Annotated in this window: 96 protein-coding genes and 2 riboswitches (1 of these 98 cut by a window edge); of the genes, 43 read left to right on the top strand and 53 right to left on the bottom strand. The window is 38.1% G+C overall.

Going from position 1 to position 115,343, the window contains the following annotated elements; translation table 11 throughout:
* Positions 1-63, top strand: the final stretch of a protein-coding gene (locus tag OLW01_RS07170; protein ID WP_268073087.1) for an ATP-dependent zinc protease family protein. Its footprint begins 363 nt before the window's first position; the window shows 63 of its 426 coding nt (coding positions 364-426); its start codon lies beyond the left edge, outside the window; the stop codon is at positions 61-63.
* 141 nt (positions 64-204) lie between these two features.
* Here OLW01_RS07170 and OLW01_RS07165 read toward each other — a convergent pair whose 3' ends face one another.
* Positions 205-888 carry a YIP1 family protein gene (locus tag OLW01_RS07165; RefSeq protein WP_268073086.1) on the bottom strand — a complete coding sequence of 228 codons (684 nt, stop codon included), beginning with the start codon at positions 886-888 and terminating at the stop codon, positions 205-207.
* 335 nt (positions 889-1,223) lie between these two features.
* Between OLW01_RS07165 and OLW01_RS07160 the strand changes: the two genes are divergently transcribed.
* Positions 1,224-2,036, top strand: coding sequence for an ABC transporter ATP-binding protein (locus OLW01_RS07160; RefSeq protein ID WP_268073085.1), 813 nt, complete (start codon positions 1,224-1,226; stop codon positions 2,034-2,036).
* Complete coding sequence (locus tag OLW01_RS07155; RefSeq protein WP_268073084.1) at positions 2,030-3,274, top strand: ABC transporter permease; 1,245 nt, start codon at positions 2,030-2,032, stop codon at positions 3,272-3,274. The genes OLW01_RS07160 and OLW01_RS07155 overlap by 7 nt, the downstream gene beginning before the upstream one ends.
* Before the next feature lie 150 nt (positions 3,275-3,424).
* On the opposite strand, the gene OLW01_RS07150 is transcribed toward OLW01_RS07155, so the two are convergent.
* Positions 3,425-4,528, bottom strand: a complete 1,104-nt coding sequence (locus OLW01_RS07150) for a DUF3083 family protein (protein WP_268073083.1) — start codon at positions 4,526-4,528, stop codon at positions 3,425-3,427.
* 276 nt (positions 4,529-4,804) lie between these two features.
* Here OLW01_RS07150 and rlmF point away from each other — a divergent pair, with 276 nt between their 5' ends.
* Positions 4,805-5,713 (top strand): 23S rRNA (adenine(1618)-N(6))-methyltransferase RlmF, encoded by a 909-nt coding sequence (rlmF, locus tag OLW01_RS07145; RefSeq protein WP_268073082.1) that lies wholly within the window; start codon positions 4,805-4,807, stop codon positions 5,711-5,713.
* Positions 5,714-5,769: 56 nt separating this feature from the next.
* The gene (locus OLW01_RS07140; RefSeq protein WP_268073081.1) at positions 5,770-6,810 is read left to right on the top strand and encodes an oxidoreductase; all 1,041 of its coding nucleotides are present in this window, start codon (positions 5,770-5,772) and stop codon (positions 6,808-6,810) included.
* Between the two features lie 213 nt (positions 6,811-7,023).
* Here the strand turns inward: OLW01_RS07140 and OLW01_RS07135 are convergent, their stop codons facing one another.
* Together OLW01_RS07135 and OLW01_RS07130 are read right to left on the bottom strand one after the other, a co-directional pair.
* Positions 7,024-7,293, bottom strand: a complete 270-nt coding sequence (locus OLW01_RS07135; RefSeq protein WP_268073080.1) for a Txe/YoeB family addiction module toxin — start codon at positions 7,291-7,293, stop codon at positions 7,024-7,026.
* Positions 7,274-7,546: a type II toxin-antitoxin system Phd/YefM family antitoxin gene (locus tag OLW01_RS07130; protein WP_268073079.1), complete on the bottom strand. Its 273-nt coding sequence runs from the start codon at positions 7,544-7,546 to the stop codon at positions 7,274-7,276. Before OLW01_RS07130 ends, OLW01_RS07135 begins: the two co-directional genes overlap by 20 nt.
* 438 nt (positions 7,547-7,984) lie before the next feature.
* Positions 7,985-8,165, top strand: a riboswitch (cobalamin riboswitch).
* Positions 8,166-8,344: 179 nt separating this feature from the next.
* On the opposite strand from OLW01_RS07130, the gene OLW01_RS07125 reads away from it, so the two are divergent.
* The 13 genes from OLW01_RS07125 (at position 8,345) to OLW01_RS07065 (ending at position 22,965) form a co-directional block, all read left to right on the top strand.
* The gene (locus OLW01_RS07125; RefSeq protein WP_268073078.1) at positions 8,345-9,175 is read left to right on the top strand and encodes an ABC transporter ATP-binding protein; all 831 of its coding nucleotides are present in this window, start codon (positions 8,345-8,347) and stop codon (positions 9,173-9,175) included.
* On the top strand, positions 9,162-10,160 hold the full coding sequence (locus OLW01_RS07120) for a FecCD family ABC transporter permease (protein ID WP_268073077.1): 999 nt from the start codon (positions 9,162-9,164) through the stop codon (positions 10,158-10,160). Before OLW01_RS07125 ends, OLW01_RS07120 begins: the two co-directional genes overlap by 14 nt.
* Positions 10,161-10,167: 7 nt before the next feature.
* Complete coding sequence (gene cobT / locus OLW01_RS07115) at positions 10,168-11,244, top strand: nicotinate-nucleotide--dimethylbenzimidazole phosphoribosyltransferase (RefSeq protein WP_268073076.1); 1,077 nt, start codon at positions 10,168-10,170, stop codon at positions 11,242-11,244.
* Positions 11,244-12,032, top strand: coding sequence for an adenosylcobinamide-GDP ribazoletransferase (locus OLW01_RS07110; protein ID WP_268073075.1), 789 nt, complete (start codon positions 11,244-11,246; stop codon positions 12,030-12,032). Before cobT ends, OLW01_RS07110 begins: the two co-directional genes overlap by 1 nt.
* Positions 12,029-12,655: a bifunctional adenosylcobinamide kinase/adenosylcobinamide-phosphate guanylyltransferase gene (gene cobU, locus OLW01_RS07105; protein WP_268073074.1), complete on the top strand. Its 627-nt coding sequence runs from the start codon at positions 12,029-12,031 to the stop codon at positions 12,653-12,655. Before OLW01_RS07110 ends, cobU begins: the two co-directional genes overlap by 4 nt.
* On the top strand, positions 12,639-13,283 hold the full coding sequence (locus OLW01_RS07100; protein ID WP_268073073.1) for a histidine phosphatase family protein: 645 nt from the start codon (positions 12,639-12,641) through the stop codon (positions 13,281-13,283). The genes cobU and OLW01_RS07100 overlap by 17 nt, the downstream gene beginning before the upstream one ends.
* Before the next feature lie 50 nt (positions 13,284-13,333).
* The gene (locus tag OLW01_RS07095) at positions 13,334-14,797 is read left to right on the top strand and encodes a cobyric acid synthase (RefSeq protein WP_268076183.1); all 1,464 of its coding nucleotides are present in this window, start codon (positions 13,334-13,336) and stop codon (positions 14,795-14,797) included.
* Between the two features lie 96 nt (positions 14,798-14,893).
* Entirely contained in the window at positions 14,894-15,499 is a 606-nt protein-coding gene (gene cobO, locus OLW01_RS07090; RefSeq protein ID WP_268076116.1) for a cob(I)yrinic acid a,c-diamide adenosyltransferase, read from the top strand.
* A gap of 3 nt (positions 15,500-15,502) precedes the next feature.
* Positions 15,503-16,369, top strand: a complete 867-nt coding sequence (locus tag OLW01_RS07085) for a cobalamin-binding protein (RefSeq protein WP_268076114.1) — start codon at positions 15,503-15,505, stop codon at positions 16,367-16,369.
* A gap of 364 nt (positions 16,370-16,733) precedes the next feature.
* The gene (locus OLW01_RS07080) at positions 16,734-18,440 is read left to right on the top strand and encodes a DUF4856 domain-containing protein (protein ID WP_268076113.1); all 1,707 of its coding nucleotides are present in this window, start codon (positions 16,734-16,736) and stop codon (positions 18,438-18,440) included.
* A 90-nt stretch (positions 18,441-18,530) separates the two neighbouring features.
* A complete protein-coding gene (locus tag OLW01_RS07075) occupies positions 18,531-19,748 on the top strand; it encodes an imelysin family protein (protein WP_268076111.1) in 1,218 nt (405 codons plus the stop codon).
* 20 nt (positions 19,749-19,768) lie between these two features.
* Positions 19,769-21,940 carry a TonB-dependent receptor family protein gene (locus OLW01_RS07070; RefSeq protein WP_268076109.1) on the top strand — a complete coding sequence of 724 codons (2,172 nt, stop codon included), beginning with the start codon at positions 19,769-19,771 and terminating at the stop codon, positions 21,938-21,940.
* A gap of 62 nt (positions 21,941-22,002) precedes the next feature.
* Complete coding sequence (locus tag OLW01_RS07065; protein WP_268076107.1) at positions 22,003-22,965, top strand: sterol desaturase family protein; 963 nt, start codon at positions 22,003-22,005, stop codon at positions 22,963-22,965.
* Positions 22,966-23,062: 97 nt separating this feature from the next.
* Here OLW01_RS07065 and OLW01_RS07060 read toward each other — a convergent pair whose 3' ends face one another.
* A complete protein-coding gene (locus OLW01_RS07060; protein ID WP_268076104.1) occupies positions 23,063-24,253 on the bottom strand; it encodes a cadherin repeat domain-containing protein in 1,191 nt (396 codons plus the stop codon).
* 16 nt (positions 24,254-24,269) lie between these two features.
* Complete coding sequence (locus OLW01_RS07055) at positions 24,270-26,234, bottom strand: TonB-dependent receptor (protein WP_268076102.1); 1,965 nt, start codon at positions 26,232-26,234, stop codon at positions 24,270-24,272.
* Between the two features lie 105 nt (positions 26,235-26,339).
* Positions 26,340-26,531: riboswitch (cobalamin riboswitch) on the bottom strand.
* A 193-nt stretch (positions 26,532-26,724) separates the two neighbouring features.
* Here OLW01_RS07055 and OLW01_RS07050 point away from each other — a divergent pair.
* The 3 genes from OLW01_RS07050 to OLW01_RS07040 all read left to right on the top strand — a co-directional run bounded on the left by OLW01_RS07050 (position 26,725) and on the right by OLW01_RS07040 (position 29,790).
* Positions 26,725-27,921: an amino acid aminotransferase gene (locus tag OLW01_RS07050; protein ID WP_268076101.1), complete on the top strand. Its 1,197-nt coding sequence runs from the start codon at positions 26,725-26,727 to the stop codon at positions 27,919-27,921.
* Between the two features lie 138 nt (positions 27,922-28,059).
* On the top strand, positions 28,060-28,638 hold the full coding sequence (locus OLW01_RS07045; RefSeq protein WP_268076100.1) for a hypothetical protein: 579 nt from the start codon (positions 28,060-28,062) through the stop codon (positions 28,636-28,638).
* 363 nt (positions 28,639-29,001) lie between these two features.
* Positions 29,002-29,790, top strand: coding sequence for a glycoside hydrolase family protein (locus OLW01_RS07040; RefSeq protein WP_268076099.1), 789 nt, complete (start codon positions 29,002-29,004; stop codon positions 29,788-29,790).
* A gap of 183 nt (positions 29,791-29,973) precedes the next feature.
* Here OLW01_RS07040 and OLW01_RS07035 read toward each other — a convergent pair whose 3' ends face one another.
* The 5 genes from OLW01_RS07035 to OLW01_RS07015 form a co-directional block, all read right to left on the bottom strand.
* Positions 29,974-33,093, bottom strand: coding sequence for an efflux RND transporter permease subunit (locus OLW01_RS07035; protein WP_268076181.1), 3,120 nt, complete (start codon positions 33,091-33,093; stop codon positions 29,974-29,976).
* Positions 33,094-33,107: 14 nt separating this feature from the next.
* The gene (locus tag OLW01_RS07030; protein WP_268076098.1) at positions 33,108-34,118 is read right to left on the bottom strand and encodes an efflux RND transporter periplasmic adaptor subunit; all 1,011 of its coding nucleotides are present in this window, start codon (positions 34,116-34,118) and stop codon (positions 33,108-33,110) included.
* Position 34,119: 1 nt separating this feature from the next.
* A complete protein-coding gene (locus OLW01_RS07025) occupies positions 34,120-35,481 on the bottom strand; it encodes a TolC family protein (protein ID WP_268076097.1) in 1,362 nt (453 codons plus the stop codon).
* Positions 35,482-35,596: 115 nt separating this feature from the next.
* Positions 35,597-35,965 carry a hypothetical protein gene (locus OLW01_RS07020; RefSeq protein ID WP_268076095.1) on the bottom strand — a complete coding sequence of 123 codons (369 nt, stop codon included), beginning with the start codon at positions 35,963-35,965 and terminating at the stop codon, positions 35,597-35,599.
* A 193-nt stretch (positions 35,966-36,158) separates the two neighbouring features.
* Entirely contained in the window at positions 36,159-36,629 is a 471-nt protein-coding gene (locus OLW01_RS07015) for a metallophosphoesterase family protein (RefSeq protein WP_268076094.1), read from the bottom strand.
* Positions 36,630-36,844: 215 nt separating this feature from the next.
* Here OLW01_RS07015 and OLW01_RS07010 point away from each other — a divergent pair, with 215 nt between their 5' ends.
* From OLW01_RS07010 to OLW01_RS06970, 9 genes are all read left to right on the top strand, one after another.
* On the top strand, positions 36,845-37,537 hold the full coding sequence (locus tag OLW01_RS07010) for a 3-keto-disaccharide hydrolase (protein ID WP_268076092.1): 693 nt from the start codon (positions 36,845-36,847) through the stop codon (positions 37,535-37,537).
* Positions 37,538-37,546: 9 nt separating this feature from the next.
* Complete coding sequence (locus OLW01_RS07005) at positions 37,547-39,967, top strand: PVC-type heme-binding CxxCH protein (protein ID WP_268076091.1); 2,421 nt, start codon at positions 37,547-37,549, stop codon at positions 39,965-39,967.
* Between the two features lie 11 nt (positions 39,968-39,978).
* Positions 39,979-41,322: a helix-turn-helix transcriptional regulator gene (locus OLW01_RS07000; protein WP_268076090.1), complete on the top strand. Its 1,344-nt coding sequence runs from the start codon at positions 39,979-39,981 to the stop codon at positions 41,320-41,322.
* 126 nt (positions 41,323-41,448) lie between these two features.
* Positions 41,449-42,465 (top strand): NHL repeat-containing protein, encoded by a 1,017-nt coding sequence (locus OLW01_RS06995; RefSeq protein WP_268076089.1) that lies wholly within the window; start codon positions 41,449-41,451, stop codon positions 42,463-42,465.
* Between the two features lie 3 nt (positions 42,466-42,468).
* A complete protein-coding gene (locus tag OLW01_RS06990) occupies positions 42,469-45,498 on the top strand; it encodes a PSD1 and planctomycete cytochrome C domain-containing protein (RefSeq protein ID WP_268076087.1) in 3,030 nt (1,009 codons plus the stop codon).
* A 3-nt stretch (positions 45,499-45,501) separates the two neighbouring features.
* Positions 45,502-46,980 (top strand): DUF1501 domain-containing protein, encoded by a 1,479-nt coding sequence (locus OLW01_RS06985; RefSeq protein WP_268076085.1) that lies wholly within the window; start codon positions 45,502-45,504, stop codon positions 46,978-46,980.
* Positions 46,981-46,991: 11 nt separating this feature from the next.
* On the top strand, positions 46,992-47,906 hold the full coding sequence (locus OLW01_RS06980; protein WP_268076083.1) for a c-type cytochrome domain-containing protein: 915 nt from the start codon (positions 46,992-46,994) through the stop codon (positions 47,904-47,906).
* Positions 47,906-48,559, top strand: a complete 654-nt coding sequence (locus tag OLW01_RS06975) for a cytochrome b/b6 domain-containing protein (protein ID WP_268076081.1) — start codon at positions 47,906-47,908, stop codon at positions 48,557-48,559. Before OLW01_RS06980 ends, OLW01_RS06975 begins: the two co-directional genes overlap by 1 nt.
* 121 nt (positions 48,560-48,680) lie before the next feature.
* Positions 48,681-49,487 carry a 3-keto-disaccharide hydrolase gene (locus OLW01_RS06970; protein WP_268076079.1) on the top strand — a complete coding sequence of 269 codons (807 nt, stop codon included), beginning with the start codon at positions 48,681-48,683 and terminating at the stop codon, positions 49,485-49,487.
* A 30-nt stretch (positions 49,488-49,517) separates the two neighbouring features.
* On the opposite strand, the gene OLW01_RS06965 is transcribed toward OLW01_RS06970, so the two are convergent.
* Positions 49,518-49,646: a hypothetical protein gene (locus OLW01_RS06965; RefSeq protein ID WP_268076078.1), complete on the bottom strand. Its 129-nt coding sequence runs from the start codon at positions 49,644-49,646 to the stop codon at positions 49,518-49,520.
* Positions 49,647-49,789: 143 nt separating this feature from the next.
* Entirely contained in the window at positions 49,790-50,749 is a 960-nt protein-coding gene (gene dmeF, locus OLW01_RS06960; RefSeq protein ID WP_268076077.1) for a CDF family Co(II)/Ni(II) efflux transporter DmeF, read from the bottom strand.
* A gap of 164 nt (positions 50,750-50,913) precedes the next feature.
* Between dmeF and OLW01_RS06955 the strand changes: the two genes are divergently transcribed.
* A complete protein-coding gene (locus tag OLW01_RS06955; protein ID WP_268076076.1) occupies positions 50,914-51,213 on the top strand; it encodes a metal/formaldehyde-sensitive transcriptional repressor in 300 nt (99 codons plus the stop codon).
* A 232-nt stretch (positions 51,214-51,445) separates the two neighbouring features.
* A complete protein-coding gene (locus tag OLW01_RS06950; RefSeq protein WP_268076074.1) occupies positions 51,446-52,138 on the top strand; it encodes a glutaredoxin in 693 nt (230 codons plus the stop codon).
* A gap of 87 nt (positions 52,139-52,225) precedes the next feature.
* Here OLW01_RS06950 and OLW01_RS06945 read toward each other — a convergent pair whose 3' ends face one another.
* From OLW01_RS06945 to mltF, 6 genes are all read right to left on the bottom strand, one after another.
* Complete coding sequence (locus OLW01_RS06945) at positions 52,226-52,879, bottom strand: DsbA family oxidoreductase (protein ID WP_268076072.1); 654 nt, start codon at positions 52,877-52,879, stop codon at positions 52,226-52,228.
* A 59-nt stretch (positions 52,880-52,938) separates the two neighbouring features.
* Positions 52,939-53,922 carry a mechanosensitive ion channel family protein gene (locus tag OLW01_RS06940; RefSeq protein WP_268076070.1) on the bottom strand — a complete coding sequence of 328 codons (984 nt, stop codon included), beginning with the start codon at positions 53,920-53,922 and terminating at the stop codon, positions 52,939-52,941.
* Between the two features lie 36 nt (positions 53,923-53,958).
* Positions 53,959-54,540: an exopolysaccharide biosynthesis protein gene (locus OLW01_RS06935; RefSeq protein WP_268076068.1), complete on the bottom strand. Its 582-nt coding sequence runs from the start codon at positions 54,538-54,540 to the stop codon at positions 53,959-53,961.
* Positions 54,541-55,075: 535 nt separating this feature from the next.
* Positions 55,076-56,740, bottom strand: coding sequence for a DNA repair protein RecN (recN, locus tag OLW01_RS06930; protein WP_268076067.1), 1,665 nt, complete (start codon positions 56,738-56,740; stop codon positions 55,076-55,078).
* A 212-nt stretch (positions 56,741-56,952) separates the two neighbouring features.
* Positions 56,953-57,417 (bottom strand): GNAT family N-acetyltransferase, encoded by a 465-nt coding sequence (locus tag OLW01_RS06925; protein ID WP_268076066.1) that lies wholly within the window; start codon positions 57,415-57,417, stop codon positions 56,953-56,955.
* A gap of 88 nt (positions 57,418-57,505) precedes the next feature.
* Positions 57,506-59,032: a membrane-bound lytic murein transglycosylase MltF gene (mltF, locus tag OLW01_RS06920; RefSeq protein ID WP_268076064.1), complete on the bottom strand. Its 1,527-nt coding sequence runs from the start codon at positions 59,030-59,032 to the stop codon at positions 57,506-57,508.
* A 152-nt stretch (positions 59,033-59,184) separates the two neighbouring features.
* Between mltF and purL the strand changes: the two genes are divergently transcribed.
* From purL to OLW01_RS06880, 8 genes are all read left to right on the top strand, one after another.
* Positions 59,185-63,078 carry a phosphoribosylformylglycinamidine synthase gene (purL, locus tag OLW01_RS06915; RefSeq protein WP_268076062.1) on the top strand — a complete coding sequence of 1,298 codons (3,894 nt, stop codon included), beginning with the start codon at positions 59,185-59,187 and terminating at the stop codon, positions 63,076-63,078.
* A 274-nt stretch (positions 63,079-63,352) separates the two neighbouring features.
* A complete protein-coding gene (locus OLW01_RS06910; RefSeq protein WP_268076060.1) occupies positions 63,353-63,787 on the top strand; it encodes a DUF2214 family protein in 435 nt (144 codons plus the stop codon).
* 114 nt (positions 63,788-63,901) lie between these two features.
* The gene (locus OLW01_RS06905) at positions 63,902-64,516 is read left to right on the top strand and encodes a response regulator (RefSeq protein ID WP_268076058.1); all 615 of its coding nucleotides are present in this window, start codon (positions 63,902-63,904) and stop codon (positions 64,514-64,516) included.
* Between the two features lie 42 nt (positions 64,517-64,558).
* Complete coding sequence (locus tag OLW01_RS06900) at positions 64,559-65,530, top strand: hypothetical protein (protein ID WP_268076056.1); 972 nt, start codon at positions 64,559-64,561, stop codon at positions 65,528-65,530.
* Between the two features lie 576 nt (positions 65,531-66,106).
* On the top strand, positions 66,107-66,526 hold the full coding sequence (locus OLW01_RS06895) for a CBS domain-containing protein (RefSeq protein WP_268076054.1): 420 nt from the start codon (positions 66,107-66,109) through the stop codon (positions 66,524-66,526).
* A gap of 83 nt (positions 66,527-66,609) precedes the next feature.
* Positions 66,610-70,521 carry an ATP-dependent RNA helicase HrpA gene (gene hrpA / locus OLW01_RS06890; protein WP_268076052.1) on the top strand — a complete coding sequence of 1,304 codons (3,912 nt, stop codon included), beginning with the start codon at positions 66,610-66,612 and terminating at the stop codon, positions 70,519-70,521.
* Positions 70,522-70,667: 146 nt separating this feature from the next.
* Positions 70,668-70,967 (top strand): PilZ domain-containing protein, encoded by a 300-nt coding sequence (locus OLW01_RS06885; protein ID WP_268076050.1) that lies wholly within the window; start codon positions 70,668-70,670, stop codon positions 70,965-70,967.
* 104 nt (positions 70,968-71,071) lie between these two features.
* A complete protein-coding gene (locus OLW01_RS06880; RefSeq protein WP_268076048.1) occupies positions 71,072-71,419 on the top strand; it encodes a DUF2845 domain-containing protein in 348 nt (115 codons plus the stop codon).
* 329 nt (positions 71,420-71,748) lie between these two features.
* Here OLW01_RS06880 and OLW01_RS06875 read toward each other — a convergent pair whose 3' ends face one another.
* From OLW01_RS06875 to OLW01_RS06845, 7 genes are all read right to left on the bottom strand, one after another.
* Complete coding sequence (locus tag OLW01_RS06875) at positions 71,749-72,354, bottom strand: hypothetical protein (protein WP_268076046.1); 606 nt, start codon at positions 72,352-72,354, stop codon at positions 71,749-71,751.
* 421 nt (positions 72,355-72,775) lie between these two features.
* Positions 72,776-73,720, bottom strand: a complete 945-nt coding sequence (gene secF, locus OLW01_RS06870) for a protein translocase subunit SecF (protein WP_268076179.1) — start codon at positions 73,718-73,720, stop codon at positions 72,776-72,778.
* A gap of 10 nt (positions 73,721-73,730) precedes the next feature.
* Positions 73,731-75,584 (bottom strand): protein translocase subunit SecD, encoded by a 1,854-nt coding sequence (secD, locus tag OLW01_RS06865; RefSeq protein ID WP_268076044.1) that lies wholly within the window; start codon positions 75,582-75,584, stop codon positions 73,731-73,733.
* 14 nt (positions 75,585-75,598) lie between these two features.
* A complete protein-coding gene (yajC, locus tag OLW01_RS06860; protein WP_268076043.1) occupies positions 75,599-75,931 on the bottom strand; it encodes a preprotein translocase subunit YajC in 333 nt (110 codons plus the stop codon).
* A 55-nt stretch (positions 75,932-75,986) separates the two neighbouring features.
* Positions 75,987-77,108, bottom strand: a complete 1,122-nt coding sequence (tgt, locus tag OLW01_RS06855) for a tRNA guanosine(34) transglycosylase Tgt (protein WP_268076177.1) — start codon at positions 77,106-77,108, stop codon at positions 75,987-75,989.
* A 36-nt stretch (positions 77,109-77,144) separates the two neighbouring features.
* Entirely contained in the window at positions 77,145-78,206 is a 1,062-nt protein-coding gene (queA, locus tag OLW01_RS06850) for a tRNA preQ1(34) S-adenosylmethionine ribosyltransferase-isomerase QueA (protein ID WP_268076041.1), read from the bottom strand.
* A gap of 463 nt (positions 78,207-78,669) precedes the next feature.
* Entirely contained in the window at positions 78,670-78,909 is a 240-nt protein-coding gene (locus OLW01_RS06845) for a (2Fe-2S)-binding protein (RefSeq protein ID WP_268076039.1), read from the bottom strand.
* 253 nt (positions 78,910-79,162) lie between these two features.
* On the opposite strand from OLW01_RS06845, the gene OLW01_RS06840 reads away from it, so the two are divergent.
* Positions 79,163-81,022: a TonB-dependent receptor plug domain-containing protein gene (locus tag OLW01_RS06840; RefSeq protein ID WP_268076037.1), complete on the top strand. Its 1,860-nt coding sequence runs from the start codon at positions 79,163-79,165 to the stop codon at positions 81,020-81,022.
* A 61-nt stretch (positions 81,023-81,083) separates the two neighbouring features.
* On the opposite strand, the gene OLW01_RS06835 is transcribed toward OLW01_RS06840, so the two are convergent.
* From OLW01_RS06835 to OLW01_RS06790, 10 genes are all read right to left on the bottom strand, one after another.
* On the bottom strand, positions 81,084-82,088 hold the full coding sequence (locus OLW01_RS06835; protein ID WP_268076036.1) for a LamG domain-containing protein: 1,005 nt from the start codon (positions 82,086-82,088) through the stop codon (positions 81,084-81,086).
* Between the two features lie 283 nt (positions 82,089-82,371).
* Positions 82,372-83,940 carry a lysine--tRNA ligase gene (gene lysS / locus OLW01_RS06830; protein ID WP_268076035.1) on the bottom strand — a complete coding sequence of 523 codons (1,569 nt, stop codon included), beginning with the start codon at positions 83,938-83,940 and terminating at the stop codon, positions 82,372-82,374.
* Positions 83,941-83,980: 40 nt separating this feature from the next.
* Positions 83,981-85,079, bottom strand: a protein-coding gene (gene prfB, locus OLW01_RS06825) for a peptide chain release factor 2 (protein ID WP_268076034.1) whose coding sequence is annotated in 2 segments (ribosomal slippage) — positions 83,981-85,003 and positions 85,005-85,079 — 1,098 coding nt in all. Because the reading frame shifts where the segments join, the coding sequence is not laid out codon by codon here.
* Between the two features lie 76 nt (positions 85,080-85,155).
* Positions 85,156-86,298, bottom strand: coding sequence for a cupin domain-containing protein (locus tag OLW01_RS06820; protein ID WP_268076033.1), 1,143 nt, complete (start codon positions 86,296-86,298; stop codon positions 85,156-85,158).
* Positions 86,298-86,534: a DUF2798 domain-containing protein gene (locus tag OLW01_RS06815; RefSeq protein WP_268076031.1), complete on the bottom strand. Its 237-nt coding sequence runs from the start codon at positions 86,532-86,534 to the stop codon at positions 86,298-86,300. The genes OLW01_RS06820 and OLW01_RS06815 overlap by 1 nt, the downstream gene beginning before the upstream one ends.
* 113 nt (positions 86,535-86,647) lie before the next feature.
* Positions 86,648-88,015, bottom strand: a complete 1,368-nt coding sequence (gene purB / locus OLW01_RS06810) for an adenylosuccinate lyase (RefSeq protein ID WP_268076030.1) — start codon at positions 88,013-88,015, stop codon at positions 86,648-86,650.
* A 12-nt stretch (positions 88,016-88,027) separates the two neighbouring features.
* Positions 88,028-88,660, bottom strand: coding sequence for a high frequency lysogenization protein HflD (gene hflD / locus OLW01_RS06805; RefSeq protein ID WP_268076028.1), 633 nt, complete (start codon positions 88,658-88,660; stop codon positions 88,028-88,030).
* Between the two features lie 11 nt (positions 88,661-88,671).
* The gene (gene mnmA / locus OLW01_RS06800; protein WP_268076027.1) at positions 88,672-89,772 is read right to left on the bottom strand and encodes a tRNA 2-thiouridine(34) synthase MnmA; all 1,101 of its coding nucleotides are present in this window, start codon (positions 89,770-89,772) and stop codon (positions 88,672-88,674) included.
* A gap of 56 nt (positions 89,773-89,828) precedes the next feature.
* Positions 89,829-90,278 (bottom strand): NUDIX hydrolase, encoded by a 450-nt coding sequence (locus tag OLW01_RS06795; protein ID WP_268076026.1) that lies wholly within the window; start codon positions 90,276-90,278, stop codon positions 89,829-89,831.
* Between the two features lie 43 nt (positions 90,279-90,321).
* Positions 90,322-91,032, bottom strand: a complete 711-nt coding sequence (locus OLW01_RS06790) for a pseudouridine synthase (RefSeq protein WP_428980179.1) — start codon at positions 91,030-91,032, stop codon at positions 90,322-90,324.
* Between the two features lie 330 nt (positions 91,033-91,362).
* On the opposite strand from OLW01_RS06790, the gene OLW01_RS06785 reads away from it, so the two are divergent.
* On the top strand, positions 91,363-93,591 hold the full coding sequence (locus tag OLW01_RS06785; protein WP_268076024.1) for an NADP-dependent isocitrate dehydrogenase: 2,229 nt from the start codon (positions 91,363-91,365) through the stop codon (positions 93,589-93,591).
* A gap of 423 nt (positions 93,592-94,014) precedes the next feature.
* On the opposite strand, the gene OLW01_RS06780 is transcribed toward OLW01_RS06785, so the two are convergent.
* Together OLW01_RS06780 and OLW01_RS06775 are read right to left on the bottom strand one after the other, a co-directional pair.
* Entirely contained in the window at positions 94,015-97,215 is a 3,201-nt protein-coding gene (locus tag OLW01_RS06780; RefSeq protein WP_268076023.1) for an HD domain-containing phosphohydrolase, read from the bottom strand.
* A gap of 114 nt (positions 97,216-97,329) precedes the next feature.
* Positions 97,330-97,551, bottom strand: a complete 222-nt coding sequence (locus OLW01_RS06775) for a hypothetical protein (protein ID WP_268076022.1) — start codon at positions 97,549-97,551, stop codon at positions 97,330-97,332.
* A 93-nt stretch (positions 97,552-97,644) separates the two neighbouring features.
* Between OLW01_RS06775 and OLW01_RS06770 the strand changes: the two genes are divergently transcribed.
* A complete protein-coding gene (locus OLW01_RS06770) occupies positions 97,645-98,112 on the top strand; it encodes a YchJ family protein (protein WP_268076020.1) in 468 nt (155 codons plus the stop codon).
* Positions 98,113-98,190: 78 nt separating this feature from the next.
* Here OLW01_RS06770 and htpX read toward each other — a convergent pair whose 3' ends face one another.
* From htpX to OLW01_RS06695, 15 genes are all read right to left on the bottom strand, one after another.
* Positions 98,191-99,060: a protease HtpX gene (gene htpX, locus OLW01_RS06765; protein WP_268076018.1), complete on the bottom strand. Its 870-nt coding sequence runs from the start codon at positions 99,058-99,060 to the stop codon at positions 98,191-98,193.
* 171 nt (positions 99,061-99,231) lie between these two features.
* Positions 99,232-99,954, bottom strand: coding sequence for a hypothetical protein (locus OLW01_RS06760; RefSeq protein WP_268076016.1), 723 nt, complete (start codon positions 99,952-99,954; stop codon positions 99,232-99,234).
* 9 nt (positions 99,955-99,963) lie between these two features.
* On the bottom strand, positions 99,964-101,229 hold the full coding sequence (locus OLW01_RS06755) for an SAM-dependent methyltransferase (protein WP_268076173.1): 1,266 nt from the start codon (positions 101,227-101,229) through the stop codon (positions 99,964-99,966).
* An 80-nt stretch (positions 101,230-101,309) separates the two neighbouring features.
* Positions 101,310-102,101: a DUF1365 domain-containing protein gene (locus OLW01_RS06750; protein WP_268076014.1), complete on the bottom strand. Its 792-nt coding sequence runs from the start codon at positions 102,099-102,101 to the stop codon at positions 101,310-101,312.
* Positions 102,094-103,422, bottom strand: a complete 1,329-nt coding sequence (locus OLW01_RS06745; protein ID WP_268076012.1) for an NAD(P)/FAD-dependent oxidoreductase — start codon at positions 103,420-103,422, stop codon at positions 102,094-102,096. The genes OLW01_RS06750 and OLW01_RS06745 overlap by 8 nt, the downstream gene beginning before the upstream one ends.
* Before the next feature lie 17 nt (positions 103,423-103,439).
* The gene (locus OLW01_RS06740) at positions 103,440-104,201 is read right to left on the bottom strand and encodes an SDR family NAD(P)-dependent oxidoreductase (protein WP_268076010.1); all 762 of its coding nucleotides are present in this window, start codon (positions 104,199-104,201) and stop codon (positions 103,440-103,442) included.
* Positions 104,198-104,629 (bottom strand): nuclear transport factor 2 family protein, encoded by a 432-nt coding sequence (locus tag OLW01_RS06735; RefSeq protein WP_268076008.1) that lies wholly within the window; start codon positions 104,627-104,629, stop codon positions 104,198-104,200. Before OLW01_RS06735 ends, OLW01_RS06740 begins: the two co-directional genes overlap by 4 nt.
* Before the next feature lie 82 nt (positions 104,630-104,711).
* Complete coding sequence (locus OLW01_RS06730) at positions 104,712-106,199, bottom strand: cryptochrome/photolyase family protein (protein ID WP_268076007.1); 1,488 nt, start codon at positions 106,197-106,199, stop codon at positions 104,712-104,714.
* Positions 106,200-106,227: 28 nt separating this feature from the next.
* Positions 106,228-107,178 (bottom strand): YbgA family protein, encoded by a 951-nt coding sequence (locus OLW01_RS06725; protein ID WP_268076006.1) that lies wholly within the window; start codon positions 107,176-107,178, stop codon positions 106,228-106,230.
* 166 nt (positions 107,179-107,344) lie between these two features.
* Complete coding sequence (locus tag OLW01_RS06720; RefSeq protein WP_268076005.1) at positions 107,345-107,893, bottom strand: NAD(P)H nitroreductase; 549 nt, start codon at positions 107,891-107,893, stop codon at positions 107,345-107,347.
* A 98-nt stretch (positions 107,894-107,991) separates the two neighbouring features.
* Positions 107,992-108,759 (bottom strand): BPSS1780 family membrane protein, encoded by a 768-nt coding sequence (locus OLW01_RS06715; RefSeq protein WP_268076004.1) that lies wholly within the window; start codon positions 108,757-108,759, stop codon positions 107,992-107,994.
* A gap of 102 nt (positions 108,760-108,861) precedes the next feature.
* Positions 108,862-111,993: an efflux RND transporter permease subunit gene (locus OLW01_RS06710; protein ID WP_268076003.1), complete on the bottom strand. Its 3,132-nt coding sequence runs from the start codon at positions 111,991-111,993 to the stop codon at positions 108,862-108,864.
* Positions 111,983-113,281, bottom strand: coding sequence for an efflux RND transporter periplasmic adaptor subunit (locus OLW01_RS06705; RefSeq protein WP_268076001.1), 1,299 nt, complete (start codon positions 113,279-113,281; stop codon positions 111,983-111,985). Before OLW01_RS06705 ends, OLW01_RS06710 begins: the two co-directional genes overlap by 11 nt.
* Before the next feature lie 11 nt (positions 113,282-113,292).
* The gene (locus tag OLW01_RS06700; RefSeq protein WP_268076000.1) at positions 113,293-114,681 is read right to left on the bottom strand and encodes a TolC family protein; all 1,389 of its coding nucleotides are present in this window, start codon (positions 114,679-114,681) and stop codon (positions 113,293-113,295) included.
* A gap of 305 nt (positions 114,682-114,986) precedes the next feature.
* A complete protein-coding gene (locus OLW01_RS06695; protein ID WP_268075998.1) occupies positions 114,987-115,232 on the bottom strand; it encodes a DUF2960 family protein in 246 nt (81 codons plus the stop codon).
* Positions 115,233-115,343 lie beyond the last annotated feature (111 nt).

The raw sequence follows: 115,343 nt of genomic DNA, 5'->3' as shown, positions 1-115,343 counted from the left end.
GGGCGAGAAGGGATGAAAGATAAAATTTTGGTTGATCCGGCACAAACCTTCTTATGTGAATGATTAATAAAAGCGTGTTTATGCTTGTTTATAATTTATGCTCAAAGCAAAAACTGCCTATGAGTTTAAAAACGCACAAGCAATTAACACGCTCTCATCGCTCAAGTTGAGTATGGTAAGGTTTGGTATAAATCCAAAATCGGCTTAGCTGAATACATAACTAAAACTGAGTGTAATTAATACCGGAATAACACAAATATTAATAATGGTACTGGATTTTAATTGTGTTTTTACCGACAAACCATAAAACATCAAAATAAATGACCACACGCTAAATACATCAAAAGTGGCTGCAAATGAAAATAAAGCATCGCCGGCTTGTAACCCTAAAATTTGATTAATAGAGGTTACTTGTAAATCATACAAATTAAATTGGTTGCTGCCCGTTATCCATAACACAATCACAGATAACAATAGTTGAGCAACTGTAGGTAGTTGCACCCACCAGTAAAATCCAAACCAGTCTTTTAAGGTATCGGTATTATGTGAATCTAATTTAGTGGCAATATTTAAATAAGTGGCAACTAATAAAGTTTGTAATATGAGCATTAAACTACTGCTAATATGGCTTGAGTAACGTATTAATTCGGGTGTTAATTGCTCGGCTAACGCTTGTTGCTCACTCGGACTTGCCTGAGCTGCGAGGCTATTTAAGCTGTCGGCTATTAGCCACTGAATATCCACCTGAGCAAAATAAATAAGCCAAAATAGTTGTAGTGAAATTATAATCAGTAAAAATGGTATCCAACCACTAATTTGTTGCTGTTGGATTTGTTGAAACGCAAATTTGGGGCGACTGATTAACGCCTTGATGATAGATAATGGCATGACAATATTTATACTCGTTTACTTCAAAGGTTGTTCGGAAAGGCTAAAACCATATAAAAACACATTTTTTCAGTTTACCATAGCATTGCGGCTGAGTTTTAAACTTTATTAAGGTGAGTTTTGTTTGTTCAGACCCTAGGTAAAAATAATATTTAACCTCAATTCGGGTTAATGAACTGGTTTAAAACGGCTTTTTTTCACGGGGACTGCGTTAAATTCTCGCAAAAATTCTCGTTATAAACCATGCAGAGCTATCAAGTTAAATCATTCAATTAGTTAAAATACACCTTAACCCGAGTTAAGGTTATTTATATTCGCGATAAGTGACTTTTTACATGTTAAATCTCAATGGTATTTCAAAGCGTTTTTTGCTTAATCAAGCTGATAAAGTCAATCAAGCGGGCATGCCGGACCCACGTATTCAAGGACGGTATTTCCAAGCGCTAGAGCAGATCTCGTTAGACTGTAAGCCCGGTGAAGTATTGGGGCTACTAGGTCAAAATGGGGCCGGTAAAACCACGCTATTACGCATTTTGTCCACCGCATTAACACCAGACCAAGGCGATATTCAATTTAATCATCAGCGGATAAAACAAGATATTAAGCTATATCGGAAGCAAATTGGCTTTTTATCGGGTACAACCGGCCTTTACGAGCGCCTTAGCGGATATGAAAATTTAATTTATTTTGCCCGTTTGTACGGTTTATCTAAAACAGAAGCGGCCAATCGCATTCGCCAGCTGGCGAGCGGTTTAAACTTAAATGATTTTTTACATCGCAAATTATCTGAATATTCAACTGGCATGAAGCAGCGAATTGCCATTGCACGTGCCGTATTACATCAGCCTAAATTGGTTATTTTAGATGAGCCAACGACAGGGTTGGATATTATTGCAAAAGAAGTCATTTTAGATTTTATTACCTATTTGAATAAACAAGGTGTCAGCGTTATTTTTTCAACTCACGATATGTCAGAAGTCTCTCGGTTATGCCACCGTGTGTGTTTAATTCATCAAGGTAAAAATCAGTTTATTGGTACGATTGAACAGCTAAAACAACAAACTCAAACGGTCGAGTTACATCAAGCCATTTTGAGCTTAATGTCATCTGAGATCCCTAAATTTAAGATGGAACAAATTTCATGTTAAGTGTGATTTATAAAAAAGAATGGCTTGAATTAACACGCGATAAAAAAACACTCATGTTTATGATTTTGTTACCTATGTTGATCTTTCCTGCTATTTTTGGTTCTTTGGCTTTGTTTGCCGTTAAAACGATAGAAGAGTCCCAAACTCGACCGCTGAATTACTTAATCATAGGCGCTAAATCTGATAATCCAATCCATCAAGCATTGGCAAATGCCTCCGGTATACAGGCAGCTAAATCGACTGTTTTAGCTGAAAATAATCTTCCTGAAAACCAACTTAATTCAGATTCTAAAACATGGCAGCAAGCACTCAAAAATCAAAGTATCGATTTTGTTTTAATAATCAATGCCGACTTTGAAACCAAATTAAAACAATATCAGCAAAATATTTGGCAATTACATTTTTATAATACCGATGGTATGCGCGCCGTGGCAAGTCGAGTTGTGCCCATTATTAACCAGTTGAATGCCCAGTTAACTGAACAAACGCTGGCTGAATTTAAACTAACGCCAATACAAAGCCAGGCGATTATTAAGCCCATTAAGGTAGAGCAAATAAATATCGCGCAAAAGAAAGAAAATTTAGGTAGTCAATTAGGCGGTTTTTTAACTTATATATTGCTGCCGCTTTGTTTATTGGGTGCTATGTATCCAGCAATTGATATGGGCGCTGGTGAAAAAGAGCGAGGTACTTTGGAGTCATTAATTATCACGCCTGTTAGTGCCACTGAAATCGTATTAGCTAAATATTTAACGATTTGCAGTGCATCGTTTTTAGCGGCATTAATGGCTATTTTAAGTTTTATGTTGTGGGGATTTATATTTGCGCAAGGGTTAGCCATTCAATTTGTGATTGATTTGGTTGGTACTTTAGGCATAAGCGATTTATTTTTTGCGCTCTTAATGTTGTGTCCTTTGGTCTTTTTTATTTCGGCTGTGGTTTTAAGTATTTCAATTTATGCCAAAAGTTTTAAAGAAGCTCAAAACTTTATGGGGCCTTTGAGTTTATTGGTGTTTATTCCGTTAATTGTTGCTATGTTGCCAGGAATTAAGCTTAGTTGGGGTTGGGCTATGGTGCCTATTAGTAATGTGGCTTTAGCCGTGAAAGAAATTTTAAAAGGCCATGCAGAGTTTGGTATGTTAAGTATTATTTGGTTAAGCCAGTTAGGTTTAGCTGCTGTGATGCTAGGCTTTTGCATCTATTGCTTTAATAAAGAAAGCGTCTTATTCCGAACTTAAAGCCAGAACTTAAAGCCGATAACACAAACAAAGACGATAAATAGCAGAGGCTGATTGATATAAAGTATTTGTAATGAGCATAAAAAACCACAGCACTATGCTGTGGTTTTTTGTTTTAAATAAAAACGTTAACGCTGATTTTTATAAAAATTATTTATAAAAACCAATGTGTTGATGTAAACGAACAGACATACTTTCAGTATCATTTACAAAATCTAACTTATTTGCCATTGCACGCATGGTTGATAAAATTTGATTAAAATGCTTACCATAACCATAGCTGGTCATATCAGATTCAGCAGCAACAAAGACAAATTGAACGCTATCAGCGAGTTTTTTGGCTGACCATTTACAGGTATAACCACAAACTTCTTGTTTAGGGTTATAACCAATTCTAAATAGCTCACCATCTTTACTTAAGCTCTCTTCATCTTGGCTACGAACCACTGGTACTAAGTCGTTTGCCAACATATAACCGTTATTTAAATTGTGTTCTTTAGCGCTGTTAATAAAAGCTTCAGAAATCATAGTATAAAGCGGGTTGTATACATCTTCTGCGCTTTTATCTATATCTGCCATTTCACGAATGCGTCGGCTAATTGGCATATCTATTACCGCATAACTTTGAGCGTCAATCACTTCAGGTAATTCAACTTCATCCACTTTAAAACGGTTTCGGATAGAGCGTAATTTATGTGCTTGAGTGCCGTCGTGGCCTTTTTCTTTAGCAAATAAATCAAAGGTTAAATGTTGGTGATCACAAACCCGAACTGAGTTTTCGGCTAAACCCGTTTTAGCGCTAAATTGACTAATAGCATCTTCGACTTTTTTATGAAAATGAGCAGAGTTTGCTCTGATGTCACGGCCGTTAGCTAAAAATAACAATTTAATTTTTTTAGCGCGTTTGTCTGCATCAAAATAACTGCTTGAATTAAAGTGATAACAAGGGCTATATAAAAATAAAATTTGTTGTTCGGTTTGTGAGGTTAAGCGTTCAGGGCTGTAACGCACACGGATAAATTTATCATTAGCAACAAATTGACAGCTTTCTAGACCTAAGTCTGCACAAATATCAAAAAAGGTTTTTGCCATGTTTTCATAGCAAGCTTGATAATTGTCGCCTTGTTTAGCGTCTGAATATTTTTTAATTAATGCATCGCTAAGTTCAAATTTAGCAAGGAGATACTGGTTTTCACGCGTATTTGCAGGAATATAAAGTTTATGTTGAGCGCTTCGTTTTCTGATAATTGACATTTTTTCCCCTTTATCATGTTATTTTTGGCTGCAAGTGATTATTAACGAGTGGTTAATGTGCACTTTGTCCATAATTATTTGTTTTCATTCTTATTTAAAAAACCGAAAATTACAAGTAGCTTAGAATAAAAGCGAACAGATATAATTTGATTTTGTTGACGAAATTGAACATTCTTTGATTTTTTTAGTTTTTAGTCGGCTCAGTGTATACTCTTTTATTTAAATGTTTGGCAAATGACTTAAGCGCAAGCGACAGGGTATAGCCAAAATTATGTTATGTTGCCCTTAATTATGCATCCCAATAATCTTCACCAAGCGCGTTATCCAATTGAAAAATTAGTTGCCGTTTGTTCGCAATTAAAAAAACATATTAAACTAACGCCTAATAATGAAAAAACAATTGATTTTTCACAACCAGAAGCAGTGTTTTGGTTAAATAAAGCGTTACTTCAGTATTATTATAAAATCGATTTTTGGCAGCTGCCTAAAGGTTATCTTTGTCCGCCTATTCCCGGGCGGGCCGATTATTTGCACTATGTGGCGGATTTATTAGCCAGCTCTACCGAAAATCAGCAAATTCCTAGGGGCAAACAGGTTAAAGTTGTTGATATTGGCACGGGGGCAAATTGTATTTATCCGTTATTGGGTGAAGCTTTATTTGGTTGGCAGTTTATTGCAACCGACATTGACCCTGTGTCGGTTAAAAATGCGACTCAATTATTAACTCAAAATAAGTGTATCAGTCAGGTTAAACAGCAAACGAGCTCAAATCTAATTTTTGAAGGCATATTGAATAAAGAGAATGTGTTTGCCACTATGTGTAATCCACCTTTTTATCAGTCATTAAAACAAGCCGAGCAAGTTAATTTACGTAAACAACAAAAATTAAATCAAAACCGCCTTAAAAAAGGCTTACCTGCGTTAAAGTTAGTAAAAGGTCGTAACTTTGGTGGACAACAAGCCGAACTCTGGTGCGAGGGGGGTGAACTAACGTTTTTAACTACTATGATCAATGAGAGCAAAAAATATGCAAGCCAAGTAAAGTGGTTTACTAGTTTAGTTTCAGACAAAGCAAATCTGTTTCCACTTAAGCGTCGCTTAAAAGAGCTTAACGCAAAACAGATAAAAGAGATAAATATGGGGCAAGGGCAAAAAATTAGTCGAATTTTGGTTTGGCAGTTTTAACCCTACTATCAATTAAAACTAGAGCCTTGAGCCTATTTAAAATACAGGAGCTATGTATGCAAAATCAAACAGCGATTAAAATTGCGGTCATTGGATTTGGTAATTCAGCTAAGACTTTTCATTTACCTTTTATTCGCAACAACGATGCATTTGAGCTAGTTGCGGTTAGTAGCTCAAAAGAAGCAGAAGTTGCCAAGGCGTGCCCCAATATTAAATGTTACCCAGATGCTGAAACACTAATTCATCAAACACAAGCACAAGTAGTAGTGATAACAGCGCCTAATCATGTTCATTTTAGTTTAGCTAAACTGGCTTTAGAGCATAATAAACACGTTATTCTAGAAAAGCCTATGGCCAACACCAGTGCTGAAGCTCAGCAATTAGTGGATATTGCAAAAACACAAAACCGTTTATTAACAATTTATCAAAATCGACGTTGGGATGGTGATTTTTTAACGGTTAAAAAATTATTAGCAGAAAATAAATTAGGTGAAGTGAAATATTTTGAATCTCACTTTGACCGTTTCAGACCCGTGGTTGAAACACGCTGGCGAGAAGAAGCGGGCATAGGCAATGGAATTTGGTACGACTTAGGTGCACATTTAATTGATCAGGCGCTTCATTTATTTGGACAGCCAACAGCTGTAACAGGTCGAGTATTGGCTGCGCGTGATCATGCAAAAGCGGCTGATTATTGCCATGTTCAATTGCATTACTCAACCCACGAAGTGGTTGTACATGCCAGCGCTTTATCAGCCGCACCCAATCAAAGGTTTAGGCTAGATGGTACGCAAGGCAGCTATATAAAATATGGTTTAGACCCGCAAGAAAACCAATTAAAAGCAAATATGACACCAGCTGATGAAGCGTATGGGGTAGAAAGTCAGGCAGACTTTGGCACTTTGTATACCGCAGATTCACAAAAAAGTGTGGTCACTCAAAATGGCCGTTATCAAGATTTTTACAGCCACATGGCACAGGCAATTAAAGGCGAAGCAAAAGTGCCAGTCGCAGCCGAAGATATTGTGAATGTAATTAAAGTTATTGAATTAGCTAATGAAAGCCAAACAAGCGGAAAAACATTAAAGCTAACTTGATACCGGAGATTTAATCGCAGCCGAGTTTGATGTTTCAAGTACGGCTATGTCCTTGTGTCCTCGACTAAATATATCCTCGATTTTGCCTTTGGCTAATCGAGGCTACAGAATTATTCTTGGTTATGAAAATCGGAAATTGATAAAGGTTCTATAAAAGCATAATAAGTGTCAACCATATACGAAATCAGCATGAGAAATTAAAATATTAATTGTTTAGCGATCCTCGTAATGCCCACCAGTAGCAAAAATGTAAATGTAGCTATCATCGTATTTGTAAATGAGTCTATCTTTTTGCGAGATTCGCTTAGACCACAAACCTGACAGATTGTGTTTCAATGTCTCTGGTTTCCCTAAACCTTGATTGGGTTCACCCCGCAACATTTCTTTTAATATTTTACAAAGTGATTTATAAAGCTTTTTATCTTTCTCCCTTAATTGTTCATAAACAAGCCAAGTGTTACCTTCAAATATTAATGATCTCATCTAATTGCTCTTGAGTTGGTTTGTATCCAGCTTTGTTATTATGGGTTAATACCGAGTCGGCAATTTGCTGCATTAAGCGACTATTTTGAAGTACATAAAGTGTTTCTTGTTCTCTTTCCCAGTCTTCTGCACTCATGACAATAAAAGCCTCTCCTGCACGTCTAGTTACTTTAATGGGTTCATGTTCACTAACGGTTTGTTCGACATACGTTTTTAAATTGTCTCTAAATTGATTAACGCTGATACTGTCCATAACGCCCTCTCTTTTTTATGTACGGAATACTCGTACATTTTGGTTTTAAAAATATAACAAGTCAATTATGAACACACACAAAATATCGGCCTGCGTAGCTTCTTTGTGCTCGTTGCACTCCTTGAGTAAGCTTGCATTCGTTTAGCCAAACGAGTGTGAGCAATTATTCTTGACGCTTTATCTGGCGACAGAGCACTTGAGATTAGGCGATTTTGAGATTAAATAAGCAAAAAAATACTTGCGGTATCAAAAGCATCGGGAGAACTTTGACATTAGGGCCTGGATATAAACTGACACATCACAGCCATAATCTCATATCAATCATTATTCCAATATTGCCGTGAGCCTGTTATTTTGAACGGCTCGGCATTCAGCGCTGTGTATTGTCTTGGCTTTTGCCAGCTTTCTGTTAAAATGCTTGCTTTATCATTAACCTACAATGATTAGGTTAATTGAAATAAATATTATACGATTTGGGAATGTGGTGAAACTCCACAACTGTACCCGCAACTGTAATCGGGGCTAATCATTTAACCACTGGTATGAATAAAAATACTGGGAAGGGAATGTGAGGGCAATCTCTGAAAGTCAGGATACCAATCGAAAATGACCAATAAAAGCTTTGGTATATAGTTCAGGCCGCGTGCGGGAAAACACATGGTGAACGTTCATTATTTTAGCCTTTAAATAATGCCCAGCGCGATATTAATTAATATGTTGATATTAATTAACCTGTGGAAATGCGTTTACTTTTGTTGCTCACCTTACGCTCGTATTTAGTATTTTATTTGGCTTAATATGACAGCGTTATTATCAGTAAAACAACTTAGTTGGCAAACTCAGCACAAATCTATTCTTAGTGATTTAAATTTTGAGCTTAACGCGGGCTCAATTAATGCGATTGTAGGGCCCAATGGTGCTGGAAAAACCAGTTTACTGAGATGTTTGTATCGCCAAATTTCCGATTACCAAGGATATATTTCCTTATCTGGTCAGCCTGTTGAACAGCTAAAACATAAAATGCTGGCCCAGCAGATAGCTGTTGTTAATCAACATAGTGATATTCATTTTACGTTATCAGTTTACGAGATTGTTTGCATGGGGTTAATCCCACACTTATCACTATTTAGTCAAATCAATTCAGTGCAAAAACAATGGGTAGATAAAGTGTTAGCGCAACTGGATATAACAGACTTTAAAGATCGTGTGTTTAATCGGTTATCGGGCGGGGAACAGCAAAGAGTTTTAATAGCACGAGCTTTAGTGCAACAACCTCAGCTTTTGATTTTGGATGAACCAACCAATCATTTAGATGTTCATTTTCAGCACCAAATTTTAAGTTTAGTTAACCAACTCGGTGTGTGTGTATTAATGACTTTACACGATTTAAATTTAGCAGCGTATTATGCTGACAATATCTTATTGCTAAATCAAGGCAAATTGGTGGCCAGCGGCGTGCCTGAACAGGTATTAACCCCAAAATTGATTCAGCAAGTTTTTGAATTACCGGTTAGTTTAGGGATAAACCCGTTGAATAAAAAACAGCATGTATATTTTGCAGCGCCCGAAAATAAAGTCGCAATTTTTGAAGATCAAAACCACAGCAGGAGAAGTTGTGATAACCCGTAGTCATAAAAACGGTTTGTATTACTTGCTGGCAATCACCGCACTTTTACTTAGCATTTTAATGTCTTTCACTTTTGGCGCAGCTGAAACGTCTCCACTTGCGATTATTCAATGTTTAAGTGGCCAATGTGCAGATCAATTTGAGCAAACTTTGGTTTGGCAAATTCGCCTACCGCGTATACTTGCGGCTTTATTTTGTGGTGCAGGTTTAGCTGTAGCAGGCGCCGTATTACAAAATACCACTCGAAATCCTTTGGCAGAACCTTATTTATTTGGAGTAGTCTCCGGCGCAGGGCTGGGAGCCACTATAGTCAGTATTCTTGTGCCTGAACAAGCCGCTTTTTATTTACCTTTCGCTGCTTTTTTAGGCGCTGTATGTGCAATTTGTCTGGTTATGGTTGTTGGTTTATCCGCGCACGCTAAGCGAGCAGAATCTTTTATTTTAGCTGGGGTGGCGATTTCATTTATGTTTAGCGCCATTAGCCAGTTTTTATTATATATGGGGGATCCTTTTGCTACTAATCGAATTATGTTTTGGTTAATGGGATCCTTAGCTCGGGTAGAAATGGGAAATGTGGCTATTATTGCCCCAGTGATCATCATTTGCATTAGTACGGTGATGTTGTTTCATCGCCATTTAGATGCATTGTTGTTAGGCGATGAAAATGCGCAAAGTTTAGGCATTAGTGTAAGCTTGTTGCGAATGCTTATGCTGGGTATTTGCGCGGCATTAACCGCCACTTTGGTGGCTTATTGTGGTGGGATTGGCTTTGTTGGTTTAATGATCCCACATATTGTGCGCCATTGGTTTGGCGCAACCACGGCTAAATTAATAATTGGCTGTGTATTAGTTGGCAGCATTTTTTTGATTTGGGTAGATGTTATCGCTCGTACATTGATGGTGGGGCAAGAGCTTCCTATTGGCATTATTACGTCGATTTTAGGTAGCATTTTTTTTTTATTCATCATGCTAAAAAAACAGCAGTAGGAATTTTATGAATTGGCAAATAAGTAAGTTAAATGATTCGCTAAAAGCAAATATTCAAACTCAAATTGATATAAAAACTAAGCCACTTGGCTCGCTAGGGCAGCTTGAATCATTAGCGATGCAACTAAGCTTAATTGCGCAAACGCATAACACGGAATTAAAAGCTGAGCGGTGTACCATTTTAATATTTGCTGCTGACCATGGTATTGCTGATGCGGGGGTGAGCATAGCGCCTAGCGAAGTAACCGGGCAAATGGTTGCCAATTTTATTGAAGGTGGCGCAGCCATTAATTGTTTTTGTCGCGTGAATCAAATAAACCTGAAAGTGATAGATGCAGGGGTTAAATTTCCGCCAAATATTCAATCAGAACATTTAATAAATCAGTGGATTAGTGCGGGTACTTTAAATATAGCTGAGCAATCAGCGATGACATTAACACAGGCAACAAAAGCGATAGAAAAGGGGGCTTGTGTTGCCAAAGCACAAATAGAACAAGGTACTGACGTTATTGGTTTTGGCGACATGGGAATTGCGAATACCAGCTCAGCCAGTGCATTATTATGTGTTTTATTGGCTCAACCTGCCGAACAGACTGTAGGACGGGGCACAGGGATTAGTGATGAACAATTTGAATGTAAAAAAGCATTAGTTCAGCAAGCGATTGAGCGAGTATTGATCAAACACGAAAAAACGGATCTCAGTCAACTCAATAGTTTGTCTATGTTCGAGTTATTGGCTGAACTAGGTGGATTTGAAATTGCACAAATGGTGGGGGCTATGCTTAAAACAGCAGAGCTAGGTAAACCCGTTGTTGTTGATGGTTTTATTGTGTCGGTCGCCGCTTTAATTGCCTATAAAGTAAATCAAAACATAGCGGATTATTTTATTTTTGCTCATCAAAGTAACGAACAAGCCCATTTAGCCATATTGAATTATTTTGATGCATCGCCATTGTTGCAGCTTAATTTGCGCTTAGGCGAAGGCACAGGTGCGGCTTTAGCTATGCCTTTAATTAAAAGTGCGGTTGAGTTTTATAACCATATGGCAACGTTTGAACATGCAAACATATCAGCCGTGGGTTAATGAATAATTTAACCACTATATTAAAACAAGAGCTTAATTTAATTGGAATCGCGCTTACTTTTTTTAGCCGGATTCCTTGTCCGATTCAGCTTGACTTTTCCGCTGATAAATTAAGTAAAGCCAGTCGTTATTTTGCACTCATTGGCTGGTTGTTAGGTGCTTTGGTCGCCGTTATATTTTATCTATTTAGCTTTATTTTTAGTGCAGATATTAGTTTGTGGTTGGCAATGGCATTTAGTTTGCTTTTAACAGGTTGCTTTCATGAAGATGGCTTGGCTGATATGGCCGATGGATTTGGCGGTGGGTTTAGCACTGAGCAAAAACTCAATATTATGAAAGACAGCCGTGTAGGCACCTATGGCGCCAGCATTTTAATTTTTGCCTTATTAGGTAAGTTTTTATTGATAAGTGAATTATTTGAGCTTAGCCAAGTTAAGGTGTTTATTTATATTCCTATTGCTTATGCATTATCACGTGGGGTTTCGGCTAGTTTGATTTTTGATATGCAATACCAAAGACAAGATTTAACCAGCAAAGCCAAACCGCTAGCCAACAAACAAAGCAAACTGGATATTGTTATTTTAGCTATGAGTTTAATGCCCCTGTTTTGGTTATTATCCACAAATCAATTGGGGCTTTTACTCGTTGCCCTATTTATTGTTAGATATTTATTGAAGGCGTTTTTTAATAAACAAATTTCCGGCTACACAGGTGATTGTTTAGGTGCTGCGCAACAGTTATCTGAATTGCTGATTTATTTATTGTTAATTGCGAGTTTAAACGTATGATTTACTTTATTATTGGTGGTGCGCGTTCAGGTAAATCAAGGTATGGTGAAAATTTAGCGAAAAGCTTAGCTAATAATCATAAATCCTCAGTGCTCAATATTGCGACCGCGCAGCCAAGCGATGAAGAAATGAAAGCCCGCATTAAACAACACCAAATTGATCGCCCAAGCGATTGGCAACTTGCCGAGGTGCCATTTGAGTTATCTGAATATTTACTCAAGCTTGAAGCTCAAATAAAAAAGGCTGAAATTAATCAAAAGCCATTTCCCAACGTTATTTTAATTGATTGTTTAACCCTGTGGTTAAATAATCATCTATTTTTAGCAAGCCATTTAACAGAACAAGCCATCCAAAAATGTGAACCAGAATTAACGCCTAAACCTAATTTTTATGAGCTGTTTGAGCAATTAAAATCCGCCTTATTGTCATTAAGCTGTGATGTTATTTTAATTGCAAATGAAGTAGGCTTAGGTGTTGTTCCTATGGGTGAGATCAGCCGTCAATTTGTGGATGAGGCTGGACGACTAAATCAATCAATGGCGCGTATTGCAGATCAGGCTGTCTTGATGACAGCGGGTTTGCCGCTTATTTTAAAAGGAGGCCATCATGACCACCCCAATTAAGACCTCAAGATTTACTCTACTGCGCCATGGTGCGGTGTCAGGCAGGCCTGCCTTATATGGTCAAACCAATGTTGCGTTAAGCGAACAAGGGTTAAAAGATATGTATGAGGCGGTTGAAATACTCGATAAATTTGATCCTATCGATAAAATATTTTCATCTCATTTATTACGTTGTGCCATGTTTGCTGAAGCGTATGGCGAATCGCATAATCATGAAATTACGCTAGATTCTCGTTTATCAGAAATGGATTTTGGTCGGTTTGATGGCATACCTTACGACAGACTCAGACGCCATTGGGATAAATTAGAAGCTTTTTGGGCTAACCCTTATAAAAATACACCACCCGAAGGTGAGCGCTTAAAGCAATTTGGCATTCGGGTTAAATCTATGTGGCGCGATTTACAGCAAGATAACCAAGGTGAGCATTATTTAATTGTTGCTCATGGAGGCGTTATTCGCATTATTTTGGCCTGTATTTTAGATATTGATTGGAAAAACGCACACTGGTTTAGTCAGCTCAGAGTAGATTATGCATCAATCAGCCAAATTGAAATCACCACCCATAAAAACGGTGCACCTATTATTAAGTGTATTGGCGCTAAACCTGCTGGCTTAACTCAAAGTTAAGCGCAATATTGAAACATACTTAGAGTAATACATTGAGTCACAAAACAATCATGGTGCAAGGCACCAGTTCGGATGCCGGGAAAAGCATGCTAGTTGCTGGTATTTGCAGAGTTCTGGCGCGTAAAAAACTAAAAGTTGCCCCCTTTAAACCGCAAAATATGGCATTGAATAGTGCCGTTACTCAAGATGGTGGTGAAATAGGCCGCGCACAGGCGGTACAAGCTTTAGCCGCTAATGTTGAGCCTTTAATTGATTTTAATCCTATTTTATTAAAACCCAGCTCAGATACAGGCGCACAGGTTATTGTACATGGAAAAGCCATATCAAATATGCAGGCCAAGGCATACCATGATTATAAAAAAGTAGCGATGGATGCGGTTATTGAATCACACCAAAGATTATTAAACACATTTGATGCAATTGTGGTTGAAGGCGCGGGGAGCCCCGCTGAAATTAACTTACGCGAAGGTGATATCGCCAATATGGGTTTTGCTGAAAAAGTTGATTGCCCGGTAATTTTGGTTGCCGATATTGACAGAGGCGGCGTATTTGCACAAATTGTTGGCACTTTAGATTTATTGTCTGAGTCAGAAAGAAATCGCGTGATTGGCTTTGTGATTAATAAATTTCGCGGCGATATTGCTTTATTAACATCAGGTTTAGACTGGTTAGAAGCCAAAACCAATAAACCCGTGTTGGGTGTATTGCCTTATATTCAAGGTTTAGATATAGCAGCAGAAGATGCCATTCATACCAGCCAGACATTAACTGAAACCAAACTCACTGTGGTTGTGCCAGTCTTTCCGCGGATCAGCAACCACACAGATTTTGATGCACTGCGCCAACATCCCAATATTAATCTAATGTATGCCGCACCGGATAAACCGCTGCCCAGTGCGGATTTAATTATTTTACCCGGCAGCAAAAATACCCGTGCTGATCTTGCACATTTAAAGGCGCAAAGTTGGGATCAACAAATTAAAAAACACCTTAGGTTTGGCGGGAAAGTCTTTGGTATTTGTGGCGGCTATCAAATGCTCGGGCTCAACATAGCTGACCCACTCGCGATTGAAGATAAAGCAGGCAGTACAAAAGGTTTGGGTTACCTGCCAATAGAAACTGAGCTCACGTCGAATAAATTACTTAAACAAAATCATGGCATTTTTAATTTAACGGGCGCTGATGTTGCTGTTGCTGGCTATGAAATTCATTGTGGGCAAAGCCGTATTATTGGCTCTGAAAAAGCTAAATCATTATTAACGTTAACCTCAGGTACAGATGGTTTAATTGATTTAGCTAGCAATCAAATTGCGGGTTGTTATTTACATGGCGTTTTAGATTCTATTGAAGTTATTCATCAGCTTGGTGATTGGTGCGGTGTTAATTTACAGCAAGATCAAAATAATGGAAGTTTAGATTATAAAAAACAGCAAATTCAAGCGCTTGACATTTTAGCTGACGCCTGTGAACAATATTTAGACTTTGAAAAAATAGAGTATGCTATGGGCAGATAATACTTGCCAATTAACTTGTAGCTCGAAAATTAATGAAACAGAAAAACCATTTAAATGGTTTTTAAATCAAATAACAGACAAATAAAAAGGTTTTTTATGGTAGATGAAAATCGCAAAAATGAACGTCACCAAGCAAGAATGCAGCGTTTAAAAGATAAAGTGGATGCCAAAATTAATGCTGCAACCGAAGAACGCGGCATTGTGATCGTGATCACAGGTAACGGTAAAGGTAAAAGCACTTCAGGCTTTGGTACGGTCGCCCGCGCAGTCGGTCATGGCTTAAAAACCGCTGTGGTACAGTTTATTAAAGGCACTTGGGCTTGTGGTGAGCGCGATTTATTAGAAAAAAATGGCACTGAGTTTCATGTGATGGCAACAGGCTTTACTTGGGAAACTCAAAATAAACAAGCAGATATTGAAGCGGCACAAAAAGTTTGGCAAGCCGGTAAAAAATTACTGAACGATGAAAGCGTAGATTTAGTTTTGTTTGATGAGCTGACCTATATGCTAAGTTATGACTACTTAAATATAGATGAAGTGTTAGACGCTATTGTTAATCGTCCAGCCAATCAACACGTAGTGATAACCGGGCGCGGTGCTCACCGTGATTTATTAGAAATTGCCGATACCGTTAGTGAAGTTCAATCGATAAAACATGCGTTTGAAGCCGGTATTAAAGCGCAAAAAGGCATCGACTGGTAAAAAATGAAAATTAAAAGTCAGCTTTTTTTAATCGTTAAATCTTTACTACTACTATTAACCTTTAGTTTTTCATTAAGCAGTAGCGCAGCCGACAATAAAGCCGTGAGGCTAGTTGTGGCAGCGCCGCATATTGTTGAAATGCTCTATGCAATTGGCGCGGGTGATAGCATTATAGGCACTACCGAGCACTCAGATTACCCGCAAGCAGCGACAAAAATTCCAAGGATTGGCAATTATGCTGGCTTGCAAGTTGAGCGGATTTTACAGTTAAAACCCGATTATATAGTGGCTTGGAAAACCGGCAACCCAGAGGTTGATTTAAATCGACTTGAAAAATTAGGTATGACGGTGGTTTATTCAAACCCAACCGACTTAAAAAGTGTTGCCGACGAATTAATCATGTTAGGTGAATTAACCGGTCAAAAAAGCAAAGCAAACCAAATAGCCACTGCTTATATGGATAAATTGAATAGGTTAAAACAAAAATATAAAACGCATCAACCAATTTCAGTATTTTATCAATTGTGGACAGCACCGCTGACAACAGTGGCGAATAATGCTTGGCCTCAGCAATTATTGGCGATTTGCCAAGTAGACAACCCATTTATTGCGTTAAAAGGGGACTATCCTCAATTAAGTATTGAGCATGTGATGATGGCAAAACCAAAACTTATTATTATTCCAACTTCGACGGGTGAACCTAATCAAATTAAAGGGTATTGGCAACAATTTAACGCTATTCCAGCGGTTAAAAATAAGCAAATCATAACGGTTAATTCTGATAAATTACATCGAATGACGCCCAGAGCATTAGATGAATTAGAAGTGATGTGTGAAAAAATAGATAACGCGAGAGCGGTATATTTTTAACTGCTTTTAACTTTACCTGCAGTTAGTCTAAGTTAGTTAAGATAAAAGCGAAAATAAATTGCAATAGAAAACTAGCTAATTAACACATCAACACTCATGGATACAGTGCTTATCTTTTTTTATTTGAAAGGCCTTGCTGGCGACAGCAAGGCCTTTTTGTTATTGGGTCATTTTTACGTTGGCGGTCAACCGCACTCATAATTGGTAATTTTTAATTTGGTAACTGGATTTCAATTTATAACTTTACTTTATGATGACTATAAACCTAAAATCAAAAGCTAGTGAAAATGAAATTGATTCCCATTTATCTTTCGTATAATCTATTAGACATAATAAATTATTAATCCACTGAAGGATAATCCCCATGAGATATAAACATTCGGTTTTAGCTGCTGCCATACTAACTTTTATAACGGGCTGTGGCTCTTCTAGTGATTCAGATAATGAACAAGAAAACACTGCGCCTAGCGCAATCGTACTTTCATCAAATACTGTGATGGAAAATCAAACTGAAGTCACTTTAGGTGAATTATCAGCAACTGATGATAATTCAGCTGATTTAACCTTCGAGCTAGCTGAAAATGCAGATAGTCGCTTTGAAATAGAAGGTAATTCACTAAAATTAAAAGCTGACACGGTAGTTGATTATGAAACAGAAACCTCTATTAGTTTACCTATTATTGTTTCTGATGGTGAAATGAGCACTGAAGAAACGGTTCAAATTATCATTGAAGATGAGTTGGACTATTATGCCTTTCCAAGTAAATTTATTAATGGTGAAGATAGTGTAAGTTATTCAGGTCAAGTTGCCCGTCATGCTATTATTTCTCAATTAAACAACTATATTTCATCTGAATTAGAACAGGATTTAAATAATCAAGTATTGACCACTGAAGCAGAAATTTTAGCAAAATTAAACGCTTATTATTTCGCGCAAGATTCAGCACCGGTAGGTATAGATGTAGCGGCAATATTAGATGCCGATATTAGCTTTGTAGACAATAGTGAGCAAAGTAATATTAATGCGATTTCATCGGGTAAAAATTTAAAAGGTAAAATAGCGGGTAACGATGCAACAGGGCAACATAAAGATTGGACCGCAGGTGACACTTTTGTTGGTTTTGGCGCTGACTTTATGGGCAACTTTGAAAACACCCCGGAAGGTTTATTATTAGCTTTATTTGATAAATTGGCTAAGAACTCAATCGAATTTTATACCAATGGTACTTTATCTTCGCCATATATCACTGCTGAAGGTCATGATTTAAAGCAATTAATTCAAAAATTCTTATTAATGTCAGTTGCTTTCTCGCAAGGTACTGATGATTACTTAGACGACGATACTCAAGGGAAAGGTTTATTATCAGAACACACCCAAGATGGTGAAAGTGCGTATTCTAAATTAGAGCACCAATGGGATGAAGGTTTTGGTTACTTTGGCGCGGCACGTAATTATTTAGCCTACTCAGATTTGGAAATTGCTGCTAAAGGCGGCCGTGATGGTTGGAATAGTGGTTATTACGATATTAACCAAGATGGCAAAATTGATTTAAACAGCGAATATAATTTTGGTAACTCAACCAATGCAGCTAAACGTGATTTAGGCAGCAATGGGGTAACGGATTATACTCAAGATGCAATGCAAGGATTTTTAAAAGGCCGACAACTTTTAAATGAAACTGCTGGTAATGAATTAACAGCTGAGCAAATGACCGAGTTGCAAGGTTACCGAGATTCAGCTGTATTGGCATGGGAACAATCAGTTGCGGCAACTGTTGTCCATTATATAAATGATACGCATGCTGATGTCAGCGCAATAGGAACCACTGAATTTAGCTTAACTGACGTGGCTAAGCATTGGTCTGAATTGAAAGGCTTTTTCTTAGGGTTACAGTTTAATCCAAGAAGTCCATTGTCTGATGCAGACTTTACCGCTGTTAATGAGTTAATTGGAGATATGCCGGCGACAACAGACACCGAAAAAGAAGCTTATTTGGCTGATTTAATCAAAGCACGCAATATATTAGAAGCATCTTACAGCTTTGATGCAACTGTTACCGCAAACTGGTAATAGCTAAACAAACATTAAATATTAAAAGGTTGGCACATTTGTGTCGGCCTTTTTGTGTTTTAAACTACTGTAAAATAATTGAGTCGATTCATGAAAACTATTCAAAATAATAAATGTATAGGGCTGTTTGTAAGCCTGTTTTTATTAGCGTCTTGTGGGGAGTCGGTTGAAAGTCAAGCTGGCTCTGAATATGGCTTAACCTCCAATTTTACTGAATCGGAGCTAATTAATCACTTAACTGACAAGGTCATAAAACCAAGACATCTCGCATTTTTAGATTCAGTTGAGCATCAAGTTGAAACCATAACCAATTATTGTCAAACATTAGCTGACACAGACAATATGGATAAAACTCAAGTACAACAGGCATTTAAAAACTCACTTGCCAATTGGCAGCAAATTGAAGTAATGCAAATGCAAATATTGTCAGCTGATACTAATGCACTGAGATCTCAAATATATTCATGGCCAGATTCAACCACTAGCTGTGGTGTTGATCAGGATGTGGCTTTTTATGCTTCAGGCTCTGTCAATGGACAACCTTATAATATTAAAAATCGATTGAACAATCGTAAAGGGTTAGACGCGCTTGAATATTTATTGTTTACCGAAAATTTAAACCATAGTTGTAAAGTCGAATCTGGCGCATTAACGGGTTGGAACGAGTTAAATAGTCAAACCCGAAAAATTCAACGCTGTGAATATGCAGCGTTAGTAAGCCAAGATATACTCGATACATTTAAGCAAGTTGAAAACCATTGGTATCAAGGACAAACGCCATATATTGAAACGTTAAAGCAGGGCGATGTTCGGGAGGCCATTAATACACTCGGTCAGGCATTATTTTATGTGGACTTTTTAAAAGATAATAAACTTGGTGTACCGTTAGGTTATTTTAGTAATCAGTGCGGTAATGCACCATGCCCAAATGATATTGAATCACAATACAGCCAATTGTCATTGACTAATATTCAACATAATTTAATTGCATTTAAAGCCTTATTCACCGGCGAAACAGAACAACTAAGTGGCGATAACGAAAATGCGCTTGGGTTTGATGATTATTTAGCAGCTGTGGGTGATTCAGAAACTTCGGATACTATTTTAGCTAGGCTTGCACAAGCTCAACAAGTACTTGAAAGCATAAATGCTGACTTTGCTACTGCGTTAACAAATCAAGGCGATGAATTTATTAAGTATCAAACTTTACATGCTGAATTTAAAGCCATAACAGATCAGCTTAAAACTCATTTTATTACCAGTTTAGCCGTCGAATTACCTGATTCGTCAGCAGGCGATAACGATTAAATGCGCGGGAACACCTTACAATGAAATATAATAAAATTACGCTTTTAATAGCATCTGCTTGTTTGTACTCTCAATTAGCGAATGGCGAACAGACTCAAGAAAGCTACGTTGAGCATATTCAAATTTTAGGCACGCACGATAAACTCAGAACACAAGGTGGAGCAACTAGCTTAATTGGCGAAGAAGCTCTGGCCCAATTTGAGTTTGACGACATCAATAAAGTGTTGGCTAATGTGCCAGGCGTTAATATTCGTGAAGAAGACGGTTACGGATTAAGACCAAATATAGGTTTTCGTGGGACAACCCCCGAGCGTAGTAAAAAAATATCGTTAATGGAAGATGGCATACTTATCTCACCAGCGCCTTATTCTGCACCATCGGCTTATTATTTTCCTATGGTGAGTCGCATGACGGCTGTGGAAATTTTTAAAGGTCCAGCCGCTATAAAATATGGACCAAATACGGTGGCGGGGGCATTAAATTTAGTAACACGAGCAGTGCCTAAATATGCGGAAACAGGAATAGATTTAGCATATGGCTCTGATAATTATAATAAAGCTCATTTACATCATGGAAATAGCAGTGGTAAGTTTGGTTATTTAATTGAAGGCTTACATACTCAAGCTGATGGTTTTAAAAATATTGATTTTTCAAAGCAAGATACCGGATTTGAAAAAAACGATATTATGACAAAACTTAAGTATGATTTAAGTCAGGATAACCAAGCACATTACCTTGAACTTAAATTGGCTTACGCCGACGAAACTTCAAACGAAACTTACCTAGGCTTAACGGATCAGGATTTTGCTGATTCACCGTACCGACGTTACGCGGCAACCAGTGAAGATCGAATGAACTGGGATCACCAAACCTATCAATTAACGCACTTTATTGAGCTCGCTGAATTTAACGTATTAACCCGATTATACCGCCATGATTTTGCCCGAGATTGGCGTAAAATCAGTTCTTTAGGTCAAAATGCGCCCGCGTTGTTAGAGGTTTTAACTGCGCCCGATGATCCTGAAAACCAAGAGTATTACGCACGACTTAACGGCAGTGAAAGCGGCGATATTATTTTAGGGACCAATGACAGAAATTATCGCTCACAAGGCTTACAAACCGATTTAGGTTGGCAGTTTGAACTATCGGGTTTGCAACATAATGTAGACCTAGGTTTACGTTTACATAAAGATTATATTAACCGAGATCATTTTGAGCAAACGTATCAAATGAGTTCGCAAGGCCAGTTAGGGCAAGCCAGTGAGAAAACCTTTACTACGGTAAACCGTGAGGAAGCGACCGCGGTTTCTATTTATGCGCAAGATGCCATCCAAATTGAGCAACTAACCCTAACGGCTGGAGTACGTGGGGAATATATTGATTCACGTTATCAAAACAGAAAAAATGACAACGACTGGCTAGAAAAAGAAAGCCGTATCTGGTTGCCCAGTTTAAGCGCATTTTATCGTTTATCAGCAGATTATGGGGTGTTTGCGGGTGTACACAAAGGGTATGTGCCTAGCAGCCCTCAACAAAATGACCAATCAGTAGAGGCTGAGCAAAGCATTAATTATGAAATAGGGTTTAGACAAAACCACAAAAATCTAAAAACGGAATTTGCGTTGTTTTACAACGATTATAGTAATTTAAAAGAAAGTTGTACGTTTTCACAATCGTCAAACTGCCCGCTAGATACTGACTTTAACGGCGGTAATGTCAATGTTGCAGGTTTAGAAAGCCAAGTCGCTAGCGTTTTGTCGATAAATACATCTATTGATATGCCTTGGAGTTTTACTTATAGCTATATTTATTCTGAATTTGAGCAAAGTTTTGATTCTGACTACCCACAATGGGGGCTGGTAACCAAGGGCGATTCTATGCCATATCAACCTGAACATAGTTTGGCTTTATCGCTTGGATTACGAGCGACTGATTGGCAATTATCTGCACAAATAAAATATACAAGTGAAATGCAAGAAACCGCCGGCGCAGGTGCCGTTTTATCAGGCAAGCTGATCCCAAGCACAACTATGGTTGATTTATCGGCCAATTATCTTTTGACCAACGAGCAAAGCATTTATTTAAAAATAGATAATGTCACTGATGAAACTCAAATTGTCAGCCGCCGGCCAAATGGAGCGAGACCTGGCAAACCCAGAACTTTAATATTGGGCTACAAGTTTAACTACTAATTTAACTACTGATTATGGACACTTTGATAAGCTGGTTTAATACAAATGTAATTGATTTGGTAATGGACTTGTTCGATGCCAATAAACGTATGTATTGGCTTTATTTGTTAGCTTCGTTAGCTTTGGCGATGAGTATCTTAATGGTCAAAGCTTATCGAACTGAAAAACCTAAATCATTTACTGGATGTTTGGCTGCGGTTTTTAATTCAAAGATTTGGTGGCATCGCAGTGCCCAAACAGATTATAAATTGATGCTGCTTAATCGAGTTATTAAAGCGGTTTTTGTCACGCCATTTTTGTTTGCGAGTTTCCCTATTGCCATTTTTATTTATGATAGTTTTTCTGGCGTTAGGGGGCCTGCCAATTTAATTAGTCACTCAAACATAAACTTGTTTTACTTTACGTTAATTCTATTTTTACTCGATGATTTTACCCGTTTTGCATTGCATTATGTGTTACATAAAGTGCCTTTTTTATGGCGTTTTCATCAAATTCACCATAGTGCAGAAGTGTTAACCCCATTGACAGTATTTCGATCGCATCCAGTCGAAGGAGCACTTTATGCAATGCGTATGACGCTTGTACAAGGTATTGCCGTTGGGATTGGAATGCTGATGTTTGGACCCGGCTTAACGATGCTTGATGTTTTGGGCGCTAACTTGTTTATTTTTGTGTTTAATATTTTAGGGGCTAATTTAAGGCACTCACATATCTGGTTAAGTTGGGGGAAAAGAATTGAATATATATTTATCAGCCCAGCGCAACATCAATTGCATCACAGTAATAACCCAGTACACTTTGATTGTAATTTTGGCACTTGTTTATCTATTTGGGACATTTGTGCTAGATCGCATATTTTAGCGCCAAAAATGAAACCTTTTAAGCTCAAGTTTGGTTGTAATAACGCTAGTGGCAAATATGACAGTTTAATCGCGCTTTATTTTTATCCCTTTGCGCCTTTTTATGCCAAGTTGACTAAATTAAAAATGATTTTCAAAAAACCTTCAAAAGCTAAGCTTATATAAGATTTTTGATGAGTAATTTGATAAATAAAAAGCGCGATAATGACTGTGGTTTTCACGGTTATTAAAGCGCTTTGTTTACTTTCTTTTTGTTATTTATTTAGAATAAAAACTCTACACGAGTAGGTGGTAAATCAGTGGTAATGCGGTTTTCAAGTAAGCTGTTATCTTCAACTGAATAAACGTCAACACCTGGTGTCGCGGCATTAGATACTGAAATCCATAGTCTGTTTTCAGTATCTAATGCAATATCAGCAATGCCTTCATTATTAATTGCTGTTGCAGCAATATCAGCTTGTGTGATCTCACCTGTTGATGGATTAAATTGGTATAAGCTGGAAACCGCAGGCCAGCCACCAGATACATAAAAATAACCTTGTTCATCATTAACAATAACAGATTCGTTAATTAAACCAGTGGTATTACCTTCAATATCTGTTGCATTTAAAACTTCAGTTAAGGCGTAGTTATTTAAACTGATTTTTTCTATTTTGCTCGCTGAAATATCAGTGGCTGAATAAGGTGCATGGGTCGTTACATATAAATTTTCGCCATATACAGTTAAGCTATCCTGCTGTGGATTAGTGCCGTTTAGTGGGATTCCTTTTAAGGTATCTTCTGAATTAGCATTAGTTTCAATTTCTTCACCTGTTTGCACATCGAATATTGCTACATAGGCAGTTTCCGGTGCCCAAGCAGCATCTAAACGCTGCATAATCACGTATAACTTATCGTCGTGGATCAAACCATCAGCCGCAGTTGGTTCGCCTTTTTCTGTATTATAAGCAGAAAGATCAATACTGCCGATAATAAACTCTGAATCTTGAGTTGCACTTGGGTTAATTATTAAAACTTTATCTGAACCATAACGGATCACAAAAGCTTTCTCTTCATTTACAAACACAATATCATAAGGGTTACCAGATGCTTCTTCACCCGCTTGTTGAGTTGAAAAACTATACGCAGAATTTTGCAGATTTTCGGCGGTGAATTTTTCAATAGTATCTATGCCAAACTTGCCAATATGATAAATATCATCCTGATACGTTTTAATGCTGTAGTCGGTTTTAACTAGCGTTTTACCGATTCCGTCGGTGGTAATTTCAAAGCTTTGGCTATCTAAAACAACCACTTCTTGACCACTTGTATAATCAGAGTTTACTGTTTGAATGGCAACGCCTGAAATCGGTGCTTTAATTTCGTCATTGTTATTGCTGTTATTGTCAGATGAACAGGCAGCTAAAAATAAAGCTGATGCGATTAGACTGGTTTTAAAAATGGCGCGTGTCATAGGTTTAAATCCTCTATTATTCATAATTGAAGGTAACGCTGAGTTTAAATGAGCGACCAACGGCAGGGCGATTGGCCAAATTTTGATAACGTTGATCAGATAAATTTAAAATTTGCAGTGCAAAACGCCAATTGTTCATTTGATATTGGCTATTAATATCGACAAGCGTACGTTTTGCTTGACTGTCGTCTATATTGGCGCGTGAAATATAGAGTGCTTTATCGTGTGAGGCACTTAGTGACAGGTTAAATGCTTGTATCGGCTGATATTTTATTTCAACTTGGTATTGTTCATGATAAATGCCAGGCAACATTTTGTTGTCATACGCAGTTTCAATCGAGTCTGTATTTGAATCTTGTAAGGTTAAATTTAACAATAAATCAAATTGAGATGAGATTTGGTATTGGCTCGTGAGCTCAAAGCCCAATATTTGCGCCTTTGAGATATTTTGATAAGAGCCAACGCCGCTGCTGTTATAAATTGCGATAATCGCATCTTCAAGTTGGGTGGTATAAAGACTTGAATCTAACTGCCAATTTTTTGATTGAATCGCATAAGCGAACGAAAACGTTGAAGAGGCTTCAGGCGATAAATCGTCATTACCTTTTAACATACCTCGATCGCCATAACGCTCAAATAAACTTGGGGTGCGTAAACCTTTTGCTGCATTAATACTAAAAAATTGCTGGTTAAGCTGGTAACTTAAACTGGAATCAAAACTAAAATAATTATTGTGGTTATTTTTTGGCTCAAACTCAAATTCGGTTTGTTGGTTGAGTTGATTGCTATTATCGTCAAACAATTGATTTAATAATAAATGTGCAGACCAATTATTTTGATTAAATTCAAAACGGCTACCTAAGTGCATTTGAGTTTGCTGGGCAATAATATCGCAACTACTAACGCCATTACAGCCTTTACCTTGTTTGCCATTAGCGGATTCAGATTGGTATTCACTATCAGAAAATTTAAGGTAAGGCGTGGCTTTAATGGCATTTAAATTAACCAAAGCACTCAAGTTAATAGCCTGAGTATCCGTTTTATAATCGTACCGTTTTGGTTTAGTTGAGATAAATTTATCCCAATAGATTTCTTTTTTTGACTCTACATAAGCTTCGGCTGAAATACGTTCAATTAAACCATGATCCACCAACCAGTCATCTGACAAGCTTGATCTGCGGGTGTTGGTATCAAGCGAAGCTTTATTTTTATTGGAGTTATTACGGTAACTGGGGAGTTTTTTATCTTGTCCAGTAAATTGAAAAGAAGCTTTTATTTTATGATCGCCTATCACAAAGCTATCATTTATATAGGCACTTAGTTTTTGATAGTCGTTGTTTCTGAGTTTTTCTTCGGTTGACTGCTGAGGATTGTTTAATGGGGCCGGCACATGATATGGATAATTATTGGCTGTGGTTAAATAAGATAAATTAGCACTCATTTGATGCCCGCCTAACTGAACACTTTTTACGGCACTTAACTGCGCTAAATTAAAAGAGCCTATTGCGCCACTGATTCGGGTTTGGTTTTTGTTAGGATCTAAAGTGTTAATTTTAATCACCCCACCAATGGGGGTTGACCCCGTATCAACTGCCTGACTTTTACTAATTTCAATACTTTGAATTTGTTCAAGTGGCAGTTGGTTTAAGTCAAACCCGCCGAATTGACCTGAATTAATCAGTTGGCCGTCAATATAAAACTGAACTTGTTTATGGGTACTGCCTCTGATTGAAACTGAAACTTGATTACCAATCCCACCAACCTGTCTAATTTGAACGCCAGTTTGTTTTTGTATAATGTCAGATAAACTTGAGCCTTTTGATAAAAAGTCAGACCGTTGAAGCAAGGTATAATTGGTTTTATATGTGGTTTTTTCGCCTTCAACTTTAATCACATCTTTAATTTCACTTTTAGCTAAGGCGGGCTTAGCGGTTAATAGCAAGCCATAGAAGATAAAAATAAAAGTTGATTTGGTATTCATGAAAACCCTTTATACAAATAACAAGGGTGGGGAGGTAACATAAAACCCAAGCAGGCAAATTGACTGATATTGGTTTTAGTCAACTCAAATCGCCCACCGCAATTCTGGTTGTGAATGTTTCAGGCCGGTCTCCGGGCTTTCAACGTGGCATGTGCCTCAATTTGTGTCCTTCCCATTAATTAACAGTGGACATTTTTACAAATATTTCGTTGATTACCGTTGCGGGGGCAGCGTTAGCGTTTAACTAAACTTCCCGTTTAACCAAAATAAATTGGCACCTGTAACAATTGGCGCGAACTTTAATCAAAAATAGGTTAATCGTCAAATTTTTATTGTTTTTGACTTGATAGGAATGGGTTTATATCCAATATAAGTGAATAAATATTCACTTAATCACAAATAATCCCAGCTTAATTCTGTTAACTTTGAATTAGCTGGTGTATGATAATGGCGTTTATTTTTTACATTCACAAAGTAGGAAGCTCAATTCATGTTTCAGCAACTAACAGCTTTACCAGCCGATCCTTTATTAGGCATTGCGGTAGCATACCGTCAAGACGACAACCCGAAAAAAGTTGACTTGGGTGTTGGTGTTTATAAAACAGAAGAGGGCAATACGCCTATTCTGACCAGTGTAAAAAAATCGCTTCAAATTTTACTCGATAGCGAAGAATCAAAATCTTACATTCAAGCTCGTGGTAATCAAGCATTCTTAGATGGCATGGAAAAGCTTGTTTTAGGTGCTGATAATCCTTTATTAAGCTCAAACCGAGTTGAATCTGTTCAAGCGCCAGGCGGCACAGGTTCATTAAAGTTAGGTTTTGAATTAATCAAACGCGGTAACCCAAATGCAAAAATATGGGTGAGTGGTCCTACTTGGGCAAACCATAATGCGTTGATTAAATCGACCGGTTTAGCAAGTGAAGAATACCCATATTATGACAAAGTAAATAACCAGTTAAGAGCAGATGAAATGCTTGAAGCTTTTGCTAAATTAGGCAAAGACGACGTTGTATTATTACACGGTTGTTGTCATAACCCGACAGGTGAAGATATTCCTGCTGATTTATGGCCAAAAATTGCAGATTTAGCCGTTGAAAACGGGTTTACCCCATTTATTGATATTGCTTATCAAGGTTTTGGTACTGATTTAGAAACAGACGTACAAGGCGTTCGTCATTTATTAAGTAAAGTACCAGAAGCTTTAATTGCAACTTCTTGTTCTAAAAACTTTGGTTTATACCGTGAGCGTACTGGTTTAATTACCACTATTAGCGAAAGCCCGGTAGCCGCTGGCATTGCATTAACGCACGTATTAAACATTGCTCGTGAAATTTACTCTATGCCACCTTCATATGGCGGTGCGACTGTAGGTATATTATTAGGGGATGAAGCTCTAACAACTGAATGGAAAACTGAGCTAGCAGAAATGTGTGCTCGTATGCGTTCATTACGTGCTTTATTAGTTGATAAATTACACGCGCGTGATGTTGACCAAAGTTTTGACTTTATTAACCGTCAAAATGGTATGTTTACTTTCTTGGGTATAACGCCTGAGCAAGTACAAGCGATTCGTGATGAGTACTCAATTTATATGGCAGGTAGCAGCCGAATTAATATTGCTGGCATTTCAAATTCAAATGTTGATTATATTGCTGACGCAGTTGCTGCTGTATTAAAAAAATAAGCTAAAAGTAAGTTGACTCGTTCAACACTTTTGAAAAGCCGAGATAAAAACATCTCGGCTTTTTTGTTCCAAGATGTTTAAATAACCATTAGTTTTTATATGACTCGTTTTTTATATTAAAGGTGAAATGAATACTGGATGAACTATTTAAAATTAATATCGCTCATAAGTTTAACGCTGTTTGTTTCTGCTTGCTCTACTCGTCAGGCTGGTGAGCGTTTTACTGGGTCAACTGAGCAAAGATTGGTCACTTATAGTATTCGCGATATGGCAAAAGAAATGGCTAAAGAGCCGATTTCTGTGATTCGCGATAAAGCAATTGTGTTTGAAAGTCATTTTGTTATTCATAATCAAGTACAACTATATGCAGAAGAGCGAATAAAAACTGAGCTTATTGAAAAATACAATGTGCGTTTTGTGGATGCAGATGATCCTAATGCCAGTTACAAACTGAAATTCTTTTTTACTTCGTTAGGCACTGATAGAGACCAAGCAGGTTTTTCTTTGCCGATTATTAATTTAGCTGAACCAGAGCGTAGCACCTCTATTAGTTTGTTGGCAGTTGATATGTATCATGGTATCGCTGAGTGTAATTACTTTTTAGAAGATTTAACTGAAAATCGACTGTTAAAAACCGGTAAAATTAATGCGCGTGTAAAAACAGATAAATTTACAACACCTATTTTTGGTTTTCCAATATCCGATATTGACGATTAATTTTTGCTAGGGCTTATTGCTCTTTTGACGACCATTTTGTAAATCGCCCTTTAGGGCGTTTTTCTTATGCAAACGATTAAACAGAATATTTTGCCAGTTTACACTCTGGTAATTTGACAACCAGAACCGAGCCTCCATACTTTTAATATTCTTTTATAAATGTTCGTTTATAAATATTATTTTATTATCTGCAATCAACATTGTTTGGCTTAACCATTTGTCTGTGGTTTTAGCTGTATCTGAATTCGACTCTTATTTAATCATCAGTAGTTTTATGGCGAGTAAGTTAATTACGAGTTGAGATTAAACCCCATTAGCCTGTTGTCACAATCAAATATTTGCAATTGGCTAAGAGGGTATCAAATGATCCGCACGACAAGCGCTCGGCTTAAGTCTATTCAACAGGCATTGGGTGTTGAAGCTGATGGTATTTTAGGTGCGCAAACATTAACTGCATTAGAATCACATTTAAATATCACCCCTGAAGCTTTAAAACCCATCAATCAAAATTTGGGCCTACAGCTGAGTCAAAAAGGCATAGATAAATTAATTAGTTTTGAGGTGGGCTCAAAAGCGTATTATCAAAAATATTTACGTAAGCCTTGTTGGCCTGGTGCTAGCTCGGGTATTACCATTGGTATTGGATATGATTTAGGTTATCAAAATTCGGATAGCTTTAAACACCATTGGCAATGGATATTAACGAAAAAACAAATAAATTATTTATTACCAGCCTGCGGGTTGACGGGACAGACGGCCAAACTCAAATTAGCCGAGTTTCAACAAGTTAGTATTTCTTATAAATCGGCAATGCAGGTTTTTATCAATTCAACATTAACCTTATATGCAAAACAAACGTTAAGAATTTACCCTGAAATGATCCAATTAAAACCCGATGCACAAACGGCATTAGTGTCTTTGGTATATAATCGAGGGGCCAGTTTAGCGAATAAACCAAGCCGTCAGGAGATGCGAGATTTAGTCGATTTGGTGAAAAGTCAAAACTACCAGTCGATTGCCAATAGCATCTTGCAGATGAAGCGATTATGGGGACCTCAGTTATCAGGCTTACATAAAAGGCGAGATATTGAAGCTGAGTTAGTGTTAAACGCTAACCGTGACTATAAACCGAATGAGTTATATCGGGTTTGAATTCTTGTTTTTTTGAATGCTAGCTTGTTTAAAGTGAGCGAGTACAAGTGGATGCGCTTAAATGTTGATTCGGCCCAGTTGTATCCGCTCAGTTTTACTCGCCCAGTTTAAGTAAAGCAAGCTTGATTAAATTCCAATTCATTCAATATCAAGCTTGCTTCTGTCTGCTGGTTTTAGTTACTTTTATCCTATTTGAACGCTTTTAATAGGCTTTTTGTTACGGTTAAATAGCCGATATAAAACCGGTAGCACAAATAAGGTCAGCAGTGTTGATGAAATAATACCGCCAATAACGACGGTTGCTAGTGGCCTTTGCACCTCAGCTCCCGTGCCTATATTCATCGCCATAGGGACAAATCCTAAACTGGCAACTAAGGCAGTCATTAATACAGGTCGGAGTCGCGTCATAGCTCCATCAATAATGGCATCATATAAATCACCATTTTGATTAAATTTTTGCTTAATAAAAGACAATAACACTAAGCCATTTAAAACCGCGATGCCGGATAGGGCAATAAAGCCAACACCAGCAGATATGGAGAGCGGCATATCTCTTAACCAAAGTGCCATTATCCCGCCAGTTAAGGCCAAAGGTACACCCGTAAAAATAATTAACGCGTCTTTAAACGAGCCAAATGCTAATATTAATAACGCAAAAATTACCAGTAAAGTAACAGGTACTACAAACACTAAGGTTTGGCTAGCCGATTCAAGTTGCTCAAACGTACCACCATAATCTAACCAGTATCCAGCGGGTATATTAACTTCTTGGGAAATATTTTGCTGTGCAGCTTGTACAAATGAGCCTAAATCTCTGCCTCTAACATTAGCTGTCACAACCACGCGTCGCTTTCCGTTTTCTCGACTAATTTGCGCCGGTTGCGGCGATAATACGATGTTGGCGACTTCACCAAGCGGGACATATTCGCCAGTAGAAAATTGAAGCGGCAGATCTTTTAATTTTTCAATTTTTACCCTTTGTTGTTCGGGTAAACGCACGATAATTTCGAATCGTCTGTCGCCCTGAAAAATCAGTCCAGCAGATTGGCCGCCAATGGCGGTCGCTACCGTTTGTTGTAACTGAGCAACTGTTAACCCATAACGGGCCAGCGCAATGCGTTTTGGCTCAATTGAAAGCATAGGTAAACCGTCTACTTGTTCAACTTTTACATCTGCTGCGCCTTCTACTTTATGTAAACTTTTACTGATTTGTTGAGCGGTTTGTAGTAATAAATCTAAGTCATCGCCAAACACCTTTATGGCTAAATCGGCTCTAACGCCAGAAATTAATTCGTTGAAACGCATCTGAATAGGCTGGGTAAACTCATAATTATTGCCGGGAATCGTTTTAACTTTGGCTTCAATTTTTTTAATGAGTTGAGCTTGAGTTAAAGTCGGATCAGGCCAATGCTGGCGAGGTTTAAGCATAATAAAATTATCTGCGACATTGGGCGGCATAGGATCGGTGGCCACTTGTGGTGTGCCTATTTTGCCAAATACTTTATCAACTTCTTCAAATGATAAAATGCTCTGCTCAAGTTGGTGTTGCATTTTTACCGCTTGTTCAACCCCTGTACCCGGAATTCGCATGGCATGCATCGCAATATCACCTTCATTGAGCTGAGGCACAAATTCAGTGCCAAGTGTGGTTGCTAACCAGCCAGTAAAAATAAGCAAAGCCACAGCTAAAGATAAAACTAAATATTTAAGTTTTAAAGCTAATTTTAATACTGGTAAATAACCCCATTTGGCCGCTGAAATAATTGGGCTTTGTTTTTCACTTACTTTGTCTGTCATAAAAATAGCAATGGCGGCGGGTACAAATGTAAATGCTAATACCATGGCGGTTAATAACGCCATCACTACAGTCGCCGCCATAGGGTGAAACATTTTACCTTCAACCCCAGTTAAGCTAAATAAGGGGATATACACTACAGTGATAATGGTAATACCAAACAGGCTAGGGCGGATAACTTCATTAGTGGCGTCGAATACTAAAGCTAAACGCTCTTTTAAATCAGGTTTATGTTTCGTATGTGATAATTTTAGAATTGAATTTTCAACTATTATGACCGCACCATCGACGATCAATCCAAAATCTAACGCGCCTAAACTCATCAAATTGGCTGATACCCCCATTTTAACCATGCCGGTTATAGTGGCGAGCATGGTTAATGGAATCACTAACGCCGTTATCAAGGCAGCTCTTAAATTTCCCAGTAATAAAAACAAAATAAAGATAACCAATAAAGCCCCTTCAACTAAATTGGTTTGCACTGTGTTGATGGCTTTATCGACTAAACGAGTTCTGTCGTAAAGGGTTTCAATGACCACGCCAGCGGGTAACGAGTTTTGAATATTTTCTAGTTTTTTGGCAACAGCCTGAGCGACTGCCTGCGAATTTTCGCCCACCAGCATCATCGCGGTACCAATAACGGTTTCATCTCCGTTTAGAGTTGCAGCGCCCGTTCTGAGTGATTTACCAATGGCGACATCAGCAATATCTGAAATTTTAATTGGCACCTGATCAAACTGTGTTATCACTAAATTTTCAAGTTCGGTTATTTTGCTTAACTGACCCGGCGATCTCACTAATAGTTGTTGCCCATTTTGTTCAATATAACCAGCGCCTTGATTTTGATTATTATTTTTGACCGCTTCAACAATCATATTAAAATCAATATTATATTGAAGCATTTGTTGAGTACTTGGGGTGATATGAAATTGTTTGGCATAACCGCCAATCGTATTCACTTCAGTAACGCCTTTAACTAACGCGAGTTGAGGTTTAATTATCCAATCTTGAATTTCACGTAACGCGGTTGCATCATAAGCTTCGCCATTCGCTTGTTTAGCATTTGGATTTGCTTTTACAGCATAATTAAAAATTTCACCCAAGCCTGTGGCAATTGGCCCCATTTTTGGGGTTATGCCTGAGGGTAATTGGCTTTTTATACTGGATAACTGCTGGTTAATCAGATTTCGAGCAAAGTATAAATCTGTGCCTTCTTCAAATACCGCAGTCACTTGAGATAAACCGTAACGAGATAATGAACGGGTATAGGCTAAATTTGGTAAACCCGCCAGCGCCGTTTCTACGATAAACGTAATTCTTTGCTCGGATTCAAGTGGCGAATAACCAACCGCTTGCGTATTAATTTGCACCTGAACATTGGTAATATCGGGCACAGCATCAATAGACAATTTTTGGTAGCTGAACAAACCCACCACAATAATCAATAAGCTTGAACAAAGCACTAACCAACGCCGATTAATTGCGAATTTTAAAATAAATTCAATCATCATAATCTCCCAGATTAATGGCTATGACTAGCTGATGATTTCGCTAAATCAGCTTTGATTAAATAGCTGTTTTGGCTGACATAAACATCGCCTGCTGTTAAACCTGAGTTTATTTCAGTGTAAAGGTTATCTTGTTGGCCGATAGAAATCTTACGCGCTATATAAGCTTGTTCTTTTTTAATAAAAACAACTTTATGGCCTTCGTGCATTTGGATGGCATGGTTATTGACGCGCATATTGGCTGATTTTTGGCTAACCACAATATCAGCAGTCACCATTAAACCAGGATGAAAATTAGTTTCTGAATTAACTAATTTAAGATGCGCAATTAAATAAGGTTTTGCTTGAGGGCTCGGGACTATATGCATAATTTTAGCTTTTAACCGAGTTGTGTTGAGTTGGCTTGATGGTTTAGCTAAAGATTGATTTGGTGTTGAAGGGGAGGTTGGCACATGCACCCACACGGTTTGCCCTGCCGTTACTTTTGATTGTTGGCTTGGGAAAATTTTAAGCTCAACCCAACGGATTTTTTCATTAGCGATAGTAAACAAAACTTGTTGCAGCGATAATTCACCTGCATTGGCATGCCTGTCGGTCACTATACCCGAAATAGGTGATTTTAATGGATAAGGCTTTAAACTTTCATTGGACTCTATATTAGCTAAAATTTGACCCGCTTTTACTTCATCGCCAATATCAACGGTGACATTATTGATGACACCATTAAAGCGTGCTCGAACGTGGCTCACTTGGGTAGGGTGATAAACGATTTCGCCATAAGCCGTGATTGTTTGACCAATTGGCCCGGGTTTCACTGTTTGGGTTTGTATACCCGCTTGTTCGGCTATTTTATCGTCAATGATAACTTGATCATGATGAGGTTCATTTTCGGTTGAATGCCCATCTGATGCATTAGTGGAAAAAGCCGATAGCATGGCTAACATTCCTAAACTCAAAACGGCTAAATTGAGTTGAGCAAAACGAGTGGCGGATAAAAATGGGTTGAAGCGATTTATTAAATTCATCTTAATAATCCTTAAGCGCTGCGGTTGAGTTCGCAGGTTTCATTAAATTGAGTGCGCTGACTCGCTCTATTTGAGCTGTCTGTTTAAGTGCAATTTGAGCGTGATCAATGAGAGAAGTTTGAGCTTGTAATAAAGATGTATAAGCACTTTCCCATTCACTGTATGGATAACGACCTGCTAAATAGGCGGCTTCCGTTTGGCTTAAACTTTGTTTTAATAACGGAATCACTTTATTTTTTAGCGTATCGACTGCAGAAATACTTTGAGAACGTAGACTAAAAGCTTGGTAAAGCTGGCGCTGTAAGTCTAATAAAGTATTTTTTTGTTCAATTAATATTTGTTCACGCTGCGCTGATAACGCTTTTACTTGACCCTGATTACGCTTTTGCTGATACAAAGGCATATTGGCGCTCGCAACCAAAGCGGATTCATTTGCCTCATTGTCATATTTAACACCTAAAGACCAGCTTAAATCTGCAGTTGATTGGCTTTTAGCTAAGTTAATTTCAGCTAATTTTGATCTTTGCTGTGCCATTTGCATTTGAACTTGCGGGTTGCTTTTTAATCGCTCAAATAGTTGGTTAAAAGAGATAGCTTCACCAAAGTTAAATAAATCTCCGCTAAGTGATTTAAAACCAGCCGGTTTATGGACCAATTGGGTGTTCCAAAATAAACTGAGCATGGTTTTATTAAATTCAAAATCTTGTTGATTTTGCGTTAAGGTAAGCTCTGCCGTTAATAAATTGGCTTTAGCTAAATTTACTTCAGCCTCAGGTGCACCGCCTGCAGTAGCTCGCTTGTTGACTTTGTCAACGACTATTTTGGCTAAGTCTACCGACTGCTGAGCTAATTTAACATAAGCTTGAGCAGCAAGCGTTTCAACATAGTGCTGGGTAACTTGTGCAATTAAGTTAAGCGAACTCACTTGCTGCGCTATGTTTGATTCATCAACTGAGCTATTTACTTGATTGATTCGAGCTTGGCGTTTATCGCCCAACTCAATGACAGAAGATAAAGTTAACGTTAGTTCTGCAGATTTTAGTAGGCGATTTTTACCTGTGCCTAAAAAATTTTCAGTTTTAACATTAACTTCTGTTGCGGGATTTAACTCGGCAGTTTGGCGTTGAGCATTTAGCTGCTTTTGCTTTAATGGAAAGATTTGCAAACTAGGGTGCTGCCGCAAAGTTTGTTTAACCGCCTGATTTAATGTCAGGGTTTTATCGGATGAAATTGATTGGCTGGATAAATCAGCAGCGATTGAATTGATACTCAATGAATATAATAGGCTGCTTGCCAAGCCAAAACGAATACACGTTTGCCAATTATTTTGCATAAAACAACGGCTTAATAAACGCAAATACATAGCGTTAATCCTATATTAAATTAATTTAAATCTATTTTTATGGCCAATAAATGCATTACGATAACTGGCAGTTAACCAGTTAAATAAATTAAGTTTTATTGGAATGTTTTTGGGATTAACTTGCTAATTTAGGAGGGCGATATAAGCTGGTAATGGTTTGGCTTTGAACAAATTCATCTTGGTCGATAAATTGATTTTGAAAAGCTAAAGGCATCGCATGAGGTCGAATAGGACTCCCGCTAAATGGTTTAACTTTATGGCAATGGCAGCAATGATTACAGTCTACCTCCGTATCATGTGATGAAACGGTGCCATTGTTGTATTCAGACAGTTGGTGGTGACTAAGCTCATGTTTTGCTGAATTGGTTGAATTTGCCACTAGATGCTTATCAGTATTACTTTCAATATGGTGACGCTCTAACACAGCATTTGTGGATTGCAGTGTTAATAAAGCAAATAATAGGATGAGCCAAGTGTGCTTCAAAAATAATAGCCTTTTTTGTTCTTTAAATTCGCACAATAAATAAAATAAGTGCAATTGCTCAGTTTATTTACAATCAGTTTAGTTGTTAAATACGTTGCTAAAAATAATAACATATCCAAATACCCAATGTTATAAAAACCTTATTGCGACCGAAAATTAAACATGATTTATTTTTATTATTGCGTGTGAAAGCTTATTTATATGTTTGTAGAGATACGTTTTTCATATGTTTAATCCAGTTAACCGTATACGCATAACTGGTTTCGTGATTACCCATGACCGGTAAAAATTCAATGCCTTGTTCAGCATATTGTTCGGCAACTGAGCGCCATTCGTTAAATTCAATTTCTGAACCACCATCGGTTAAGTCACCCAAGGCAATAACCATATCTATGTTCATAGCACTTTGTTGTTTTAACAGTTCAGACATAGGGTGCATAGCAACATGGGACTGGCCTTGAGCGTCTGAGCCGCCTTGGGTGTCAGGCAATAAACCAATTTTAAATTCAGTAAATGCTGGTTGCTCAGGTGTGGTATCTGGATTGTCTGTTTCCGTCTCAGTTTCTTCTGTTTTTGTATCATCATCGGAGTTTAAGTCAATTGAACAGGCAGTGATCAGCGTTAAACTGGCTGCCAGCAATAGCGTATTTTTAATATCAGTCATTAGGATTTCCTTAATTATTTTTTTAGGTTGCTTATTGTGAGCTGTACCCCTCGACCAAATTCTCATCAATAAGTGGTTTTTATTTAAACTCGCAAATATTTCTCTAGTGAGTCAGTCACGTTAAGGTTTAAGGTTTGAAGTTTAAGTTTAAAATGTTGTAATTACTTATAAATTTAATTAGAGTTGAGTTAACTAAAAGTTTTAGGAAAAAAATAATGGAATTAAAAACACTGGTTAGCAGTATCAGTCTGGGTTTACTGTTAACTTTTAATGTTGCGGCAGAAACTTTGTCAGACAGTCTAGATAACTGGAAAAACGTCTATCCATACGGAGAAGTTAAAAAATCAGGTGAAAACTTAGAACTGATTTCTACGGGTAATTGGTTTTTATTAAGCAAAAAGCGTTATTCAGATTTTATTTTAGAAGCTGATGTGAAAATGCCAACGGTGGACAAGGAGTATTCCAATAGTGGCATTATTTTTCGTGCACAAATAAGGAATAAAAAAGACGGCACTCAAACTGCGTATGGCTATCAGGCTGAGGTTGACCCTAGTGATCGAAAATGGAGTGGCGGTTTGTACGAGCAAGGCACAGCGCGGCAGTGGTTATTTCCGCTGCATGAAAAACGTTCCAAACCCGGTGAACAGTTTAAAAAGAATTTATCACCTAAATGGACAGAAGAAAAAGCTAATGCTTATAAACACACACAATGGAATCATTACAAAATTAAAGCACAAGGCGAGCATATTCAAATATGGGTAAATGGTGTGTTAACGGTTGATGTTATCGATAGCAACTTAAGCGAAGGGCATATCGGTATCCAGCATCATGGCAGTTGGAAGTTTAAAAAGCAGGGTGATCGAACAAATACCGTGTTGTTTAAAAATATTCAGATTACCCCTTTGTAAGGCTAAATTATGAAAACCAAGTTACTTATCTCCTTAGTCACAGCTAATTTATTAGTACATCCTGCCACCTTTGCGCAAGATGCTGAAAAAGCTGAAATTAATAAAGAACCCCAAGAACCTAGAAAAATGAAAGGAGATCGTAAGGGGCATGTGATGAAAGATGTGATCCCTAAAGATCAGATCCCACCCGCGCCTATTTTATCAGTTGAAGATTCATTAAAAGCCATGCAGGTAGCGGATGGTTTTGTGGTTGAGCCTGTGGTCTCAGAGCCTAATGTGTTTAACCCAGTGGCGATGACGTTTGATGGCAACGGGCGCATGTGGGTAGCAGAAATGACGCGCTATATGCCAAATATCTATGGTGATGGTGAGCATGTGCCTGAAGGCAATATTGTGATGCTAGAAGATCAGAATAACGATGGCAAGGTGGACAAACGTACTTTGTTGATCTCAGATGCAATATTACCTAGAACCATTAGCCTAGTAAAAGGCGGCGTATTGTACGCAGACCACACCCAGTTGTTTTTTGCGCAAATTGAAGAAAACAATGGCCAAGTTAAACTGGTTAAACGAGATGTGGTGGATCCCATTTATGCAAAAGGTGGCACCCTTGAGCATAAACCTAATACCATGCTGTATAACTTAGATAATTGGTACTATAACGCCAAAAGTAATAAAAAATATCAGGTGTTAGCTCTCGATGCCGAGGTGCCAAAAGGTGCAAAAGAAATCTACCGCAATGATCTTTGGAAAATGGTTAAAGCCAATACAGATTATCGTGGTCAGTGGGGGGTAACCCATGATGATTTTGGTCGTTTGTATCACAATGGCAATAGTTCACCATTGCAGGGCGAATACCTGCTGCCCGGTACCCTGACACAAAATCCAGGTTTTTGGCCAAAAAATAAAGCCGATCGAATTGGCCCACCCAATATTTACCCTGCTCGCATGAACCCTGGGGTAAACCGTGGTTATATGGATGGTTTTTTAATTGAAGAGGGTGAAGATAAAGCCAAACTTAAAGGTTTTACCGCCGCCAGCGGCAGTTTAATTTATCGAGGCGACAATTACCCTGAAAAATTTTATGGCATGGGCTTAACTCCAGGCCCAGCAGCTAACTTAATTTCGGCGCGCTATGTTAAACAAAACTTAGGCAAAATGGCAGGTGAGTTAATTTATCCAGGCCACGAGTTGTTAGCCTCTACCGATGAGCGCTTTAGACCCGTTAATATGTATACAGCGCCGGATGGCACTATTTATTTTTTAGATATGTACCATGGCATTTTGCAGCATAAAGAATTTTTAACCACTTATTTAAGTGAGCAAATTAAAGCGCGTGATTTGGATAAAAATAACAATACCATGGGCCGTATTTATCGGGTTAGATGGGCAGAAAAGGCGCGTGGTGCACAACCTAAGATGATCGGCAAAAGCGGTGCACAGTTAGCGCCTTATTTAAGCCATAAAAATGGTTGGTGGCGTGATACAGCACGGCGTTTAATTATTCAAAGTGAGCCAGATCAAACCATCATTCAACCACTTAAAGAGGCGTTGAATACGGCTTTGCAATCAGATGATTTTCCGGCTGTTGCTAATTTATTATGGACTTTGCATGCACTTAACGGCGTAGACTTACAAAGCCTGCAAGATGCTTTACATCACCAGAATAAACAAATTGCGGCAACCGCCATTGCGGTATCGGATGCGATCCCAGAATCTGAGCAAACTAAGCTAATTGGGGTGTTGAAAAACCTTATTGCCAAAGATTATGATTTGGCGTTACAAGCAGCCGCAGTTTCTGCCAGATTGATCCCTGATTCAGCGATTGAATTAAACCTAAAAGTATTAGATTTATATTTAGGTAAACCCCTTGTGCGAGATGTCGTTGTTAGTGGTTTAGGCACTCGCAGCAAAGCATTTATCGAAAAACTAGGCGATCAGCATCCGGATGCTGAACTTATGTATATATTAAATAACTTAGGTAAAAAACCAGCGGACCGAACCAACCGAGCGCAATTAAGTGAACTCGGCCAAACCTTATATGATGAAGGTAAACAGTTATATTCGGGGCCAGCCGCTTGTTTTGGCTGTCATGGGGCAGATGGCAACGGCATAGATGGTTTAGGTCCAACCTTCTGGGGTAGCCAATGGGTTATTGAAGAAAAAGAAAAGCTTGCTAAAGTTTTGTTGCATGGTTTATCTGGTCCAATTTGGGTTAAAAGAACACTTTGGCAAACTTCGGCGGTAATGCCTGGATTGGCTGCTCGCCCAGATATTAGTGACCGAGATTTAGCTGCAATTGCGACTTATATTCGTAATGCTTGGGGTAACAATGCGGATACAGGCAGCCATGTTGAACCTGAACTCATTAAACAGGTTCGCGAAAACACTAAAGATCGACAGCAGCCTTATAAACAGGAAGATTTTTAATCAATTAATAGATGGAATTTTTTACTGATAGTGCAACGCTATTTAGATTTTTAGTGATGCCAGTTATATCATCACAGATCATTGTTTCTGTGATGATATATTTTATTTTAGTGCGCAGGCAAATCAGCCGAGAGTATGGTTATTATCTGCTTTTTTTGGCTTGCCTTGCGTATTTTTTATTTGGCCGCTCACTGCAACACTTTTCTGCGCCTGAAATCTCAATCTGGTTATTATACAGCCGAGTGTTTTTATTATTTGCGCTGGGTATGCCAGCTTTAGTAATAGGGGCCAGCTTACACGCCGGCATTAAACGGTCTGCCTATCTATTATATCCCCCATGGTTAGTTGGCGCTTTATTTGGGCTATTGTATGTTTATTTTATGGGCGTTTTTCAGGGGGCTTTTGAGCCACTCGCGTTAACGGCGCAGCTTTTGCCAAAGCAGCATCAGTACGTTGCACATCAAGTGCAAATTTGGGCTGGCTTTAGCTTGCTGTTATTACCTTGTTTATTGCTGTTAATAAAAGTTCACAGCAGCCCACGACAAACTCAGTTAAGCCTGTTTTTGGTGGGTGCATTAAGTTTTGCTTTGTTGTTCTTTTTAGGCAGTGCAGGATATATCGATTATTGGCTGTATTATACCGGCTCTGTGGTGTGTGCTTTATGCTGGGCGTATGCGGTGTTTCAAAATATTCGCAATATCAAAGGCAAAGCGGCGCTATTAAAAGATGAATTATTCTTTCAAATAAAATCAAGCAGTGCTGAAAAAACTGAAGAAATCAGAGCGCTACTCAGCAAGCTGGAAAAAACCTCGGACGGTGATTTAGAGCTTTATAAAATGCGAGTGCGCGATATTTTAAATCGGCTGACAGATTCAAGCATTGAAGCCGGTGGCGATTCCAGTAGTTTAATGCTGCGACATCAAGAAAAAAACCAAGCCATAGATAGTAGCCGCGATATGGCCGAGTTAAGTCGGTTAGTGGCCGAAGAAGCTGCTGAATATTCAGATCTGTTAAGCCAAAGTGCTGACTTACGCATTAAAAAACAGGTTGAACAAGCTAAAACTTATATCTTTGAACATGCTCACCAAGCCATAGATATTGAGACCATTGCCTCTCAAGTAGGCTTAAGTAAAGGCCATTTAATGCGGGTGTTTAAAGCTCAAGTTGGGCAAACGCTGAATCAATATTTGGCCCAAGTTCGCATCGAAAAAGCCAAATATCTGCTAAAAAGTCATTCAATAACAGAAACCGCATTTGCGGTGGGTTTTAACAATTCTAATTATTTTAATACGGTTTTTAAAAAACAAGTAGGTTGCACACCTGGCCAATATAAACAAAATTTAGATGATAACTAGTTGAATTATATTTACTTTTTTAAATGTTTATATTTTGTAGTAAGGAAGTTTATATTTTAGAGGTTTAAATTTGCCATTTAATCTAGTCTTTTAAATACAAAGATAAAAAACACAATGGCAAATCCTATGATAAAAATACAAGCTGTAATTCTGTTGGCTTTTTTAGTATTTAACCCCGCACTTAAAGCCCATAATGAAATATATCACCAGGCTAGCCAAGCGGATGCTTGGCCCTTGTTGGCGGATGGCCGCAGTCAAGTTGGCAACTCACATGGTGGCATTGATGTTGCCAAAAATGGTGATGTATATGTCAGTGTGATAGGTCCTAACGGCGGCATTCAAATATACAATCAACAAGGTGAATATTTAAACAATGTGCCAAATGCGCCGAAAGATATTCATGGTTTTGTAATTCAGGCGGATGCAAGCGGCGAAGAGTTTATTTATGGGGCTGAAATGTCTGGCCATAAAATCTTTAAAATGCGTTTATCCGGCGAGCGTGTTTTAAACATAGATGCTTTGTCTCAGATCCCCAAAAAATATCAAAAACCTCAGGTTAAAAACGCCAAAGGCTGGATGCCACGACCACTGCGTTTAACCGCCACTGCTGTTAATCAACAAGGGGAATTATTTGTCGTGGATGGGTATGGTTTAGACTACATCCATAAATTTTCGGCTGACGGCCAATATATTACGACTTTTGGTGGTCGTGAAGCACCTTGGAAATTTAATAATTGCCATAAAATTTATATTGACCCTAGATACCAAGATAATCGGATTTTATGTGCCGATAGAGCAAATCATAGATTGGTGCATTTAACCCTTGAAGGGCATTTAATTGGTGATTATGCCACTAACTTACGCCGCCCCAGCGCTATTGATTTTTTTAACGGATATGCGGCGGTTGCTGAAATTTCGGGTCGAGTCACAATTTTAGATAAACAAGGTGTCGTGATCCAGCATTTAGGCACCAATAATAACCGCAGTGAAACCGACAAAAATAAAACCCCTCCAGAAAAATGGCGTCATGGTATTTTTACCTCACCCCACGGCATTAGTTTTGATTCAAAAGGCAACTTGTATATTTCGGAATATAACAAATGGGGCCGTATTTTACGCTTTGACCTGAGTTTAGTGGAGTAATTAATGCGCTTGCAAAAACTTATATGCCTTTTGTTTTTGACCTATTTAACACAGGGCTGTCAAACAGACTCAGAGACAAAGTCTGAGCCTGTGATCAGTTTTAATAAAGATATTCGGCCGATATTAACCGAGCATTGCACTGGGTGTCATGGTGGTGTGAGTAAACAAGCAGGTGTGTCTTTTGTTTATCAAAAAGAAGCGTATGCACGTGGGCACTCAGGCCGTTTAACCATTAAACCCGGCGATCCTGACGGGTCAGAGCTGATTGCGCGTTTAGAGACTCAGGATATAAGTTTACGCATGCCGTACAATGCGCCACCTTTGTCTGAAGAAAAAATCCAAAAGCTTAAATTATGGATAAAACAAGGCGCTAAGTGGGAAAAACACTGGGCGTTTAAAAAGCCGGTTAAAACAGAGCTGCCAGCTAAGATGGGCAAAACTGGGCATCCTATTGATCAATTTGTTGAACACTCTTTGCAAGCGCAAAATCTGCAAATGAATCCACGAGCGGATAAGTATCGTCAACTTCGGCGGTTAAGTTTAGATCTCATTGGTATGCCACCAAGCTTAGCTGAAATCGAAGATTTTATTAGCGATAACACAGCTACAGCCTACGAAAAACAAGTTGACCGTTTGTTGGCGTCGCCACATTTTGGTGAGCGCTGGGCTGCGATGTGGTTAGATTTAGCGCGTTATGCAGATAGTCAGGGTTACACCCGAGATGAATACCGCGCCAGCTGGCCATATCGTGATTGGGTGATCAAAGCGTTTAATCAAAACCTGCCATATGATCAATTTGTGATTAAACAATTGGCGGGCGATTTATTGCCTAATAAAAGCATGCAAGATTTGATTGCAACCAGTTTTCATCGTCAAACCCCAGTCAATAGTGAAGGCGGCACAGATGATGAAGAATTTAGAGTAATTGCTGTAATGGATAGAGTTGCCACGACTTGGCAAGCGATTAATGGCATAACCATGGAGTGTGTGCAGTGCCATTCACATCCTTATGATCCGATAGAACATGAAGAATATTATCAATCGTTAGCCTTTTTTAATACGACACGAGATGCTGACCGACGCCATGATGGCCCGCATTTATTAATTGCCGATGATAAAAAGATGCAAAACAAGGCATTTGACTGGCAGATACGTTTAAACGAACTGGAAAATGTCGCTTTAGCACAAACACACAAGCTTAATAACTCAGTAAATGATTGGACAAAGTTGCCTATTGTTAAAGCGCTTACTGATGATAAAACGGCCTTGCAAGATGAAATATTTGGGTTAAAAAAACGGCTAGAAACCTTAGATCCGGACAAACAAAAATATCCTTTGATGTATGCTAAACGTGATTTAAAAAAACGCGAAGCAATGTTGGCACAATTAAATGCAGCAAATTACCAGCCTGAACCCATGCAGGTTGTTAATGGGGAATTTAACCACAAAAATACCTTTAGCGCTAAAACACGGCTTATTTTAACCACACAAGCGCTTGAGCAAAAACAGTCGGTCTCAGCGATCAAGTTATCTGCGCTACCACTGAATGAAAAAAAAGCGCGGCATACCCCAGAATTTTCGGTGTCACTTGATCATATCGATATTTATAAAGTCAGTAAAAATGGTCAAGCGGAAAAATTAATCATTAAAGATTTTATGAGTTTGCAGGGTGAATCTATTGGTGATCAGCTGCGCCGTTTGGCAGAGGGCAATAATATCGGTGCAGCGAATGGTTTATATAGTCACAGGTTGTTTTCACCCATTGAGAGCATTGCGGTATTTGCAGAGCCAGTGCAACTGACTGCGGGTGAGTCGTTTGAGGTAGTGATAAAACAATATCAGTATCGTAACTTAAACGAAGGCATGCCGTCTGAGCTGCATCGTTTTAGGATTGCAGTTAGCTCGGATACAGGTTTAATTGAATATGCCAAGAGCCCAGAACGTTCGCAGCTCATTACAGAATATCAGCAAGTTAGCCAGCAGCTAAAACCAGTTAAAGGTACTCAGTTACCTATTATGCAAGCGCAGGATGATTATAATCAGCGTGGTACAGCCTTGTTTTCCCGTGGTAACTTTTTAGCTAAACAGGGGCCATTGTTAAAACCGAGCACACCCGCAATTTTTCCATCGTTAGCTGAACAACAAAAAGTAGATCGTTTAGCGTTAGCCAATTGGTTTTTTCAAAAAGAGCAACCCTTAACCGCGCGGGTTGCGGTTAACCATTTTTGGCAGCAGTTGTTTGGCCGAGGTTTAGTCAGCACTGTCGGCGATTTTGGTAGCTCGGGCGAATTACCAAGCCATCCTGAATTGTTAGATTATTTAGCGCTGACTTTTCAAAATGACTACCAGTGGGATATTAAAAAATTACTTAAGCTGATGGTAATGAGTGAAACCTACCGACAGTCGTCTGATGCGAGCGCTGCAGATATTCAACAAGACCCACAAAATATTTGGTTATCCAGAGCTAAAAAACGCCGTTTAACGGCCGAAATGGTGCGCGATCAAGCGCTGCTTAGCAGTGAGTTATTTAACCCAGAGATGTTTGGTAAACCTGTCATGCCACCGCAGCCTGAAGGCATATGGGGACGCATGGGGCGGGTGATTAAAGATTGGCAGAGCGCAGAAGGCAAAAACCGGTACCGACGGGCAATTTATACTTTTATTAAACGCGCGTATATCTACCCAAGCTTTTTAACCTTTGATATGGAAACCCGCGAAATTAGCCACGGTAAACGCATTGCAACTAATACACCTTTGCAAGCTTTAGTGACCTTAAACGATCCGGTTTATGTTGAAGCAAGCAATGCGCTGGGTGGCTTATTACAAAAAGACTATTTAGCCAACAAGAATATTGAACAGACTTTGCAGCAGGCGTTTTTAAAAGTGACCTCGCGTCCACCCACGCCAGATGAACTGAGCGAGTTAAAACAAACTTGGCTGGCGCTTTTACAAACCGCAGAGCAGGATCAAACTTTGGCATTTAGCCAGATAGGGACACTTTTGTTTAACTTGGATTCGGCGTTAACAAGGTAAATTATGAAAAACTTTTTATATCAGCAATTGCAGCAGCAAACTCGGCGAGAGTTTTTATTGGGCAGTGGCCGTTTGTTAAGTAGTGCTTTTTTGGCCTCAGCCATGCCAACGAATGCGTTTGGCAGTGAAACTCAGCTTAATTTTAGTCGCCCTATGAGTCAGCCGTTAGCGCCACTTCCACCACAATATCCAAGTAAGGTAAAACGCGTTATTTATATGCATATGGCGGGTGCGCCTAGTCAACTTGAACTTTTTGATTATAAACCCGAGCTTGCAAAATACGATGGCAAACTGTGTCCTGATGAATTTTTAGCCGGTAAACGTTTTGCGTTTATTTCGGGACGGCCCAGCTTATTAGGGCCTAAAGCCAACTTTTCACAGCATGGACAAAGTGGCGCTTGGATTTCAGATTGTTTACCTCATTTGCAAAAACATGCCGACGATTTGTGTTTTATTAAATCTATGCACACTGACCAATTTAACCATGCGCCTGCACAAATATTGGCGCATACCGGCAATGCTTTGTCTGGCCATCCATCCATTGGAGCTTGGGCAACTTATGGTTTAGGTAGCATGAATCAAAATTTGCCCGGTTATATGGTGCTGGTGTCTGGCAGCCGTGACCCAGATGGTGGCAAACAACTTTGGGGTTCGGGTTATTTGCCCAGTGCTTATCAAGGGGTGCGTTGCCGTTCACAAGGTGATCCAATTTTGTATTTAAGTAATCCGGAACAGGTTTCGCGCTCACTTAGACGAGTTTTGTTAGATGGTTTAAAAAATTTAAATCAACAGAATTATCAAGCGGAAGGCGATCCTGAAACTTTAACTCGTGTGGCGCAATATGAAATGGCGTATCGAATGCAACTGGAGGCCTCAGATGCGTTTTCGATTGAGCAAGAATCAGAAAAAACTTTAGCCGCCTACGGGGCAAAACCCAGCCAAGCGAGTTTTGCTAATAATTGTTTGTTAGCCCGACGTTTAGCCGAACGAGACGTGCGTTTTATCCAGTTGTTTGATTATGGCTGGGATTCGCACGGCAGCAATAAAAGTGAAGCGTTAGATATGGGGTTTTTAGATAAATGTCGCCAAATCGACCAGCCGATTGCCGCTTTATTAGCGGATTTAAAAAGCAGAGGTTTGTTAGAAGACACACTCGTTATCTGGGGCGGTGAGTTTGGCCGTACTCCAATGCAGGAAAATCGTGGTGGTGTTGATAATGCGTTTGCGGGTCGTGATCACCATCCAAATGCATACACAATGTGGATGGCAGGGGCGGGTGTAAAAGCCGGATATAGTCATGGGCAGACTGACGATATGGGTTATGACATAGTTAAAGATCCCGTTAGTATTCATGATTTTCATGCAACTTTATTGTATTTATTAGGTTTTAATCATCATGATTTGAACTATCGTTTTCAGGGCTTAAACCAAAAGCTGACTGGGGTTAAAGAAGCTCATATTATCTCTCAGTTGCTTGCATAAAGGGCAAATTGATGACAGCAAAAAGTTATTTTGTATTAGTATTTATTTTAACTTTGGCACTGCTTGGGCTGACGATAAGTCAGCAGCCTGCCTGGTTACAATGGGGCAAAGAAACCCTCTTGGGTCTACCTAAACTGCAAGCACATGAGGATTCATTTTATCAACAACGAGTCGATCCCATCTTTGAACGTTATTGCACGGATTGTCACCAAAAGGACAAAATCAAAGGTCAACTTAGGTTGGACAGTTTTCGGCAAACGGTATTTGGTGGGCGCAGTGGTGATGTATTAGGAATAAATGAACAAAACAGTATTTTGTTACAACGCATGCAACTACCCGCGGATGACCGATTAGCGATGCCGCCATATGGACGAAAACGCCATACCGACGACGAACTTAAAGTCATTCAGCTGTGGCTGGCTAAGGGGGCGTCAGGTACGCTAACGGCGGCTGAGTTTCCCAATGCGCCTAAAGCTAAACGCATCATAGAATTTAAACCTTATCAGCCAGAACATGTGGATGAATTAAGATCGACTTATGCCGCTGATGTGGCACGGCTGCAAAACTTGTATCCATACAATGTACAATATCTAGCTCGAACGTCTAAGTATCTTGAGATCACCCATTTAAGTTCAGCCCCTGTTGCTGATTCACTGTTTGCGCAGGTCCATCAGGTGGCCCCGATTGTGCAAAAACTCAATTTACGCAATGCGCCAATCACTGACCAAGCGATAGATGTCATATTGCAAATGTCCTCGCTCACTTACATTAATCTTGCCGCTACCCAAGTGAGCGCACAGGCGGTCGCCAAATTGCTGGGTTTAAATAATCTAAAATATTTGGTGGTAAACAAAAGTGTGTTAACCGAGTTGCCAATACAAAAATTTAATCAAGCGGGCATACAATTAACGGGTATTGAGGGCTAATGATGACAGATAAAAAGGTATGGGATTTAGGTATTCGTATTTTCCATTGGTTATTAGTGCTTGGCATAACGGCCGCTTGGTTTACCATTGAATACCGCTGGATGCAGGCTCATGCTGTGGTTGGTTATGGCATTAGTGTGTTATTGGTGTTTAGGCTAATTTGGGGATTTTTGGGCTCTACAACCGCACGTTTTACTCATTTTGTTTGCTCACCGATAGCCGCGTTTTGTTATTTAAAAGCTTCTTTGCAGCTAAAAGCTGCCCATTATGCAGGCCACAACCCCGCTGGTGGTTACATGGTTGTTTTTATGCTGTGTGTTTTGTTGGTGCAAGTATTAAGCGGTTTTTTTGCCAACAACGATTTAGGTTTTAGTGGGCCATTTGCCGATTGGGTAAATAAAGCTCAGTCGGATCAGCTGACTCAATGGCATGGATTAAATTTTTACCTTATTTTAGCGGCGATTTGGCTGCATTTAGTGGCGGTGTTTTTTTATCAATTAGTAAAAAAAGAGCCGCTGATTCAAGCAATGATGTTAGGAACAAAACCGGGTAAATATGTTAGTGATGAACAACATTTAAAGTTTGTTTCTAATCGTGTTGCGATTGTCATCTGGTTATTTTCTGTGGCCGTGATCCTGGTGTTTGTTTTATAAATAAAACTAATAAATTAAGTTTGATTGGGTTTGCTCATTATAATAAACTGTTATTTTTGTTAACTGTATGTGGTTATATGTTTTTTATGGTGGCCCGATAAAAAGCGGATTTAAGGATAATATGTTAAAATATCAAGGTGTTTTTTGTGCAGCCTTAGCGGGTTTAGCACTGAGTTTGTCTAACGCGTATGCTTATAATCTTGGTTATAAAGATACCCCCATGACCCCTGGCTCCCAGTGGCGTGTGCATGATAAAGATCGGCCACTGCCGCCAAAAGTGCCGACACAAGGAGCAGTGCAGGTAGCACCGCCCGCAGATGCGATCATCCTATTTGATGGCGCTCATATGGATGCTTTTAAGAATGCCAAAGATGGCAGCCCTGTTAATTGGGATATTGCCGATGGGGTTGTGACAATTCCATCTAAGCAAAAAGTAAAGCGCAATAATTCGATTCAAACTAAAGAGAATTTTTCAGATTTTCAATTGCATATAGAATGGAAAACGCCAAATACACCAGACGATAAAGTTGCTTACAAAGGCAATAGTGGATTGTATTTTATGTGGAAATATGAGCTGCAAATTTATAACTCATGGGATAACCCTATTTATGCCGACGGGCAAGCGGCAGCGATTTATGGGCAAACGCCACCGCTAGTTAATGCATCGGTAAAACCTGGTGAATGGCAATCTTATGATGTGGTATTTGAAGCGCCTCAATTTGATGAGAGCGGCCAGCTATTAAAAAAAGCTCATATGACAGTGTTTCATAATGGTGTATTAGTGCACAATCGTACGTCACTTACTGGCCCCACAGCACATAAAAAAGTTAAACCTTATGTGGCACATGCCCCAGAAGGCCCGATTGCAATTCAGGATCATAGCTCACCGGTCAGCTATAGAAATATCTGGATTAGGCGATTAGATTAACCTATCCCAAGCAGGGGTGAGTTACATCCCTTAATTTAACGAATAAGTGAGAGCTTTACTGCCGGTAACCACTTGCAAAGCCATACTGCTTACGTAACCACAGGTATCGGAAAACTGAACTTGCACATCATTGTCTGTTTGCAGTGCTGAATAAGGCACTGGGATGTCAATAACCCCAGAAAGTTTTCTCGTCGGGTTTTGTTACCTTATTTTTGGTCGTAACCTCTAAAATCACTAGGTGCAGTTAGCGTTTCTCTATTGATAGAAACTCGATGTTATAAAAAAGCACTATGCCATCCGAATTAAACATGATTTATTTCTATTGTCGCGTGTGAAAGCTTGTCTATATGTTTGTAGAGATACGTTTTTATTTGCTCTGGCGTTAATTTTATATTTTGTTTATCAACCACCACAGCTGCAATTAACGCATTATGCTTATCAGCCAAACGCCAAATATGAAAATCGCTCACGGTCACGTTAAATTCGCTTTCTAAGTTTTGCTTAATTTGTTCATTTAACGTTAGCTCAACGCTTTTATCTAACAAAGTTTCGCTGGTTTGAATGATTAACCCCCATGCCCATTTTACAATAATAACCGCACCAACAATGCCCATTAATGCATCCATCCAAATCCAATTAAAATATTTACCTGCCAATAATGCCGCAATGGCTAATAAAGAGGTAAGTGCATCGGCCAATACATGGTAATAAGCTGCTTTTATATTGTGATCATGGTGACCGTGGTTATGGTCATGACTATGGTCGTGATTGTCGTGTAAAATAAAAACTGAGGCCACATTGACCAATAAACCTATAATGGCAACCCCAATTGCTTCATTAAAATAAATTTGGTGAGGATTAAGCAAGCGTTCAACTGACTCTACGACCATTAACAAAGCAACAATTGCTAAGCCAACAGCACTGGCAAAACCACCTAAAGCCGTTACTTTGCCAGTACCAAAGCTAAAAGATTCATTATTTTTATGTTTATTTGCATACCAATAAGTAAAAAGCGTAATACTAAAAGCAGCTGCGTGTGTACCCATGTGCCAGCCATCAGCTAATAAAGCCATAGAGCCGGACCAAATACCAACACTAATTTCTGCAAACATAGTCGCTAATGTGAGTGCTAAAACCGCATAAACTTTTCGGGTTTGAGCTGATTTATCGGCAAAATAATTGTGCTGATGCGCGCCTAAAAGTGGCTCATTATTATGCTGTTGAGGCTTTATTGAGTGTTTATGGTCGCTTGGAATAGTCATGGGTTTTTCTCTATCTATATTGGTTGGTGCTCAACTCGTCATTTTTCTATAAGGTCGCTTAATTTTAGACGGTTTTTATCAATCCGTTTATCAGGGGATGTGAATTTTGCAATACTACTTTATACTATACCCCAGTATAGTTATTGTAAAGCTAGAGGTTAATCATGTCGCATTCCATTCATAATAAAAAGTTACTGGCGCGCATTCGAAAAATTAAAGGGCAGGCACAAGGCCTTGAAAATATGTTAGTGCCTGAAACCGAACAAAGTGAAGCTTCAGTGCCAGCAGACTGCATGAAAGTACTGCAACAAATTGCAGCATTAAAAGGTGCAGTTAACGGTTTGATGATGGAAGTGTTAGAAGAACATTTACGTGAACATCTAGGTGTGGTTGAATTAACTCAAGCGCAAAGGGAACAAGAGGTAGACCAAGTGATTAGTGTATTAAAAACGTATGTAAAGTAGGGCGAGTTGGCATGAGTGAATAATACAAACTTTATACTCATTAAACGCTTTTTGTGTAAACTGTGAAATATGAATGACTGGATTACTTTTGATTACAGCTTTATTTTAGGGTTTATTTATAATAAATTTCACAACTTTTTGTATTCGTGCCTTAATTTTAATTATTTAATCTAAACTCGCGATAAGAAGTTAGTTAATATACTAAAACTCATAACTGCAAACGAGAATAATAATGCCGACTATGGCTCAAAACCGAATTTATCGAAAAAAAATGTGTCCGTGGGGGCAAAAAGCAGTTCAATTATTAGATGAACATAATGTGTCGTATCAAGATCATCTGTTTGATAGTAAAGATGAAGAAATGCAATTTAAGCACGAATTGGCAGTGAGTACGACACCTCAAATATTTTTAAATGGAAAACATATAGGTGGTTACCGTGAGCTACAACAATATTTGGCATCGCCTGATAAACATGTTTCTAAGACAAGCCACTGGGGCCTAATCTGGTTATTAATTGCAAGTGCTTTGCTTGCTGTTGCGACTGGACTAAACTTGAAGGGTTTTTTAGGCTTTGCGCTCACTTCGTTTGCCAGTTTGAAAATAATGGATCTAAAAGCGTTTGCACATAGATTTAAGCAATACGATTTAGTTTATCTTAAGTTACCGCAATACGCATATATTTTTCCATTCATCCAATTAATTCTAGGGCTTGCTTTATTAGCTGGTTATTTTTACCTTAGTTTAAGTTTAGTGGCAATCGTGACTGGTTTGGTTGGCATTTCAGGTATTATCAAAAGTCTTTATATCGATAAGAACAGCCTCAAGTGTTCAAGCGTTGGAGGCTATTACGCTACGCCATTAACGTTAAGCAGCCTAACCGAGTATCTGATTTTATTGCTGGTAGGGGTTATCTTAACTTTATAAAATAGGTATGCTTTCAATGTATATTTAGCAAGCTTAAATGCCAATCATTAGTTTTCTGAATAGACTCTAAAAGCTTGCTAGCGTTAATTATTGTGGCGTTGGCTCTGCTACAATTTTTTGTAAGTTATCAATAAAAGCTTGTTTAGGTTGGCCACCTGTTATTCCATACTTTTGGTTAATGATAAAAGTTGGAACAGAGTTAACGCCTAATGCTTTTAGTTGCTCTATTTGTGCTTTAACTTCGTCAGCATAGGCGTTAGAGGTTAAAACTTCATTCGCTTTTTCTCGGTTTAAACCAACACGCTCAACTATATCTAACAAAGCGTCAGTATGATTGAGATATATACCTTTTTGAAAATGAGCTTTAAAAAAGGCGAGTGATAAATCGTTTTGCTTATTTTCTGTTTTTGCCCAAGCTAACAAACGATGGCAGTCAAAGGTATTTATCATGATCCTTTCGCCTTCAAAGTTAAATTTAAAACCGGCATTTTCACCCATTTCTTCGATTCGAGCTCGGTTTTCTAAACTTTGGGCTTTAGTTAATCCATATTTTTGTTGAATGTGTTCATCAAACGCTTGCCCTTCAATTGGCATATTAGGATTTAACTCAAAAGGTAGCCAGCTAATATTAGCTGTTATTTCATTCGATAGTTCGTCCAATGCGGCAGCAAGGTTTTGATAGCCGATAATGCACCAAGGGCACATTACATCTGATGCAATTTCTATGTCGATTGATTTCATGATAAATCAGTCCTGTTAGTGTGGTGGCTTGGTTATAAACAGGCCACATTCTTTAAAACTTAAGATTCACCCTCAGCTGACTCTGCGTCTTTGTCTGAAGGCTTATTTTGGTGTAGGTTTGGTTCATCGTTAGACGATTTATCAGGTTTTGTCTGATTTTGCATTTTAAGGTCCATATCAGACAAGGTATTGCCACCTTTGGCATTAAAATCCAAAGTTCTGATTGGGAACGGAATAAGAATATCATTTTCCTCTAGTGCACGTTTAATGACACAAATCGCCTTGTGACGGGCAATTAAAAATCCTGGCTCGCCCGGATAATCTATCCAAAACCAAACTTTTAATAAGACACTGCTATTGTCAAAAGATTCAGCAAAAACTAAAGATTCATCTTTTCGAATCACAAAATCAAGATCGTTAATCGCCTTTAAAATAACACTTTCAGCTTCCTCGGGATCATCAGCATATGAGATACCAACTGGCACTTCAATTTGACGTTGTGCAGTTAAATAATAATTGGTAATGGTATTTCGGAATAAAGTTTTATTAGGCACAATTAAAATTTGCCCATAAAAATTTTCAACGACAGTGTTGCGTAAATTAATTGATTTCACGGTACCAAAAATATCATCACATTGGATAATATGGCCTACTTTAAAAGGTTTTCTTATTCCCATAAAAACGCCTGCAATAAAGTTTTCGGCCATGTCCTGAAATGCAAAACCTATCGCTAAACCAATAATACCAGCACCCGCGAGTAACGAGGTGACTGTGCCTGTCAATCCAATTAAATCAAGTGCAATGAAAGCACCTAACACTACATACAATACTTTAATAATGGCCAGTAGCAGGTTGATTATTTCAATGGAATCCATTGATTTTTGTAGAATCTTACGAAATATGCTTTCAACCCAAGTGGCTGTAACCATAAAAATAAGTAAAATTAGAAAGGCAAGGCCTATATTTGGCAACATACTGCCAAGTGTTTCGACCCAAGTTATGATTTTTTCTTCTGCTTGAGTCAGTAATTTTTCTACAGTCATTATGCTCTCTTAATCAATATTGATATAAATTTAAGGCTAAAAAATAAGAAGGAGGGTGCCGGCAAAGCTCATTAGGCTCATCGCTAAGCCAATGATGATAAATAAGCCATCTTCTGTTGCTAGGCCAACAGCGGTTGATAAAATGGCACTAGCGGGTATCGCAACTGCAAATGGTAATAATTCTAAAGGAATCATAATTAGCCCGCAGCCAGCGCAAGTTAATGCAATTGCTTTTTTTACTTTTTTCGATTGGAATAATTTAAATCTAGGTCGAAAAACTTTGTCTATTTTTTGGGTGATAGGTAATGCTTTGTTGGCATTTTTTTCAAGTGATTCTTGCTTAATACTGAGTTGCTTAAATTTTTTAGGTAGCCAAGGACTTTGCTTGCCTAATGCGAGTTGAATTGATATAAAACAAATTAATATTCCACAAACAGTTGGCACCCCAGGGATTCCACCAGTGGGTAATATCGCGATTAGAGCTGGGAATACTAATAAAGGGCCAAATCCTCTGTTTTCAAAATGCTCAATTAAATCACCGGCTGTGATTTTTTTAGCACCTTGCCCCACTTGTGTAATTTGCTCAATAATTTCAGATAAATTGTAACGTTCTGCCACGTTGTTTCCCTTACTATTTATATGGTGTGAGCTTTCTTGGTAATCGAAAGTAAGCGAAACACGTGCCAATACTCAAAAAATGCGGCGATGAAATGAACAATTTTGTTGCGTGCACAACTTTAACGCTATAAAACGTAATAAAATCGCGTTTTGGCTGCTTTTTAATAGCCAATACAGATGCCAAATAACACATATCACCAAAAAATTATGTTGTCTATTTTGAAGAAACATAAAACCACAAAGTAAAAAGTACAGTGAGCTGGTAATATTTACCGTTACGATTGTTAGCCAATAGGCGCTTTATTTAGTTTTTGGTAAGTTTGAGGTTCTTATATAACGTGCTGCTCAGCGTTACTGCTAAAAATATGTTCATTGATACATCAATAATATTGGAGGGAGCAGGGCGTTGCCAAGGCGTCTTTATTGTTGTAAAAAATATCCAAAAAAGCCAGATTAATAAGGGCTCTATTAAAATAAACTATTTATCAATCTGACTTTTTGTGAGTTGATTATAAAATAAGTTATGAAAAAACAGTTAGCTAACCAGTAACTCTTTTGCGCTTTTTAAGGTGTTTTCGCTAATCGCATCACCACCCAATAAACGAGCTAGTTCATATACTCTTTGTTCTTGATCTAGTTTTATCATACTGGTTGTCGTTGAATTACCATCGTTTTGCTTAGTCACCTGCATTTGTTGATGTCCACAAGCTGCAACTTGAGGTAAATGGGTAACACAAATCACTTGTGTAGATTTGCCTATTTTTCTTAGCATTTGTCCAACAATAGCAGCAGTTGGCCCACTAATTCCAACATCTACTTCATCAAATATAAGTGTTGGTACTGAGCTTTTAGCTGATGTTAAAACTTGCAACGCTAAACTAATTCGAGATAATTCACCACCAGATGCGACTTTATGCATAGCTTGTAGCGGCTGCCCTGGGTTGGCACTCACTAGAAACTCAATATCATCTGAACCGAATTTTGAAGGCGACGAATTGCTTGTTAATTTGATTGAAAATTGCCCTTTTTGCATATTGAGTGTTTGCATGCTTTGGGTTATTTCTTTTGCTAGTGCTTTTGCCGCTTTTGCACGGCTATCACTCAAGGCTTTGGCTGCCGTTAAGTAGTATTCTTGAGCTTCTTTTACTTGGGCTTTTAATTGTTCATTTTGCTCATCTGATTGTTTTATTTGAGCTAGTTCTTTTGCTAGCGTTTGGTGTTCTACATAAAGAGACTCTGCAGGCACTTTATGTTTTCTGGCAAGTTCGAGAGCTGTTGCCATTCGCTCTTCAACTAACTGTAAACGCTCAGGATCAGGTTCCTGGCTATCAATATAATCACGCAATTCATAGCTGGCTTCTTGTAACTGAATATCGGCTTGATTAATCATTTCAATTAAGTTTTCAAGTGCTGGATCATACTTGGACAGGTCGGATAATTTATTTTGAATAAACTGGACCATACCGACAATGGTTTGTTCATCGTTTTCATACAATAAGCTGTAGCATTGTTGACTATCGGTAACTAAAGATACTGAATTTGATAAACGTTTGTGCTCTAACTCTATTTGTTCAAATTCACCTTCAGCTAAATCAAAGTCATCTAACTCATTTACTTGGTATTCTAATAATTGGTAACGAGCATCTCGGTTTGCTTGTTCTTTTTCTAATTGTTTAAGCTCGTTTTTTAATTTGTGCCAACCTTGATACGCCATAGTTGTCTGTGCAAGCAAATGTTTATGATCGGCAAACTGATCAAGTAGTGTAAGCTGATTATCAGCTTTTAATAATAATTGATGTGCATGTTGACCATGAATGTTAACTAAATAAGGGGCAAGTGATTTTAGTAATTGGGCTGGTACAGGTGCGCCGTTTATATAAGCTCTCGAACGGCCTTCGGCAGTAATTACCCGGCGGATCATGCAGTCGGTTTGATCAGGATTTAATAAATCTTGTGCTTCGAGCCATTGCATAGCTTCTGGTATCTGACTAACATTAAAAGTGGCGCTAATTTCGGTTTTATCGGCATTAGGGCGCACCATACTGGTTTCGGCTCGACTGCCCAAACACAAACTTAGTGCATCAATTGAGATAGATTTTCCAGCACCGGTTTCACCGGTAATAGTGGTCATACCCGGATCAATTTCAATATCCAAGCCATCAACAATTGCAAAGTCTTTAATATATAAATGAGTTAACATTATTCATCCCCTAAATGCACTTCAAAAAGCACTGTATAAATACTGTATGACTATTAAAGCTCATATGTACTGTATAGTCAAACAGTGTTTTGTTATTTTTATAGGAAAATGTCTGTCAACGTCATACTTGAATTAAAGATTGTTATAAATAACTTAATTAGCCCGTAACCTTTGTTTTATCGCTATTGTTAAAAAAGATAAAGTCATTAATTTTAAGCCATTGATTTTTCTAATAAGGCGACCGCTTGGTAATTTGTTTTGGGATATAAGTGTGTATAGGTAACTTGGCCCGTGTCCAATGGCATGCCTCTGTGCCAGCCTAAATGCTGATAAAACTGTTCAGCCTGACTATTAACCGCAGTTGAAAGGTAAATTTTATGAATACCATTTTGATTTAACCATTGAGTTGCTTTATTTAATAAAGCTTTGCCAATGCCTTGACGCTGGTATGTTTGTTCAACAAAAAGAGCCCATATGGTACTTTCTTTTTTTGAGCTAATCACATATCCGCATACCGTATTATTGTGGATGTGAACCCATCCTTTACCATATTTAGTTAAATATTGCTGATAACAAATAAGTGGAATAGGTTTGGCATTATCAATAGGGTTATCCGAGGGCTGCTGGCGAATACGAACAAACTCGGGAATGTCAGACAATAAAGCTTCTCTGATCATAACTAAAAAGGCTTAATTTGAGATAGTTCGAGTTTAATCTGCTTTTAAAAAAAGATACAGCACTAATTTGAATTAAGTTCGAATCTGCTTAATTAATGTTAGTTTGATTATTGTCTTTAATTTCATTCACTTGTTTGGATTGCTTTGTTTCTATTGTCTCGCTATTTTTTTGGGGGGAGTCAAGGTCGGCTGAAGTTTCCAGCTTAGCGTTATCAGGCTCAACAGGTGCGTATTCGGTGTTATTATTTGGCCCATAAAACCAAACTAAAGAATCGTAATAACGACGAATGTTCTCAACATAAGTAACAGCTTCTTGGCCTCTGGCGTAGCCATATCTTGTCTTTTTATAATATTTTTTCTTTTGAAGCAGAGGCAAATAACGTTTCACTTGGTGCCATTTATCTGGGTTTGCGCCTTGTTGCTGTGCAATTCGTCTTGCATCTTCTAAGTGGCCTAGACCAATATTATAAGAAGCGAGCGCAAACCAAGTGCGATCAGGTTCGCTGATACGTTCAGGAATGCGATTATGCAACGAAGATAAATAACGGGCCCCACCTCTGATATTTTGCTCGGCATCTAGCCGGCTTTTTACGCCCATTTGTTTAGCGGTTGGTAAAGTCAGCATCATAATTCCACGTACTCCAGTGGGAGATTTTGCTCGTGGATTCCAGTGACTTTCCTGATAACTTTGTGCGGCTAGTAAACGCCAGTCTAATTCGTAGCGCTGTGCATACTCGGTAAACCAAGCCTGATATTTAGGTAAGACGATTTCTATGGCTTTAATAAAGCTTCGGGTATCTACATAATCAAACAGTTTAACATGGCCAAAATACTTATCTTCTAAATGTGAAAACTCACCATTTTGACGAATTGAACCAAAAAAATCGATTAACAGTGCATACAAACTGTCATCTTGCTTTTTGGCAAAAGCCCACGCAAGCTGATGATCGTCTGAAACCGTAAACCCAATACTCAAATTTGGATAAATACGGCGGTTGATGGCTAACAAATTAGAGTCGACTATGGTGTAATCTATTTCATCATTCAGCACAGCTTTAATTAATTCTTCAGGATCTTGTTCATTCGTGGTTTGCCAGTCTACCTCACTTAAATTAAGTTGATTTAAGGTTTCTTGGTGGCTGCTTTTATCGGTAATAACTAAGGTGCCTTTTACATCCGACCAATCACGCGGACGCTCATTGCCTTGTTTAAAGACTAATTTTTCACTAATTTTTTGATAGCTCGGAGAAAAACGAAACTGTTTAGAACGCTCTGGCGTAACGGTTAAACTTGCGGCTAAAAAATCAACTTGGTCGGATTCTAATAAATTAAATAACTCAGCTAAATCATAAACGGGTACAACTTCTAATTCGACATTTAAATAACGAGCAAACTTTTCGGCCAGTTCATATTCAAATCCGGCAGGGCCATCGGCAGTTAAATAGTAGCTGGTTGCGCCATAAATGGTGCCGACTCTAATTTTTTTTTCTTCACCAATTTGCTCTGCCTGAGATTTTGCCGTTTCATCCTGACAGCCAAACAAGCAAAGCATTAAAGCTAAGCTACTGATAATGTTTATTATTATTTTGTTTTTTAAAATGCAGTTTACAGACATTGAAGAAAATTGCTGAGTATAATGGTTACTTAGATTAGCTGAATAACCCCTTTGTGGTCAATTGTTGCTGTCAGGCAATGGTAAATTTGTTTAATTTCACTATAATATGCGCCTTTAATCCTATCTTCTTAGTATTTCAGGTGAATCTGCTTATGGAAATCTTGCGTGGCGCTCCCGCACTTTCTGATTTTCGCGTTAATAAACTGCTAGCCAGTTGCGCAAAAATGAATCTAGCTGTTAGTGGCATTTATGCCGAATATATGCACTTTGTTGATTTATCAGCACAGCTATCGGACGACGAACTCACTAAATTGTCTAAATTGCTTCAATACGGTCCAACCATTGAAGAGCATGAACCAAAAGGGCAACTCATTTTAGTGACGCCACGACCAGGTACGATTTCACCTTGGTCTTCAAAAGCAACTGACATTGCACACAATTGTGGATTAACCCAAGTTAATCGCATTGAGCGAGGTATTGCTTATTATGTTGAGACTACTGAAACTTTATCTGAAGGCCAGTTAGTTGATTTGCAATCTATTTTGCATGACCGCATGGTTGAGGTGGTATTTGAACAAACTGAGCAAGCTAACGCTTTATTTGCTCAATCTGAGCCTAAGCCATTTACCAGTATTGATGTGTTGAACGGTGGCCGCGAGGCGTTAGCAAAAGCGAATGTTGAATTAGGTTTAGCGTTGGCTGACGACGAAATTGATTATTTGGTCGAAAATTTTATTAAGTTAGGTCGAAATCCTAACGATATCGAATTATATATGTTTGCACAGGCAAACTCTGAGCATTGTCGCCATAAAATCTTTAATGCTGACTGGGTTATTGATGGCGTTGCTCAACCTAAATCATTATTCAAAATGATTAAAAATACCTTTGAAGTAACACCTGATTATGTGCAGTCTGCTTATAAAGATAATGCAGCGGTAATGGAAGGTTCTGTGGCGGGTCGTTATTATGCAGACTCTGACACGGGTGTTTACAACTATCATCAACAAAATATTGAGATTTTGATGAAGGTTGAAACTCATAATCATCCGACAGCGATTTCACCATTTCCGGGTGCAGCAACTGGTTCAGGCGGCGAAATTCGGGATGAAGGCGCAACAGGTCGAGGCTCTAAACCTAAAGCCGGTTTAGCTGGTTTCACTGTATCTAACTTAAATATTCCAGATTTTACTCAACCGTGGGAAATTAATTACGGCAAGCCAGAGCGCATTGTGACCGCGCTAGAAATAATGTTAGATGGCCCATTAGGTGGCGCAGCATTTAATAATGAATTTGGTCGTCCTGCATTATTAGGTTATTTCCGTACGTTTGAAGCTGAAGTGAACAGTTTTAATGGTAAAGAAGTTCGTGGTTATCACAAACCAATTATGCTTGCTGGCGGTTTGGGTAATATTCGAACGGATCATGTTCAAAAAGGTGTTATTCCTGTCGGCGCTAAATTAGTGGTTTTGGGCGGTCCGGCAATGAACATTGGTTTGGGCGGTGGTGCTGCTTCATCAATGGCATCTGGTCAATCAAGTGCTGATTTAGATTTTGCATCGGTTCAACGTGAAAACCCAGAAATGGAACGTCGTTGTCAGGAAGTGATCGATAAATGTTGGCAAATGGGTGACAACAACCCAATTGCGTTTATCCATGATGTAGGCGCGGGCGGTTTATCAAATGCAATGCCAGAATTAGTGAATGATGGCGAGCGCGGCGGTATTTTTAAATTACGTGATGTACCAAATGATGAGCCGGGTATGTCTCCGCTAGAAATTTGGTGTAATGAATCACAAGAACGCTATGTAATGGCGATTCCAGCAGAAAATATCGATACATTCGCAAAAATTTGTGAGCGTGAGCGTGCTTTATATGCGGTGATTGGTGAAGCAACAGAAGAACGTCATTTAAGATTAGACGATTCTCATTTTGATAATAAACCTATTGATTTACCGTTAGATGTTTTATTAGGTAAAACCCCTAAAATTCAAAAAGATGTTGTCTCGGCTAAATTAAATCCGGTTGCTTTTGAAACTGCAAATATTGATATTAATGATGCTGCAGAACGGGTATTACGCTTACCAACTGTTGCTGAAAAAACATTCTTAATTACCATTGGGGATCGCTCAGTTACCGGTATGGTTGCGCGTGACCAAATGGTTGGCCCTTGGCAGGTTCCGGTTGCAGATGTTGCTGTGACAACAGCTTCACTTGATTCTTATCATGGTGAAGCAATGGCATTAGGTGAACGTACACCACTTGCTTTATTAAATTTTGGTGCGTCAGCTCGTATGGCCGTTGCCGAAAGTATTACGAATATTGCGGCTGCTGATATTGGTGATTTAAAACGTATTAAATTGTCAGCAAACTGGATGAGTCCAGCAGGGCATCCAGGCGAAGATGCCGGTCTTTACGAAGCGGTTAAAGCCGTTGGTGAAGAATTATGTCCTGCGCTAGGTATTACAATACCCGTGGGCAAAGATTCAATGTCAATGAAAACGGCTTGGCAAGAAAATGGCGAAGATAAAGCCGTGACGTCGCCAATGTCATTAATTATTACTTCATTTGCTCGTGTTGAAGATGTGCGTAAAACAATTACGCCACAGCTCAGAACAGACAAAGGTGAATCTCAATTAGTGCTGATTGATTTAGGTAATAAGCAAAATCGTTTAGGCGCCTCTTGTTTAGCGCAAGTTTATCAAGCGTTAGGTGAGCAAGGTCCTGATTTAGATAGCCCAGAGTTATTAAAAGGCTTCTTTAATTCAATCCAAGCCTTATTAGCAGAACAAAAATTACTCGCTTATCACGACAGATCAGATGGGGGGTTATTCTCAACCATCACCGAAATGGCGTTTGCTGGTAAAACTGGTGTGAGCTTAGATATTTCTGAATTAGGTGATAATGCACTTGCCGCTTTATTTAATGAAGAACTCGGTGCGGTTATCCAAGTTAGAGCTGAAGATTTAGCGCATGTTAAAGCGGTATTAGCGGATAATGGTTTAGCTGATAACAGCCATGTGATTGGTGGTTTAAATCAAGACGACCAAATTAATATTCAATTTAATGGTGATGCGGTTATTAATGAAAGCCGAGTTAAATATCGCCAAATTTGGGCTGAAACTACTCGTCATATGCAGGCGCTACGTGATAATCCTGAATGTGCACAGCAAGAATTTGATGCAAAAGCCGATGCAGCCGATCCAGGTATGCAGCCAACCCTTACATTTGATTTAAATGAAGATGTTGCCGCACCTTATATTAGTAAGGGCATTCAACCTAAAATGGCGATTTTACGTGAGCAAGGTGTTAACTCGCATGTTGAAATGGCCGCCGCATTTGATCGCGCTGGATTTGAAGCTCACGATGTTCATATGAGTGACATATTATCTGGCCGTATTACTTTAGACCAATTCCAAGGCTTAGTGGCTTGTGGTGGTTTTTCATACGGTGACGTACTAGGCGCTGGTGAAGGTTGGGCTAAATCAATTTTATTTAACGATAGAGCACGTGACCAGTTCCAAGGCTTTTTTGAACGTGATTCAAGCTTTGCATTAGGGGTTTGTAATGGCTGCCAAATGTTAAGCACATTAAAAGAATTAATTCCGGGTTCTAGCCATTGGCCACGATTTGTGCGTAATAACTCTGAGCGTTTTGAAGCACGCTTTAGTATGGTTGAAGTGCAAAAGTCTAACTCAATCTTCTTTAATGGAATGGAAGGCTCAAAAATGGGTATCGCCGTTTCTCATGGAGAAGGGCGTGCAGAATTTGCCAACGCAGATGCGTTATCAACGGCTGAAAATAGCGGTACAGTTGCACTTAGATATGTCAATAACTATGGCGATGTAACAAGCCAATATCCAGCTAATCCAAACGGCTCACCAAATGGCATTACGTCACTTACCTCTACAGATGGACGCGTTACGATAATGATGCCTCATCCAGAACGAGTGTTTAGAACCGTGGCTAACTCATGGCATCCAGATGATTGGAAAGAAGATAGTCCTTGGGTTCGCATGTTTAGAAATGCCCGTGTATTTGCAGGTTAATGTTTAATAATTAAACAACTAATTTAAAGGCGAACTGAATGTTCGCCTTTTTTGTATCAAAAGTTAAAAAAAATCATAAATTAGCAGTAACTTAAACTATTTTATGCTTAAATCATTTTAACAAACCAGAGTCAGTTTAATCATTTTGCTAATTAAGTTAGATGTTTAATGCTTTACTGAGCTGGTTTAAGTTAAAAAATAATAATTCTGAATTTTGGGTTAGCAACTTAACTTGGTATCTCAAAATAATAGGTTATAAATAATTGAGGTTTTTATGTTAGATATTTTAGTCCGTTATGCACATTTTATAGGCATTATAGTTTTAAGCTCAGCGTTATTTGCCCAGCATATTTTATTAAAAGCTGAAATTAATCAGCAGCAATTAAAACAATTAAAAGTGGTTGACCGAATTTATGGGGTTAGCGCATTTATTGTTTTATTATCGGGTTTAGCGCTATTGTTATGGGTAGGCAAACCTGCAGAGTTTTACGCAAAAAACCCAGTATTTCATGTAAAAATGACATTATTCGTGGTGATGGCCGCATTATCGCTTGCGCCTACTTTATTTTTAATAAAACAAAAATCGCAAACGAGCCAAGTTATTCAAGTGCCTAAATATTTACTTCATATTGTTAGATTTGAATCTTTACTCTTAATTGCTATTCCACTTGCTGCTACCTTTATGGCTGCCGGGTTTGGCTTAAAATAAGTTAATTCAAAAATAAGAAAATCTAAAAAAATAGTCAATAAACATTGATAATGGCTGAGGCTAAGTTGCCTCAGCCATTAAAAAATTCTAATAATTTTAAATAATAAAAATAAAATGGATAAAGCCGATCTTAGTGATTTTCCTTCGTTAAAAGTACTCATCATTGATGAAAGTACTTTAGTGCACAATATGTTAACCACCAGCTTAAATGACTTGGGGATCTCATATATTCGTTGTGCAGAAAATGCTTATTATGCATTGCGATTAGCGGAACAAACCCAATTTCATATTGTCATTTGTGCTTTTAATGTAAATAGTGATAAAGATGGATTTCACTTATTAGAAGAGCTCAAATTCAAAGGCCATGTAAATAAAAGAACAGTGCTGATTTTTTTAAGCGCAGATACCCAAGCAAGTTTAGTGAATAGCATTGTAGAGTTGCAGCCAGACGATTTTTGGGTCAAGCCATTAGCACATAAACAAGTACAGGCACGTTTAAACCATACGCTGTCTATTAAAAAAACCTTGTATAATGTTTATCAAGCAATAGATCAAAAAGAATACAGTAAAGTCATTTATTGTGTTGAGCGTCACTTATTAAACCCAGATTTAAAGAAATTTCATTTGCCTTTAATGCGTTTAAAAGGCGAAGCTTATTTAAGTTTACTTGAATTCACTGAAGCACAAGTATTTTTTAAAGCGTTACTGGCACAACATCAACTAAGCTGAGTTTATTTAGGCTATGTCAAAAGTCTCTTAAAACAAAATAAAATGGTAGAGATAACTCAGTTATTAGAAACTTTAATTGATAAACCAGATACTCGTTTTGCAACATACGACTTATTAGCTCAATTTTATATTGAACAAGAAAACTACAAACAAGCGTATATCGAAATACAAAAAGCGGCCGCACTTGCCCCCAGAAACATTGAGCGCAATAAAAAATTGTGGGACTTAGCTCGGTTAAATCATGATCACCAAGGCCAATATAAAGCAACTCAGGCCATGGCTAAATATGCAAAAAATTCGATTCATGATTCGCCCGAATTACACCTAAATGTAATTAGAGCAGGCATTGACTTAGCTTGTACGCTAACCCAAGACGCAAGCGTAAAAGTATTGCAACAAGTTGATCGCCAAATAAAATTGTTAGAACAAAGCCACCATGATTTATCAACCTATAAACAACAGCTAACCATTTCTAAAATTCGATTACATAATGCCAAATCCGAACCCAACTTAGCTGAACGTTTATTAGACGCGCATGTAAGCCTAAAAAGTTATCCGTCAATTGAAGACAACTTAGATAAGGTGAAAGCCTTTCATGAACTTGGTCGAAGAGAAGATGCCGTATTACTTTTAGATGCCATTAAAAAACAGATTTCAGGCGACAATTTAACTAGCCAAGTGGTAGGGCGATATATTGAGCAAGAAACAGAAGAAAGAACACATGTGCATTTTACGCCAAAACAGTTAAGTGAAATGGCAAACGAATTGTTTAAACGGAAAAAATATGCACCGGCATTAAATACCTTAGAGCAAGCTTTTAAGCTTGCTCCCAATAATGTACGAACAGCGTTAAGTATGATTAAAATTATGGTTGTAATGAGTAAACAAGATGAGCTCATGGAAGAACAAAAAAACGCGTTGCAGAGCGTGGTTGAACAAATTGAGCAAATGACTTTGAACAAATCTCAAACAGCGACTTATCAGGAGTTGATGAAAGAGTTCGATTTTCATTAAGGCGTGTCTATTTTAACGAGTGATTAAAAATAGCATTTTACTCAATACATAACACAAGTATCAATATACTTAAGTATATGTGGATAAAATGTGCGAGTGGTAGGGCTGTTGTTGCGTTTTAAAATTCGACCATCTGTTTTGAACTATTTTGGCTGAGCTGTTTATTTTTATTGCTTTGTTGACTTTATCAACTCTGTATTTAAGCCAGTTTAAAGCGATAAGTTTAAGTTTTTCAGCCGCATTTGGTTATTTACCCCCTTTATCTGACGGATAATTTAACTCAACTTTAAATGAATGAGTGGATAACTTTTTAGCCTATTTTGATTATTTAAGCGGTCTGCGAGTAAAAATATTAGCGTGAATAATTATTCAATACAGTGAATATCACCACTTAAATGCAAACCTTCTTTGCTGAATGCAGGTCAAAAAATGTGTATAAACATTGAGGTTATAGAGTGAAAAATCAGTATATAGCTGATAAGAATAAAAAAAGATTGAAATAATATTAGTTTAGTTAGTGGGATGAACTAATATTAAAGTAAGCATGAACGATCAGCGGAAACTGGGGAGAACAAAATGAAATCATTACGCGTTGAAGATTTTATGACTAAAAGAGCCATTACATTTTCTGTTGATATGACAATCGCAGAAGCGGTCGAGCGTATACTAGATATTAATCAATCTGGTGGACCCGTCATTGACGAGCAGGGAAAAGTGGTTGGTTTTTTATCAGAGCAAGATTGCATTACTCAAATGATTGAATCAACTTACTATCGAGAGCAAGTCGCCCGAGTTGGCGATATTATGAGTCAAGATATTGTTTCAGTAAAACCACAAACTTCGGTTTTAGATGTCGCACAACAAATGGCACTCAAACGACCAAGAATTTATCCTGTTATCGATGATGAAGGCCATTTAGTCGGCACCATCCATCGCCATCAAATTCTAAAAGCGATCGATACACACTTAAACGAAGAATATAATATGGCAATTTAATCCTTATAAGCATGGGTTTTACTCGCTAAACCCTCAAGCCTTTGATAGCATTAGTCCCCGTTGTATACACGGGGGTTTTATTTTTGTCCAAGCTTAATCGTCAATCGTTACAGTTACTTAAACAAGTTTATCAAGCGGATTATTTCCGTCTTAAAAAGCGTTTTTTTAATATTGAAAAAACCAAAGATCCGGTTAAACAGCAAAGTTCATTTGAGGCTTGGTTAAAACAAGTTGAAGCTTCTGTATTGTTTAAACAACAAAGAGCAAAAAACCAACCTAAACCAGAATACCCTGATTTACCCGTTTCAGATAAACGTGAAGATATCATTGCCGCTATTTCCAGCAATCAAGTTGTTATTATTGCTGGTGAAACAGGTTCAGGTAAAACCACTCAGTTACCCAAAATGTGTTTAGAAGCCGGTTGTGGCTTGAATGGTTTTATTGGCCACACCCAGCCAAGGCGTTTGGCTGCACGTAGTGTCGCTAACCGTATTGCAGAAGAATTAAAAAGCCCGATGGGCGAACAAGTTGGTTATAAAGTTAGATTTAACGATCACACCAAACCAGAAACTTATATTAAATTAATGACCGACGGTATTTTGTTGGCGGAGATTCAACAAGATAGATTTTTAAATCAATACGATACAATTATTATTGATGAAGCGCATGAGCGTAGTTTAAATATTGATTTTATTTTAGGTTATTTAAAACAACTTTTGCCTAAACGCCCTGATTTAAAAGTCATTATTACTTCAGCCACCATTGATGTTGAACGTTTTTCAAAACACTTTAATAATGCGCCTGTGTTTGAAGTGTCTGGCAGAACCTACCCAGTTGAAATTCGTTATCAGCCCATGGTTGATAACACAAAAAGTGATAATGAAAACAACGATGATGATCAACTCGATGGCATCTTTACCGCCGTTAAGTCGCTGTGTAAAGAAGGCTTAGGTGACATTCTCATTTTCATGAATGGCGAGCGTGAAATTCGCGATACCGCCGATGGTTTAAACGCACTTAATTTACGAGATACCGAAGTACTGCCGCTTTATGCCAGGCTATCCAATGCAGAACAAAACCGTGTATTTCAATCTCATCCGGGACGCCGCATTGTATTATCAACTAATGTAGCTGAAACCTCGTTAACGGTTCCGGGAATTCGATATGTTATTGATCCTGGAACAGCGCGTATTTCCCGCTACAGCGCTCGAACCAAAGTTCAACGCTTGCCAATTGAAGCGATTTCTCAAGCTAGTGCAAATCAAAGAGCAGGGCGCTGTGGTCGTGTTGCTGCTGGTATTTGTATTCGTTTATATAGTGAAGAAGATTATTTATCTCGCCCAGAGTTTACCGATCCTGAAATTCTAAGAACCAATTTAGCCTCTGTTATTTTACAAATGCATGCATTAGGTTTAGGTGATATTTCGGCATTTCCATTTGTTCAGCCACCAGACAACCGTAATATTAATGACGGAATTTTATTGCTCCAAGAAATTGGCGCACTGAAACAAACCAAAAATAAAACCCAAGCTAGCTTAACGCAAGTCGGCCGGCAAGTCTCTAAATTACCCGTTGATCCTCGATTAGGTAAGATGGTCTTTAGTGCGGAACAATTTGGCTGTTTAAAAGAGCTTATTGTGATTGTTGCCGGCTTAAGTATTCAAGACCCTCGTGAACGACCCAACGATAAAAAGCAAGCCGCAGATGAAAAACATAAACGTTTTGACGATGAAAGCTCTGATTTTTTAAGTTACTTAAATCTGTGGCGACACTTAGACTCGCAACAAAATGAATTGTCACAAAACCAATTTAGAAAACAATGCAAAAAAGAGTTTTTAAACTACTTACGGATCCGTGAATGGCAAGATGTGGTTTACCAACTAACCGAATCGACTAAAGAGCTAGGTTGGAAAATTAGCCAACAAGAAGCTGATTTTAAAACGATTCATCAGGCACTCATTACCGGTTTATTAAGTCATATAGGCAATAAAGATAACAAGCAAGGCTATAACGGCGCACGTAATACTAAGTTTGTGGTTTTTCCGGGTTCAGCGTTAAGCAAAACCAAAGCAAAATGGATTATGGCCGCAGAGTTGGTAGAAACCAGCCGTTTATTTGCGCGCACGGTCGCTAAAATTGAACCAGAATGGATAGAGCCATTAGCGACACATTTGGTAAATAAAAAATATTCAGAGCCACATTGGGAGAAAAAGCGCGGCAGTGTCGTCGCGTTTGAAAATCAGGTTTTATATGGCTTAACCATAGTTCATAAACGTAAAGTTCAATACGGAAAAATTGATCCGCCAGTTTGCCGAGAGATTTTTATTCGTGAAGCTTTAGTCAATGGTGATGTGAACTTAAATGAACCTTTTTTAAAACAAAATCAAAATTTAATAGAAGAAATAGAAACACTGGAAGCTAAGTCTAGACGGCGTGATATTTTGGCAGACGAAACTGAGTTATTTGAGTTTTATCATCACAAATTGCCAGACACTATTGTCGACTTGGTGAGTTTTAAGCAATGGTGGAAACAACAAAAACAAGTTCAGCCGGATTATTTAACACTAACAACCAATGATTTAATGCGCCACGATGCTGAAGCAATTACCACTGAGCAATTTCCTGATACTTGGCGACAAGGTAACTTAACCCTGCCGTTAGAATACGTATTTGAGCCCAGCCAAGCAGCTGATGGGATCAATATTGTGATACCGCTAGCGCTATTAAATCAAGTTGAATCCACCGGTTTTGATTGGTCAATTCAAGGCTATCGCCATGAGTTAGCCGTTGCCTTGATTAAATCATTACCTAAGCCGATTCGTAAAAACTTTGTCCCAGCACCTGATTACGCCAGTGCCTGTTTACAGGCTATGAAAAATAACGATGGTGACTTTATTAGCAGTTTAAGTTATCAGCTTAAGCGCATGACAGGCGTAACAGTCGACCAAGATGCTTGGGATTTAACCCAAATTCCAGCCCATTTAAGAATCAATTACAAAGTAATTGATGAAAATGGTAAAGCCGTTGCAAATGGCAAAGATTTAGATCAAATAAAACAAAAATTACAGCACAAAGTAGCAGAAACATTAACCCAAGTTGCCGAAGATGGGATTGAGCGCAGCGGATTAACAGAGTGGGATTTTGACGAACTTGCAAAAGAATATTCAACCAATCAAAGTCACTATGAAGTGAAAGCATATCCAGCGCTAAATGACGATAAAGATTCGGTTTCTATAAAATTGTTCGATACGCAAAGCCAGGCTGATTGGTCAATGCTACAAGGTGTTACTAGGCTAATTTATTTAAACTTGCCATCGCCTCGCCGATATTTACAAGAAAAGTTACCCAATAAAGCTAAGCTTGGTCTATATTTTAACGCGTTTGGCCAAGTTAAAGACTTAATTCAAGACTGTATCGAAGCTTGTATTCAAGACTATTTACTTGGCTTGGCAGAGTTACCTAGAGAAAAAGCCGCATATCAAAAAGCGCATGAACACCTAAGAGCTGAGATCGCGGATCTCGTTTTGGCTGTAGCGAAACAAGTTGAGCGTATTTTAACTTTATCAAATCAGGTAAATAAAAAGCTAAAAGGTAAAAGTAGTTTTGAACTTATTCAAGCTCAAAGTGATGTTAAACAGCAAATGAGCGAGCTTATATTTAAAGGTTTTGTCACTAAGTTTGGCGTTAATAAACTAGCGGATATTGAACGTTATATCCAAGGGATTGACCGCAGACTTGAAAAATTAGCAACCGATCCGGTAAGAGACAGATTAAATCGGGATCAAGTTCAAAAATTAACTGAACAAGTGAGCGGTGCTTTAGAGGGGTTATATGACGATGGCCCTCATAATCCAGCGGCTTGGCAAATTAAATGGATGATTGAAGAGTTAAGAATCAGCTTATTTGCGCAAAATTTAGGAACGGCATATCCAATTTCTGCCAAACGGATATCTCAATTTATACAGCAAAGTCAAAAAGAGGGTGCTTTAAACTAGGCTTCGTTAATTTATTAGTTAAATATAGCAAAAAGAGTTGAACTAAAACCATTTGGTTTACATAATGGAAACATGACGTTTAATAACAAAGACGTCACTATTTTTTAATTTAAATAAGTGCTTATAGCTGACTAGGAGAATTGTAGATGATTGGACGTGACGACCAACGCTCGTACTACAGAATGATGATTAACGCAGATTGCACAGTAGTAATTGACACACTTGAAGCACCTCAGGAAATATCAGCCATTTGCAGAGATTTAAGCTCAAACGGCCTTGCAATTGAGCTTGAGCAAGCTTTAGATATCGGCCAGCAAATTAGCTTTATTGTACACTCAGCAAATGATCAAATACCATCGTTAACGGGTAAAGGCCAAGTGCTTAGATGCAATGCAGAAGGAACATCCAGCTTTTTATGTGGTGTTGAAATAAGTGATTTAATCTAAAAAATAACAAACGCTAAAAGAAAAACACTTAAAACAAATAACCCAAATCCACAAAGTTAATTTGTGGGTTTATATTTTTAATGCTTGCTTCAAAGGATTTGAAAATGCTGGCAAAGTCTAAATACCGAGATCGTATTTTTAAATTAATAAGCTTTTTAATTATTAATTTAGTTTGTTTTAATCAAAGTTTGGCTGCAGGATTTAGATGCAATACCGGACAGCACATTAAAGTTGGGATGAGCACAGAGCAAGTTTTACAATTGTGCGGCCAGCCAAAACAAAAATACTCAAAAGCTCCAGCGATATTAAAACAGCAAATTTTAAAACCTAAACGAATTAAAGTTTGGCTATATCATCCAGGTGCTTATCAATATCAGCAGTACTTAGTGATTAATAAAAATAAAATCATAGACCAAATTATTCGCGGTAAACGTCTAGGCCAAAATCAATAACCATCTGTAATATAGCGCCAATCAACTAACTAAAATCAACGAACATAAAGCTCTCGTTTTTATACTGCCAAATAAGCCCATAATATATGTTATGTTAAATTAGGTGTATTGTTTAATACGCCTCTGTTTAAATTCGTTTCAGTTTTTAAACATATACGACTCCATACCCTCGCCGCCGTAATATTGGTTTGCCGCATGGTAATGCCAAACTCAAACAGCGTAAAATTCAGTAAAGTTGCCTGAAATAATACGAAAACCAAGGCAGAAAGTTACTTGCCCGTGCTGCCACAATGAAATGGCGTGCACAGGCGTGATATGCAAACGTATGTTTATTTTGCACCAACGTACAAACCGCTAGTGAATGACTCTTTATCAAACCTTTTAATGTTTTGAAGAATTTTTACCGATGCATGACTTGTTGTTTCACTTTTTGAAGCAATCGCGTTCATGAAGAAAGCAATTCTGACCCATGATTTAAAGTGATCATTTGTTAGGTCTGCCGCAACTGGTATTAAGTTATTGAATATTTCTTTTTCGCTTTCACAGTAACTTTGAACCTGAAGAACTACACTTTCTTGTAGCCCGTTTTGCTCAATTTCATTAATCAAATTAGACAAGCATTCTTGGTTCTGTTCATGGTCTTCACCATAGAAGTTCCCCGACTGACAAGAAGGAGGATAATCTTTGAAATTGTGTTTTAAGAAAAAGATAAGAAATTCACGTAGTCGTCTCTCAACCTTTATTTTTTTGTTTTTTTCTTCATTTTTTTGCCACACATCGAATACAAATATGATGACTAATAATTCAACACATACACCAATAAGCTCAGGGACAATATTATCTACTAGAAACCCAGTTTCTGCCTTAAAATAAGCTACTATTGACATAATTACTATGCTGATAACTAACAGCATAGCAAATGATTTTTTACCCACAACCACCTCTTTTATAAATTACCCGAACCAATCTGTTCACCACGAACGTCATACTTTACATATGAGACCGTAGTTGACTGGGGAGGATAAATACTCATGCTGTCACGTACAACATATTTCGCAATTAACAGCTCAAAATGATATTAAAATTAATTTCAATCTTATATTTTCATTTTATATTTTATTAAATCAATATCAATCATTTGTTTTAGCGATTTATTAACAAGTAATTCAATTCACTTTTCAATTAAGGTGTTCAATTAAGCGGTTAACAATGATTGGTTAGGTAGCTTGGTTGGCTGGGTGAATAGATAAGGTTTGAAGAGGTTTTATGGGCTTTATTAAAAGCCAGATTAAAATAAAAAGAGAGCCGCAGCTCTCTTTTTAAGGTTATGAACAATTATTAAGCCATTAAAAATGTTTACATTAATGGATCTTGATCAGCACCTTCTTTTTCAATTTCAGCTGGAATTAAATCTTCTCGGCTAATGCCTAGTTTTAATGCAAATACACTCGCAACAAAAATAGAAGAATAAGTACCAATACCGACACCAAATAACAACGCCGTTGCAAACCCATGTATTAACGCACCCCCTTTATAAAATAAAGCAGTCAATACTAAAACAGTGGTTAACGAGGTAATGGTCGTTCTGCTTAAGGTTTGCGTTAACGATGTATCGATAATTTCTGCCGGTGTACCGGTTCGCAGTTTTCTAAAGTTTTCACGTATGCGGTCAAATACCACTATCGTATCGTTTAATGAGTAACCTATCACAGCTAAAACAGCCGCTAATACGGTTAAGTCAAACTCTATCCCTAATATTGAGAAAAAGCCGACGGTGATAATAACATCATGCGCTAGCGCTAATACTGAGCCTAAAGCAAATCGCCATTCGAACCGAAAAGACACATAAATTAAGATACAAATAAGCGCAACAAGCATCGCTAAACCGCCCTGCTCTTTAAGTTCTTCACCCACACTTGGGCCTACAAACTCAATCCGGCGCATTTCTGCTTTGCCTAATTTATCACTTGAAACTAAATCTAATACCTGATTGCTTAGCGTTTCAGGTTTGACATGATTTCTGGGTGCAAGTCGAATCAATACATCTGAGCTATTACCAAAGTGTTGCACAACAGCATCCGCAAAACCGTTTGCTTCTAACTCGCTTCTGATTTCAGATAAATCAGCTGGTTTTTCATAGCCGACTTCAAGTAATGTTCCACCTGTAAAATCTAGCCCAAATTTAAGCCCATTAATTGAAATAGAAGCGATAGATGCAATTACCATTAGTGCTGAAAACGCAATGGCTAGCTTGCCCCATTTCATAAAAGGCACTGTATTTTTTAATTTTAACCACATAATCAATCGCCTTTTAAATTGAAAGTTTTTTAACTTTTTTGCCGCCAACCGCTGCGTTGACAATACCACGGGTAACAACGATAGCAGTAAACATTGAAGTTAAAATACCAATGGCTAGTGTTACAGCAAACCCTTTAATTGGGCCTGAGCCTACTGCGAATAAAATTACGGCAGCAATAAAGGTGGTAATGTTTGCATCAGCAATGGTTGAAAACGCGCTATCGTACCCTTTATGTATTGCTTGTTGAGGGCCTCTACCATCGATAATTTCTTCGCGAATCCGTTCAAATATCAATACATTCGCATCAACTGCCATACCCACGGTTAAAACAATACCTGCCATACCAGGTAAGGTTAATGTTGCTCCCGGTATCAACGACATTACGCCAACAATTAGTACCAAGTTAAGCGCAAGTGCTACATTAGCGATAAGACCAAAGCCGCGATAATACATCACCATAAAGATAAGCACTAAACAAAAGCCCCAGATTATGGCGGTCATACCTAAATCAATATTTTCCTGACCTAAGCTTGGGCCTACAGTACGCTCTTCAACAATTTGAATGGGCGCAATCAGCGCACCAGCACGTAATAATAAAGCCAGGTTTTGAGCTTCGCTGGCGCTATCAATGCCGGTAATTCTAAAGCTGCGAGCTAAACGAGCTTGAATGGTTGCAACGTTAATAACTTCTTTAATGGCTTCAAATTCAACACTACCGTCTGGTTTTTTACGGCCGGTCGGTTTGTACTCAACAAATAAAGTTGCCATAGGTTTACCAATATTATCTTTGGTAAAACGCGACATTTTATTACCGCCTTGGTTATCTAAATCAATATTAACCTGTGGGCGTTGATATTCATCAAAACTCGAATTTGCATCAGTAATGTGATTACCAGTTAAAATCACCGATTGGGTTAATACTACCGGATTACCATTACGGCGATCATAATAAACCTCAGATCCCGGTGGTACACGACCTGCTGCTGCAGAACGTGGATCGGCATTTTCGTCTACTTGTCTAAATTCAAGTGTAGCTGTCGCGCCTAAAATTTCTTTTGCACGCGCTGTATCTTGTACACCCGGTAATTCAACTACTATTCGTTCTGCGCCTTGGCGCATAACCAAAGGTTCAGCTACCCCAAGTTGATTAACCCGGTTACGAATAATAGTGATATTTTGGCTTAACGCATATTCTTTTACCTCACGAATGCGCGTTTCTGACATGGTTGCTGTGATGGTGTTATCTTCGTTTGAAGCTTCATCAATTAATAACTCTGGGTGAGCATCCGCTAAGAAGTCTAATGCTTTTTCAAACGTATCAGCATCTCTGAATGTCACTTTTACACCGTTGCCGAACTCTTGTAATCTGTGGTAGCGAATACGTTCATCACGTAGCTCTGAACGAAAATCTTCAAGCATTTCTTCTTGTTTTTTCGCCATTGCAACACTCATATCCACTTCCATTAAAAAGTGAACACCACCGCGTAAATCAAGCCCGAGTTTCATTGGACTGCCGCCAACGTCTTCAAGCCATTGTGGTTGCGCTGTCATTAAATTAAGCGCCACAATATAGTCGGCCCCTAATGTTTGCATAGCGAGATCACGCGCTTCTAATTGATCATCAGTATCGGTAAAGCGAATTTGAATTTGGTTATCTTCAATGCTTGCTGAGCGATACTCAACACCGGCTTCATCTAGTGCGGCTTTTACATCACCTAATTCAGAAACAGTAACTTGACCACCACGAGTGGCGGAAATTTGTACGGCTGGATCTTCCCCATAAAGATTAGGAAGTGCATACAAAAAACCTGCTACTACTACAAATAGTATTAGCAGGTATTTCCATAATGGATATTTATTTAACACAACAATCGGCCCTTTTAGATTGACTTGATAGTCCCTTTTGGTAATACCGCAGTCACAGCTGATTTTTGAACTGGAACTTCAACGCCTTCGGCAAGTGTCACTAATACAAAGTCTTTTTCTTCAGATACTTTACTTACCTTACCCACTAAACCGCCTTGTGTTAAAACTTCATCACCTTTACCGATTGATGCGATTAATGCTTTATGTTCTTTCATTCTTTTCGCTTGTGGGCGATATAACATAAAGTAAAAAATTAAACCAAATACAGCTAACATAATGATCATTTGAAGACCGCCACCCTGTGGTGCAGCTTCTGCGGCATGTGCATTTGCAATTAAAAAGTCCATAAAATACCCCTATCTATATTTAAATTATTGTTTATAAAATTGGTTTAAAATTAATTTATTCGTCTTCAAGCGCCGGGACAGGTAAATCGCGTGCACTATAGAAAGCTTCAACGTATTGTTCAAGCTGACCTTGTTCAATGGCGCCTCGTAAATCTTCCATTACTTTTTGATAAAAACGTAAATTATGAATGGTGTTAAGTTGCGCACCTAAAATTTCATTACACTTATCTAAGTGATGTAAATATGCACGAGAATAATTTTTACAAGTGTAGCAGTCACAATTTTCGTCTAATGGCCCTGTATCTGTTTTGTGTCTGGCGTTTCTTAGTTTAAGCACACCGTCACTCACAAATATATGTCCGTTTCTCGCATTACGCGTTGGCATCACGCAATCAAACATATCAACACCACGGCGAACTGCTTCTACGATGTCTTCTGGTTTACCAACACCCATTAAGTACCTGGGTTTATCATCAGGCATTTTATCTGTCAGGTTATTTAAAATGTTGATCATATCTGCTTTAGGTTCACCTACAGATAAACCACCAATCGCATAACCATCAAAACCGATGTCTGTTAACCCTTGTAAACTTTCATCTCTTAGATGTGGGTACATGCCGCCCTGAACAATCCCAAATAATGCAGATGGATTGCCTTGATGCGCGTCTTTAGAGCGCTTAGCCCAGCGTAACGAGAGTTCCATTGATGAGCGAGCTTCAGATTCGGTCGCAGGATAAGGTGTGCATTCATCAAATATCATGACAATATCTGATCCTAAATCACGTTGCACCTGCATGGCTTTTTCAGGCGTTAATTCGATTCGTTCGCCATTTATCGGCGAGCGAAAAATTACGCCTTCTTCACTAATTTTGCGTAAATCACCTAAGCTAAATACCTGAAAACCGCCTGAGTCAGTTAAAATGGGGCCTTGCCAATTCATAAAATCATGTAAATCACCATGCATTTTGATGATTTCGGTTCCGGGACGCAACATTAAATGAAAGGTATTCCCTAAACAAATTTGTGCGCCTGTGTCTTTTAACTCTTCTGGCGTTACCCCTTTAACTGTTCCGTAAGTACCTACAGGCATAAAAGCAGGTGTTTGTACTTCACCACGGGCAAATGTAAGTGTTCCACGGCGTGCTTTGCCGTCAGTTGCCAGTTTGGTATATTTCATAAAATCTGTCATTAGTTGTTTCCGTTTACTGGCCGATTAATCTGCTTTGACAAATCGGTTTTGATTCTGGATAAACATAGAATCACCATAACTGAAAAATCGATATTGTTTTTCAATTGCAGTTTGATAAGCGTTTTTAATCGTTTCCGTTCCGGCAAAAGCCGAAACCAGCATAATTAAAGTTGATTCAGGTAAATGAAAATTAGTGAACATAGCATCTATCACTTTAAATTCGTAACCTGGATAAATAAAAATTTGTGTATCGCCTTGATAAGGTTCAATCAATTGATCCGCTTGTGAAAACTGAGCCGCGCTCTCTAAACTACGAACTGATGTTGTGCCTACGGCAATTACCCGCCCGCCTCTAGCTTTACAATCTTTAATGGCTTGAGTGACTCGCTGTGAAACTTCGATATACTCAGCGTGCATTGTATGTTCTTCAACATTATCAACTCGGATAGATTGAAATGTGCCTGCCCCTACGTGCAAAGTCACATATTCCATCGGTACGCCTTTGGCTTTTAACTGATTTAATACGGTTTCATCAAAATGTAAACCGGCTGTAGGTGCTGCGACTGCGCCTGGTACTTCACCATATACGGTTTGATAACGTTCTTTATCTGCTTGTTCATCGGCCCTGTCAATATAAGGTGGTAATGGCATATGACCATACTCTTCTAATAATGACAGGCTATTTTGCTCATTAAGTATTTTAAGCACAAATAAATCGCCACGACGTTCTATCATCTCGGCATTTATTTTATCTTCTAGGATAACCTGCGTGCCTGGCTTTAATGCTTTATTTGCTCTTACATGCGCTAAAATTTTATTATCATCTAAAAGTCGTTCAACTAAAACTTCAACTTTACCACCCGATAGTTTATGACCTAATAAACGAGCCGGTATTACCTTAGTATTATTAAAGATAAGTAAGTCATTCGCTGTGACTAAGTCAGGCATTTGCGCAAAAATTTTGTGCTCTATGCTATCTGAGCTTTTATCTGCGACCACTAATAATCTTGATTCGCTTCTTTTTTCAGCTGGGAAACGAGCAATTAATTCATCTGGAAGATCAAAGTGGAAATCTGAAACTTGCATGCCTTAACTCTATTGTGATTGAAAGCGCATTAGTCTATTGCGAGCCCTGCATAATAGCAAGTTTTCAATCAATAAGAATGCTTAAAAAGCTTGGTTTAAAAATAAAATATGGATAGGATTAAGTTATTTTTTAATTTTTTATTTAAACGTTAAATTAAGTCCAATAAATGTTTAAAAATTACATTTAAAAGTGAATTAAATGTAAATATTGTATTTTTATCTGCTTTTTGGGGTTTTTTGGGGTTTTTTGACCGTTTTACTTCAAAAAGCTGTTGTAAAATTACAAAACCGATATATAATACCCCCATCTTTGAAAGACGCGAGTATCGCAGTTTTCTTGATATCCCTTTGTTAGTGCTTGAGTGCCTTAAATGGCATCATTTTTACGCCCAGTTCCCCAACTGGGCTTTTTTTTGTCTAAAATTCAGCTAAACATTCTATTCGGCATTATTTTTTATGGCTGTTAACTTAGCTCAATATTATGAATGCATTCAATCAATCGCTTTACTTGTTGTTTGCAACAAGCGCTTCCGTCGGTTGCGTAGGTTTTACGGCGCACTAATTCAAGGTTATCAGCACCCGCTGCAATGGCATCGATAATATCCATTTTAAGTACTTCATTACAGACACATAAATTTTCGTTTAAATCTTTTTTTAAGATCTCGGGTAATTTATCTAATGGATTTTTTATTTCTATGCTCATCTATCAACTCAGCTAATCACAACTGAGATATATTATTACCTAATAAAAACAAAGTTACGAGCTTTTAGCTCTGCAAAAACTTTAAATTGCGATACAAAATTAATATACAATATCGCTCAAAATTTTGAGGTTAGCTTAAACCCAAACGTATTAATAATATTGCATTATCGCTAACGTTAACAATGATTGCAGGCTGCAGCTAACCCAATAAATTATTAAGCCCGTAAATATTATCTAAAAAGAGAAGTATCAGATGAACCTAACTGTTAAGTCCACTTTACCTGCTTTATTATGCAGCTTGTCGTCCTATTCATTGGCCGCAGATAACAATATAAACACAGATGATATTGAGAGAATTAGTATAGAAGCCTCACCTACAGCTAATAAAGAGCCTGTAGGTACGTTTGATTCCCCTGTTTCTAATTTAGATTATGATCCCCGTGTCGATTTACAATCTCGAAATATGGCAGAAGCTCAAGCTGATATAAGTATTCGTGGCGGTATTTTTGAAAATACCGGTTTTCGGGTTGGTAGTGCCACTTTACTTGATCCTCAAACAGGTCATTACGTTGCAGAATTACCAATTGCCCCTCAAATGCTGCGCGGACCTTATATTATGACCGGTGCGGACAATGCGCTTTTCGGTTTAAATAGCTCTGTTGGTACGGTGGCTTTTGACTGGAAACCAATTAGTTCAGGTGGACAAATTTCAATAGGTGCCGGTAGCAATGATTTTAATTTGCAAAGCATATATGCTGCAAAGCGCACACCATTAAAAGATAGCCTACAAGATTGGCATTTAGGGGTTGAAGGTGAGTTTTCTCGCTCGGCAAGTGATGGCTCTATTGATAATGGTGATCATCATTTTAAGCGCGCGTCAGGCCGTATTCAATTGACGGATGCTAACTCGCAAACAGATTTATTTTTTGGGTTACAAGAAAAGTTTTTTGGCTGGCCAAATTTATATACGCCGTTTAATGTGAATGAAACTGAAGATCTAAAAACACGACTCTTAATGCTTAATCACAAACAAAATTATGCAAACCAGAGTTCATTTGAGGTCTCTGCTTATTATCGCCGTCATAATGACCATTATATTTATTCACGTGAAAATCCAGAAGCTTTTCAAACTTTTCATGAAACCGAGGTTAAATCTATCGCGTTTTCAGGGCGGCATGTTCAAACGGAGGCGTTTGCTTGGAATTACTCAACTCAGTTACTTTCTGATTCTATTGAATCAACTGCGTTAGAAAACAACTTTACCACCCGAAACTATATTAAAGCCAGCATTTTACCTGAGTATAAAATAGCCTTAACGCCTAATGAACTCGTAACAATGCGTTTAGGCGCTTCGTTTGATGATAGTAACCGGGATGATTCAAAAACCTCATTGCTGGGCGATTTGGTTTGGCATAAAACCAACACCGATGGAAGATCTAAATCAGTCTATTTTTCATATGCACAAGCTAGCCAAGTGGCCGGTTATACCGCAATAGGCGGAAGTGATTCAGGTGGGTTATTTAGAAGTAATTATGAATTAGAACGCGAAACCACCACTAACCTAGAGCTAGGGTTAGTGTTAGAGCAATATGATTGGCGTTTAAGCTCAGCTATTTTTTATCGTAAAGATGATAATTTAACAGACTGGACTTACAATTTTGATTCAACTTCGGCTCGCTATGCTAATCCAGTTGATATTGATACAACGGGTTTAGAGTTATTAACGACTCGATATTTTGATAACGCTGAAATCGTATTGGGTTATACGTTTTTACGAAAATCAGAAGATTACGGTGATGCCAATATTGATGCTAGTTTTTATGCGTTAAATTACCCTAATCATAGAGTTACTTTGGGTACGATTTGGCAACTTACGGATATAATTGACCTAAGACTAGATAATGAATGGCGTAAGCAAGAAGATAATTTACTCAGAAACAGTGATGACGATGCATTATTTACTCACCTAACGTTAACGATTAAACCTGAGCAACTCTCTGGATTAATGATTACATTGGCAGCAGATAACTTATGGAATGAGTCATTCGAAGAAGTGCCTGGTACGCCTGGACGTGGTGAGCAATACACAGTAAGTGCAACTTACAATTGGTAATCTAATTTCAATTTATAGTGATGGTTTGTCGGTAAATAGACACCGACAAACCAAACGAGCATTATTTAGTTTCTAAACGCCAAGTTCTTACCCAATCAACTCTCATGGTATTAATAGAGTCGTCTAGCAAATCATTTTTATCAGGTAAGCCGCCTACCCAAGAAGAATCTTGAGTCCATAAATCCCAGATCAAATGTTGCTCTAGCGTAAATGGGTTTGTGGTTTTTATTTTTCCTGCAGGTTCACCATCCAGATAGAATTGTACATTGTGCTCATCTTTCCACCATGCCCCTACTACGTGATACTCTTCATTCCAAGCAACACCTTTTAGCGTATTACCTTCAGATAAATGACGGTTATCAAAATTACCTTTGCTTCGTTCAGTTACACCGTCTTTAACCACAAAATATTGTGAATGCATAGTCCATGGGTAATCAGGGTTTGCATAATCGGTTGATGGATTTGAGTTATTTTCGATAATATCTATTTCATCTCGGTTATCAATATCCCCATTATTTAACCAAAACGTATTGTAGGCTGAAATGTGTGCGGTTTTGATCCGACTTTCAGTGTACATAGGAAATTTAATTTTACTTTTTGAGCGAACGCGTGATGTCTCAAACCATTGGTTTTCACTTTCAGCATTTAACGTGGCTTTAATCCATAAATTACCACCATCAACTCCAGAATTTTTATTGAGCATATTGACTGGCGTATCACCATAATTCCAGTTTGTTTTTACCCATTTATTTGAATCCCAAAAATCGAATTCATCTGACAATTCTTCTACTTTCACCCAGTACATATCATCTGGCGTTGTATCGTTAAAGGATACAAAACTAGGCGTTCTTGGATCGGCTTCATTTACGTTAATAACAAGCGGCTCTTCTGTCGTCTCATCGTTATCTGTATTATCTTCTTGATCGACAACTTCATTATTATCCCCTGCATCGGTTGTATTATCTACCACAGGTTTATTTTCATTCGGCTCACTTGAACCTGAAGTTGAGTTACAGCCTGTAAGGCATATTAGCAAAGCGGCTAAGGTGGTCATTTTTAACTTCATATCAATCCTACAATCACATTATATTAATAACCTTGTTAACAATAAACTATTTAAAGTAAAATTCAATAGCTAATTTTTGCAATAGATAATTTTTACTCAATTTGAAGATGGAAAAACTACAATGAGTTTAAAAAAGAAATTTAATCTGAGTGAAAGTGCAGGAAATGGATTTTTTGGCGTTGTTTTGCAATGCGTTTATTAAAATTAAGGTAAGCTAAATATAAAAAGGGTTAACCTTTCGATTAACCCTTTTTTAAAAGTACTAACTTTAAAAATGATACTACTAGCCGTCAGTTAACGGACGCATATGCGGGAATAAAATAACATCTTTAATCGTTGGACAGTCAGCAAATAGCATGACTAAACGATCAATCCCTATACCTTGCCCTGCTGTTGGCGGTAAGCCAAATTCGAGCGCTGTGATATAATCATCATCAAAATGCATGGCTTCTTCATCACCTGCATCTTTTTCTTGTACTTGCTTGTTAAAGCGAGCAGCTTGATCTTCAGCATCATTAAGCTCTGAGAAACCATTTGCCAATTCACGGCCACCAACAAAAAACTCAAATCTGTCAGTCACAAATGGGTTGTCATCGTTACGGCGCGCTAGTGGTGAAACTTCCCATGGGTATTCTGTAATAAAGGTGGGTTGAATCAGTTTATGTTCTGCCACTTCTTCAAATATCTCACACAAATATTTACCCGCGCCCCAAATTCCTTGTTTTTCAGGCTCTTTAACTCCCACTTGTTTTGCCATTGCACGGATTGCATCAAAGTTGTTTTCTGGATCTTTTAATACCGCGGCATCTAAATCAGGTGCGTGTTTAATAACAGCATCGGCCATTGATAAACGTTCAAATGGTTGCCCAAAATCGTACTCGATGGTTTCTGTTATCTCACCATTTTCGTCGCGTTTTGTATTGGTTATTATGGTTGAACCTAATACGTTTTGCGCCAAAGTACGTAGCATATCTTCGGTCAGATTCATTAAATCGTTATAATCTGCATAGGCTTGATAGAATTCTATCATGGTAAATTCAGGGTTATGGCGTGTGCTTAAACCTTCGTTTCTAAAGTTACGGTTAATTTCAAACACGCGGTCAAAGCCGCCTACGACTAAACGTTTTAAATATAACTCTGGCGCGATACGTAAAAACATATCTATGCTAAGCGCATTATGATGTGTGACAAAAGGCTTAGCGGTAGCGCCGCCCGGAATCACCTGAAGCATAGGCGTTTCAACTTCCATAAACCGGCGTTCGGTTAAGTATTGGCGAATTCCACTGACAACTTGTGAACGAATTTGGAAAACATCACGTGTTTCTTGGTTGATCATTAAATCAACGTAGCGTTGGCGATATTTGGTTTCTTGATCAGCTAAGCCATGGTATTTTTCTGGCAATGGACGAAGTGATTTAGTTAATAATTTATATTCAGACATGTGAACATATAAATCGCCTTTGCCTGATTTATGCAAAGGTCCTTTAACGCCAATTATATCGCCAATATCAAGTACACCATAGCGTTCTTTTAAATCGGCTTGTACTGTTTTTTTATCCGCATAGGCTTGGATGCGTCCAGTCATATCTTGAATCACCATAAAAGGCCCACGTTTGGCCATGATTCTGCCGGCAATTGAAACTATGTTAGCTTCTTCTGCGAGTGTTGGTTTATCTTTGTCTTGATATTGTGCCTGTAAATCAGCGGCATAATGTTCTGGTTGAAAATCATTTGGATGCGCGTTCGCCGGACATTTTTCTCTGATGGCTGCTAATTTAGCTTTGCGCTCTGCAATAAGTTTATTTTGCTCTTGTGCGATTTCATTTTGAGTTGATGCATTTTGTTCGGACATAATGATTCCAATAAATAACTAATACGTTTAACTTAAATAATTAAAGGCCGGCTTTTAACGCAGCTTCAATGTAAGGGTCTAATTCGCCATCCAAAACAGCTTGGGTATTGCGATTTTCTACCCCAGTTCGTAAATCTTTAATGCGTGAGTCATCCAATACGTATGAACGTATTTGACTGCCCCAACCTATATCTGATTTGCCGTCTTCCATGGCTTGTTTTTCAGCGTTTTGCTTTTGTAATTCGTGCTCATATAATTTAGCTTTAAGCTGTTTCATTGCCTGATCTTTATTTTTATGTTGTGAGCGATCGTTTTGGCATTGAACCACTATATTGGTTGGTGTATGAGTAATACGCACGGCTGAGTCGGTTCGGTTTACGTGCTGACCACCAGCACCTGAGGCGCGGTAAGTATCAATTCGTAAATCTGCCGGATTAATATCTATTTCAATATCATCATCCACTTCAGGGTAAATAAAAGCGGAAGCAAACGATGTATGGCGGCGATTACCTGAATCAAATGGTGATTTTCGAACTAAACGGTGTACGCCTGTCTCTGTGCGTAACCAGCCAAAGGCATATTCACCGATAATGCGCACCGTTGCAGATTTTATACCCGCTACTTCACCATCTGAAATTTCAATTAACTCAGTTTTAAAACCATGAGATTCAGCCCAGCGTAAATACATGCGCAGCAGCATATTACACCAGTCTTGTGCTTCTGTGCCGCCTGAACCTGATTGTAAATCAATGTAACAATCTGCGGTATCATTTGGGCCGCTAAACATACGGCGAAATTCTAATCCAGCAATTTTTTCTTCAAGCTCGTCTAATTCGCTTAAAGCTTCGTCAAAAGTTTCTTGATCTTCAGCTTCAACTGCTAATTCAATCAGCCCTGAAATATCTTCAACACCTTGTTCTAATTCGTCAATGGTATTAACGATAAGCTCAAGCGATGAACGCTCTTTACCAAATGCTTGGGCTTTATCTGGTTCATTCCAAATATCGGGTTGTTCTAATAAACGCGATACTTCTTCTAACCGTTCTGATTTTTGTTCATAGTCAAAGATACCCCCTAAGCGTTTCGGTACGCTCGCTAATATCTTTTATTTTGTTTTGCACAGGGTTTAATTCAAACATGCAATCTCAACTTTGATATGGATAAAATAAGCGCCGAATTGTACCGAAAATTACGCGAGTTTGGTATAGCAAATCATTAAAACTCAGAATCATCCTCAACAAAAATCAGACCTTCGTTAACCAGCGCGACTAGCAACTGTAAATTATCTAAGTTTTGTACAAACTCGTTAAGCTGCTGGCTGCTGTATTGCTGATTTTGCGCAAGGTATTTTGCAAAACTGTGTTGAGCTAAATTAAGCGAAACGGCTTCACCGTTAATAAATAAATTGTCCGCTATAAATAGACATCTTAAGCCGCCTAATTTATGCCAATGTGTTACTTGTTGGAGTATTTCAAGTATGTCTTCGCTTTGGTATGCTGGCGTGATTGGGTCTATGGCCAGTTCATGTTTAGCTTGAGTTAAATAGCAACCTAACCAGTTGTTAAAATGAGTGTCATCCGACACTGTTGATAAAATCAACTGTCTTAATTGGGCTATTTCAGCTGTGCTGACTTGGCTATTATCAGCTCGCAGTGTTAAAGACGGATCAGCATAACGCTGCTTAAAACATTCTTCTTGCAATGCGTAGTCGGCAAATGATGAGAGTAAATCTTGTTGGTCTGGGGCTCTAAATCCAATTGAATAATTTAAAGCCGGTTCAATAGCGTAACCTTCATGAGGACAGCCCGGCGGAATATATAACAAATCGCCTGGCTCTAAAACGGCATCAATAATAGCGTCAAAGCCGGTTACTTGTAGTAAATCTGGATGTGGTATTTTATCTGTTAGCGCTTGTGGTAACCCCACTTTCCAATGACGTTTACCTTGGCCCTGTAAAATAAAAACATCATATTGATCAACATGCGCTCCTACACCGCCACCTGGCATTGAAAAGCTCACCATGACATCGTCAATGCGCCAATTAGGAATAAAACGAAAAGGCTCGATTAGCTCAGCGGTTTCAACAGAAACATGATCGACGGCTTGAACAAGCAAAGTCCAGTCTTGTTCTGATAAATGTGAAAAGCTTTCAAATGGCCCGTGTTCAACATGCCATTTGTCATCTTGTTTAATAATAATGCGAGATTCAATTTCAGCTTCACAGGCTAAGCCCGCGAGTTCGTCAGCATCGATAGGATCGTCAAACGAATTAAAAGCGCCTTTAATTAAAACCGGTTTTTTTTGCCAGTATTCTTGTAAAAATTGCGCTGGTGAAAAGTTCGAAAACTGATATTTCATTACGTAACCTGTTCATTTTTAATGAGTTTATTAACCATTTTTCGTACAAACGGATTAATGACCACAATGGTTGGAAACGCAACGCTAAATGCAAATGCCCACGCTTTTAGCCAAATGAATAATAATCCATTGGTCCAGCCTAAATTAAATAAGGTGATAACTAACGACATAATACATGACATTGTCATCGACATCACAAAAGCAAATACAATGCTTTGATACTTTTTATCAATCACCTTTGAACTCCTACCATATTTAAAAAGTTGCTGACCAAACTTATGTTAGTTGTTTAAAGCCAAAAACAAAAAAGGCAGCGTACGCTGCCCTTTTTCTTTTATTGGGCAAGTTTTTATAACTCGTCAACAAAAGTTTGCGCTCGACCAATATAACTGGCTGGCGTCATTTCTTTTAAGCGCACTTTTTCGGCTGCTGGGATATCTAACTTTTCAATAAACTCAGCCATAATTTCTTTATTAACGCGTTTACCACGGGTTAATTCTTTTAACTTTTCGTATGGCTTTTCAATCGCGTAGCGGCGCATCACGGTTTGAATTGGCTCAGCTAATAATTCCCAGTTTTGATCAAGTTCATTTAATAAGCTTTGCTCGTTCACTTCTAGCTTGCTAATACCTTTTAACGTGGCTTGATAAGCAATAATAGAGTTGGCTACACCCACACCTAAATTACGTAAAACCGTTGAATCGGTCAAATCGCGCTGCCAACGAGAAACAGGCAATTTTTGGGCTAAGTGAGTGAAAATAGCATTTGCGATGCCTAAGTTGCCCTCTGAATTTTCAAAATCAATTGGATTAACTTTATGTGGCATGGTTGACGAACCAATTTCACCGGCAACGGTTTTTTGCTTAAAGTGACCTAATGCAATATAAGCCCAGATGTCACGGTCAAAATCTAAAATAATGGTGTTTGCACGCGCAACTGCATCAAACAATTCAGCAATGTAATCATGTGGTTCAATTTGTGTTGTATAAGGGTTCCAAGTTAATCCTAAGCTAGTAACATAGCTGGCACTAATGCTATTCCAGTCTAATTCAGGGTAAGCAGATAAATGTGCGTTGTAGTTACCAACTGCACCATTAAATTTGCCTAAAATTTCAACTTGGGCAATTTGCTCGCGCTGGCGTTTCAAACGCATATAAACGTTTGCCATTTCTTTGCCCATGGTTGTCGGAGACGCCGGTTGGCCATGGGTACGCGCCATCATAGCAACATCGCGATACTCTTTTGCTAAGCGATTTAACTCGGATAAAATTTTATCAATGTAAGGTAAAATAACCGTTTTTCTAGCTTCGCTTAACATTAAGCCATGCGATAAATTGTTAATATCTTCAGAGGTACAAGCAAAATGGAAAAATTCAGTGACAGCGTGTAATTCAGCGTTGTTTTCAATTTTTTCTTTTAAGAAATATTCAACTGCTTTAACGTCGTGATTAGTGGTGCGTTCAATTTCTTTTACTCGCGCCGCATCCGCTTCACTAAATTCATCAACAATATTGTCTAACACTTTATTAGCGTCAGCTGAAAACGCAGGTACTTCATCGATGCCCGCAATTTCTGCCATTTTTTGTAGCCATCTAACTTCAACCGTTACACGGTATTTAGTCAAACCATATTCACTAAAAATAGGTCGTAACTCAGTTGTTTTACTACCATAGCGGCCATCTACTGGCGATATTGCAGTTAAGCTGGATAAATCCATTGAAATCTCCTGTTAAGATATAAGGTTTTGTTTTAAGGCTTGTTCTGCAAAATGCACCCAATGTTGCCTACGTAATACAATATTTCTGCGCTGACCACCTAATTGTCGCCACAGTACTGCTGAGCGAACTGCTGCAAGTAACAAAGCTCTGACTTTATTCTGTACTGAGTTTTGCTTGAGTAAATCAGGATTGCCCAAAACTTTAATGGGCGAGCCAAGTGGACTGATTACTGTTTTATAGGTTTGGGCAAAGCCTTCTAACACTAAATCATGAGTAAGCTCAAAATGAGCTCGTTTTTGTTCTAATAAATTAATTTGTTTTGATAACTTTTCTAAATTAGCTTGGCGTTTTGTTAATCGTCTTTCCAGTGTTAACGCGCTGAGTACATAGCGTGTTAGCTCAGCATCTTTTACGTGTGAATTATTGCCAAGTTGCTCACGTATAATTTTTAATCCAGCTGATAGGTTTTGCTCACCACTATATACTGAGGCGGTATCATCCGGATTAATATTCAAAACCGACTCTAGCATGACTTCAAGCTCGCTTTGATTAAGCGAACCGCGTCTGGCGATGGTTTGTACCATGTAACAAGCCTGACAGACGCCAGCGAGTGCTAAAGTTTGTTGATATGTCACTTTTGCCATTAAATTTTAACTTACTTAATCAATTTATCAATAATCGCGCCACCTAAGCAGACTTCGCCTAGGTAAAATACCGCGGATTGTCCTGGTGTTACCGCAGCAACAGGATTATCAAACATTACTTTATAGTTGTTCTCGTCTATTTGTTCAATGGAGCAATTAACATCTGTTTGGCGATAGCGTGTTTTCACAGTACAGTCTAATTTAACTTGTGGACCTTTTCGATCACCCCAATGAGCCTGGTTTATGATCATTCCGGTTGAAAATAATCTTGGATGGTCACTGCCTTGGGCTACCACTAGTACGTTGCGTTCTAAATCTTTATCAACTGTATACCAAGGTGCTTCACCTGCATTTTTTAATCCACCAATGCCTAGACCTTTTCGTTGGCCTAACGTGTGATACATTAACCCTTCATGCTGGCCAATTATATCGCCTTCTGTGGTTTCAATATTGCCAGGTTGCGCAGGTAAATACTGTTGTAAAAAATCTTTAAATTTACGCTCACCAATAAAACAAATACCAGTTGAGTCTTTTTTATTGGCGGTGACTAAATCTTGTGCTTCGGCAATTTGCCTCACTTCTGGTTTTTCTAACTCACCTACCGGAAATAAAGTTTGTGCGATATGTTCACTGGCTAATGTGTATAAGAAATAACTTTGATCTTTATTGTTATCTAAACCGCGTAGCATTTTCCATTCGCCGTTAACATTGGCTCTACGCACATAATGCCCAGTGGCAATGTAATCGGCGCCCAGCGCTTCGGCAGCAAACTCTAAAAAGGCTTTAAATTTAATTTCTTTGTTACACATAATATCAGGGTTTGGGGTGCGCCCTGCTTTATATTCAGCTAAAAAGTATTCAAATACGTTATCCCAATACTCAGCAGCAAAATTAATAGTGTGTAGTTCAATACCTAACTTGTCAGCTACAGCTTGGGCATCTTCTAAATCTTGCGCAGCTGCACAATATTCATCAGTGTCATCTTCTTCCCAGTTTTTCATAAACAATCCTTCAACTTGATATCCTTGTTGAAGTAATAAATAAGCTGATACTGAAGAGTCTACACCGCCAGACATACCAACAATGACTTTTTTATCACTGTTATTCGACATATTTATAAAACCTGCTGCTAAAATTTGGGGCGCTATTCTAGCATTGTTTGTGCACGCTATAAATAACTTTGAATCGCAGATAATGGGATACGTTTACCCGCTAAATAATCATCTAAACAAATTTTAACCAAAGGGCTACGCATTTGATCCAATTTATTTTCAATTTGTTCAAGTGTAAGCCAATGTGCGGCGGTAATATCATCATCTTGAGGTTGTGTTTTGGGTAAAGTTTGCTGATCTAGTTCAATCAGGTAACAAAATCGCAAGTATTGGATTTTTTTAGCAACAACTTCGCTTTGGTAAATACCGACTAAAGCTTCTGGCTCTAATGTTAAGCCGGTTTCTTCATATAATTCACGTTTGGCTGCGGCTAATAAGGTTTCGTCTTTTTCAAGATGGCCCGCTGGTTGATTGTAAACTTGTTTGCCATCTTCTGTTTCTTCCACCAATAAAAAGTAATTTTGGCATTTTACAATGCACGCCACTGTGGTATTGGGTTTAAACATAAGCTGTCCTTTTGATGGATATGGTTTTTTTTAGGTGTGCTGGCTATATTTTTATTTCAGATAAATCTATCTCGCGCCATTGACCGGGCTCAAGTCCGTCTAAATTTATATTGGCAATTTGATGCCGAATTAAGCGTAGTGTGGGTAAGCCTACGTGAGCAGTCATGCGTCTCACTTGACGATTTTTGCCTTCAAATAAAGTGAGTTTCAGCCAAGATGTTGGAATGGATTGACGCTCGCGAATAGGTGGATTGCGCGGCCAGAGATCGTTAGGTTCTGGGATGATTTCAACTAAGGCGGGTTTGGTTAATCCATCTTTTAACGGCACACCTTTTTTAAGTGCGTCAATTTGTGTTTGATTGGCTTGTCCTTCCACTTGTACCCAATAAACTTTACCTTGTTTTTTATCTGGGTTAGCGAGTTGATGTTGCAGTTGACCGTTATTTGTTAGGATCAAAAGGCCTTCTGAATCTTTATCAAGTCGCCCTGCTGCATAAACATCTTTAACATTGATAAAGTCTTTTAGTGTTTTTCGGTTTTGATCGTCGGTGAACTGAGTTAGCACGTTAAAAGGCTTATTAAAAATAATCACTCTAGTTTGTTCTGCTGATATCGTTTTATGGGCAGGTTTACGATTAATGGACTTGAGATTATTACCTGTTTTACCCGATTTTATTTGTCGGTTTGCGGCTGGTTTTTTAGTTTGGAGTTTAAAAGGTCTGGCGCCTGATTTTGAAAGATTTTGTTTTGTCACCTGTGCCTGTCCAGTCTGCTCTAATTGGACGTTTAATATTAACCTAAATGGACTAAATATATAAGTTTGAAATTCAAATATATGATTTAGTAAATAATCACCATAATCTAACCTAATTAATTTCAACTTGTAGTTATCATTTTCCTTGATAGAATCAGTTTAGAATTAAACTTTAACCTTGCATTATAATAAGCAGTTAGCCTACCTAAGCAATTTTCACCTATGGTGAGTTGTAAATTTGTATGTAGCGTAAAGGTTCACTTTTACTCTGTAAGTTAACTGTATAACACTCACTCTTGTTGAGCACGATGCCATTAAAAGGAAACATAAATGACAAGCAAAACGCCTAAAATAATCTACACAATCACAGATGAAGCTCCCGCACTGGCGACCTATTCTTTTTTGCCTATTGTGCAAGCTTTTGCAAAGCAAGCTGATATTACAGTAGAAACTCGTGATATCTCTTTAGCCGGACGTATTTTATCGCAATTTCCAGAGTACTTAACGGATGCTCAAAAGCAATCTGATGATTTAGCAGAGCTGGGTGAGTTAGCAAAACAACCTGAAGCTAACATTATTAAACTACCTAATATCAGTGCTTCAATTCCTCAATTACTTGCAACCATTAAAGAGCTTCAAGCTAAAGGTTATGCATTACCTGAATATAAAAGCGAGCCTAAAACAGATGAAGAAAAGTCTGCAAAAGCCGCTTATGCAAAAGTATTAGGCTCAGCAGTAAACCCAGTTTTACGTGAAGGTAATTCAGATCGCCGCGCACCAACCGCTGTTAAAAACTATGCGAAGAAAAACCCTCATCGCATGGGTGAATGGTCAAAAGACTCTAAAGCACATGTAGCATCAATGACTGAAGGTGATTTTTACGGTAGTGAAAAGTCGGTGACAGTTAAGGCCGATGGCAAATTTAAAATTGAATTTACTGAAGAAGATGGCGCAACTACTTTATTAAAAGATTTTGCACCACTACAAGCAGGCGAAGTAATTGATTCATCTGTGATGAGTGCTAAAGCATTACAAGCTTTCTTAGCTGAGCAAATTCAAGATGCAAAAGATAAAGGTGTTTTGTTTTCATTACACATGAAAGCGACCATGATGAAAGTATCTGATCCTATTATTTTTGGTCAATGTGTTTCAGTATTTTATAAAGATGTTTTAGAAAAACATGCAGATACCTTTGCTAAATTAGATATAGATTTAAACAATGGTATTGGTGATGTTTTCTCAAAAATGGAGCAATTAACCCCTGCTGAGCAAGCTGATATTAGCGCTGATTTTGCAAAATTATACGAGTCAGCTCCGTCACTTGCCATGGTTGATTCAGATCGCGGAATTACCAATTTACATGTTCCAAGTGATGTTATTATTGATGCCTCTATGCCAGCGATGATCCGCGGCGGTGGTAAAATGTGGAACTCTGACGGTGAAGAGCAAGATGCTAAAGCTGTGATTCCAGACCGTTGTTATGCGGGTGTTTACGACGAAACTGTTAAATTCTGTATTGAAAATGGTGCTTTTGATCCAACCACCATGGGTACTGTACCTAACGTAGGTTTAATGGCTCAAAAAGCCGAAGAATACGGCTCACACGATAAAACGTTCCAAGCATCAGCTAAAGGCCAAATTAAAGTTATCGACGATAACGGTACTGAGCTAATGGTTCAACCAGTTGATAAAGGTGATATTTTCAGAATGTCTCAAGCTAAAGATACCCCTATTCAAGACTGGGTAAAACTAGCGGTGACTCGTTCACGTTTATCAAATACGCCTGTTATTTTCTGGTTAGATGAAAATCGTGCACACGATGCGCAAATGATAAACAAAGTAAAAACTTACCTAGCTGATCACGATACTGATGGTTTAGATATTCAAATTTTAGCCCCAGTAGAAGCAACTAAAGTAACACTTAGACGTTGTAAAGATGGTTTAGATACCATTTCAGCAACGGGTAATGTATTACGCGATTACTTAACTGACTTATTCCCGATTTTAGAGTTAGGAACAAGCGCTAAAATGTTATCAATTGTTCCATTAATGAATGGTGGTGGCTTATTTGAAACAGGTGCAGGTGGTTCAGCACCTAAACATGTCGATCAGTTAGTTAAGCAAAATTACTTGCGCTGGGATTCGTTAGGTGAGTTTTTAGCTTTAGCTGCTTCACTTGAGCATTTATCTAATACGATGAATAACGCAAAAGCTCAGGTTTTAGCTGAAACACTCGATAAAGCAACTGGCCAATTATTAGATAACAATAAATCACCTTCACGTAAATTAGGTGGCATTGATAATCGAGGCAGCCATTTCTATGTTGCTTTATATTGGTCACAAGCATTAGCTGAGCAAACACAAGATACTGACTTAGCAGCTGCGTTTGCACCTGTTGCTAAAACTTTAGCAGAGAACGAAGCTAAAATTGTTGAAGAGTTTACGAGCATTCAAGGCGATTGTGTTGAAATTGGTGGTTATTATAAGCCAAACGATGAGTTAGCCTCTAATGCGATGCGCCCAAGTGCAACCTTAAACGAAACAATCAATACTTTATAATCACGTGTTCAGCTTAAATAAATTAAAAAGTTTAAGTTGAAGTTTTAGTGATTTTTAACTTAAAACAGGAGGCAAAGCCTCCTGTTTTTGTTTATAGGCTTGCTATTTTTATTAATATTCAAGCACTTTTAACTATCTTATCCCCGCCCGCCTTTGCTACTCAGAGCAAGGTTATAGCTGAATATTTTTCACACAAACTAGCGATGTGGAAAAGTGCAGCAAGTGGCGCCATCATATTCACAAAAACGCTGCCAATACTGCTGCCAATACTTTCTATGTAAGCTTGGATTTTTAGTCCTGAAAATACATTTTGACTGCAGGATACAGTTATTTAGGATTTGTTTGGAACAAAACCCTGTGTTCTAAATGCCTGCTCCCCCATTTAAATATGGGCGATATATTAAAGTATGATTTTATTGAATCTCAACCCAAGTATTGCCGTATATCTATTTCATCAATTTGTGATTCGGTTAAGTAAGTTTTTGCGTATTGCAAATAAATACCTGAAGTTAAAAAAAGCTCAAATATGTCTTTGTCGACATGCTCGTCTAATACCATTTTATGTAAAATTTTAATGGCAACGCTTAAAGGCTTTGCTTTTTTATAGGGTCTGTCAGCCGCGGTTAATGCTTCAAAAATATCAGCCAAAACTAATACGCGCTCTGGAATGGATAAATCTTTTGCACTTAACTTGCGTGGATAGCCAGTGCCTTTTAAGGTTTCATGATGGGTGGATGCATATCGTGGGACTTTAGATAATTCATCTGGAAATGGTACTTGTTCTAACATTTTTATGGTGCTGATAATATGCTCATTAATTTTAAATCGATCTTCAGCCGTTAATGTACCACGCCCTACTTTAAGGTTGTGTAGCTCGCCTAAGTTATACTTATATTTAGGCGGTTTAACTTTAATGCCCAGTTTTTTATCATATTTAATGGGTTTGTCGTGCGAAATTAAATGTATTTTTTTATCCGCTAATAAGTTTTCGATTACAGGTAGTTGTTCATCTTCGTATTCCATTTTTAGCTCTTCTAAAGGCGATAATCCTATTTTATCGTCAAAGTGACGCAGCCAGGTTATTTTAGCTAATTCATCCAATCGTTTTTCACTAGCTTTATTTAAAAACTCGCTACCAACATTGGTGGATGCAATAAAAGCAAAGTCCTGAATGAGTTTCGATTGCTCTCTTTTTAGCTGTTGTTTTAATTGAACTTTATTCGAACTTGGTTGAGCCAATTTTTTATAATATTCGATTTCTGCATCACGCCACAACACCTCAAAGCGCATGCGGATTTCATGAATGCGGTTGTAGATAGTTTCTAACTTGGTGCCTTTATCTACGATATGCTCGGGTGTTGTGATTTTGCCACAATCATGTAGCCAAGCAGCAATGCTGAATTCTCTAAATTCATCATTGTTTTTAAATTCAAATTGATTAAATGGCGGTTTGTCAGATTCAGAAGCCGCTTTGGCTAACATAATGCCAAGTTTAGGCACTCGCTCACAATGCCCGGCTGTGTATGGCGATTTATCATCAATCGCTTGGGCAATCAGTTGAATAAAAGATTCGATTAATGCTTTTTGATTTTGCTCGTGCCGCTCAACCGCTCGTCCCATTCTGAGCATAGATTTAGCTAAACTTTCAATTTCAATAATGGAGCTAGATAACGTAGAAATTTTGTCATATTCTCGGTTTTTAATTTTTTCGGCTTCTTCTGATAGGCGTTTCACAGGTAATACGATAGGCGAAGCAAAATACCAAGAAATAGGTAACACTAAAAATAAACAACCAGCGGTAATTAAGATTGAAAACTGAATTTGTGCTCGGCTATGTGAAAAAATGTCGTCTTTATTAACCACTATAGCTAAATAATCGGTATTATTATTTTTATTTGAAAGCAGATTGGCGTCTGATTTAAGTGGTGATACATAAACATATTTTTCAATGCCATTAAGCGTTACTAAACTGAGCTTGCCTTGTTTTTCAGGCGCCTGTGTACGTTGTATTAATTCTGGATACGGCACTGCGCCTAGCGTTTTCACCTGACTGACTTTTTCATTAAGCCATTTTTCTTTTAGCTGTTTTTTAAACCTCGTTGATACTTGTTTGAGTGCTTCATTAATTAACGATAATATCTCTTGTTTATCTTTTTGTACAAGTAGGTGAAGTGTTTGCGGAAATTGATTAGGAGAAAAATTATTGATGGGATGATATTCAATATCATTTATAAAATATTGTTGCTGTGTATAAAGCAGCACGGCATGGTTATCTAGCCCCGCATCTACATTGCCAAAGGCAACCTGGTGCAGTAAATCTTGAGTATTGTTTACGGTGACCACGTTAATTTCAGGGTAGAATTTTTTAATAAAAGGCAACACCGACCAACCTTCTGGAATCGCCAATGTTTTTCCTTTTAAATCAGCCAGCGATTGAATTGAATTTTGACTTTTGTGAGTGGCTAACGAAAAAGGCAAACTGAGCAAAGGCTGGCTCAAAATCCCTTTTTTCTGGTTTTCAGGCGTGGGGAAAACAGGTTGTAAAATATCAATATCGCCTTGCTGGTAAAGCGTTAAAAACTGAGCCCAACTATGCCCATTAATGTAATTAAATTGAATGCCGGTTAACTGAGAAACACGGTTTAGTAAATCAATTGAGTAACCTTTTGGTTTGCCTGCAACAGAAAAATCAATTGGAGGCCAATTTGTCTCGTTAGATACCGTTAAGCTTGGGTATTTAGCAACTAGTGCTTGTTGTGATTTAGATAATTTTAATGGTGTGGGCTTTTCATATAAAGTCTCGATCTGCGGATCTAAATTGCTGGCAACTATATCGCCACTTTTTTGAAAAATATACATCTCACTTTGAAAGCGACTATTGTATTCTTTGTCTTGACGATTTAAATATTCAGATAAAGCGGATAGCGCGATATCAACGGCTAAAACGCGGTTTGACTGCTGTATTTTTATTGAATAAGTTTGCCCTGGTGCTTTTAAATGACTGAATAAATAAGGGGCTGTTTTTAAAACTTGATTATGTTTGGCTTGGGTAAACCAAAGTCTTTTTCTAGGGTCGTACTCACTGGGTTCGGTTAAACTAATACGTAATTTAAAGTTTTCATCATAATAAAAAGTTTGTTTTACCTTGTTGCCATTTACATCAATTATTTTAATAACAACCCAGCGGTCTTGCTCTATTGCTTTAAGTTGTTTGCGTACCACCTGACTGGTATTTAAATTAATAAGTTCATAAAAATCACCATCAGGTTCACCAATATATAAAGCATAAAACAAAGGCGCGTTTTGCATTATTTGAGCAAACTGCTGTTTTATTTGAAATTTTAACCCACTGTTAGATGATTGAAGCAGTTTATTTTTACTAAGCAGCTTTAGAGTATTTTCTGCCGATTGATTAATTTGAGCTAAATGATTAACTGTGTTGTATGTTGTTAAATTAAATAACTTCATACTGGATTCAACCGCCATTTTTTGGCTAAAATAGTATTGCAAACTAATTGCTACGCAGGCTGTAATGGCTGTTGCCATTACAAAAACACTAACCACAGTAAGCCGGATTGAAAAATGAAGTTTATTTTTGAATTTATCAATGTAGGCTTTTAGCATTGCAGTCCTTGCATTATAAGGGGCTTTTAATTCAAGATATTAGCTAACTTATTATCGAAAGTTCAGATTATTTAAATTTAGTTTAAAAAAGCGAAAAACCCCAAAGTATCTTTTTTATTGTTTACGATTAATTATTGCATCACGCTCTTTTTTGTATTCCTCGTAGCTTTTATCAAACTGCGCAAAACAACGCTCTCGTTCTAAATAATCCGCAATCAGTTCACATTTAGCAATGTTTTTGCCCATTTCTTGTGTTGCGTGATATGCCTGTTGTTGGCTACAAGCGGTTATAAAAAGCGTAATAAAACAGATTAAGCTTACAATATTATTTTTCATATCCATTATTTTGTATGCGAGTTTCCATCTTTTATACGCTTTGCTTATGATAAAATAAAGTCATTCCCCTTTTTAAATTAAAAGATTTTTATTATGTTGTGCCCTTGTCAGTCTAATTTACCCTTTGAGCAATGTTGCGAACCTTTTATCAATCAAACGCAAAGGCCAGAAACAGCTGAGCAATTAATGCGCTCAAGATATAGCGCTTATCAACAAGCCAAAGTTGACTATATTTATCAGACACAAGCGCCAGATACCCGAGATAAAAATTTATTGGCGGAGATTAATCGTTTTGCTAAATCAGTCCAATTTATAGGACTCACTGTAATCGCCGATCGGGTAAAAACTGAGAATAGTGCAGAAGTTGAATTTATTGCACGTTATATTGATGCTAACGATTTGGTTGAAATGCAGGAGTGCTCGCAGTTTATTAAGCTAGAAGGCGCTTGGTATTACACAGAAGGACAATTGGCTGTAAAGCGCAAAGCAATATCTAAAAATCAAGCTTGCGCCTGTGGGTCAGGTAAAAAATTTAAGCGTTGCTGCGCCGCTAAATATTAATTAGCCCGAGTTGAGGTTAAAGCAGAACCAATGTGGTTCTGCTTTAAAGTGAGTCGATTGATGAGAATTCGGGACGAATTAGGATTGTCTAAGCGCTTCAATTCTTTTATCTAAAGGTGGATGAGTTGATAATAAATTGACTAACTTTCCACCTTTAATACCAAAGGCCATGATAGAGCCTTCTAAGCGACTTTCGTGACTTTGTTTTAAGCGCTCCAGTGCACTCATCATCGCTTGTTTACTGGTTAAATACGCCCCGCCAGCATCTGCTCTAAATTCTCGTTTTCTTGAAAACCAAGCGACAACCATACTGGCCAAAATACCAAATAGCATCTCTAGTACAAATACAATCGCAAAATAGGCAAAGCCGCCTAACCCACCGCCTTGTTGATCATTAGAACGTGTAGCATTTGAAATAATACCGGCGACCACTCGGGCTAAGAAAATGACAAAGGTGTTGACCACACCTTGAATCAAGGTGAGCGTGACCATATCGCCATTGGCAATATGGCTAACTTCGTGTCCGATAACCGCTTCAGCTTCGTCTTTTGTCATATTATTTAATAGCCCCGAACTGACCGCGACTAAAGCATTATTTTTATTTGCACCTGTTGCAAATGCATTCATTTCTGGTGAATTAAAGATGGCGACTTCAGGCATACCTATTTTGGCTTGTTTAGCATGACGGCGAACGGTTTCAACCAGCCATTGCTCTGTGCTATTTCGGGGTTGCTCAATAACCATAGCGCCAACCGAGCGTTTAGCTATCCACTTTGACATTAACAATGAAATAAAAGCACCACCAAAGCCAAAAACACAGGCCATTACCAATAACCCTCCATAACCTCTGGCATTAATACCAAAGACTGAAAAGATAACACTCATGGCGATGCTTAATGTCAGCATAACTGCCAAATTTGTAACCAAAAACAGAATAATACGTTGCATATAAACTCCGGTTAAAAACCACAGATTTAAGGGTCTCATTAATTAACTTACGTTAAAGTTAACAAATTAAAGATAAAGACATAATATGTCTAACCCAGTAAAAATCAAGTGATAAATATAGATATTTTTAACGCCTATAATACCTGTCACAGTTCGTCTATTACAAAGCTACTACAAACTTAAGAGTTGCTGTCGAAGCTCTGGTTCAGTTGTTTTTTGACTTAGCCAAATTGCTAAAAAAGCCAGTGAAAATTCTGAATCGGTTATCACTTTTAAAGACTCATTTTGATAAAAAAACTGGCCTTGGTATTGGTTATTCGTGTTTGGGTTGGCATCTTTTAAGGTTTTATCTTGAGATGTCGTTTGCAGCACAAAAATGAGCTGTTCTCCGGTTTTAATATCCGGCCATATTTGGCTTAAAGTTTGTAACCAAATTTGGTATTTTTTTCGGTCTAACCCAAGCTTATCCCATTGCTTTTTCGTTTCATCCACTAAATCATCGCTGTCAATATCTCGGTTGTACTGTATTTTTAATGCGGCTTGTTCACACAAATTAGCTAACAGCTTAAGTTCAGAATATACATCTGTTTGTTTTCGCTTTATGTTTTCACTGTATGTCTGTCTCTGCGCTTTAAACTCTGCGCTATTTTTACAATAAAACCAACTATCATAAACATCCCACCAAAGCACACTTAAATTAGCCTGGCCAATGGGCGGTTGTGTCAGCCAAAATAGTTTAATTGAATGGGAAATAGCCTTAGGACTATCGGAGGTTAACAAGGCATCCTCACTGGCAAGCGATTGAGAGCTGATACTCATGCCCATAATCACGACCACAAATAGTAGACTAAGTTTTAAATGAGCAGACTTAAATTGAGTCAAGTATGCCAACATAAATTAATCCTACTTAGTGGTTGAATGATGATTAATTAACGGACTGTCTGAACGATTATCTGGTTTATTTAAAACGAGTTGAACCGTTGAGATTGCTCTTTCTCTAAAGCCGCCTTCGCAATAGCACAAATAAAATTCCCACATACGGATAAACTGGTCATCATATCCTTGAGATTTTATCTGTTCTATATTTTGAAAAAAATTACTTCGCCAATCAGCTAACGTTTGTGCGTAATGTAAACCAATATCTTCTAAATGCCTGATAACCATATCGGTGGATTGCGAAACCTGTTTCGCCATTTGTTCAACAGACGGTAAACAACCACCAGGGAAAATATATTTTTGGATAAAATCGACATTATTCAAATAATAATCAAAACGTTGATCGGCAATGGTAATCGCTTGAATTAACATAACCCCATCAGGTTTTAGGAGTTGGGCACATTTTTGAAAAAATACCGGATAGTATTCGTGTCCTACAGCCTCAATCATTTCAACCGAAACAAGTCTGTCGTATTGCCCACAAAGCTCCCGGTAATCGAACATAATCACTTTTACTTGTTCGGTTAAACCGGCCTCTTTAACGGCTTGCGTTGCATAGTCAAACTGCGCTTGAGAAATGGTCGTTGTAGTCACTTTACAGCCTGTATATTTAGCTGCAAAAATAGCCATACCGCCCCAACCTGTTCCTATTTCTAATAAGTGATGCTCAGCGCGAAGATCTAATTTTTCGCAAATGTGTTTAAGCTTATATTCAGAGGCGTCGTTTAAACTCATATTTTTGTCTGGGTAAATTGCACTTGAATACATCATGCTAGGGTCTAAAAAGCAGCGGTACATTTCATTTCCCAAATCATAATGAGCCGATATATTTCTTTTTGAACCCGATAGACTATTACGATTAAACCAGTGATAGATTTTTTCAAATGGTTTTAAGATAGATGCCATGCCTGAGTCTATTGAATCGGTAGCACTTGTATTTAAACTAAAAATTCTAATTAAGGTGGTTAAGTTTTCAGTAGCCCATAAACCCTGCATATAAGCTTCGCCAGCACCTATACTGCCATTTAGCATTATATGTTTATAAAATTCTGGGGTTAATACTTCTAACTTGGCAACTAAATGAGCATTTTGCTGGTTGTGACGACCAAAATGATACTGTTTACCTTTTTCATCAATAATAATTTGGCCGTGTTTAATATTGTTTAACTTTTTGAACACCAGTTTACGAGCAAGGCTATTAACCCAGTTATCAAAGCCTGATCGAGTTATCATACTGTTTTTTTCTTCAGTTCTGGTTTTTTTGTTAACCTGATTAGTTAATTCACTCGATTCCATTGGGTACTCCTATTTTTTTATTTTTTATGCTCAACATAACCATAAAAAGGAATGCCTTTGAGCCACAATTTAACTGCTTGCCAATAAATAGCGAATATAGTTTTTACGCACATCCAAGGAAATTTGATCAATAGGCGGTTAAAATTTTTATTGTTGAGTGCTTGTCTTTTGAGTGAGATGCCAGCGTGGAAGAGTTTTCCGTCTTTAATATTCTCAATATGTAGGTTTAAGTTTTGAGACGGCTCACTCGTTTTCCATGCGTACTGCATATCTAAATTATTAAATGGAGAAACATGAAATTCTTTATCACAAATATAAGTGTTTGCTTGAAATGGCACTAAATAATAGTGTTTTTCATTCCATGGCGTATTGCTGACTTGAGCTAAGATCGAAATAAGTCGACCTTGTTGATATAAATAATAAAAATTAACCGGGCTGAAATACAGGCCCCAAGTTCGAATTTGACCCAGTAAAAATACCTGATCTATTTGCGCTTTTTCACCTAATGAATAGGCTTTATTGATCATGTTTTGCTTGAGCGTTTGTTTAAACATGAGTTCTGGCTGGTCAATATTGGCAAAATCATCAGGCTGATAATCCGCTTCATTAAAGCTAGCAATCGAATATTTTTTACTGGAGAGATATTTAATATTTTGATGAAGCAAAGGAATTTCATCCAGATCTAGCCACAAAAAATAAATAGGATAGCTAAACGCATGTATTTTAGGCGTGAACCGCTTATGATAAGTCGTGCCTTGATAAATGGCACTATTAAAGCCATGGAATGATGCCCCAATTTGCTTAGTCAAAATAATTAGCCTCTAATAACGAGCACACATCTAACGCACTACGAATACCATCTTCATGAAACCCGTTGTACCAATAAGCTCCACAATAATAGATACCATCAACACCATTTATCTCAGCGCGTTTTTGTTGCGCATTAATACTTTTTTGATTATAGACAGGGTGTGCATATTGGTAACGGCCGATAATTTTTGTTGAATCAATTTGCTCGGTTTGATTTAACGTCACACAAAAAGTGGTGTCACTTTTTATTCCCTGAAGTATATTCATATTGTAAGTTAAGGTAGCAGCCTGTTTATTAGTTGCCGACAAATCATAATTCCAGGCAGCCCATGCCGCTCGTCTTTTAGGTAAAATGCGATGGTCGGTGTGTAAAATAACCTCGTTATTGGCATATTCGATGTCTGCCAAAATGGCTTTCTCAGCTTGGCTTGGTGTCTCTAACATGGCCAATGCTTGGTCTGAATGACAAGCTATAATCACTTTATCAAAATACTCAAGTTGGCCATTTACCTCAATTGCGATGAATGATTTGTCTGCCAAGCGCCTAACGCTTTTTACCGGGCTGTTTAACCTAATATCAACTTGAGGCATTTTGGGTAATAAGGCATCTATATACTGTCTAGATCCGCCGCTAACGACTGACCATTGGGGGCGGTTAGTAATATTAAGCAAACCATGATTATTAAAAAAGCGCAGGAAAAATTTTAAAGGGAAAGATTTCATTCCGTCTAAGCCTGAGGACCAAATAGCAGCGCCCATGGCTAAAATATAGTTGGTGGCAAAATAATCAGAGAAATTAAACCGCGCTAAAAAGTGCGCTAAAGAATCATTTAACAAAGCTTCCGATTCTGCAACATCACCATTTAGCACTTGTTTGCTTAGCTTATTAAATCTAATAATTTCGTTAATAAATTTATAAAATTTGGGTTTAAATATATTCCGCTTTTGTGCAAATAAACTGGCCAATGTATTGCCATTATATTCAAGGTTGTCCGCTTCATTTTTGACACTAAAGCTCATGGTTGTTGGCTGGTGTTTTACCCTAAGCTTATCTAAAAAACGGTTAAAATTGGGGTAAGTCCAGTCGTTGAATACAATAAACCCTGTATCAATTGAGTAAGTCTTGCCTAGATAGTCAATTTGTTTGGTCGCAGTATGGCCACCTAACGTATCTGATTGCTCAAATAAACACACTTGATATTTTTGCGATAATTGCCACGCACTCACTAAGCCTGAAATGCCAGAACCGATGACCGCAATTTTTAAATTAGTTTCTGTTGATGGGATGTTAGATTCTGTTGATGAAGTGCTATTTTCCATAACGGTGACCTTAATTATTATTGTTTCATTTTTTTAGCTATATAGAGCTGTAAACCAAGAGGGAAAGCACCTAAGCACTTTATAATAAAGCTAAATATAGTTGGAAAACGTATCAGGCTTTTATTGTTTTCAATCCCCGAGACGATAGCATCTGCGGCCTGATCTGTACTTACTAGAGCTGGCATCTTAAATTCATTTTTATCAGTGAGTGGGGTTTTAACAAAACCAGGCTGAACCAAACTTACGTTAATTTGTGGGTAATCAACCTGTAAACTTTTGGCCAAGTAAGCAACCGCCGCTTTAGATGAACCATAACCTTGCGATTTTGTAAAAGGAAAATCACTGGCTAAACTGCCCATTAATACCAGCTTAGGTGCCTGTGTTCGACTGGTGGACCGAGTTAAAAAAGGCAAAACTAAATCAATAGCGTAAGCCATTGTAAATAAATTAGACTCTATGTTTTTAACCAATACAGATGATAACGAATTGGCTGCATTTTCATTATGCTCAGGCTCGTAATAAATACAATTGCCTGCATTTAAAATGACCAAATCTAGATGTTCTGCTCGCTTTGAAATATCCGCTGCTAAATTCAAAACGGCTTGTTTTTGCGTTAAATCGCACGCAAGCGATATAGCACCTTTGTCTTCAAGTAAACTTAATTTGTTTTGGCTACGACCAATAACAAAAACGTGATCTTGTGAATTGGCTTGTGCTAAATAATGAAGCGCCAGCGCTTGACCAATGCCAGAAGTTGCGCCCGTTATCAATATATTCATACAGAAGCTGCTTTTTGTTTAATGTATTTACTTGTACAGCCAATCACAGGTAAATGATCAAATAACATTTGAGTTAAATCAAAATAATCTCGATGAAAAATGACTTTATCTTGGTCAAATTTAAGTCTAGACACGCCATCGACTTCAATGCAGTTACCTGAACCTATTTTTTTATGCTGGTATGTCATCACCCAAGTTAAAAAAGCTTGGTCGTTTACTATCTGCTTAGACAGAATATTAAATTGGCAGCTAATCGTATTTTGGTACATATGAGCTAAATATTGCTTTAACTCAATTAACCCGTGGATATGATGCAAAGGATCGATAAACTGTATCGATGGATGATAAATGCTGTCTAAGCGCTCTATATTTTGAATATTGAGCGCTTGATACACATCTATAAATGCATCTAACTTAATGTCGTGCATAGTTTATTCCTTATTAAGCCGCCTTATGTACTTATTATTTATACTGCAGAAAAGCAACTTAGGATTACCGCGATAGATAAATTTATTTGTTGGCATACATATTGAGCGTTATTTCACGGGCCGTTTTATGATCGACAATTGGTTTTGGATAATCGATTGGTGATTGATTGAGGCTTTCATATAGATGCGGTTTGTGAATATACTTGTCAGGCAATTGAGCCAGCTCAGGACAAAACTTACGAATAAAGTGACCTTGTTTATCAAAGCGTTCGCTTTGAGTGGTTGGGTTAAATATACGAAAATAAGGCGCAGCGTCGTGCCCAGTTGAGGCGCTCCACTGCCAGCCCCCATTATTAGCGGCATAATCGCCATCAATTAAGTTTTGCATAAAATATTGCTCACCCCAACGCCAGTCAATTTGCAGATCTTTAATCAAAAAACTGGCGACAATCATTCGTAACCTGTTGTGCATCCAGCCAGTTTGATTTAGCTGTCGCATAGCGGCATCGACAATCGGGAAACCGGTTTTTCCCTGACACCAGGCATCAAATTCAGTTTTATTATTACGCCATGGTAAATTTTGATACTGCGTTTTAACGGCAAAACCTTTGCTGATATCATCATAAATCGCGGTTAAATGGCGATAAAACTCACGCCAAATTAATTCACTTAACCAAGTCGCAGCGCCTGAATCTGAATTGAATACGGCTTCGCCCTGCTCTACCAATAATCGATTAATTGCCTGCCGAGGGCTAATACACCCCAAACTAAAAGCCGCAGACAAACAACTGGTTGCGGATAAATTGGGTAAATCTCGGTTTTGTTGATAATCCTGAACTTGCTCCCGACAAAAAGTGCGTAATCGATTTAAAATAGCTAACTCTTCAGTCGGAAAACTTTCAGCTGCATCTGCTGACGAAACCTGAGTTTGATGAGGCGTTAATCGCGTTTTAAATGACGCTAATTTATCGTCCACACTTTGCGGCTTGTGCTTAGCTTCATTAAGCCAATTCACCAATGTTTTATGGTTGTCAAATTGAATAGCCTGGGCTTGTGGTTTGGCAAAACAATTGGCGTTATGTTGCGCAAAATGCTGCAGCCACTGTTTTTTAAAAGCCGTAAAAACGCTGTAATAACCGCCATCAGCTTTAGTTATTGATTTTGGTGGAAAAATGACAGAGTCATGATAGAGATTAAATTTAACACCGAGAGTTGAGAGTTGCTGCTGAGCATTTTTGTCTCTTACCCTTTCATTTAATTCATAATCAGCGCAAGCATGCACCCGGTTTATCGGATATTTCTGACACAAGTCAAGGATTTGCTGCACACTATTTTGATAAGTATCTGATTTTATTAAAATAAGTGGGATATTAAGTTCAGCCAAAGCCGAGGATAAATCTGCCACTCTGGAATACATAAAGTCGCGTTTTATCGGCGCCATATCATGTGATTGCCACTGTTTTTCAGTTGCAATAAAAACACTAATCACAGGCTCTTTTGTATTCAAAGCGTTCGTTAAACCTGCATGATCTAAACTTCTTAAATCATTTCTAAACCAAACTAATTGCATTTTTTGTCCTTAAATAAATAGCGACTTGTTAACCGCTTAACCCCATCTCTAAAGGATATGGGTTAAAATAACTTTGCTGATTTAAGTACTCATTTGGGTATAGCATTAAAAAATGTTTAATCAGCGTGAGCGGCGCTAATAAAGGCACTAGCCCTTGTCGGTAATGCAATATAAGCCGGCTTAGCTCTTGTTTGTCGTGTGGTTTAATATCGCGTTTAAAATAACCTTGAATATGCATTAATACATTACAGTGTTTTTTACGACCGGCAATTTGTTTCAACGCTTGCATTAACCTTGAAAAATAGGCCTCTTTTAATTGTTCGATTGGTTTTTTATCATGGTTAGCAACCAGCTTGCCTAAATCTTTATAGGCTTGATAACTATGCGCCATAATTTGATATTTATGACAGCTGTGAAAATCAATTAGATCTTTTAATTGTTCACTTTGAGCAACTTGATTTTGCCATTGCGCGTGGATATAAATTCGTTCAATAAAGTTTTCGCGTAAGCTTTTATCACTAAGCCTACCATCTTCTTCTACAGGTAAATTGGGGTGTTGTTGCATCAGCTCTTTAGCAAATAAACCAACGCCTTTACGGTGCTGTAAATTACCGTCTTTATCAAACACTTTCATTCGCTCCATCCCACAACTTGGAGATTTCGACGTTAAAATGAAGCCATTTAAATGCGCCATATGTTGACACTTTTGTTCAGCGAACTGATTCATTTTATTGGTGTAATCAATACTAGAATCTCGACTATCAACCAGTTTAATGATTTGATTATCGTCGATTAATCGAATTGGCTTTCTGGGAATCGACATGCCGATCCCCACTTCTGGGCAAATAGGATGGTAATTAACATATTTAGATAGGGTATTCTGGGCAAACGTTAAAGATTTATGTCCACCATCAAACCGGACTTTTTCACCTAATAAACATGCACTAATGCCAATATTTAATGGTTTATTTGTTGTCATTGGCCGCTCCTGAATTATATTATCGGTTAATTTAAGCTTAAACGATGAATATGACTTTATCGATCAATAAATTAAAAATAATTTTGTTCAAAAAAGCCAGGGAGCGGCGTTAGTCATTTTTAGCTATTTAGCGACTAAAATTTACTCGTTATTTACCAATACTGAGTTACCAATATTGTAAGTGTGCAGATAAATCTTTTTCTGGTTTTATCGGCGCTTCATTTTCAGCGGTGCCTAAATAAAGATAACCAACAATAAGATCTTGCTCTGCAAGTTTAAATTGTTTTTTTACATGAGGATGATAAGCATAAGCGCCCGTTCGCCATATGCCCTGAAAACCTTGTGCAACCGCTGCCATTTGCATGGCCTGAACACAACAACCAGCAGCTATTACTTGCTCGATTTCAGGTATCTTATGCTCAGCTTGAACTTTGGCAATGACTGCAATAACCAAAGGGGCTCGACTTGGCATATTTTTAGCTTTTTCAATTTTGTCGGCTGATAACGCGTCTTGCTCTGCTGCCTCGGCATAAATTTCGCCTAAATCGTTCAAGCCTTTATCTTTAAAAACAATAAATTGCCATGGCGACAAATTACCGTGATCAGGTGCACGCATACCCGCTTTTAAAATTTGGGTTAATTGTTCACCTTCAGGCGCTGGACAAATTAATTTATTATACGAACTACGATTTAACAATAAGTCTAATGCTTGCATAAAATTGATATGGCCTTTTATTTAGTTTTTCTAGATTTTGAGTTACCTGTATAACTGCTGACGTGTTATAAACGTGATGCTTTAAAATTTTTTTGGTGCTACACCATAAAACTGCCATCTTGATCCGAATCATCACCCGATTGTTCATTTGGATAATCAGATATTGAAAAGCGAGCTTTGTGTCTAAAAATATCTTGATACATTACAAATAGTATACAATGCATCACTGGCAACATAATCAATAAACCAAGGCCCATAGGAATCATGGCGATAACAAATGCGAACATGATAATGACGCTAAATATCGTTAGCGAAATTGCGTTTTTAAAACAGCCTTTAAATGACATTTTAAAGGCATCAATGGCAGGTAATTTATCAATAACGATTAAAGCAGGCGCAAAAGCCAAGCCCATCATAAAAGGTAAATAGATCACTAACATAGTGCCCATAAAAGAAAGTACTTGTGCAGCATCTCCTGAGGACATCGCATTTTCACCCACTACAAGTACCGCCAATGTACTGGCAACTAAAGCTGCACCGAAATTAATTAAAAATAAATGCAATAACGGTTTTAAATGATATTTAATGCCTTCAAATAATCGAGCGGGAACAAACTGCTGATTGTTTTGCACACTCGCGACGACTAAAAACATACCAGGCAATATTAAACTAATGAGTAATTCACCAATAAATGGAATCATAGCGAGTACAAAAAAACAGGCATAAACCATTAAAATAAAACCTGCCCATTGCAGCTTAAACGCACTAAAAAGCTTGAATGCTTGGCTAAACCAATCAAATACCGCTTTAGCAGGTCGCGCGGTTGGAATTATCCGCATATCTTGTGGAGACTGAGAATCAGACATAAAGTATTTTATCTAAAGAGATCATAGGCATGATTATACTGAATGATTATTAGAAAGCGAGTCGCTCAAGCCAGCTAATAGTCATTCAGTTAGGGTTTTAGCTTAATTTGATTTAGTGACTGGCTTTACTTGATCAAGTTGCCGCCACCACTGAACCAATTGTTTACATTTATTTGAAATATCTAAGCTACATAAATATAAACAAGGCACAAAAATTAAGGTCGTAAATGTTGCCGCTAAAACGCCATAAGCTAGCGACACCACCATGGGCACTAAAAATTTAGCTTGCTCATTATCACCTGACAACATAGGGATTAACCCAATAAAAGTTGTTAACGACGTTAAAATAATGGCTCTAAATCTTAAACGACCGGCTTCTCTGGTCGCATCATACGCACTAAAGCCTTTTGCCTTTAGCTTATTTAGACAATCAACCAGCACCAGATTATCATTCACAACAACCCCTGCAGCAGCCAAAATGCCCAGCATTGAAAAGGCACCGTAATAAACCTCGTGTGACCAGTGACCTAAAATAGAACCTAAAAAAGCAAAAGGAATGGCTGACATGATTAAAAAAGGTTGCCAATACGAACGAAATGCAATGGCTAAAAGCATGTACGAAACCAGTAAAGCCATCCCTTCTAGGTAATAAACCGTTTGCATAAAGTCTTCTTGGTTTTTATTTTGACCTCGATCAGTTGATACCTCAGGGTGGCGCTTTCGCCATTCTGGGAAAAAGTTATCTTGAATTTTTCGTTTAAGAGCCCAGGCGTTATCGCCCGCGTATTCAGCCCAAATCCAGACCACTTTTTGTCCGTCACGACGTTGAATTCGATTAATACCTGGACGCATTTCAAAATCGACTACACTCATAAGCGGTATTTCACGCTTATCTCTCGTTCGAATTTTAAGTTGATATAAGGAGTCTAACGCTTCTCGCTCTTGCCTTGAATAACGTACTTTTACACGTGAATCTCCACCTTCTCTTGGTAGACGTTGAACTTCTTGGCCAAAAAAAGCTTGCCGCACCTGTTTGCTAACATCTCGGATATTGATGCCCAGCATTTCCGCACCTGGTTTAAGCGTGAACGTAATTTCTTTACTCCCTTTATCTAAGCTGTCGCGAATCATATAAATATCATCATACTGAGTTAAATGTGATTTTAAATCGACAACGGCTGCTGATATCGCATCGAGATTCTCTCCTTGCACCATAAATCGGATTTTAGGATCCCGTTCATTTAAGGTTGATTTAAATTCAATTTCTTCAGCATCGGGGATATCACCAATCATTTCTGTTAATAGATTTGTCGCTTTTTCCGTAGTTAAAGCACGCTTATCTTGAGGTACTAATTTTAAAAAACTGGTTACTCTGCTGCCTTTAATTTGACTATAATAATGGGCTATAAAGGCGCTCTCATTGGCCGGATCGATATTTTGTACATACTCAGTCAATTGAGCTTGACCTTGATTCATTTGCTCAAGTACTTGTTGTAATCGGTCAAACGAAGCGTTTTCAGGAAGAGTGACATTTAAGCGAATGGTATCGGCTTCAATTTTAGGTTCAAACGATTGTAAAATATAATTATCGTTCAACATTTTGATTGAGCAAAACAGCGCTAATATAAATAGCCCGACCACTAAATATCGCCACTGTAAAAAGACTTTTATTAAAGGCGCATAAACTTTGTCTGCTAAAAAATGCATTACGTTAGCGACTTTTTGCTGCAGTTTTTCTAATTTCCCTTTTTTGTGTGGCGTATCATCCGCTAAATGCCGTAAGTGGCAAGGTAAGATAAATAAAGCTTCAAATAACGAAAATGCTAATGCTAAGACAACAACAATCGAAATAGCACGGGTAAATTCAGCGGTACTGCCTGGTAAAAAAGCCATAGGCGCAAACACCACCATAGTGGTTAATACCCCAAAAATAACCGGTTTAAAAACTTCTGATACGCCAAAAAACGCAGCTTCATCACCGTGATGCCCTTTTTCATGCGCACTATGAATGCTTTCACCAATCACAATGGCGTCGTCCACCACAATGCCGATAACCATCATAAACGCGAATAAAGACATCATGTTTAACGATACATCAAATGCGGGTAGTAACCAAAATGCTGCGGCAAAAGCAGTGCCTATTCCCATGCTAACCCATAATGCTATTTTGGGTTGTAAAAATAACAATAACAGCGTAAAAACCAGTACTAAACCACTAATCGCATTATCAAAAATTGAGTCTAAACGACTTTCATATGCATCATTCCAATCTTCCCAAACCGTTAATTGAAGTCCATCTGGTAATCTAGACTGCTTGTTTTGAATGTACTTTCTGACATTTCCTGACATTTCAGGAATATTCATATAATCAGAATTAAGTACATCAATCAAAATAGCGGGTTCACCGTCAAATGAAGAGTAGCGTTTTGAAACTTGCAGTCCATCCACCACCTGAGCTACATCTTTTAAATACAAGGTAGCGCCATCATCAGTCTGACGTACAGTTAAACTTTCAAAATCCATTTGTTTTTCTGCACGGCTGCGCACACTTAAAGTAAAAGTTTCAGTTTCGCTGCGCACCGCTCCAGCAGATAAATTAACGGATTGAGAGCGAATGGCATTTGCTACTTCATCAAAACTTAAATTATATTGGCGCAGTGCTTTTTCCGAAATTTCTATCGATACTTCTTCATTGGTATCACCGGTAATTACAACCAAAGAGATCAGGGGTAAGGATGCGACTTCTCGTCTGATTTCACGTGCCACTTTATTTAGAGTTAATTCATCAATATAACCATGCAAAGCAATTCTAATCATTTGTTCGCGTTTGGTTCGTTCGGTGACAATAACCGCGTCAGCATCATTAGGAAGCCCATTTACTGAGTTAATTTTCTCGCGAATATCATCTGCAAATTTACGTTTATTAACTCGTTCTTTACCAATAACGCTGACTCGAGCAACACCTTCAAAAGCATTAGAAACGACAAATTTAATATCTTCCACATTTTTAATTGCTTCTTCAAAACGGACAATAATTTGATCTTCGACATCTCGTGGGCTCGCACCAGGCCATCGCATGGTAATATCCATAATTGGCAATTTGACGGTCGGAAATGGCTCCTTTTCAACCGAAAATAAATAACTCATCACGCCAGCAATAATTAGCGTAAGCATGGCTAAGTTAGCTGCGATAGGATTTTTAATCCACCAAGCTAACACTGAATTAGCTGGCATTATTAATTTCCTCTTCGGTCAATGATTCACTTTTTTTTGCCGATTTATTGTGCGACTGTTGATGCTGACTCAATTTACTTGTGCTGGAGTCGATTTCATTGGGTGATGGTTGAATAATGGGAACCACATTTAGCCCTTCTGTTGGAATAGCCAATGCTGAGGTGATCACTAAAGTATTGGGCTCTAAGTTTTTAACAATAATAAAATCAGGTGTTCGCTGTACTATATCGGCTTTTATTATGCGCAGCTTTTTTTGTTTATCGACTAACCATAATTCTGAGTTATTTCGAAGCGCTTGTTGTGGCAATTTGGTCGTATTTTCTACTGCTCGACCTTTAATTTGAGCATATACGAACAAGCCGCTTAATAAAGGTGTGGCTTGATTTAAATAAGCGTCTTGAACTTGTGCCACAGCATAAATAGTACGGGTCCGGTTATCCATCACTGCCTCTGTTCTTACTATTTTGCCATACCAGCTCACTTCTTTTCCTGCCATTTCACTGTACAGTCGTACCGGAAATTTTGAATTTTCAAAACTTTGGTAATAGCCAATGGGTAATTCGATTTGTGCAAATTGCTTCGCCGTCATCGACAACCTCACTTCCATTGTTTCGGTTGAAAAAACCGTTGCTAAATTGGTGTTGCGATTAATATATTGGTTAATATTAATATTTTCTTTTTCTACTCGCCCCGTAAATGGCGAATATATTTTGGTGCGAGCTAAGTTTAATTTAGCGAGTTTTAATTCTGCTTTCGCAGAGTCAAGTAACGCGCTAGCTTGACGTAATTGCGGTAGCCCGAGTGCTAAATCTGACGCTTTTGTCCGACCTAAGCTTTTTAATTCTACTTGTGAGGCGTTTGCTTCGGCTTTGGCTCGGGCAAGTTGCTGTTCTGCTTGTGCAACCTTGGCTTGACGCTGAACGACATTAAGCTCATATTCGCTTGGCTCTATTTCAAGTAATAATTCGCCCTCTTCTATCACGCCGCCAGTAACCATATTTGGCGATACATAGCTAATTTTGCCTTCCACTTCATTTTTTAAATCAAACCGAGATGAGGGTGAAACAAGCCCTTGACTGTAACCTAATAATTGGCTGCTTTGGTTAGTGGTTTTGATAGTGAAAACTTTAACACGCTTTACTTTATTAAGCCGTTTTTCTGGTTCTGGCTTGTTATTTTCTAGCCATTGATAACCACTATATGCTAACCCTAATAATACAATGGGTGTCACTAGCCATTTAATAATTGCCCCTTTGATATTAATTAATTTTTGTTTGTTAAATACCATATTTATTTATCTCAGTTTTGGCGCTCATTTTGTTCATTAGCAGCATTGATATTTTGGTCTACCGAAAAAGGTTGCCCGAGTGCTAACATTAAGCCTACTCGGTTATTTAAAACCGCATATTGCGCACGTATTTTATTCATTTCGGTATTCATTCGGCGAGTTTGAATTGACAATAAATCAAAACTTTTAATTAAGCCTTGCTCATATTGGTTAATTAATAAAGATTCAGAGGCGGCAATTTGCAGGTACGCTTGCTCTAATGCTTTATGCCTTTTCGTTAGCGCGTACTCAGCGGCTAAATTTTGTTCAATCTCTTGCCATGCATTTAATATGCTTTTTTGGTATTGCGCCCAAGCCCATTGCTGCCTAGCCGATTTTTGTGCAATATCAGCATCAATTGCTCCACCATCAAAAATAGGCTGCGTTAAGTCAACTGCAATGCTCGCCAGCCAGTATTGCCAGTCTAGTAATTGCGCAATTTCTTCTCGACTCCCTCTAAAGTTCGCGGTTAAATTAATTTTTGGCAAATTATTTTTATCTGCACTTTTCCAGCGGCTAAATGCGCTCGCAACTCTGGCTTCTGCTGCTCTAATATCCGGTCTGTGAGTTAATACTTGGGTCGGTGAAATCGTCAATTTAAACGTGGCGAGTTCAACCGAGTCTAATTTTAAGTTAAGTTTTGTGCCTGGATACCGACCTAAAAGCACATTCATTTTTTGCTCGGCTTTGGCATAATTGAGTTCCTGCTGAGCAAGATTGGCCTGAATCGAAAACAAGTTATTTTTGGCAAGGCGAAGATCTAAGCTATCAGCTAATCCTTTATCTAGTCTATATTCGGTTATCTCAACTCGCTGTCGCTGACTGTTGTAATTAGCTTGCGTATTTTCGATTAGTTTATGGTTTTCAGCGAGAGCTAAATAAGTAGCGACCACTTGGCTAATAATAGACTGCTTAACGTTTAATAAATCTTGTTCGGATGCATAAAAATCAGATTCAGAAGCTTTAACTTGATCTGCTAGGCGTTGCCATAAATCAAGTTCCCAATTAAAACGCAACGCCCCCGTAAAACTATTATTAATTGATTTGTCTTGGATATTACTGTTAACACCTGTTAGCCGTTGTGAGCGGGACGAATTTAAAGACGCGTTAAGTGTAGGAAGCTGCTTTGCATTACTCATATCTAAATCAGCGGCTGAAACCGAGAAACGGGCAATGGCGATAGCAAGCTCTTGATTAGCTACTAAGGCTTGCTGAATCAGTTCTTTTAACTCGTTTGGTAATACAATGAGAGAGTTGTTATCGGCTAAAGACGTGTTTTCAGGCTGATAATGCGGTTGTGTTAAATAAGTCCATCGTTCAGGCGCTGGTATCTTATGTTGATTCGAATGTTGGTTTAACATTTGCTCGTTATCAACAGAGCTCGCACAACCTTGCAGCAAAGTTGTGAGTAAGCAGAACAGTTTAAATAAGTTAGGTAACGGCTTCATTCAAATTATAAATTGAGTCATTCATCACACAATTATAAAGGAATGAAGCTTGAATTGATGATTTTTAATGTAAAGGTTTTGTAATGTATTTTTGAAATATTAGCGCATATAGAGGCTTGAGGTGCACTTGGTGTGCGACATAAACACGCTTTACTCAAGCACCCTTGAATACATACCACGCAAACGGCTGAAAAATGCACTCAAAAATTTAATGTGCGCTAATCGTCTTCACGGATAAAGTGAATGTCAGTTAACCCCATTCGTTTAAATTCATTTTGGCGAAAGTCTTTTTGGGCCGCCCCTTGTTTTGGAAATTGTTTGAGTTGCTCTTCCATTTTTAAAAATTGGCGTAGGTCTATTCCTTCTGCTGCTGCAACTGCTTCATGTTTATCTCTATATCTGTCATACGAAAATTGAATCTCTTTATATTGACCTTTAAATTTATAACCAACTATTCGTGCCATTTTGTGCCTCTGATTAAATATAATATAGCTAGGGTCTGTTGACCTTTTGGGTACAATTTTGCAGCTGTTTGTTTGGTATTTATACAAGGCATAGCGATTGACGTGTAGTGG

Origin of the sequence: Catenovulum adriaticum, from assembly GCF_026725475.1 — a bacterium.
Taxonomy (GTDB): domain Bacteria; phylum Pseudomonadota; class Gammaproteobacteria; order Enterobacterales; family Alteromonadaceae; genus Catenovulum; species Catenovulum adriaticum.
The sequence above is the reverse complement of the archived record's forward strand: the minus strand, read 5'-3'. Positions and strand labels throughout refer to the sequence as shown.

Excerpts from the sequence above, each read along its gene's own strand:
- OLW01_RS07125 (WP_268073078.1), top strand. The coding sequence starts at position 8,345 with ATGACAGCGTTATTATCAGTAAAACAACTTAGTTGGCAAACTCAGCAC.
- OLW01_RS07000 (WP_268076090.1), top strand. The coding sequence starts at position 39,979 with ATGGAATTTTTTACTGATAGTGCAACGCTATTTAGATTTTTAGTGATG.
- OLW01_RS07110 (WP_268073075.1), top strand. The coding sequence starts at position 11,244 with ATGAATAATTTAACCACTATATTAAAACAAGAGCTTAATTTAATTGGA.
- OLW01_RS07055 (WP_268076102.1), bottom strand. The coding sequence starts at position 26,234 with ATGAATACCAAATCAACTTTTATTTTTATCTTCTATGGCTTGCTATTA.
- OLW01_RS06955 (WP_268076076.1), top strand. The coding sequence starts at position 50,914 with ATGTCGCATTCCATTCATAATAAAAAGTTACTGGCGCGCATTCGAAAA.
- OLW01_RS07050 (WP_268076101.1), top strand. The coding sequence starts at position 26,725 with ATGTTTCAGCAACTAACAGCTTTACCAGCCGATCCTTTATTAGGCATT.
- cobT (WP_268073076.1), top strand. The coding sequence starts at position 10,168 with ATGAATTGGCAAATAAGTAAGTTAAATGATTCGCTAAAAGCAAATATT.
- OLW01_RS06975 (WP_268076081.1), top strand. The coding sequence starts at position 47,906 with ATGATGACAGATAAAAAGGTATGGGATTTAGGTATTCGTATTTTCCAT.
- OLW01_RS06925 (WP_268076066.1), bottom strand. The coding sequence starts at position 57,417 with ATGATCAGAGAAGCTTTATTGTCTGACATTCCCGAGTTTGTTCGTATT.
- OLW01_RS06705 (WP_268076001.1), bottom strand. The coding sequence starts at position 113,281 with ATGGTATTTAACAAACAAAAATTAATTAATATCAAAGGGGCAATTATT.
- mnmA (WP_268076027.1), bottom strand. The coding sequence starts at position 89,772 with ATGTCGAATAACAGTGATAAAAAAGTCATTGTTGGTATGTCTGGCGGT.
- OLW01_RS06785 (WP_268076024.1), top strand. The coding sequence starts at position 91,363 with ATGACAAGCAAAACGCCTAAAATAATCTACACAATCACAGATGAAGCT.
- OLW01_RS07015 (WP_268076094.1), bottom strand. The coding sequence starts at position 36,629 with ATGACTGATATTAAAAATACGCTATTGCTGGCAGCCAGTTTAACGCTG.
- OLW01_RS07070 (WP_268076109.1), top strand. The coding sequence starts at position 19,769 with ATGAAATATAATAAAATTACGCTTTTAATAGCATCTGCTTGTTTGTAC.
- OLW01_RS07060 (WP_268076104.1), bottom strand. The coding sequence starts at position 24,253 with ATGACACGCGCCATTTTTAAAACCAGTCTAATCGCATCAGCTTTATTT.
- OLW01_RS06695 (WP_268075998.1), bottom strand. The coding sequence starts at position 115,232 with ATGGCACGAATAGTTGGTTATAAATTTAAAGGTCAATATAAAGAGATT.
- OLW01_RS06945 (WP_268076072.1), bottom strand. The coding sequence starts at position 52,879 with ATGAAATCAATCGACATAGAAATTGCATCAGATGTAATGTGCCCTTGG.
- OLW01_RS07065 (WP_268076107.1), top strand. The coding sequence starts at position 22,003 with ATGGACTTGTTCGATGCCAATAAACGTATGTATTGGCTTTATTTGTTA.
- OLW01_RS06990 (WP_268076087.1), top strand. The coding sequence starts at position 42,469 with ATGCGCTTGCAAAAACTTATATGCCTTTTGTTTTTGACCTATTTAACA.
- OLW01_RS06835 (WP_268076036.1), bottom strand. The coding sequence starts at position 82,088 with ATGAAGTTAAAAATGACCACCTTAGCCGCTTTGCTAATATGCCTTACA.
- OLW01_RS06840 (WP_268076037.1), top strand. The coding sequence starts at position 79,163 with ATGAACCTAACTGTTAAGTCCACTTTACCTGCTTTATTATGCAGCTTG.
- OLW01_RS06745 (WP_268076012.1), bottom strand. The coding sequence starts at position 103,422 with ATGGAAAATAGCACTTCATCAACAGAATCTAACATCCCATCAACAGAA.
- OLW01_RS07025 (WP_268076097.1), bottom strand. The coding sequence starts at position 35,481 with ATGTATTTGCGTTTATTAAGCCGTTGTTTTATGCAAAATAATTGGCAA.
- OLW01_RS06910 (WP_268076060.1), top strand. The coding sequence starts at position 63,353 with ATGTTAGATATTTTAGTCCGTTATGCACATTTTATAGGCATTATAGTT.
- OLW01_RS06755 (WP_268076173.1), bottom strand. The coding sequence starts at position 101,229 with ATGATAACTCGATCAGGCTTTGATAACTGGGTTAATAGCCTTGCTCGT.
- queA (WP_268076041.1), bottom strand. The coding sequence starts at position 78,206 with ATGCAAGTTTCAGATTTCCACTTTGATCTTCCAGATGAATTAATTGCT.
- OLW01_RS07005 (WP_268076091.1), top strand. The coding sequence starts at position 37,547 with ATGAAAACCAAGTTACTTATCTCCTTAGTCACAGCTAATTTATTAGTA.
- OLW01_RS07130 (WP_268073079.1), bottom strand. The coding sequence starts at position 7,546 with ATGGACAGTATCAGCGTTAATCAATTTAGAGACAATTTAAAAACGTAT.
- OLW01_RS06740 (WP_268076010.1), bottom strand. The coding sequence starts at position 104,201 with ATGAATATATTGATAACGGGCGCAACTTCTGGCATTGGTCAAGCGCTG.
- OLW01_RS06725 (WP_268076006.1), bottom strand. The coding sequence starts at position 107,178 with ATGACAACAAATAAACCATTAAATATTGGCATTAGTGCATGTTTATTA.
- OLW01_RS06895 (WP_268076054.1), top strand. The coding sequence starts at position 66,107 with ATGAAATCATTACGCGTTGAAGATTTTATGACTAAAAGAGCCATTACA.
- OLW01_RS07075 (WP_268076111.1), top strand. The coding sequence starts at position 18,531 with ATGAAAACTATTCAAAATAATAAATGTATAGGGCTGTTTGTAAGCCTG.
- recN (WP_268076067.1), bottom strand. The coding sequence starts at position 56,740 with ATGTTAACTCATTTATATATTAAAGACTTTGCAATTGTTGATGGCTTG.
- OLW01_RS07010 (WP_268076092.1), top strand. The coding sequence starts at position 36,845 with ATGGAATTAAAAACACTGGTTAGCAGTATCAGTCTGGGTTTACTGTTA.
- OLW01_RS06775 (WP_268076022.1), bottom strand. The coding sequence starts at position 97,551 with ATGAAAAATAATATTGTAAGCTTAATCTGTTTTATTACGCTTTTTATA.
- dmeF (WP_268076077.1), bottom strand. The coding sequence starts at position 50,749 with ATGACTATTCCAAGCGACCATAAACACTCAATAAAGCCTCAACAGCAT.
- OLW01_RS07100 (WP_268073073.1), top strand. The coding sequence starts at position 12,639 with ATGACCACCCCAATTAAGACCTCAAGATTTACTCTACTGCGCCATGGT.
- OLW01_RS06700 (WP_268076000.1), bottom strand. The coding sequence starts at position 114,681 with ATGTTAAACCAACATTCGAATCAACATAAGATACCAGCGCCTGAACGA.
- OLW01_RS06720 (WP_268076005.1), bottom strand. The coding sequence starts at position 107,893 with ATGCAAGCATTAGACTTATTGTTAAATCGTAGTTCGTATAATAAATTA.
- OLW01_RS06735 (WP_268076008.1), bottom strand. The coding sequence starts at position 104,629 with ATGCACGACATTAAGTTAGATGCATTTATAGATGTGTATCAAGCGCTC.
- lysS (WP_268076035.1), bottom strand. The coding sequence starts at position 83,940 with ATGTCCGAACAAAATGCATCAACTCAAAATGAAATCGCACAAGAGCAA.
- rlmF (WP_268073082.1), top strand. The coding sequence starts at position 4,805 with ATGTTGCCCTTAATTATGCATCCCAATAATCTTCACCAAGCGCGTTAT.
- OLW01_RS06980 (WP_268076083.1), top strand. The coding sequence starts at position 46,992 with ATGACAGCAAAAAGTTATTTTGTATTAGTATTTATTTTAACTTTGGCA.
- purL (WP_268076062.1), top strand. The coding sequence starts at position 59,185 with ATGGAAATCTTGCGTGGCGCTCCCGCACTTTCTGATTTTCGCGTTAAT.
- OLW01_RS07085 (WP_268076114.1), top strand. The coding sequence starts at position 15,503 with ATGAAAATTAAAAGTCAGCTTTTTTTAATCGTTAAATCTTTACTACTA.
- OLW01_RS07160 (WP_268073085.1), top strand. The coding sequence starts at position 1,224 with ATGTTAAATCTCAATGGTATTTCAAAGCGTTTTTTGCTTAATCAAGCT.
- OLW01_RS07035 (WP_268076181.1), bottom strand. The coding sequence starts at position 33,093 with ATGATTGAATTTATTTTAAAATTCGCAATTAATCGGCGTTGGTTAGTG.
- OLW01_RS06950 (WP_268076074.1), top strand. The coding sequence starts at position 51,446 with ATGCCGACTATGGCTCAAAACCGAATTTATCGAAAAAAAATGTGTCCG.
- cobO (WP_268076116.1), top strand. The coding sequence starts at position 14,894 with ATGGTAGATGAAAATCGCAAAAATGAACGTCACCAAGCAAGAATGCAG.
- OLW01_RS06970 (WP_268076079.1), top strand. The coding sequence starts at position 48,681 with ATGTTAAAATATCAAGGTGTTTTTTGTGCAGCCTTAGCGGGTTTAGCA.
- OLW01_RS06880 (WP_268076048.1), top strand. The coding sequence starts at position 71,072 with ATGCTGGCAAAGTCTAAATACCGAGATCGTATTTTTAAATTAATAAGC.
- OLW01_RS06985 (WP_268076085.1), top strand. The coding sequence starts at position 45,502 with ATGAAAAACTTTTTATATCAGCAATTGCAGCAGCAAACTCGGCGAGAG.
- OLW01_RS07165 (WP_268073086.1), bottom strand. The coding sequence starts at position 888 with ATGCCATTATCTATCATCAAGGCGTTAATCAGTCGCCCCAAATTTGCG.
- hflD (WP_268076028.1), bottom strand. The coding sequence starts at position 88,660 with ATGGCAAAAGTGACATATCAACAAACTTTAGCACTCGCTGGCGTCTGT.
- OLW01_RS06885 (WP_268076050.1), top strand. The coding sequence starts at position 70,668 with ATGATTGGACGTGACGACCAACGCTCGTACTACAGAATGATGATTAAC.
- OLW01_RS06820 (WP_268076033.1), bottom strand. The coding sequence starts at position 86,298 with ATGAAATATCAGTTTTCGAACTTTTCACCAGCGCAATTTTTACAAGAA.
- OLW01_RS06995 (WP_268076089.1), top strand. The coding sequence starts at position 41,449 with ATGATAAAAATACAAGCTGTAATTCTGTTGGCTTTTTTAGTATTTAAC.
- OLW01_RS06905 (WP_268076058.1), top strand. The coding sequence starts at position 63,902 with ATGGATAAAGCCGATCTTAGTGATTTTCCTTCGTTAAAAGTACTCATC.
- OLW01_RS07155 (WP_268073084.1), top strand. The coding sequence starts at position 2,030 with ATGTTAAGTGTGATTTATAAAAAAGAATGGCTTGAATTAACACGCGAT.
- OLW01_RS06780 (WP_268076023.1), bottom strand. The coding sequence starts at position 97,215 with ATGCTAAAAGCCTACATTGATAAATTCAAAAATAAACTTCATTTTTCA.
- OLW01_RS07030 (WP_268076098.1), bottom strand. The coding sequence starts at position 34,118 with ATGAATTTAATAAATCGCTTCAACCCATTTTTATCCGCCACTCGTTTT.
- tgt (WP_268076177.1), bottom strand. The coding sequence starts at position 77,108 with ATGAAATATACCAAACTGGCAACTGACGGCAAAGCACGCCGTGGAACA.
- htpX (WP_268076018.1), bottom strand. The coding sequence starts at position 99,060 with ATGCAACGTATTATTCTGTTTTTGGTTACAAATTTGGCAGTTATGCTG.
- OLW01_RS07140 (WP_268073081.1), top strand. The coding sequence starts at position 5,770 with ATGCAAAATCAAACAGCGATTAAAATTGCGGTCATTGGATTTGGTAAT.
- OLW01_RS06710 (WP_268076003.1), bottom strand. The coding sequence starts at position 111,993 with ATGCCAGCTAATTCAGTGTTAGCTTGGTGGATTAAAAATCCTATCGCA.
- OLW01_RS06715 (WP_268076004.1), bottom strand. The coding sequence starts at position 108,759 with ATGTCTGATTCTCAGTCTCCACAAGATATGCGGATAATTCCAACCGCG.
- OLW01_RS07150 (WP_268073083.1), bottom strand. The coding sequence starts at position 4,528 with ATGTCAATTATCAGAAAACGAAGCGCTCAACATAAACTTTATATTCCT.
- OLW01_RS06900 (WP_268076056.1), top strand. The coding sequence starts at position 64,559 with ATGGTAGAGATAACTCAGTTATTAGAAACTTTAATTGATAAACCAGAT.
- OLW01_RS06770 (WP_268076020.1), top strand. The coding sequence starts at position 97,645 with ATGTTGTGCCCTTGTCAGTCTAATTTACCCTTTGAGCAATGTTGCGAA.
- OLW01_RS07135 (WP_268073080.1), bottom strand. The coding sequence starts at position 7,293 with ATGAGATCATTAATATTTGAAGGTAACACTTGGCTTGTTTATGAACAA.
- OLW01_RS07040 (WP_268076099.1), top strand. The coding sequence starts at position 29,002 with ATGATCCGCACGACAAGCGCTCGGCTTAAGTCTATTCAACAGGCATTG.
- OLW01_RS06940 (WP_268076070.1), bottom strand. The coding sequence starts at position 53,922 with ATGACTGTAGAAAAATTACTGACTCAAGCAGAAGAAAAAATCATAACT.
- OLW01_RS06760 (WP_268076016.1), bottom strand. The coding sequence starts at position 99,954 with ATGTTGGCATACTTGACTCAATTTAAGTCTGCTCATTTAAAACTTAGT.
- OLW01_RS07080 (WP_268076113.1), top strand. The coding sequence starts at position 16,734 with ATGAGATATAAACATTCGGTTTTAGCTGCTGCCATACTAACTTTTATA.
- OLW01_RS06730 (WP_268076007.1), bottom strand. The coding sequence starts at position 106,199 with ATGCAATTAGTTTGGTTTAGAAATGATTTAAGAAGTTTAGATCATGCA.
- OLW01_RS07095 (WP_268076183.1), top strand. The coding sequence starts at position 13,334 with ATGGTGCAAGGCACCAGTTCGGATGCCGGGAAAAGCATGCTAGTTGCT.
- OLW01_RS06845 (WP_268076039.1), bottom strand. The coding sequence starts at position 78,909 with ATGAGCATAGAAATAAAAAATCCATTAGATAAATTACCCGAGATCTTA.
- cobU (WP_268073074.1), top strand. The coding sequence starts at position 12,029 with ATGATTTACTTTATTATTGGTGGTGCGCGTTCAGGTAAATCAAGGTAT.
- purB (WP_268076030.1), bottom strand. The coding sequence starts at position 88,015 with ATGGATTTATCCAGCTTAACTGCAATATCGCCAGTAGATGGCCGCTAT.
- OLW01_RS07045 (WP_268076100.1), top strand. The coding sequence starts at position 28,060 with ATGAACTATTTAAAATTAATATCGCTCATAAGTTTAACGCTGTTTGTT.
- mltF (WP_268076064.1), bottom strand. The coding sequence starts at position 59,032 with ATGTCTGTAAACTGCATTTTAAAAAACAAAATAATAATAAACATTATC.
- OLW01_RS06795 (WP_268076026.1), bottom strand. The coding sequence starts at position 90,278 with ATGTTTAAACCCAATACCACAGTGGCGTGCATTGTAAAATGCCAAAAT.
- yajC (WP_268076043.1), bottom strand. The coding sequence starts at position 75,931 with ATGGACTTTTTAATTGCAAATGCACATGCCGCAGAAGCTGCACCACAG.